Source organism: Halobacillus sp. Marseille-P3879, assembly GCF_900240285.1.
Lineage (GTDB): Bacteria > Bacillota > Bacilli > Bacillales > Halobacillaceae > Halobacillus_A.
In genome coordinates, this window is record NZ_OESS01000002.1 from 114018 (window position 1) to 229360 (window position 115343).

The window sequence follows — 115343 nt, forward strand, 5'->3', positions numbered from 1 at the left end:
CAGGATTTGTGGCAGGATTGGGTATTGTTATTCTAGCGATTATAATTGACCGATTTGCTCAGAACTTAAATACACAGCGCGGAGATCAAGCTTAATAGTTAAGAGCTTTTGCGGTTCTTTTACTATAAATATATTAAGTTAGAAGGGGAGAGGTTTATATGAAGAAAGAGAATTGGAAACGATTGAGTATTGCTGCAGGGTTGGCATTATCTCTTGCGGCGGCTGGCTGCGGTTCATCAGATGAAGGTGGAGAAGCTGAAGGTTCAACTAGTGTAAGTGAAGAAGTAGACTATACGATAACAGGAATTGAAGCAGGGGCTGGTGTAGTAGCTGGAGCTGAACAAGCGGTTGAGGAAGATTATGACAACCTTGAAGGATGGGATGTTTCTACTTCTTCTTCCGGGGCAATGGCTACGGAGCTTGGTGATGCAATTGAAAATGAAGAACCGATCATCGTTACGGGTTGGACTCCGCACTGGAAATTTGCTGAATATGATTTGAAATATTTAGAGGATCCTGAAGGCAGTTTTGGAGAAGCTGAAGAAATTAGAACAATGGTTAGAGAAGGACTAGAAGAAGATAAACCCGAAGCTTACCAAATCTTAGATCAGTTTAACTGGGAAGCCGAAGATATGGAAGCTGTTATGTTAGATATTAATGAAGGAACAGATCCAGAAGAAGCGGCTCAGAACTGGGTTGAAGAAAATGATGATAAGGTAAGTGAGTGGACAGATGGTACGGAAGAAGTAGACGGGACGGAAGCTGAGCTTGTTTACGTGAATTGGGACTCTGAAATTGCTTCTACCCATGTGGTAGCAGAAGTAATGCAGAACCAGGGATTTGAGGTATCTGTTACTCAATTAGACAATGGGCCAATGTGGGAGGCTGTAGCCTCCGGCGAGGCTGATGGAATGGTTGCTGCATGGCTGCCGGCTACGCATGGAGATCAATTTGAACAACACCAGGATAACCTAGAAGACCTGGGAGTAAATCTTGAAGGAGCTAAAGTTGGGCTGGTTGTTCCCGATTACATGGATGTAGACTCTATTGAAGATTTAGAAGCTGACAATTAAAACCCTAAAAATCCGTTTCTCTTACCGAGAAACGGATTTTTTTACACTGTCGAGAAAGTTGACCGTCTTAATTATTGGTTTTTGAGCTAGTTGTGAGGAAGGAACTTGCCAAATAGATCCCTTTTTCTCAAAAAGTAGTAATAATACGGCCTGCGAAGTATAAAAAATCAATTTAAAAAGAGAATTTCCAGATATCCATATCTGGAAATTCTCTCTTACTGTAACTATTAATTGTTTGGCTGTGGATTCAAATCATCATCAGGCTCAGTGTTTTGCTCAGCTTTTGCTTTGTCTTCTAATTCCTTTAAGCTTTCCTCGATTTGTTCTAAATATTTTTGAATGTTTTTCTGATGGGGTTCGACGGTTCTCTTCCAGCTTTCAACGGAGCTCTTTACATCTTCTGAAAGTTCTTTAATGAGCTCAGCCCCTTCTTTGGAGGTTTGAGCAATTTGATCTTTTAATTGCAGTCCTTCTTCTTTAAGACTTAAAATCGTTGTTTTTAAACTTTTACTTTTTAATTTAGCATTTTCCCGGAAGTCCCGGCCAGAGGAAGGGGTGTTAAGTAATGTGTAAGCAGCACCAGCAGCACCACCGACGATGATACCTAAAATTAAAGATTTCGGATTTGCCATGAGAAAATCTCCTTTCAGAAACTATGACTATTTACTATTTTCTCTTAATATGTACGTTTAAAACCTATTAGTTGAAAAACAGGCCGCTCCAAAAAGAAGGCAGCGGCCTAAGATGATGGTTAAGACCACCTGTGACACTACACGCTCAAGGAGTGAGCGGCACTTTTTCGTTTCATTATTGTTTGGGCTACTGGATATATGACAACCATAGCCATTGTATTAATCACTGCTGTTGGAACAACAACAGTTAAAAACATCGCTCCGAAGCTAGCTTCCATCATACCTAGAATAAATAACACACTGCCGAGAAAAACACCACCGCTTATAAGCGTCCCAACAGCTGTCAGAATTGGCGCTGCCCCATTCTTCAACACCTTTTTTAAACTTAGATACAGTGCAAAAAAGGTTACAGCTGTGACAGGCTTATCGATTAAGTTGGCAATCTGGCCTCCTGGAACAGTTGTTGTTAATGCAGAAATCAATCCTGTGGCTGCTGAAAGCAACAATACATATTGCAGCTTAGGAAAAAGAATAATGCCTAAAAACATCATCGTCAGCATCATATCCGGACGCATTCCAAAGAAAAACGGGGGAAGGACAGCATGCAGTACAGCACCCATTCCTACTAACAATGAAAGCATAACTAGAATACGTGTATTCATTTGTACATCTCCTCTTCTCTACTAAACTCATCTATTTCTATCTCAATTGTACCCTCTGGTCAATTGCAGATACTTACATTATTATAGCAAAACATGAGTATAATACAAGCTCACAAACTAGCTGATTTTAGCGCTAATTTCTTCAGCCAATGCTTGTAAATCCTCATTTGAATACTCATCTGTATGAACGACCCAGTCAGGCTCAAATCCATCCTTTTTTCCATAACGGGGAATGAGATGGATATGTAAGTGAAAGACAGATTGACCTGCAGGCTCCTCGTTGTTGTTAAGAAGATTTAGTCCAACAGGCTCAAAAGCAGACTTTAATGCATTAGCAACCTTAGGAACACGGGCGAATAATTTTTCGGCGATTTGTTCATCCGTTGAGTAAATATCCCTGGTGTGGGTTTTCGGAATGATAAGGGTATGCCCTTTGGTTACTTGACTGATGTCAAGAAACGCGTATACATCTTCATCTTCGTAAACTTTAGCGGAAGGAATCTCACCGTTAATGATTTTACAAAAAATACAGTTGCTCTCATGAGACATTTTAACGCCACTCCTAACATGATGTTTTGTATAATTGTATCATAAAAGAGGTAGTTTTCTCGATTAAGAACCTTCTCTGGCAGATAAGTGTAACACCTGCCAGATTATGATAAAATTTATTAAGATGAAGTACGCATGAGAAAGAGGGATTAAATTGAACTCACTTTTACATATAGAGGATTTACACGGAGGCTATACTCATAAAGATGTGCTGCATGGCATATCGTTTGATGTCTATCCCAATGAAATTGTCGGGCTGATCGGACTTAACGGTGCGGGTAAAAGCACGACCATTAAACACGTAATTGGAATGATGCAGGCGAAAAAGGGAAAAGTAGCTATTAATGGCACTACATTTGATGAGAACCCTGAAGGATATCGTCAGCAGCTTGCTTATATACCGGAAATGCCCATTCTGTATGATGAACTTACACTATACGAACACCTGCACTTAACGGCTATGGCTTACAATATACCAGAAGAAACATTTAAGAAGAGACTAGACCCTTTATTAAAAGAATTCCGTCTTTCTAAAAAGCTCAATTGGTTCCCTGTTCATTTCTCAAAAGGAATGAGGCAGAAGGTGATGATTATGTGTGCTTTCTTAATTGAACCTGAACTTTATATTGTAGACGAGCCATTTGTAGGCTTAGACCCTCTGGGAATCCAGTCGTATCTGGAGCTGATGGATGAAATGAAAGAGAAGGGGGCTGGGATCTTAATGTCGACACATATTTTAGCGACAGCTGAGAAGTATTGTGACCGTTTTGTAATTATACACGATGGTAATATTCGAGCTTTAGGAACGCTGGAAGAGCTGCGGCAGTCGTTTGGCAGTCCGCGAGCATCTCTAGATGATATCTATATTCAGCTGACGAAGGAAGAAGACGATGATTGATGCCAGAAAACTATGGAGTGACCGCTTTCAGGCACATATCAAAGAAACCAGCCGCTATTTAAAATATATTTTTAACGGTCATATAGCGATCGCGATGTTTTTCTTCATTTCTGCCCTTGCCTATTACTATCAGAGATGGCTGCTGGAACTTCCAGAAGAGTTTCCGACTGCTTGGGTGATCGGCATTGCTTTTGGGCTCACAGTAAGCTACAGTCCTGTCAGAACACTTTTAAAAGAGCCGGACTTAGTATTTCTTTTGCCGGCAGAGCATCAGTTGAAAGAATATTTTAATAGATGTTTAGGCTACAGCTTTATCGTCCAGCTATATTTGATTTTTCTCGTGGCAGCTGCACTGGGACCTCTGTATTTTGAGTCTTACCCACAGCTTGGGATGGGGCATTACCTTTTAATGCTCTTAGGAATGCTGTTAGTAAAAGCGGTAAATATGATGGCCAATTGGTGGATGTTAAAGGAAAGAAATGTAAATGTCCGTTCTGCTGACCAGCTTGTAAGAACGATTATAAGTATCTTTCTATTCTTATTATTTGCTCAAAATGAGCTGCTGTACGCCGGGATTCTTTTTCTAATCCTTTTATGCTTAGTCTTATATATCCGTCATATATCAAGCAGGAAAGCCGGACTTGTCTTTGATGTGCTCGTTACAAAGGATCAAGCAAGAATGCGCACGTTTTACCGTATTGCAAATATGTTTACCGATGTTCCGCACTTAAAAAATACTGTAAAGAAAAGACATGCGCTTGTTCGCTTGCTTACAGCATCAATTACCTATAAGCAGAATGAAACGTTTACTTACCTCTATCGAATTACGTTTATCCGCAGCAGTGACTATTTAGGAATGTATTTGCGCTTAATCGGAATTGGAGCACTGGCGGTATGGTTTGTACCTAATCTCTGGGTGAAAATTGCATTTGCCCTTTTATTTCTTTACTTAAGCGCTTTTCAGATGATTTCCCTTTGGAATCATCATCGAGTCATCGTGTGGCTTGATTTATACCCTGTCAAACATGAGTGGAGGCAGGAAGCAATGCTTACATTTTTAAAGCAGCTTATGCTTTTTCAAACCATCTTGTTTGCTATTCTGTTTTTAATTCAATGGAATTTACTTGGAGTTATAATTGTCGCTGCCGGAGGAACTTTATTTACGTATACTTTTATTCAAAGCTATGTGAAACCACGTCTCGTTTAAGTATTGCGGTCCTTCCCGTATAGGGCCGCATTTTTGGAGGGAGCTTATAATGAACCATTATGAACAAACGAAGTATAAAGAGGCACTGCGTTGGAGCCGCTCCCTTGAGAAACGATCAGGTGTTATACAACGAACGTCGAAAGGCTTTCAATCATCTATTAACAAAAAAATCCCGGACCGTGTCCATAACCTGGTTACCGAAAGTATAAAAAAAATGATCGAATTGTCTCTTACGACATCTAAGTATATACGACCTATTGAGACGGAGCAGGACTGGTCGTTTCAGCATCGGGAATTACTGGTGGAGGAGCGTCTCAAACAATATAAATCAACTGCTTCCTGGGAAGGAGCAGGAACCGGAGCGGGTGGTTTCTGGCTTGGCGTCGCTGATTTCCCCTTATTATTGAGTATTAAGATGAAGTTTTTATTTGACGCAGGCCAGTATTATGGACTCAACGTACATCGATACGAAGAAAGAGTCTTTTTGCTGCATATTTTTATGCTTGCTTTCTCTAGTGATCAGCATAGGGTAAAAGTAAAGAACTTAGTCTTAAATTGGGAGAATGAGAGCCTTGAACGAAAACATATCGACTGGAAGACGCTGCAAATCGAATATAGAGATACAATTGACCTGGTTAAACTTATGCAGCTTATCCCGGGGCTGGGAGCAATCGTGGGTTTTGTGGCAAATGGACGGTTATTGGAGCAGCTGGGGGAGACGACGATGAATGTTCATCGTCTCCGTCTGCTCGGCTAAGCTTGCTCTTGATAAGAGCGATACGCTTGAAGTAAAGTTTTAGCTGCGTGGGGCAGAGCCTTTTCATCAAAGTCGAATTTTGGATGGTGATGAGGGTAGTAATGGTCAGGGATTTGAGCCCCGGTAAAATAGAAGGCACCGGGCTTGTGCTCTAAATAATAAGCAAAATCTTCTCCTGCCATAACAGGTTCTACTTCTTCAGTGGACAGAGAATTGTCCGCCTTCACAGCATCCTGTAATATTAAAGCAGCTTCTTTTTCATGATTAATTACCGGGGTGTAGCCTTTTAGATATTCAAAGTCGTAATCCGCACCATAGCTTACACAGGCACCTTTAATTACTTTTTCCATTTCTTCAATAATAAGCTCTTGAACTTCAGGCTTAAACGTGCGAACCGTACCCGATAATGCAGCGGAATCTGCTATAACGTTAAATGCATCTCCGGATTCAAATGTGCCGACTGAAAGCACCGCTGTATCTAAAGGGTTAACTCGACGAGAAACAATTTGCTGCAGAGATGTAACGAGCTGAGAGGCAATTACAATGGCGTCCTTAGTTTGATGAGGTATAGCCCCATGTCCGCCTTTCCCTTTAACTGTAATATGGAATCGGTCAGCGCCCGCCATAAAAGGTCCTTTTGCCGTCTGGATGATCCCGGTAGGTGTGCTGACCCATAAGTGCGTACCGAATACAGCATCTACGTCATCCAGTGCACCTGTTTCAATGATCGACTTAGCACCGCCTGGCGCGTACTCTTCGGCGTGCTGGTGAAGAAATATGATTGTGCCGGGAAGTTCATCCTGAAAGGGCAGCAGGGCTTCTGCTAATCCTAATAATGCTGCGGTATGGCCGTCATGACCGCAGGCGTGCATGACCCCGTCCACTTTAGACTTATATTCTACATCATTTTCTTCCTGAATCGGCAAAGCATCGAAGTCGGCACGTAAAGCGACTTTTTTTCCAGGCTTGCCGCCTTTAAGGGTGGCCAGAACTCCATTTCCTCCCACGTTTCTTTCGTATGGAATCCCTAATCGATCATAGGTTTGTTGAATAAATGCCGCAGTTTCCTCTTCTTCAAAGGACACTTCGGGGTGCTGGTGTAAGTAACGCCGGGTGCGGACCATTGATTCATATTGTTTATCTACGGCTTCAAATATATTCTGCCACATAGTTTGACCTCTCCTTATCACTTTAGGTTGTATTTAATATTACTTAATATATCAGACTATTTTTTATATTAAAAGCTCATAAGAAAAGCCTGCCGTCTTGGTCGGCAGGCTTTTCACAATTAAATTGTTATTCATGCAGACGAGAATCCTGCAGTAAACGGTCGATTTCTTCCATGTGGCCTGTCTCATCTGAAATAAGATCATCTAGTTTAACAGAAAGTTCAGTTAAGTTAAGTTCATCCGCTTGCTGTTTACGTTCTTCATAGCGATCAATTGTTGCACGCTCTGCTTCACGTGCCTCGCGGAGCATAGCTCTGACTTCTGTGTGTTGTTTTACTTCAGCTGGAGTTGTAGTAGGTGTGCCTCCTAAAATACTGATTTTCTCAGCAAGGTATAAAGCGTGACCTTGTTCATCGGCTACTTCGCTCTCGAAGAAAGGTTTAAGCACTGAGCGGTATAATCCTGATACAACGGCTGCATTGTAAGTATACATAATAGAAGCCGCATATTCATTTGCTAAGTCTTCGTTGAGTCCGTCGATTAATTGTTGCATTTTTTCGTCCATTTCATGATCATCCTTTCTGATAAAACTTGGCACATTTCAAATATTCCCTCTTATTTTTGGTTTAAACATCAATATCCATAAGTTTGTACTTCTTATTTTGATTTCAAAACGATAGCTAGTATAATAACAGGTGGGAGAGAGGCAGAAAGGAAATTAGTAAAATGAAACAAAAAAGTGAAACGCTATTATTCATTGCTTGGGCTGTATCATTAGCTGCAACGCTGGGAAGCCTGTTTTTTTCTGAAATCCTGCGATACACGCCATGCGAGTTATGCTGGTTTCAGAGGATCTTTATGTATCCCCTGGTCGTTATTTACGGAGTCTCATTAATTAGAAAAAATACACAAACCGCTTTATCAGGGTTGATATTAAGCGGGATTGGCGGATGTATATCCATTTATCACTACTTAATTCAAAAAGTACCGGCTTTTCAGTCGGCCGGTGATGCCTGCGGAACGGTACCCTGTAATGCTGCGTACATTAACTGGGGTGGATTTGTAACTATTCCATTTCTTGCGGGAACCGCTTTTGCTATTATTTTTATTTGTCATGTGATGACGATTCGTGAACAAAGGAGTAACGCTTAAATGAAAAAGAATATGATTATATTTGCTACGGTACTGGTCATTCTTATTGTTGTACTGGCCTTTGTCGTAAACTACCAGAACTCTCAGAAATCAGCAGATAATCCATACGGTAAAGACAATCTCGAGCAGGCAACGATTGATCAACTTGACGATCCGGACTATGGAAATCAAATTCTTCCTGATGAACTGGAGGAGGAAGTTCAGTCCGGCGACCCGGTAACAGTATATTTCTATAGCCCGGAATGCCCGCACTGCCGTGAAACTACTCCTGATCTTGTACCGCTTGCTGAAGACATGAATGTCGACATGAAAAAAATGAATCTGCTTGAATTTGACACTCAATGGAACAAATACAGTATTGAGTCCACTCCTACTCTCGTGCACTATGAAGACGGAGAAGAACAGGATCGTATGGTCGGTGCACAGTCAATGGAAGAGTTTGAAAGTTTCTTTGAAGATAATGTTGTAGAATAAAAAAGTGAGCGGCTCTGACCGCTCACTTTTGCTGTGTTTTATTCTAGCTGGATCATTTGGTATTTAGTTATATAAGGTTTTCCATCAATAAACGACGGCTTCTCTTTGCTCTGGGGTCCGGAATTCTCATGAGCTTTTTCAAAAGCTTGAGAGTTTTTCCAGTTTTCAAAGCTTTGTTCATTTCGCCACTGAGTGAATACGACATAGGTATTGCCTTTGACAGGTCTTAGAATACGAATCGCCTGAAACCCCTCCATATTTTCAACACTGCCTGCACGTTTTTTAAACCTGTCTTCGAATACAGGACGGCCTTCGTCAGAAACAGGGATGTTGTTCATCACGACAAACCCAGTCGACTGAACTTCACCAGATGATTCCACAACTTCAAAGTCACGTCCCTCAGCAAAAAAGGAAGCTTTCTCACCTTCATAGTAAGCTACTGTTTTATCCTGATCCTGCATTAGAAGAAGCTCGGGATACTCTTGCTGTAGCTTTGCTAAATAGTTTAATGTACCATTTGTCATAGATACGGTCATAAGTTTGTCTCCTTTCCTACATCACGTTAAGTGTAGCAAGTTAGACAAAACTTCTGCAAGCTCTAACATAAGGAATTAAGAAAGGATGCAGGACGTTTGAAAAGAAGGGAAAGAAAAAAGTCGTCCTATAAATGGATAAAGCGGGTAAAATGGCCGGCTGTAATCATAACCGCCTTTTTGTTGTTTTCCATTATAGGCTTTTTGATCATTCTGTTTGGAGGCCGGTTTATTGTTTCGGGAGAAGCTTTAGCACTGGATACAGCCACGACTGTGGAAACAAAAGAAGGAGAAATCATAGAAAGAATCTACACAAAAAATAGGACCCTGGTCGACATCAACGACATTCCGGAGGATGTGCAGGAAGCTTTCATTGCTGTAGAAGACAGCCGATTTTATGAGCATTCCGGAGTAGATTTCAAGTCTATATTAAGAGCCGTTTATCGGGACATTATTGCAATGGAGAAGGTAGAGGGCGGCAGCACGATTACCCAGCAGCTTGCGAAGAATTTATTTCTGACAAATGAGAAATCATGGATGCGTAAAACTAAAGAAGTGATGGCTGCTATTCATTTAGAGCGCAAATTTACAAAGGATGAAATATTGGAGCTTTACTTAAATACCATCTATTTTGGGAATGGCGCCTATGGTGTAGAAGAAGCTTCAAAGGAATACTTTAATACATCAGTCTCAGACCTGACTGTCGCTCAAGGGGCCCTGCTGGCTGGATTGCCTAAAGCACCAAACTCTTATTCACCTTTTGAGAATCCAGAGGAAGCATTAGACAGACGAAATACGGTTCTTGCTCGAATGGAAGCACTTGATATGATTGCTGCTGAAGAAATGGTGAGCCTGCAGGGATCTACTTTAGGAGCGGAAAAGCGTGAAGAGAACAATGAAACATGGACGAATAGTTATGTGGATGCAGCCATTCGTGAAGCTGAAGAGAATTATCATATTTCACGAGAGGAATTAAAACGCGGAGGCTATCGACTTATTGTGGAAATGGATCCTGCTATACAACGGATTGCTTCAGAAAAAATGAAGAATGGGGAATTTGCGCCAGGCTCTCAGGAGCAGGTTGAAGGAGCTTTTACATTAATGGATCAAAAAACAGGTGGATTAGCTGCTGTCGTAGGGGGGCGTGATTTTAAGCACGGAGATGTGAATCGAGCGTTGACTCGTAAGCAGCCTGGTTCCGTGATCAAGCCTTTATCTGTATACGGACCAGCTTTGATGGACAAAAAGTATATTCCATACTCCTTATTAGAAGATGAACAGACCAGCTATGGAGACTATACCCCTCGAAATTATGACGGGCAATACGATGGGTACACCTCTATGTATCAGGCGATTATTGAATCGAAAAATGCCCCTGCAGTTTGGCTCTTAGATCAAATGGGGATTGGATATGCTAAAAAATATTTAGAGCAGCTTGGTCTTCCGACAAAAGACGAAGGGTTATCTATTGCTTTAGGAGGACTATCAGAAGGTTATACGCCTCTGCAGCTCACTCAAGCTTATCGAAGCTTTGCGAACCAGGGAAAGGTAATAGATGGACATGCGATTCAACAAATTATCGACCGCAACGGAGAGGTCATCCACCGCCAAGAGATTTCAGAGAAACAAGTATTTAACGAAGAGACTGCCTGGAATATGACTCAAATGCTTGAAAAAACAGTGGAGGCAGGTACAGCTCAAGCAGGGAGTTTTGCTAAAGCTCTGGCTGGTAAAACGGGGACTCAGCAGCATCCATCTGTGGAAGGAAAAAACAAAGACGTTTGGTTTGCAGGGTACACGCCCAAATATGCAGGAGCTTTATGGATGGGATATGATCATTCGGGGGAAGATTATTACCTCACTGGTGGAAGTGAATATCCTACTGCTCTAATGAAATCTATATTGTCCGAGGTAGATGAGGAAAAAGAAATGGCCTCATCATTTAAGAAGCCGGAGGGGCTCGAGCGCTTGCCTGACCCGATTTCTCTCCCTGAAATTAACGATGCTAAAGGCTCTGTCGGCTTTGGCGGTTTCAGACTGGTCTCCGGGACGATTGAATGGACGCCAGCCGACGACGACCGTGTAATCTATCGAATATATGAAGATAGAGAAAACGGTAAAAGATTAATCGGGGATGTAACGGGGGAAGGCCGGTATAGTGTGAGCGGATTTAGCTTGCTAAGCTCAAGAACTTATGTTGTGGTGCCTTATGACCCGTTGACCGGGCGGGAAGGAGAGCCATCAAATTCTGTGACGATAAATTAACACCTGTGAAAAAATGCACAAAACAGTGACAAATCAATCGTTTTTCTATACACCGAGTAAAAATATGAGTATAGTGGAAAGCGGATAAACGTTGAACGTGTAAAAGGAGTTATGAGGGATGACGAAACCATTTAATGATACGATCTTAAAAGCATTTCGGGGTGAGCCGACAAGTCATACACCAGTTTGGTACATGAGACAGGCCGGCCGTTCACAGCCTGAATACCGTAAATTAAAAGAAAAATACTCACTTTTTGAAATCACGCACCAGCCCGAACTAGGTGCTTATGTAACGAGGCTGCCTGTAGAACAGTACGATGTGGATGCGGCCATACTATACAAAGACATTATGACACCGCTGCCTGCCATAGGCGTAGATGTGGAAATTAAAAAAGGAATCGGACCAGTAATTGATAATCCTATCCGGAGTAAAGCCGATATTATGAAGCTTGGAACCATTGATCCTGAAACGGATGTTTCTTATGTCATGGATACCATTCGTCTGCTGACGGAAGAACAGCTGAATGTACCGCTTATCGGTTTTTCCGGTGCACCATTCACTTTGGCAAGCTATATGATTGAGGGCGGCCCTTCGAAAAATTATAATAAAACAAAAGCACTGATGTATAGTGATCCAGAAACGTGGTTTGCACTCATGGATAAGCTTGCTGACACCACCATTAGATATGCTCGGGCCCAGGTTGAAGCCGGGGCTAGTGCTATTCAAATTTTTGATTCATGGGTTGGCGCTTTAAATGTTGAGGATTACCGTACATTCATTAAGCCGATTATGGAGATTATTTTCTCAGAACTTCGCTCAACAGAGGTTCCTTTAATAATGTTTGGAGTAGGGGCAAGACATTTGGCACTGGAATGGAATGACCTCCCAGTGGATGTCGTAGGTCTAGATTGGCGCCTCTCCATTAAAGAAGCCAGGGATATGGGAATTACAAAGCCGCTTCAAGGAAACCTTGATCCTTCAATCTTACTTTCCGATTGGAGTGTTATCGAAGAGCGTGCGAAAGCGATTATTGATGAAGGAAAGCATCATCCAAGCCATATTTTTAACTTAGGTCATGGGGTTACGCCGGACATTAAGCCTGAAACCTTACAGCGTCTAACCCGGCTTATTCACGATTATTCAAAAAAGATTTAAGAGGTGAACGGTAATGAATAAAAGACAAGTTGGTTTGCTCGTGATGGCATACGGAACGCCTTATAAAGAAGAAGATTTAGAGCCGTATTACACCCATATCCGCCACGGCAGAAAACCTTCAGAGGCAATGCTGCAAGATCTGCGGGACCGCTACGATGCGATTGGCGGTATTTCCCCTCTTGCTCGTATTACAGAAGATCAAGCGACTGCTTTGCAGGATACATTAAATGAAGAACAAGACGAAATTGAATTTAAGATGTATTTAGGACTTAAACACATTGAGCCATTTGTGGAAGAGGCCGTGCAGCAAATGGCTGAAGACGGCATCCAGGAGGCTGTCTCTATTGTCCTGGCGCCCCATTACTCGACATACAGCGTGAAGTCATATAACGGACGGGCTCAGGAAGAAGCTGAAAAGCATGGTATTTCTATTCGTTCCGTCGAAAGCTGGTACGACGCTCCTGGTTTTATCGACTATTGGAGTGAGCATATTCTGGCAGAGTACGAGAAAATCCCTTCACATGAAAGGGAAAATACGTGCTTGATTGTTTCAGCACATAGTCTTCCTGAGAAGATTTTAGAAGGCGGCGATCCGTATCCGGAACAATTAAAGCGGACAGCACAGCTAATCTCAGAGGAAACTGGCATCACACAATATGAAGTTGGGTGGCAGAGTGAAGGTAATACGCCGGATCCGTGGCTTGGTCCTGACGTTCAGGATCTAACAAAAGATCTTTTTAATGAAAAAGGCTATCATTCCTTTGTTTATGCACCGGTTGGATTTGTATCGGATCATCTTGAGGTCCTATATGATAATGATTATGAGTGTAAAGTGGTTTGTCACGAAATCGGAGCTGATTATTATCGCCCGGCCATGCCGAATACCCATCCTAAATTTATTCGCACATTAGCTGGTGTCGTACTTGCTAAGATTGAAGAGCAGGTATAAATATGGAACGAAAAAAAGTGGTAATAGCAGGCGGCGGTATCTCTGGATTAACTGCTGCCTATTATTTACAAAAAGAAATACGTGAAAAGCAGCTCCCAATTGAGGTTGAACTTTATGAAGCGAGTGATCACTTAGGCGGGAAGATCGATACTGTTAAGCGGAATGGCTTCACTATTGAGCGGGGGCCGGATTCCTTTTTAGAAAGGAAAAAAAGCGCCACCCGTTTAGCGCAGGAGGTTGGACTGGAGGACAAGCTGGTTCCTAATGGAACAGGCCAGGCATACATCCTCGTAAAAAACAAACTTCACAAAATGCCGAGCGGATCGTTCATGGGAATCCCGACTAGAATCCGTCCCTTTCTTTTTTCTGGTCTTTTCACTCCAGCAGGTAAATTAAGAGCCGCTCTTGATCTTGTAAAACCAAAACAGGAAATAGAAGGTGATCAATCATTAGGATTGTTTTTTAGAAGACGTCTTGGAAATCAAGTCGTTGAAAATCTAATTGAGCCCTTGTTATCTGGGATTTATGCCGGTGATATTGATGATCTAAGCCTGCTGGCTACATTTCCTAATTTTTATCAATTAGAGCAGGAGCATGGCAGTTTAATTAAAGGTTTAAGAAATACCATGCCTAAACCTTCGAAAAGCAAACAGAAGCCAAGCATGTTCCGCACCTTTGAAGATGGACTAAGTTCGCTCGTTGAAGCGGTGGAGGTACAGCTCGACCCATCCTCAGTACACAGGAACAAAGGGATAGATCATATTGAGAAAAAAGATGAAGGCTATCATGTCTTATTGAGTGATGGAACTGTAGAAAAAGCAGATGCCGTGATTGCGGCTGTGCCTTATTTTGCAGCTCAGCGCATGCTTTCTCAATACGGGTTCATGGATAATCTAAAAGAAATGAAAGCAACATCTGTAGCAAACGTAGCGATGGCCTTTGATGCCGCGGCAATCAAAAAAGATATCGACGGTACGGGATTCGTAGTCTCTCGTAACAGTCGTTTCCGTATTACAGCGTGTACGTGGACCCACAAAAAATGGCCTCATACCACACCAGAAGGCAAGGTAATGCTCCGCTGCTACGTAGGTAAACCTAATGATCAAGAAGTCGTCGATTTGTCGGACGAGGAAATTACTGAGATTGCATTGCAAGACCTGAATCAGATTATGAAAATTGACGCACAGCCTGATTTTTCTATCGTCACAAGATGGCGTAATTCGATGCCGCAATATTCCGTGGGGCATCAAGATCGTATAAAACAGGTAACCGAAAAAATGAGAGATGAACTGCCAGGTGTTTATTTGGCTGGCGCTTCCTATGGAGGAATTGGACTGCCGGACTGTATCGACCAGGGTGAAGCTGCCGTCGAGAAGGTCCTTAAACACCTGAACCCCTAACTGCTGCCCCCTGCAGCAGTTTTTTTCTTTTTTATCTGTGTACCGGGTACAGCTTCCTCTATTTGGTGTACCTGGTACCAAACAATTCAATTTTCTCTTGCATCTTTTAAATTCTATTAGTATGATTTGATATGAAAACGATTTCAAAATGTGGCTGAAACAGGGGGAGTTAAAATGGCTACTATTGAGGATGTGGCCCGGCTGGCAGGTTTGTCACGGACTACGGTATCTCGGGTGATTAACGATCAACCCTACGTCACGGAAGAGAAAAAAGAAAAGATTATTGAGGCAATGGAGCAGTTAGGTTATGTACCTAATTCTTCGGCACGCCGATTGCGCAGTCAACGTACAGAAACAATTGCTGTACTGCTTCCTCGGGTAACAAATCCGTTCTTCGGTCATTTAATAGAAGCCATGGAGCTCAAAGCTTCTGAATACGGATACCAGGTGATCGTTTGTCAGACACATGATAAGAAGCAAAAAGAATTGGATTATTTGCAGCTGCTTAAAACGAAGCAAGTCGATGGCGTGGTGATGACTTCATTGGCGAACCAATGGAAGGCTATTGAACCGTATCTGGAGTCAGGGCCGGTTGTTCTTTGTAACGAATACATGGAAACGGAGCAGGTATCTATGGTTCACATTGATCACCGGCAGGCTGCTTATGATGCAACAGTTCATCTAATAGAACAGGGATGTAACAGAATTGCTTACTCAACGGGTTCTCAAGAAACCCATATTACTGATCAGCGTAAACAAGGCTTTCTGCAGGCGTTAAACGACTATAAATTGGTTTTTCCAAAAGAGCTTGAAATTAACGGTGCTCTCGATGTAAAAGATGGACAACAAGTGTTTTCCTTTTTGCAACAGCAAGCCCAAAGAGTCGATGGTATATTCACGGGGTCAGATGAGGTGGCGGCCGGCATCATTTATGCAGCCTCTGAATCTGGATGGAAAATTCCGGAAGACTTGGCGGTTATAGGTTTTGATAATCAGATGATTTCATTGCTTATGGCGCCGGCGATCACAACCATTCAACAACCTGTAGATGAGATGGCGAAGAAGACCATTGAAATTCTAGTAGGCAAAATAAAAAGTGAAGAATACCGACTTGAGAAGCAATACGTTTATAATTATGAACTGCTTAAACGAAAGTCCACTGAACGATTAAATATAAAGGAATCCGCTTCTACATAAAAGAGGCGGATTTTTTCATAAAAAAAAGAGCAGCGCCGATGCTGCTCTGGAAAATTAAAAGTTCAAAAACGGTAGAGATGTGGAATACTATGATTAACGGGCAGGGTGACTGCATTCATCGCAAACATTACCATAGCAGTCAGCTTGCTCCTGAATTGCATGGCCGCATTTTGTACATTGCTTTTTCGGTAGGTTTCGGAAAAATTCAATGACGTTCATCATATGACATCGCCTCCATTAATTTATTGTAAAACCATTGTATTATAACAATATTCAGAATTCAACCATCTGTTATAAAACAATTTAAAAATGGGTAAAAAGTATGGTAAGGAGTGAAAAAATGCAAGTAACTGCGATTGGATATTGGGGTGGATACCCAGCTGTTAACGGTGCTACATCATGTTATCTATTTGAAGAGGAAGGTTATAACTTATTAGTGGATTGTGGAAGCGGAGCCCTCTCAAAGCTGCAGAAAAAAATAGGTGTAAAAGATTTGGATGCCGTGATCTTATCCCATTATCATAAAGATCACACAGCGGATGTAGGAGTTTTGCAATACGCTTGGCTTGTACAAAATTCGATTACTGATTCAAGTGATGTCCTTCCAATCTTTGGTCATGTACAAGATGAAGGAGGCTTTCAATCTCTGACACATCAATTTACAGAAGGAGTAGCTTATGACCCTGATGAGGCTTTACAGCTTGGCCCGTTTACGATTGAATTTTTACAGACCAGGCACCCTGTTCCTTGTTACGCATTGAAAATCTGTAGTAGTACAGGGGAAGTCGTTTATACAGCTGACACGAGTTATTTTGAAGAACTTTCTGCTTTTGCCGGCGGAGCCGATCTGCTGATTACCGATACGAACTTTTATAAAGGAATGGATGGCAGCGGCCCTGGCCACATGACAAGTGAAGAAGCAGGAACTATCGCAGCAGACGCTGGAGTGAATACTCTGTGGCTCAGCCATTTGCCTCATTTTGGTGAGAGGAATCTTTTGCTACAGGAAGCTGCAGATGTCTTTCATGGTCACATTGAGCTGGCTGAAGAGGAGTTAACATGGAAATCAAACGCTGAATAAATTGTGAAATAACATCGAATTTTATACAATATAAGTTAGAGTGCTACTGTGAAAGGATGAGACGATGTTATTTATAGACCACGAAGGAGTCAATGATCCGCGTATAAATTTAGCAATTGAAGAATATGCTTTGAAAAATTTAGATATAAATGAAACCTATCTGCTTTTTTATATTAATAAACCATCTATTATTATTGGTAAAAACCAGAACACTGTCGAAGAAATTAATACTAACTATGTAGATGAAAATGGTATTCATGTAGTACGCCGATTATCAGGCGGCGGAGCTGTTTATCATGACCTCGGCAACCTGAACTTCAGCTTTATTACGAAAGATGATGGTGACAGCTTTCATGATTTTGCAAAATTCACGGAGCCAGTGACACAGGCATTAAATAAGCTGGGTGTAGCTGCTGAACTTTCCGGCCGCAATGATATTGTGGTTGATGGACGTAAAATTTCAGGCAATGCTCAATTTTCCACTCGCGGAAGAATGTTTAGTCACGGCACATTGATGCTGGATTCAGAAATTGAGAATGTGGTGTCAGCACTTAATGTGAAAACAGAGAAAATAAAATCAAAAGGAATAAAATCGATACGCAGTCGTGTGGCGAATATATCGGAATATCTTGAAGAATCGATTACGATGGAAGAGTTCAAACAGCTGATCCTGCGTTATATCTTTAATGTAGAAGACGTAAAAGATGTTCCTCAGTACAAATTAACAGAAGAAGATTGGACAAAGATCTACCAAATTGCTGATGATCGCTATCGGAATTGGGAGTGGAATTACGGTAAATCTCCGAAGTTTAACATTCAACAGACGAAGCGGATCGAAGGAGCCGGAAGCTATGATATTCGGCTTGATGTTTCCAAAGGCTATATACGAAATGTGAAAATCTACGGCGATTTCTTTGGTGTCGGAGACATATCTGAAGTTGAAGAACGGCTGATAGGCGTAAAGTATGAGAGAGCATCCATTGCTGAAGCGATTGAAAACGTGGAAATCTCTCATTACTTAGGAAAAATTACTAAAGAAGACTTTCTCGATATGATTTATTAATTAGACTACCAGCAGATTAAAAGTCTGTTGGTTTTCTATTTCTCAAGAAATTTTGGCCATATGCTGTTAATATTGATGTCTTTCCTTACTGTTGCACAATAATTGACAGTATTTTATAATCAAACTGTATATTTTTTAAATAAAAAATGAATGACTATTCATTCATAATAAGGGGAAGGGGAAATGGAATGAACTTAAGTGAGCAGTTGACACGCACTGCCGAAAGTGACCCGTTAAAAGAAGCTTACATATTTCAAGAAGAAAGTGTAAGTTACCGGGAATTTAACGCATCTGTTACTAAATTTGCTTCGAAGCTGACTAATTTAGGCTATGGAAAAGGGGATCATATTGCATTAGTAAGTGGGAATAGTCCTCTGTTTATGATTGGTCTGTATGGTTCGCTTCGTGCTGGAGTCACAGTTATTCCGATTAATCCAACGTATACGATTGAAGAGATGGGTTATATCTTAAAAAATGGGGACGTCAAAGGTATAATTACGATGGATCTTTTAATGGAGAAGTTTGAGCACATGGATTCAGATTTATCCATTCAGGATTATTTTGTCGGACATACAGGGGGAACTGCGGAAGAATCAAAATTAAACAGAAAAATGAAATCGTTTACAAAAGCAATCGAGGAAGGCGATTTAAACTATGAACCTCCCCAGCTTGAACAAGACGATGTAGCTGTTATCTTATATACTTCAGGAACAACTGGCAAACCAAAAGGGGCTATGCTGACTCATAAGAATCTTTACTCGAATGCTGCTGATGTAGCGGATTACCTTGAGATTTCAGCAGATGACCGTGTCATCGCGACTCTTCCAATGTTTCATGTGTTCTGTTTAACTGTTGCTTTAAATGCCCCGATTGTAAATGGAGGAACGGTATTGATTGTGCCTAAGTTCTCCCCTCCAGAAGTGTTTCAAGCCGCGGAACAGCATAAGGCAACGGTTTTTGCAGGTGTGCCGACCATGTACAATTATCTTCTGCAGACAGGGGAAGATAAGGTTCACACATTTGAAAATATGAGGATTTGTATTTCAGGGGGCTCTTCCCTGCCTGTTGCATTATTAAATGACTTTGAGAAGCATTTTAACGTCCGTGTTTCAGAAGGTTATGGACTCTCCGAAGCTTCACCGGTAACCACCTTTAATCCGTTAGACCGGCCTCGTAAGCCGGGTTCTATTGGGACAAATATTAAGAACGTAGAAAACAAAGTAGTTGATGAGCTTGGGGAGGAGGTGCCAAATGGTGAAGTTGGGGAGTTAATTGTGCGGGGCCCCAATGTTATGAAAGGGTATTATAAACTTCCTGAAGAAACCGCTGTTACTATTCGCGATGGCTGGTTGTATACAGGGGATATGGCACGACGGGATGATGAAGGCTATTTTTATATTGTAGACCGCAAAAAAGACATGATTCTAGTGGGCGGTTATAATGTCTACCCTCGGGAAGTAGAGGAAGTACTTTATAATCACCCGGATATTACGGAAGTGGCTGTGATTGGAGCGCCTGACCCTCAAAGCGGAGAGAGTGTAATAAGCTTTGTCGTTTCCTCTAACCCCGCTCTTCAGGAGCAAGAGCTGAAAGAATATTGCAAGGGTTCTTTAACGAAGTATAAACAGCCAAGTCGAATTCATTTTATGGAAGAGCTGCCGAAAAATACAACAGGAAAAATTTTAAGGAAGAGTTTACGGGAAAAGCTGGCACAGCGCTGATTTTTGCTTATATGGGGAAGTACTTATTGCCATAAGCTGACAACAACGCAATGTTTTGCGGAACACCGCAAAATCTTTTCGGTGAAGTTGGAAAGTAGATATATTACAATAAGAATCAGATAAGCGATCATGCTTATTTGTTACACACCATTTATGATTCGGTTTCATAAGTGGGTCAGTAATGTACGTTACTGATGAGTGGTGTGATAGAAAAGGCGAGAGCTTTTTCTCACATTAATTCCCTCACTCAAAAGTTAACCAGTCGTCTCTTTGGCCAATGCTCCTCCCAGAGCATTGGCACTTTTTTTATTTAGGCTTTTGGTAGGTAATCATGAATTCTTCATTTGTTAAATAAAAGTCCCTTTCCGGCCGTTGAGGGAGTAAGTGAAGTCGATCCAGCTTATGATAGCTGATTCGTTTATACGGATCTAAATCAATGGTAGGAGCTTCACCCATCTGATTAATGTATAAGTCAACGGCCTGCTGAACCATATCCATTTCTTTAGCGAGATCATAATCCTCTTCTTCAAATAATTCATACGTTTCTTTCGACATATAATACCTCTTCTTCGGAATCCCCGCGATATAAGGGGAAAGCAGGTCATAATCAATGGTTAAGTCCTTGTTAATAATAACGCTTAGCGGTACTTCGTTTGGTTTTTTTTCAGCATACGTGTGTATAGCTTTACGGACATCATGGATGGATAAGTCCATTAATTTCAGCGGAGCTTTTTTCTGCGGTGTTTTCTTTTTTTTCCACATTAATATTCCTCCTTATCCGCTTACGGAAAGTGCATATTTTTAATAATTATATCAGACGGTTAATATTTTTTAAGAATTTTTAGACTTTTTTATCGGAATTTGGTAAATTAATAGAGGTAAGGTATAAAACAGCTTTAGTAAGCTGTCTATTTCAAATGGAAGGGTGTTGAAAGGATTGGACTTGATTTATAAAAAAGAATATGAAGTAAATCCGAGAACAATGGCACTTGTAGCAGGTTACGATAGTCAAGGGCAAATTATTACAGAAATTGTGGAATACGATCAGCGTTTTTATCTATCTGATTACCCCGGTAAAATCGTTGATAATTCATGTCGTTATTTTGCCAGTAGTTTAGAAGGACGCATTTCTGGTACTAAGCAGGTGGCAGGCTTCACACACAAACCCCCAATTGTTATCTCCCAAACCATGGGCATGTATTTCTTTCCTATTATTTCCCCTAAACGTAAAGAATGTACCTGGATTGCTCATAAGTATATTCGCTCTTATGAAGGAGAAATGGATCATTCAACGACGATTACATTCACTAACGGCGGATCTATTAATGTGCCGGTTTCAGTCGGTATGATTTCAAACCAAGTCCAGCGCACAGCACAATTTCGTTTCACCCTGGAAGATCGTTTGAAGAATTCAATTCCACCGAATGACGTTGTCGCAGAGAACTATGCATAAGTTCAAGTATAATGGTTTCTACTTTTTTTCGTATGGCTGGATTAAAGTAATTCCGTTTTTCCTCATATCCATGAGCCAGGAATAAGAACGAAGTAAACGACTCGTTACGCCCTGCTTCTATAACCTGGATTTTTTGGGCATCCATTTGGGCTCTTAATGCTTTTCTTTCCTCTCTTGCTGTAAGCTCCATTTTTCCAAGCAGCTCCATATAAGGTTCTTTAATTTTAAATTCCCCAAGCTGAAAGTGCTTCCTGTCTTGACGGATGACTACGATTGCCATCGATAAGAAGAGATATCGCAAAGCTGTTTCTAATTCATTCTTTTTTAACTGACGCATACACTTCTCCTCCGAAAACGAACGTTTGTTCTATATTATACCACGTTATTCTTACGCATATGCAACCAATTTTTGTCGATTAAAAAATTATTCACGTGGGAAAACTGGATAACAGTGGGAAAGTCATGTGGTTTTTATTAAAATAGAACTACAGAAAGATTTGCTTGTCTGCGATAAGGGGAGCCGTTATGAAGCTGGGAATGATTGATTTAGACGAGATTAAATATATGGCTGAAAATGATCGTTTATTTGAATACGCAATTGATCAACTAGAGCAGCTCGAACGATTTGGACCGTTACCTGGTATTTTACTGCCGCTTATAGAGGCGTTTTTACCGATTTTGCCGCTGGTGGCTTTTGTGCTTGCGAATTCAGTAGTGTATGGATTGTTTAAAGGATTTCTTTATTCTTATATTGGGGCTGTTACAGGAGCGGTACTCGTATTTTTGCTATCTAGAAAGCTTGGCCAGCAGCGCTTTTTTAATTTTGTCAGCCGTCATAAACAGGTGAAACGCGTAATGAATTGGGTGGAGGAGCATGGTTTCGGTCCGTTGTTTTTACTTATGTGCTTTCCTTTTTCGCCATCTTCTATTATTAATGTAGTATCCGGTCTATCTAACGTAAGCCGCCAGCAGTTTATTTTGGCAGCGGTTCTGGGCAAATCTGTAATGATCTTTACAATTGCCTATGTTGGCAGCAGTATCGCTTCGTTTGCTCAAAACCCTGTTAAATCAATTTTTGTCGGTGTCTGCATTTTTTCTTTCTGGATTGTTGGTAAATTGATTGAAAAAAGAATCCAACGTTCCTCAAAAGGACGGGTTTATCGCAGCGGTTAAAAAGGTCGATGAACGGGTAAGGTGTAATTAGTAACCTACCTGGAGGAAATCAACATGAAAAAATATGGGAAATTTGCTATGCTCGTCTTTGCAGCATTGATTGTAGCATTTGTATTTAAAACTTATTTGTTTGCAAGTTATATAGTTGATGGAGAATCAATGGAACCAACGTTGCACGATGGAAACTTACTAATGGTCAATAAGATCGCTTATGATTGGCAGGACATGGATCGAAGTGATGTTATTGTATTCCATGCTAATCAAGAAGAGGATTACGTAAAACGCGTCATCGGTTTACCCGGAGATGAAATTTCTTTTGAGAATGATACGCTGTACATTAATGGAGAAGCCGCAGCCGAACCTTATTTAGAACCCTTAAGGCCAAACGATGGAGAAGTCTTTACTGAGGATTTTACATTAGAAGAAGTAACGGGGGAAAAAGTGGTTCCTGAAGGCAAAATGTTCGTCATGGGGGACAACAGGCGTGATAGTTTAGACAGCCGTTCGTTTGGATTTGTCTCAAAAGAGCAGATTGTAGGGAAAGTAGATATTCGGTACTGGCCATTTTCTCAAATGGCTGTGCAGTTATAAACAAAGCCGCCTCGCCCGGGCGGCTTTGTTGCGTAGTCTGCTTCTGTGTGTATAAGTAAAGTCGCTTCAATGTATTTTAGGAAAATGATAGGATAATAGATAAGAAGAAGTGAGGAGAGGTGAGCCCGTGGGCATTCAATTTTTACTTGGGCGTTCAGGCAGTGGAAAAGGCACGCGCTGCCTTGAGGAAATAAGATCACGATTAGCCGAGGAGCCTGGTGGTGCACCTATACTGTATATTGCCCCCGATCAAATGACGTTTCAGCAGGAATATACTCTGCTGACGCAGGGAGATATTGAAGGTTCGATCCGGGCTCAGGTTTTTAGTTTCTCACGGCTGGCCTGGCGTGTTTTGCAGGAAACGGGCGGGGGAACGAAGAAATTTATTAGTTCAACTGGTGTACAAATGATGCTCCGGAAAATTATAGAGGAACGGACTTCTGATTGGAAAGTTTTTCAGAAGGCCATTGAAAAACAAGGGTTCGTTGAACAATTAGAAAATATGATAACTGAATTTAAAAGGTATCAGGTAACGCCGGCTGCTCTTCATGCTCAAATGGAACAGATGGACCAATTTATGCATCGGACGAGCCATGAAGAAGGTTTACGCGATAAGCTGGATGATTTAACTTACATTTATGACCGTTTAGTAGATGCTTTGCGGGAGCAGTACATTGATAGTGAAGATCAACTTCAGCTTTTATCTGAAAAAATTCCTGAAGCTGCGTTCTTAAACGATGCTGAAGTCTATATAGATGGATTTCATAGTTTTACCCCGCAGGAGTATACCGTTATAGAAGCATTACTTAAGAAATGTCGTAACGTTAAAGTTACATTAACCGCAGATAAACCTGCTAATGATGAAAGTGAAGAGCTCGATTTATTTCATGAAACGAATGAGACGTTTTTAAAATTGAGTCAGATGGCTGAAGAATCAGGGGCAGGGGTAGAGAAAGTAGAGATTCTTGATGAAAAGAGAGGACGTTTTGAAAACAGACCGGCCCTCCGTCATTTAGAGAAGTATTTTGATCATCGCCCTGCCCCAGTGTTTGAAGGTGCTCCCCCGATTAAAATTGCTGAAGCTGTCCATCCCAGGGCTGAAGTAGAGGGGGCCGCTCAAGAGATTTTGCGTTTAGTTAGGGAAGAGGGTTACCGATATAAGGACATTGCCGTTCTCATACGTGAACCAAATGTGTATCATAGTTTGATTAACACGTTATTTGGAGACTATGGAATTCCTGTCTTTATCGACGAAAAACGAACAATGCTGAATCACCCCTTAATCGAATTAATACGGTCAGGTCTCGATGTAGTTGAAGGGAATTTCCGTTATGATGCTGTGTTTCGTTTATTGAAAACAGGTTTTATTCCTTCTACTGACCGTCGTTATCCTTTGGATGAGGAAGCTATTGATGAAATTGAAAATTATGTTCTTGAGTACGGCATCCGTAAAAGGGAGCGCTGGTTTAGTAAAGACCCATGGGTTTACCAACGGTTTAGAGGTTTTGAAAATGCTGCCCAAACTGATGAGGAAAAAGACAAACAAGAGCGGATTAACGCGTACCGGTTTCAAATTACTCAAGTACTGGAACCGCTGGATCAGGAGCTCCGGGAAGCAGACACGATTGCCGAACGTGCGAAAGCGATCTATCAATGGCTTGACCGCTTACACGTACCTGCACAGTTAGAGAACTGGCGGGCTCATTATGATGAGCGAGGCGAAATCGAGAGGGGAAGGGAGCAAGAACAAGTATGGGATGAAGTTCTCCGCCTGTTAGATGAGGCCGTTGAAATTGCTGGTGATGAGAAAGTATCGCTGCAAGTGTTCAGAAATACGATAGAAAGCGGGCTTGAATCATTAACTTTCTCCCATGTACCGCCTAGCATGGATCATGTCGTTGTCGGAGATGTAGACCGATCTCGAATTACAGGTATTAAAGCCTCGTTTTTACTCGGGGTTACAGACGGCGTATGGCCAATGAAACCGTCTGGTGACGGAATGATGTCGGAGAAAGAAAGAGAAATTTTATCCGAAAGTGGTTTGCAGCTTGCGGAAGGGGCAGCCAGACAGCTGCTTGATGATCGTTTTTATATGTATTTGGCTTTAACAATGGCTAAAGACCACTTATGGGTCAGTTACCCGTTAAGTAATGAAGAAGGTAAATCTAAAGTGGCCTCCCAGATCGTGCAGAGGCTGGATGAGCTTTTTCCTGAAATTAAAGAACACATTACGCTCCAGGATGCTGATGACCTGTACGATGCAGAGCGTTTCATATCAACCCCTCTAAAAACCAGATCGGCATTGACTTCACAACTCGCTCGATATTTAAGAGGTTATCCAATTGAGAAGGTATGGTGGAATATTCTTAACTGGTATGTAGAAAATGAAGAAAGCGGAGGGCTGACGTACCACGTTCTCCAGAGTCTTTTTTATAGAAATAAACCTGTCCATTTATCAAAAAGCACGAAGGACCAGTTGTTTAGTGCTTCTGTAAAAACGAGTGTGTCACGGCTTGAGACGTATCATCGCTGTTCGTATCAGTACTTTGCTGGTCACAGTTTGAACTTGCAGGAACGAAAAACGTACAAGCTTGATGCACCTGATATCGGTCAGCTTTTTCATGAGGCATTGAAGCAAATAACAGAGTGGGTGCAGCAGGAGGGACGTGACTTCTCTCAACTCGATCAGCGGGAAACCACAAGGTATGCAGAGAAAGCCACAAACCTGCTGGCTCCGATACTTCAAAATCAAATTCTTCACAGCTCCAACCGCCATCACTATATTAAATATAAGCTGCAGGGGGTTATCGCAAGAGCTGCATTTATATTAAGCGAGCAGGCGAGAAAAAGTCATTTCTCACCTGTCGGACTCGAGCTCGGTTTTGGACTCGAGCAAAATTCAAAGCTTCCTCCATTAACGCTGGGGCTTCCTAATGGGCATGAGCTGATGCTGAGGGGGAGAATCGACCGCGTAGACCGTGCTTTAAATGAAGAAGAACTGTATCTGCGAATTATTGACTATAAATCCAGTGCTAAGGGCTTGGATTTAGTTGACGTGTATTATGGGCTTTCCTTGCAAATGCTGGCTTACCTGGATGTTGTTCTTTCCAATGCCGAGCATTGGCTTGGGTCGAAGGCTTTACCTGCTGGTGTTCTTTATTTCCATGTCCACAACCCAATGATTTCCGGAAAACAATTGATCTCAGATGATGAAATTGAGCAGGAAATTTTTAAAAAGTTTAAAATGTCCGGGCTGCTTCTGGAAGATGAACAGCTCGTCTCCATGATGGACACCACTCTTGAAAAAGGAAGAAGCCAGATTGTACCCGCAGGATTAAAAGCAGACGGAGGGTTTTACAAAGGGTCTAAAACACTGGAGGATGAAAAGTTTGAGCAGCTCAGAGGATATATCCGCAAGCTGATGCAGGACGCAGGTCAGCGGGTGACAGACGGCGAGGTGGCCTTGAATCCTTTTCTTAAAGATGATCAAGCTGCTTGTGATTACTGTTCATTCCGATCTGTTTGTCAATTTGATCCATCACTTGAGGACCATAATTTCCGCAGGCTAAAGCATTTAAAGGAAGATGAAGTCATACAGCAGATGACACAGCGAAAGGAGAATGACCGTGGTCAGCTGGACTAAAGAACAGGAACGAGCGATTTATACCCAGGGAAAAAATATTCTCGTCTCAGCGGCTGCAGGTTCTGGTAAAACAGCAGTCCTTGTAGAGCGGATTATTCAGAAGCTTTTGAACAAAGAAGCTCCGGCCGACATTGATTCTTTGCTCGTTGTAACTTTTACAAACGCTGCAGCTCAAGAAATGAGAAATCGAGTAGGAGCAGCCCTAAGCAAAGCTTTAGAGACCAATCCTGAATCAAGACACTTAAAGAAACAGCTTTCTCTTTTACAGAATGCTTCAATATCAACACTTCACTCTTTCTGTATGGATGTCGTGCGGAGGTATGCCTACCTGCTTGATTTAGATCCCGGCTTTAGAATTGCGGATGATGTAGAAGCGGATTTAATCCGCCAGGAAGTGCTTGAGGATTTATTTGAAGATTGGTACGGAAGAGAAGGGGAGGAACAGCAGCGGTTTTTTGATGTCGTAGACCGGTTCTCAAGCGACCGGAACGATCTTGACGTTGAAAAACTCGTTCTCGATCTCCATACCTTTTCCATGCAGAATCCTTGGCCGGAAGAATGGCTGAAAGATATGGTTGCTATGTATCAAGAGTCCAATACAGAAAACCAAGAAAATCTCTCCTGGCTTAAGCTGCTTAAACGGGATGTTAACAGTCAGCTTGATTCGATGGAAGCTGAAATTCAGCAGCTGTTGGATTTAACCCGTGAAGCGGATGGACCTTCAAGCTATGGGGAAACGGCAGTACAGGATTTAGAAATGGTGCAGCAGGCGAAAGGTGCATTGGCTATTTCCTGGGAAGAGCTGCAATCGTATATGAGCACAAGTAAGTTTGCCGCATTATCCCGTAAGAAAATGGATTGCGATGAAGCCAAAAAGGAACGAGCTAAAAAAATAAGAGATCGTTACAAGAAACGCTGGATGAGCATGAAGGAAGAATGGTTCCAACGCAGGTTGGAAAATTATTTGCAAGATATGCAGGCTCTTCATCCTGTTATGAGCCAGCTCGCTTTTATTGTGCAGGATTTTCATAAACGCTACCAGCAGCTGAAGAAGGAAAAAGCACTTGTGGATTTTTCGGATTTAGAGCACTATTGTCTCCAGGTCCTTCTTGATGAAACATCTACTAAAGATCAGCTGGTGCCTTCGTCTGTAGCAAAAGGTTTTCGTGAGCAATTCTCAGAAGTTCTTATCGATGAATATCAGGACACGAACCTAGTACAGGAAACGCTGCTCCGTTTGTTAACAGACGGGCCGGAAGCAGGTCATTTATTTATGGTGGGGGATGTTAAACAAAGTATCTACCGCTTCCGCCATGCCGAACCCTCGCTGTTTCTTACGAAGTATCAGCTGTACGGTCAGCCGGACCATGAGGGTGAACGAATTGACCTTGCTCGTAACTTCCGCAGCCGCAAGCAAGTGTTAGATGCAGCAAATTATGTCTTCCGTCAGGTGCTTGATGAAGAGGTTGGTGAAATGAATTATGAGCCAGAAGCAGAATTAATTTACAGCAACAGTGTATATGATGAGAATCCTTCTGATTATGCAAAAGCTGAGCTGTTAATTATAGACCGGGAAGTCAAAGAGGAGTCTTCTGGGGAAGAAGGTTTCGAGGATTTAGAAAAAGCACAGCTTGAAGCAAGGGCTTATGGAAAGAAAATTCGTAATTGGCTCGGATATGGTGAAGAAGACGCTTTGCAAGTTGTCGATAAGGAAACCGGTGTGAAGCGGCCTGTGCAATATCGTGATATTGTAATATTAATGCGTTCTATGACATGGGCTTCCACGATTGTGGATGAATTAAAGCAGCAGGGGATTCCTGTCTATGCTGAGCTTTCGACAGGTTACTTTGAAGCTATAGAAGTTAAAGTTATGCTTAATCTGTTGAAGATTATTGATAACCCGTTGCAGGATATTCCGCTGGCATCCGTGTTGAAATCTCCGATTGTAGGGTTAAATGAAGATGAATTGATGCAGCTGCGTCTGGAGGAGAAAAAAGTAAGCTACTATGAATCCATTAAGAAGGCTGCAGGAAAAACAGAATCAAGTGAAAAAATTAATCGTTTTCTGCACCAGCTTCATCAATTTCGTGAGCAGGCCCGGCAAGGAGCTTTATCTGATTTAATCTGGCAGATCTATCGGGAAACGGGATATTACGATTTTGTTGGCGGGATGCCCGGCGGTCGTCAGCGTCAGGCTAATTTACGGGCGCTGTATGATCGGGCAAGATCCTATGAATCCACCTCCTTTAGAGGATTGTTCCGTTTTCTTCGGTTTATTGAGCGTATGGAAGATCGTGGAGACGACCTCGGAGCAGCTCGAGCCCTCGGGGAACAAGAAGATGTTGTCCGGATTATGACAATCCATAAGAGTAAAGGACTTGAATTTCCTGTAGTTCTGCTTGGTGCTATGGATAAACAGTTTAATATGATGGATTTAAAAGAACGATATCTCCTCCATAAAGATTATGGCTTTGGATCAAGGTATATTGATCCTCATAAACGCCTCATGTATCCGACTCTTGCTTATCATGCGATTAAAAGAGTAAAGCTGCGGGAACTGTTGGCTGAAGAGATGCGTGTTTTATATGTAGCGTTAACAAGAGCGAAGGAGAAACTGGTGATGGTCGGAAACGTAGCCTCATTTGAGAAGAAACAAGAGAAGTGGCTAACTCTTGCAGACCACCCGGATTGGGTCCTTCCACCTCATGACCGTCTGGATGCCAAATCCTATCTGGATTGGGTAGGACCTTCATTAATTCGTCATGAAGACAGTGATCAGTTAAGAAAAGAAGGTGTAGAAGTTAAAACATCTGAGGAAATTGAAAAGGATGCATCTGAATGGATTATTCATCTATCACATGGTAGTGAATATGCTGTCGTAGAAGAACTGGAAAAACAACGCGATGAAAAACTTCAGCAACGGATCGAACAATGGCAGCCCGTTGAAGTAGAAGCAGATAGCCGGGCAGAGCGGCTCAATTTCCAATATCCATATGAAAAGGCTGCTTATTCAAGAGCGAAACAGACTGTAACAGAAATTAAGCGGCAGCGCGAATTCTTAGATGAATACTCAAGTGATCAACTTCTAACTCCTTACCGCGCTCCTCTTGTGAAACGCCCGAGGTTCATGCAGGAAAAAAAAGGATTATCAGCAGGCGAAATAGGAACGGCGATGCATACAGTGATGCAGCATCTTCCTCTTGATAAACCGAAGACAGAACAGGAAGTAGAGGAGTTTGTCGAGTACCTTGTTCATAAAGAAATCCTGCGCAGGGAAGAAGCGGATGAGATTAATCATCACGCGATTTCAAGCTTTTTTCATACTCCTATTGGAAAGCTTTTTCAGCAAGCGGAGCAAATCGAACGAGAGGTTCCGTTCAGCCTGGCCCTTCCAGCTAATGAAGTGTACGGAGATTGGAATGAATCAACAACGGAGGAGAAAGTTTTCATCCAGGGGGTTATTGACGCTGTCGTTCCATATGGTGAGGGCTGGCTTATCCTTGATTACAAAACAGATGCCATCCCTGATGGGGAAAAAGCTGAGGAACAGTTAAAAGACAGGTATAGAACCCAAATTCATTTGTATAAGACGGCGCTTGAAAAAATTTGGAAAAAACCGGTAGAGAAAACCTGTCTTTATTTCTTTAACGGTCCGCTGACCTTGGAGGTGGAATAGCTTGGAAGAAGCTTGCGAGCTCTGTCATAGGAATCCTGTCAAAACGACAGAGCACCATTTAATTCCTAAGCAGCATGGAGGAACCAATGGACCTACCGCTGTGTTGTGCAGTGCATGTCATCGTCAAATTCATGCTCTGTTCACAAACGAAGAGCTGGCCGGATTTTACCACTCGCTTGAACGATTAGCTGACTACCCTGGTATGAAGAGATACTTAGGGTGGGTAAAGAAGCAAGCATCTGAGAAGAGAATAGCGACCAGAACTTCAAATCGTAAAAAGCGTTAAAAAGGTGCGGCTGTCAAAGCCGCACCTTTTATTTTAGGCGCCTCCTACATTCTGATCATTCACGTCCGGGTCTACAGGCTGGACATTACTAAATCCGTTATAGGTAGCGATAAAGTCACCGGTATTGGATGAACCAGAGCCAGTTATTGTTTTAGCTGAACTTTTAGGAGAAATGTAAAACGAATCTCCGAAATTCACCACTCCTCCACTGATACTATTGATACGGAAAGGACCAATAATAGATGGCATCACGAAGTCCTCCTTATCTGCTTACTGCTATAGCGTATGAAAAAAGTAATGTTACTGTTCTTTATCTAATATACGAATATGCTTTAGTCTAGATTCCCCGTCGACATAATCAATTCCTCCGATCTGGACAAGCCCAGCTGTTGAGGCACCAGTCACGTGAACATGTTTCACCTGAATCGTTGGATAGTGGTGGATGAACTGGGTTTCAATTCTAATAGGAGCTTTTGGAGGAGAGAGCTTTGCTGTATATATAGGATAATCTGTTAAATCAGTCCAGTCACTTAACACTTTCGTTTCTTCTTGTACAGCTAGAACGTCTGAGCGTGGACGGAAATGACCAAGATCTCCAATCAGCAGACCGGATCCTATCGTTATAGTGTGCGCGTTTACATGGTGCACGTCAGCCAGTCGGTTGCTATTCATTATCCTCTGTCTCCTCCACTGGGGTTGCATAGGGGCCGATGATTAAAGATTCTGGAGGGGTATCAAAGTATGAACGCAGCCGAATGGTGCGGTTGTCCCCGATAAGAAATAACGAAGAGGTCGTAACGCTCGTCACATGAACATTTCCTATATTGAATTCATGGTTATGAACGGTAAACTTCATGAAGCACCTCCGCTTTTATATTGTTCTAAATATTGAGTCACAGACCTTTGAATCTCTTCAGCTACCCTTTGAGTAATTTCTTCATTGGTCAAATTAGGTTCTTTCCGTTTATGTTCTTTAAAGCGCTCTGGGAGCTGTTGGTTAATATCTTTTATCATGTGATCGCGATGATCATTTGGTAAGTCAAGTTTATGATTCACCACATAATCATCAATTGCCTGAGGCACGGCATGCCCCATCAGTTCATCTAAATAAGGTTCATCAGTTTGTCCGGTGTATAAGTCTTCGATATTTCCTTCTCCTGAGCCGGTTGGAGTCAGGCCGATCTGGAGGGTACCTTCCAATGTTTCAATTTTCAGCTGATCAAAATGATATTCTATTTTCTCAATGACTGTTTTTGTCTGTTCCCTCGATTGCAAATGCTCTAGCTTTTGGGTGAGTTCTTCAATCAGGCGCTGCTGCTGTTGCATTTGCTCCATCATCTGCTGAATCCATTGATCCCACGAATAGTAGTTGTTCATTTGCGATCACCCCTTTCTAGCATATGCCGTTAAATGAAAAGACTTGCCTATGAGGTCGTAAGAGGGACAAGTGGACCAGAATCAGCTTCAGGAATATAGACCTCTCCTTCTTTTGGCTCGGGCTCTTTCGCAGGCTCGACAAAACCGCCGGAATTATATAAATCCGCCTGGGCCTGGATGACCCCTGAGCTGCCAATTTGGATAATAGAGGAATTGGCAACTGTACCGATCTTAATATAACGTATCGATATCGTCTGGTAGATCGTCATGTTCATACAGCTTCCTCCTACTCATTAAAAGATTGATCGATCAACTCTTTATCATTTATATAAGTTTCTGCTTTATCGAGATGGATTCGTATGCCATTTCCCGTGTTAAACGAACCGCCCCCGGCAAAAGTCTTTGTAGCTGCATAAGGGGACATGCTGAAGACATCTCCTATATTAAATACGCCGGATGAAGAGACAGTAATTACTTTAACGAAACCAACCTTTGCGGGCATGAGCTTTCTCCTTTCTACATCTATATGTAAGAACATTGTGTAAATATCGTAATAAAAGTAAAATGAAATCAATAAGGGGGAATAACATTGGAACAACAGGCCTCACCTTTACAAGAAAAAGAACGGCTGAGCTGGCTGGATGCTGCTCGTGGTTTGGCGATTTTTGGTATTTTTATGGTCAATGTTCCTGCTTTCAACGCGCCTTATTTTCTATACGGCGGGGAGGAACAGTTTTGGCCGTCGCCTACTAGTCAGTTTATCCAAACGTTTATCGATATTTTTTTCCAGGCCAGTTTCTATACCTTATTTTCGCTCATGTTCGGATTTGGACTGTATATGATGAAAAGCCGTTTGGAGCAGAGGGCAGTACATTACGGCCCGGTTATTTTTAGGCGCCTTATTATATTAATTGGGTTTGGTACCATCCATGCATTCTTAATCTGGCATGGAGATATTCTGCTCTCGTATGGCGTATTCGGACTGGTGATGTTTGCTTTCTTTAAAGCATCTCAAAAAACACTACTGGTCACTGCATTAAGCATGCTGGGCTTTCTCATCGTTCCGTTAACGTTAGGAATGTACGCTGTCCGCAGTAAACTCGGCACGTTTAATTCACATGAAGAAGTGAAGGCTGCAACACAGAATTATGGGGAAGGATCTATGATTAATATTTGGCAGCAGAACTTCGCCGACTGGACATACAGTAATAATATTGGAACTTTACCGCTGCTGGCTTTATCTTTGATACCTATGTTTTTAATTGGTGCATATATTGCTAAAAAGGGATGGCTTCATAAACCACAGGTCCACCTCTCAGAGATAAAAAAGTGGTGGGCGGGAACAGGCCTACTATTTATATTATTTAAAGCCGGCCCATATGTGATAGGGAATCCTGAATGGTTCCAATTAATGCAGGATAATATAGGGGGGTCAGCTTCAGCTGTCTTTTACTTACTATCAGTAACGCTCGCTTATCGTACTTCTGCAGGAAGGAAGGTGCTTCAGCCGCTGACCTGGGTTGGAAGAATGTCCTTATCTAATTATATTTTTCAATCTGTGATCTGTTTCCTTCTTTTCTATTCAGTTGGGTTTGGCTGGTATGGGGAAGTCACGCCGCTTGCAAGTACAGGGATTGTTATTATTGTGTTCAGCCTGCAGATTGTTTTGAGTAAAATATGGATTCAAAGCTACCCGTACGGTCCGCTCGAATGGCTTTGGAGAACATTGACGTACGGTAAGATCCAGCCGTTAAAGCGAACTGACAGTCAGGCTTCTTAAGAAAGGGAGGATCACATGAATAGGGGAGAGCTGAAGAAGGAATCTGAGAAGTGGGTTAAAGAAGGAGTCATAAGCTCTGATCAGAGAAACAGGATTTTAAGCCGTTATGAGAAAAATACTAGACATCTGGTGCTGCTTACATTTGCAGCACTGTTTATCGGCCTCGGTTTTCTTACATTTATCGCATCAAATTGGTCCGCGCTGACAGATTTGGTTAAGATGGCGATTATCCTGTTCTTCCTTCTTGTATTTTACGGGGCGGGTTTCTGGTTCTATAACAAAAAATCAAAATCTGTCGGCTTAAGTCTCCTTATTGTCGCTTTAAGTGTATTTGGAGCAGGTATATTTCTGACCGGGCAGATGTATCACTTCACTTCGTTTACGGCTTTTCCATTCTTTATTTGGTCCCTCGCTGCTTTCGGGCTGCTCATTGTCTTTCAGGAGTCTCTTTTATTTATAGCTGCATTAGTTATTATAACGGCTGGACAGATATACAGCGGAAGTGTCTATCAGGAGTTTTATATTCCTTTAGGGATATTGTTTATCGCAGGACTTGGCATGATCTTATACAAAAAAGGGAACCGTCTGCTTACCGGTTTATTCGCTGTCAGCTATGCTGTTCAATCGATTGTTTTTATTTTTTCTCATGGCTGGTCTTATTATTGGCTGATCTTATTATTCCTGGTTCTTTACATCGTAAGCCACTTTCCTTATGGTCGGATCCACTTAAAACCGTTTGGAGCGATTGCCGTATTTTCTATATTTATCATCAATGTGTTTCAGGTGTTCCTGCTAGGTTATGAAAGTGAAGATGTCGAGTATTCTAATCTCTTTTTTTTAAGTTGGTCGATCCTGTTTATCTATGCTGTTATTCAATCAGCTATGGAGTCTACAAAATTCAAGTGGATTGATTTAGTATTATTTATTCCTGTCTTTCGGATAGGGGCTGGAGATTTATTATCGCTGTTGTTATTGTTTATCTACTCACTAGGCTGGTTATTAGCAGGTTACCGCAAGGAACGTTCAGACTGGGTGGCTAAGGGAACTATTGCCTTCCTAATCACGACGTTCATTACTTACTTTCAATTGGCATGGGCTTTTATGGACCGCTCCATTTTCTTCTTCACTGGAGGCCTTTTATTATTTATCCTCAGTTTCTTTCTTGAAAGAAAGCGCCGTCAAGTTAAAGGGGGAGAGCACATATGAAACGCCTTCTGTTTTATACGGTTGTCGGAATGCAGGCTCTCTTTCTGATCGGTATGTCGGTTTCGTACTATGCAATGGATCACTGGGGCGAAACAATATGGCTTGAAACTGAACCAGTTGACCCCCGCGATCCATTTTACGGTGACTATGTGACACTTCACTACGAGATTGAAAGCTTTAAGGATGAGCGCTGGCAGGGAGAAGAACCTCCAGAGCGCGGTGATAAGGTATATCTGATCGTAGAAGAAGGGGAGAACAATAGGTTTGAATTAGTAAAAGCTTCTCAGAGTTCTTCAAAGTTATCCGAAGGTCAAGTAGAGATCAAGGCTGTATACCAATGGCATAATCCCACAGAGAACGAACACCAGGTCAGCATAGGCTTAAACCGGTATTTTATAGAGGAGGATACGGGGGAAGATTTTGAACGAACAGACCGATATGTTGTGGAAATAGTAGCAGCGCCGTGGGGACAGAAAAAAATTAATTCCATTGAATAAACTAAACAAGCTTCGGGAGCAGTTCCCGAAGCTTGTTTGTCTATGAGCTTAACACTTCTGTAATTTGTTCAATGGCCCAGTCAAGGTCAGCTTTATCGATGGTTAGAGGAGGAGCAAAACGAATCACGTTTTCGTGCGTTTCTTTGCACAGAAGACCTTTTTCTTTAAGGTCTTCACAGTAAGGTCTTGCTGGTTCAGTCATTTCCACTCCAATAAACAACCCTTTCCCGCGAATTTGTTTTATCTTTGGATTGTCTACTTTGCTCAATTCTTCTTTCATGTACGTTCCAAGCTCTAGTGAGCGGTCTGCTAATTTTTCTTCCTCAATGACATCCAGTGCTGCCATAGAAACCGCGCTTGCCAGCGGATTACCTCCAAACGTAGAGCCGTGGGAGCCTGGATTAAACACACCGAGGATCTCTTTATTGGCTACCACACAGGAAATAGGGAATACACCGCCTCCAAGTGCTTTACCTAAGATTAAAACGTCTGGAGAAACATCCTCCCAGTCACAGGCGAACATTTTTCCGCTTCGCCCTAAGCCAGCTTGAATTTCATCTGCAATAAAAAGAATATTCTGTTCTTTACACACTTCATAAGCTTCTTTCAGGAAGCCTTCCGGAGGTATGACGATCCCGGCTTCTCCCTGAATTGGCTCGAGGAGAAAGCCTGCGGTATTTTCAGTAATTGCATCTTTTAAAGCATCAATATCACCGTATGGAACTAATTTAATGCCAGGGAGCAGAGGTCCAAAGCCACGCTGGTATTCTTCTTCAGAAGATAAAGAAACAGCTGTTAATGTACGGCCGTGAAAATTACCTTCACAGGCAATGATTTCAGCCTTCCCGTCTGGGACGCCTTTTTCATCATAAGCCCAGCGCCGCGTTGCTTTAATTGCTGTCTCCACTGCTTCCACTCCCGTGTTCATCGGAAGAGCCATTTCTTTATTAGTCAGCTTACATACTTTTTCATACCATGGACCAAGCTGGTCATTGTGAAATGCGCGCGAAGTCAAAGTAACACGAGAGGCCTGGTCTTGAAGGGCTTGGATAATTTTAGGGTGACGGTGTCCTTGATTAACAGCTGAATAAGCACTGAGCATATCCATATAACGATTGCCCTCAGGGTCTTCTACCCAAACCCCTTCAGCTTTTGAAATAACAATTGGTAAAGGATGATAGTTTTTAGCACCATATTCCTGCGTCTGATCAATAATTTGTTGACTTTGGACTGTCATGATATCCCTCCGTATTCATTAGAAACTTCACGTACAGTATAACAGTTTTTATAACAATTTTCTCACTAATAAAAAAATATTAAATGAAAGCTTATTTCGAGAAAAAAGGACAAACACATGGTATGATGAAGGAAGATTTATGATAGATTGAAGGAGGAATATTGTTGGCACACTTACATATTACCTCATGGGTAATTGCATTTGCATTAGTTGGACTGGTTACAACGTTTACAAGAAGCGGTAATGAAAGAGCAGCGAAAATATCCCACATGATCTTAAGAGCAGACTATCTATTAATCTTATACTCTGGCGGTTCTTTGTTCGCCTTGTATATGGGATCAGACCAGATTGGACTGGCGATTATTAAAATGCTTATTGGACTATGGGTAATTGCAGCAATGGAAATGGTCACTATGAAGTATAAAAAGAAAAAACCTGCCGGTATGTGGTGGGCTCAATTGGTAATTGCCGGTATTATAGCGTTAATTCTCGGCTTTGGGTTCTTACCACTGGGAATTCTCCCGGCATAAAATAAGACCTGCATGTTTTTCTGACATGCAGGTCTTTTACATGTAAAAGGGGGGATGGTTATGCTTGTTGACTGCTATTGGGGGAAGCAGTGATAACCTTTCCTAATAGTAATGATAATCATTATCAGTTGAAAAGTCAACAGGTTTTTACGAAAAACTTCATAGATTCCAAGCCCAGCGTCATACCTTATATTATGATGCTTTTTTATACGCTTAAAACCAGCCTAGGGAGAGCGTATTATTGTAAAACTTGTTCAGCTCGTCGATTGACGCTGGAAAGTAAAAAGGAAGGTGACGCCTGTGTGCGGGTTTGTAGGGTGGGTAAATACCCGGAGCAGAGAAGAAGATAAGCTTTTAATTATTGATCAGATGGCTGAAACCATTGATCATAGAGGTCCTGATGATTATCAGAAGTGGGTGCAGGGCCCGGCTGGATTCGGTCACCAAAGGCTCATTGTTGTTGATCCAAAAGGTGGAGTCCAGCCCATGGTCCGCCAGGCAAATAATGAAGAATACGTGCTTTGCTATAATGGAGAATTATACAATACGGAAGAAGTCAGGGATGAGTTGAAAGCTAAGGGTTGGACGTTTAATGGGCATTCAGATACAGAAGTTGTGCTGGTCAGCTATATGGAGTGGGGCGAGGAATGCCTCAAAAAGTTTAACGGAATTTTCGCTTTTAGTGTGTGGGAGATAAACAAGCAGCGGCTCTTTATTGCTAGAGATCGTCTCGGAGTAAAACCGTTGTTTTACAGTGAACAAAAAAATGGCATTATTGTAGCTTCTGAAATAAAAGCAATTCTGGCTCATCCCGATAAACAGGCCTCAATAGCAGAGGAAGGAGTGCTGGAAATCCTCACATTAGGTCCTTCCAGAACTCCAGGTCACGGAGTGTTTGAAGGGATAGATGAACTCAGACCGGGTTTTTGTGCCTCCTGGCAGCACGGTATTCTTTCTGTGAAACGTTATTGGAATGTAGAGAGCCACCCGCATCATTCTTCTTTTAAAGAAACAGTCGAGAAGGTACGGGAATTGTTTACCGATGCTGTTGAAAGACAGTTAGTCAGTGATGTGAAACTGGGAACATTCTTATCCGGCGGAGTAGACTCAAGTGCCATCACTTCAATTGCAGCAGAGCACTATAAAAAAGAAGGACTTGGTGCATTGCAGACTTTTTCTATAGACTACGAAGAGCAGGGAAAATTTTTTAAAAGTAATTCATTTCAGCCGGACCGCGACCTTACGTATATTCAAATGGTACAAATGGCTCACCAGACGAAACACTATACGTTGGAAGCCAGTGTTGAAGATCTTGTGTCCAGACTGAAACGTTCTGTGGAACTTCGGGATCTTCCGGGGATGGCGGATGTCGATTCCTCGCTTCTCTGGTTCTGTGAACGAATAAAAAATCACGTGACAGTTTCTTTATCCGGAGAATGCGCAGATGAAATCTTTGGTGGTTATCCATGGTTTTATCGTAAAGAAGATCGTGACCGAAAAGGGTTTCCGTGGATTCGATCCATTAAAGAGCGCCAAAAACTAATAAGAAATGATGTATCAAAGAGATATGATATGGAAAAATATATGCTGGACCGCTATCATGATTCAATCGGAGAAGCGCCGCTCCTTAAAGGAGAATCGTTCGAGGCTTCAAAGCATCGGCAAATGCTGTATTTAAACATGAACTGGTTCATGCAGACGCTTCTGGAGAGAAAAGACAGAATGAGTATGGGGGCAAGCCTCGAAGTAAGAGTGCCATTTAGTGACCATCGGATCGTGGAGTACGCTTACAATATCCCCTGGGAAATGAAGCACCACGGGGAACAGGAAAAAGGATTGTTGAGAGAGGCATTAAGGGGTGTCCTGCCCGATAAAGTGTTAAAGAGGAAGAAAAATCCTTATCCTAAGACCTTTCATCCTAATTACACGAAGGCCGTTACTGCTTGGATGGATGAAATATTAAGTGTACCTCAAGCTCCAATTTTTGATTTATTTGATCATAAAGAACTGCAAACATTGAATGAATCTCAAGGCAGAAGCATTGATAAACCATGGTTTGGGCAGCTTATGACCGGACCTCAATTAATTGCTCACCTCTGTCAAATCAACCATTGGCTTACTGTGTACAACATTAAAATTAATTAAATAACCGTGTTATTCAGGCTGTCGAGAAAATCGGCAGTCTTATTTATCGTTTTTTAAGGGTTATTTACTTTGTGTCCCCCCTTTAAGAACCTTAATAATTTCTGCGATTTATTTTTCTCAGAGGAAAGATATTCGTTTCCGGATTGACGGCTGAAGTTACAGGGGATAATCTTAAGATAGAGAAATCAATGAGGGGGAACGGAAGATGAGAAAACTGTTAACGTTTCTCATGCTGATTCCGTTTCTTCTTTTTTGCGCCCATAAGTCAGATGCGGCTGAAAAAGAAGAGCGAAAATGGCAGGATGAAAGCATTTATTTTGTGATGGTAGATCGGTTTATGAATGGTGACAGGGACAATGATTACGAAGTGGATACGGACGACCCTGCTGCGTACCACGGCGGGGACTTACAAGGAGTGATCGACCAGCTCGACCATATTGAAGAGTTGGGATTCACTACTCTCTTAATCAGCCCCATTATGGATAATGAAGAGAAGGGATACCATGGTTATTGGATTCAAGACTTTATGGAAGTGGAAGAGCATTTTGGAACAATGGAGGATGCTCAAAGACTTGTGAAAGAAGCCCATGACCGTGACATAAAAGTGATTTTTGATTTTGTTGTTAGTCATACGGGCGAACAGCATCCATGGCTTGAAGATAATGAAAAAACAGAATGGTTTCACGAAGAACAATCAACTCCGGGTGAAGATCAACAGCATTTCAAAAGCAGCTGGATGGAGGGACTGCCCGATTTAAATACAGAAAACCCTCAAGTTAGGCAATATTTATTTGATGCCGCTGAATATTGGATTCAAGAGACGAATGTAGATGGATTTCGGTTGAACGATGGAAATCATGCCTCTAAGGATTTTTGGAATGAGTTTAGTGACCGTGTGAAGTCAGTAGACGAAGATTTCTTCTTGCTTGGTGATGTGCGGAGTGAAGACCCTGAATCTGTTTCCGAGTATGAATCTACCGGTATGGACAGCTTTTCGAATTACCTTTATTATAACGAAGCCATTGAGGTTTTCGATTCTGTAGATGGTTCATTGTCAGGCCTGTCCCATGTACTGGACAAAAATGAACAATCCTTCGAAGAGCCATATTTATTAGGGAATTTTATCGACAATCAAGCCAGTAAACGGTTTACTAGAATAGCAGCTGATGATAATGAAAATCCTATTACTCGCTGGAAGCTTGCTTTAACCCATCTGTTTACAGCTCCTGGAATCCCGGTTGTTTATTATGGCAGTGAAGTTCCGCTTGATGGAGGTGATAGTCCTGATAATCACCGAATGATGGATTTTAAAGGGACTAATGAAGAATTGCAGCAACGTATTGAAAAGCTGAATTCCATGCGAGATGAATTCCCGGCGCTCACTCGTGGAAGTTATGAGGAGCTCTTTAATGAAGATGGGATGGCTGTTTATAAGCGTGAATTTGAAGGTCAGACGATGGTGATCGCGATTAATAATGCTTCGGGCACAAGGTCAGCTGACCTTACGGATTTACCTGATGACCATCAAATGCGGGGGCTGCTTGAGGACGGAGTCATACGCCAGGCAAATGATAATGCTTATAAGTTAGGGATGGAACGTGAAACAGCGGATGTTTTTGTGGTGGAAGAAGATCATGGCCTGAATTGGTTATTTATAGGGTTTGTGGGATGTATACTGCTGCTGTTTGTTATTGCGGTCGCATGGATCACTCTAAAAAATAAGCGTGAGGGGCAAAAAACTGAGGCACTATAATATATGATGTTCGGCAGTCGAAGGTAAATTAATTTATTTCAGAAGGTGAAGGATATGGGAGTAACGATTAAAGAGGTAGCAAAAGCAGCTGGTGTCGCACCGTCCACCGTTTCTCGAGTCATAGCTGATAATCCACGAATTAGTCCGGCTACAAAGAAAAAAGTGAAAAAAGCAATGAAAGAGATGGGGTATCATCCGAATGCAAATGCACGAGGGTTAGCAAATCGTTCTACTCAGTCGTTAGGAGTTGTTATGCCTTCTGGTACGAATAAAGCTTTGCAAAACCCCTTCTTCCCTGAAGTATTGCGGGGGATTAGTACTGTGGCTCATAAGCTTGATTACTCAATTTTATTATCTACGGGTGAAAAAGACACAGAAATTCTCGAGGGTATCCAGCGTATGGTTTATGCAAACCGCGTGGATGGGATCATCTTGCTTTATTCTCAGGTAAATGATCCTGTACTTCACTTTCTGCTCGAAAAGGATTTTCCATTTGTGGTCATTGGGAAACCGAGTGAGAGAATTGATGAGGTTACTCATGTGGACAACGATAATATTCGCAGCGGGAAAACTATTACAAATTACTTAATAGAGCTTGGTCATGAGAACATAGCATTTATTGGGGGATCTATGGATTTAATGGTAACCCTTGACCGAATGAGGGGCTATCAGCTTGCAATTGAAGAGGCAGGGCTTCCTTACTTAGATGAATTTCGCATCCATACAGAATTCCTGGAATCAGGCGGACAGCATGCGGTCCGTGAATTGTTTAATTTAGCGGTTCCACCAACAGGACTTGTGATTGCTGACGATCTAATGAGTATCGGGGTCGTTCACATGCTGGAGGAGTTTGGTATGATTGTACCTGAAGACGTGTCGATCGTTAGCTTTAACAATGTTTATCTTTCTGAAGTAGCTCGGCCCCCGCTTACTACAGTCGATATACATATTTATGAATTAGGTGTTCAGGCAGCTAAATGTTTAATTGATAAAGTGAAAAATAAACTCGAACCTGCAAAACGTATTATTGTTCCCTTTACGATTGAATACCGTCAGTCAGTAAAGTCAATGGGTAGAACGCAGAGCGACTAAAAAAGAAGAAGCGGTTAAGCTTCTTCTTTTTTCATGTTTTAAGAAATTATAAAATTCCAAGCCGTGGAGAAATTTCCTTTTAGAGAAATTCCGGCGCCTATGCCTTTGTTCTGGCATTTATTGAGGCTGGTCATTTAAGAAAAATAACGCAATTGTACCTGGGCCGGCATGAGCTCCGATTACAGCACCTACCATTTCAATATGGATGTCTTTTGTCCCAAACTCTTCTTTAATCATAGCAGAAAGCTTTTGAGCGGTTTCAATGTCATCTCCATGGCTGATGGCAATCCGCTGTTGATCGAGGGATACACCTCGTTCTTTCATTAGATCAATCATGCGTTTTAATACTTTTTTTGAGCCGCGGATTTTTTCCAGAGGAATCAGCTTTCCGTTGTCGACATGTAACAATGGTTTAATTTTCAGAAGGCTGCCGACAAAGGCGGCAGTTTTACTCACGCGACCACCCCGATATAAATACTCGAGGTCATCTACAGTAAAAATATGCTCCATGTGGTCTGAATAATATCGGCCTGTTTGGACAATTTCATTAATACTTTTTCCTTCTTGTGCAAGCTCCGCTGCTCTTATTATAATGAGTCCGTACCCTAGTGAAGCAGCTTTAGTGTCAATCACTTCGAACTGAGCTTCAGGCTGCCCTTCTTTAATCTCCTGTTCAATCATTTTTGCAGTTTGATAGGTACCCGAGAGTTCTGAGGAAAAAGCAAAGTAAATAAATGGTTTTCCTTGTTCGACGTAAGTCGTAAACGTTTTACGGAATGCTTCCGGAGAAACTTGTGATGTCTTCGGAGCTTCTCCATTTCTCATTAAGGAATAGACTTTTTCCGGTGTGATAGATTTTCCGTCTTCATATTCTTTATCTCCAATCGTCACACCCAGGGGTAAGCATTCAACATTCATCTTATGTAGGTAATCTAAGGATAGGTCACATGCTGAATCACTAATAATCGCTACACTCATCTCTTCACCTACTGTCTTTAGGATTATATACTGTTAAGTTTAGGCTTAAGTGGAAGGATAGTAAAGTGAAATCTTTGCTTGCATATGATTATTGCAACTTCATATTGGGAAACGATAATGAAAGACTTGATTTTAATTTTTAACGGTGATAAAAAAAGTATAGCGTCTTTTTAGTCAGATAGGAGGTCGACATGTTTTCATTTGAAATTAAACGTATTTTAATTGTTTTTCTAGGGGCCGTGTTTAATGCATTATCATTGAATTTATTTCTAATAGAGGCCAATGTATATGCCAGTGGATTTACCGGGGTCGCCCAGTTGATGACAAGTATACTTCAAGATTTCTTGAATATTCCAGGAGTAAGTACAGGTCTTATCCTATTCATACTTAATATTCCAGTTGCGATCCTGGGCTGGTTTAAAGTAGGTAAAGGGTTTACGGTTTACAGTGCAATTTCTGTAGCTTTTACGACTTTTTTCTTAGAAGTAATTCCGATTCAGCAGCTCTCAGAAGATATCATTCTTAACGCCGTATTTGGCGGAGTGCTCGGCGGTTTTGGTGTCGGTATCACGTTAAAATGGGGTGCATCTACAGGCGGTCTGGACATCGTAGCTATGATCTTATCCCGCATGAAAGATCGTCCTATTGGCATTTATTTTTTAATTATTAATAGTGCTATCATAGCAATAGCAGGTTTCTTATACGAGCCGGAAAACGCATTATACACTTTGTTAACTTTATATGTAACGACACGTGTAATTGACGCCATTCATACTCGTCATGAGAAGCTTACAGCGATGATCATTACGACAAAAGCAGCTGATCTGGAGAAAGCCATTCATGCTAAAATGGTAAGAGGCATTACGACACTTCCTGCAAAAGGTGCTTTTACGCAGCAGGACAAAAACATGTTAGTTATGGTTATAACGCGATATGAGCTTTATGACCTGCAAGGCATTATTTCTGAAGTGGATCCCCAGGCTTTCACAAATATTGTCCAAACCACAGGCATATTTGGGTTTTTCCGAAAAGATGATAAATGAGTTCACGGTGAAAAGGATGTGTTGAAACTGAAAAAGTGGGTACCTGTTGTAGCAGGATTTCTAGCTGTATTTTTAGTAGGTTGTACAAGTGACAATTCGAATGAAGAGGATCAAAGCGAGGAAAAGAATTCTTCAGAGGAGTCGAATGAAGAGCCTGATCCAGAAAACATCGTATCTCTTATTGAGCAGTTGAGCTTTGATGCAGAGGTGGATTCAACAGATGAAGGAGTTAATTTTAATTTCTTTATCTCAAATGAAGCCGAGGAGCCGATTATTCTTGGCTTTAATTCCAGCCAGAAGTATGAAATTGTGCTGGAAAACGAGGAGGGAGAGGAAGTATATAAATACTCGAATGAACAAGCTTTCTCTCAGCAGCTGACTACAGAAGAGCTTGAACCCGGTGATCAACTCGAAGCTAATGAAACGTTAGAAGAAGATCTTCCTCCTGGTGAATATGACGCGAAGATGTCATTTTTAGTTACTTCTATTAATGATCAGCCCCTCGAGACAAAACCGTTTGAAATTACGGAGTCCGTAACAGTAGGCGGCGGGGAATCTGAACAGGAAGCCGAAGCGGCAGAACAGTTTGAAGCCAGCAGTAATGAGGAAGTGACTGAAGAAGTTGAGGCCAGCTCAAATGGAGAAGAAATTTTTAGAGAAATGACCTTAACAGGCGAAAATGGAGAATATACAGTATCCGGGGAAGCTAAAGTATCGGGTGGCGAGTTTTTCTACAATGTTGAGGATGGGCACAATGTCTTAATTGAAGAGGAAACAGCTCAAGTCGAGGATGTGAATGCAGAGTGGTCCGCCTTTGAAATTAATGTTTCTCTCAGTGAAGACGACCTACCTGAAAGCGGGTCTCTTATTATGACGATGTTTGAACGGGATGGAGACAATCAGCCCATTAATATGAACTTTGTACCACTTGATAATTTTGATGAATAACAATAAAGCTGAGACAAAAAACGAACAATAAAAATTAAACGCAGATATCATGAGCTAAGTCAGGATGCTTAAGGTTCCTGTGGCCCTGCGCGAGCTTAAGATTTTACAGGAAAGCGTTCTTTGCTTTTTCGAGAAAATTGAGGCTAACCGTGAGAAAGCGGTGTATTTTAACGGAGCGATGGTCAAAATCTATTCTCGGCACAAAAATAATCCGAACTGATTTTAACAAAATCATTCGGATTATTTTTAGCTTTATTCAGTTTTGTCCCAAACTCCCGCTTGTGGGGAAAACTCCACAAGTATTTGTTATACTTCGCTGACGAAGCAATAGAAGACAAACCCCAGCCAGACTTAGTAGCCGAATTCTGTCAAAATGCCTTCTACTTTGGGTGTAAGTACTTCCCAATCTGTATCCGGGAGACGATTTACCGTGATGAAATTCTGAAAGCCAAATACATTATCGACACCGTCAAGCTCCATTAATTGGTTCATAATGTCATATTCACTCTTTTGTCCAGGCATAACAGATACACTTCCATCTCCTTGAAATATAAGCGAGTCTGTCGTAAATTTACGTGCATTTGGATTCGGTGTTTCTTCTACTGTGATTGCCATATTCATTCCTCCTAACATCCTTGTACTCATTTATTTTAGCAGAAAAAAAATAAACTCTAAACTCAGAGCCTAAATGTTTCAATATCTTCGAAATAGTATGGTACAATGTGAACACTTTCAGGGAGGTATGAGATGGAAGCGAGATTAATAGATGTACTGCAGCCAATTAAGGAAAATGACTACACGATTCCCGAAGGTCAGAATTTGTCAGAACTGACTACGATTATGCTCCAGCGGATAGGAGCTCTTGACCCGGTATTAAGGGATGATTTGATTCATCAGATTTTTAAAAATTTTATAGAGCGGGATTATTACAACCATGATCAGCTCAAGAACATCCTTCGATCCATTCTGAATAAAAATTATCTTTTTTATAGAATAAAGATGTCTGCTAGAGAAGAGAATGCTGTATTTAAGAGAAGCTTTTCTGTACTGCTGATTCCACCGATTATGAAGAAGCACCAGCAGACTGGATTGTTAAGCGAGGCAGAAGTCCATCGTGTATGGGATAACCTGAAACGCTACATGGAGCAGGAGAAGGATCACCGTGGATATATTAAAGGTAAAGGATGGGCACACTCCATGGCTCATGCAGCTGATGCAATAGACAGCGTCGCCGCTTGTGACGAGATTACCCGTCAAGAAGTTATCGATATGCTGCCTGTGATCCGCCGTCAATTTCTCATTGATCAACCTTACTTATTTGATGAAGAAGAACGAATGGTTACAGCTGTAATAACGATGTTTCAGAAGATTGAAGATCATGAGAGAGTGGAGTGGTTAAGGACCTTATTATATGAAAGAAAGAGCTGGGATGACCCTTCAGAAGAAATTATAATTAATAACAGTAAGCATTTTCTCCGCGCGCTATATTTTAGAAACTTAGATTACCCTTGTGATACAGGCCATCTTCGTGAAGTTTTAGAAGAAATATTACGGGAACTTAGAAAGCAAGAAGCATACTAACGAGAGCGGAGGTATGTGCTGTGTTCGTTAAGTGGGGCATCTATATAGGTACCACATCCGGATTAGCTTTAGGTATTTACATGTGGTTTGCCGAGCTCATCACTGGAAAGAGAGTCTACACGCTATTAATGAATGTGGACTTCATTCCCTTCCTTGGGGAGGTGAACTGGCCTGTATTTGTCGAGTGGCTGTTTCATCTTGTGGTATCGTGGGCAGCTGGTATTTTATTTTGTTATCTTTTTATGAAAAAAATAAAAATCACTATGATGCGCCAGTGGATTGCCGCTTTTGTTTTATCAGGAGCGGCAGCGTTATCATATTTCCCGTTAACCGTTCTGGCTATGAAACAAACTCCATCTTTAACAGATGGAGAAGCAATCGCTTTATGGGCAGTCGGGCATATGATCTATGCGATCGTTTTAAAATCATCCTATTATAGAACATAATATAAACAGCCGGCTCCCGGCTGTTTTTTCTCAATCTAAAACACCGCATTTCATTTCGGATAAGGGCTGTGAATGTTATTGGGCCGGCCAAAAATTGGAGCATGAGCGCTTTAAGTAAAAGCAGACAGGCCTGAAAGATATAAAAGAGACCAGACTCATGTAGAGTCTGGTCATAAAGGTTATCGCATGTTATTCTGCTGCTGTCCGTTGTGTTCAGCTTCAAGCTTTTGTTCTAGCTGCTGTAGCTCTTGCTTCTCTTCTTGAGAGCACTGGCTATATGCAGATTGAATAGCTTGTTTTGCAGCTTGCATTTCTTCTGGACTAGCATGATCGCCGCCTCTTTGACGTCCCTGTGTCATACGGCTTACAGCATTACGTGCGTTTTCAAATAGGGAATTGGCCATTTTAAAACCCTCCTACTGTGTGCTGGTCTGCTTCCATTTCCTTGCGCTTTGCATCGGAAAGGCGTTTCGGTTCCATTTGACGTTCATCAAATGGACGTACTTCAGTCCAACGTTTGTCTTCTTTGTTTTGCTTATCCATGACATTCGCCTCCTGTCACAAAAAAAGCCTGAACGCTTTTGTGCGTCCAAGCTTAGTATGACCAGACCCTATATAGTTACTCAAGGAAAAATCTAACTCTACATCGCTTTACGATTTAATTTTAAATAATCAGTAAGAAATTCTCCAATTCCATTTCGTTCATTTGTATCGACTACAAAATTTGCCATGTTTTTCAGTTCTTCAATGGCGTTTCCCATGGCTACTCCTACTCCGGCATAGTCAATCATTTCAAAATCATTATCTTCATCACCAAATGCGATAATGCGATCCTTTGGAATGTGATAATAATGGGCAATCTTCTTCAGTCCAACAGCTTTATTCATTCCAGCACGAACAATTTCAATTACGTGCCATGGCGCCCCCCATTTTCGGTGTTCAATTAACTCCGCATGAACATCCAGTTCTTCCCTCAGAATTTTAATTTTTTCTTCTTCGGGGTGGATAAGCAGAGAAGTTGGATCTTCCTGCAAGTTATTCTGCAAGCTTCCGACGTTAACAGGATTATCATCATTCGTATGGAAAATTTCCATTATCTCAGAATCATATTGATCGAGGTAAACCGAATCTTTTACTTCAGCTAATATATTTTTCACTCCGAGCTCATGACAAGTATGGATAATCTTATGAGCGGTTCTTATCGAAAGTGGTGAATGAAGCGCATCCCAGTTTTTGTTTTTTGGATGATGAATAAGCGCTCCGTTAAAGTTGACCATTGGAGTTTCTAATCCTAATTGGTTGTAGAAATCAATACTTGCTCTGTGTGGACGCCCTGTAGCGATGCATACGACATGACCATTGTTGATTGCGTTAAGGACCACCTGTTTTGTTTCAGGGTTAATTTGTTTATCATCTGTTAATAGTGTGCCATCCAGATCCAATGCAATTAAATGTTGATTCTTCATTGTTTTCACCTCATTCATAGTAACAGTTTAGCGATAACAGGATGCAAATGCAATCTTCAGTACCTAATCCTTTCCAATAGGTTCTTCTGGTGTTACGATATTAATTATACAAAAGAACATGTAAATTTCGACAAAGTACATGTAAAGATTGTAAGAAAGGAACACAAACTCATGATAGGCATTTATCGGGAAACCATAAAAAACATCCCCGTGTTAGTAATTGTAGACGCAGAAAAATATGACCAGCCGCTTCCTGTTTTTACATACTTTCATGGGTTTACTTCAGCAAAAGAGCACAACCTGCCACAAGCATTTTTACTTGCTCAAAAAGGGTATCGTATCGTTCTGCCGGATAGCTTATATCATGGGGAGCGTACAGATGATTTATCTAAGGAAGAACTCAGTTTTAAGTTTTGGGATATCGTCTACCAAAACTTAAAGGACCTTCAGGATTTAAAGGACGGTCTTGATCAACGCGAGCTTATTTTAAATCGACGTTTTGGTGTCGGCGGAACATCGATGGGGGGAGTAACAACCAGCGCTGCACTTACGATGTATCCGTGGATCCAGGCATCTGCAGTTATGATGGGATCCCCTAAACCAGTCGACTTCGCAAAAAAACTGATTAAGGATGTAGAATTGACCGGGATTCAACTGCCGATTAGCGAAACAGAGCTTAATGTATTATATAGTTCCCTGCACAGTATTGATTTATCAGCGAACAAAAATAAATTAAATGAAAGACCGATCTTTTTCTGGCATGGAGATGCTGATCCAGTTGTACCTTTTGAACACTCTTATGATTTTTATAACGAAATTGTAGAAGAATATAAAAACCCTGAGAATATCAGGTTTCTCCGTGAAGTAGGAGTCGATCATAAAGTCAGCCGCTTCGCTGTATTAGAAATGGTTAACTGGCTTGAAATTGTTTTGTAAGTGTTAGTGTTTTAATCTACTCGAAATTTTGTTTATAATAGAACATGAATTAACGAGAAGGGGGTACTTTTATGGATGCAGCACTTGAAGAAAATGTTATGGGCGCCCTTGAAAATGTTATTGACCCTGAACTTGGTATTGATATCGTCAATTTAGGTCTCGTATACGGAGCTGATATGGATGAAAATGGCAATACTACAGTAACAATGACATTGACGGCTATGGGTTGTCCTTTAGCAGGTCACATCGAGCAGGATGTAAAACGCGTTCTTGCTGATCTTCCCGAGGTAAATGAAGTGACCGTAAATATCGTATGGAATCCACCTTGGACGAAAGACCGCATGAGCCGATATGCAAAAATTGCCCTTGGAATTCCAGATTGATGAACGTGACCCCTCCTTATTTGGCAGGGGTTTTTGTTTTATAGGAGGGAGGGGTGAAGTGCATTGGCACCACGGATTTTTCAGGTTGTCGGCTATAAAAACAGTGGAAAAACGACGCTATTAAAGAAGCTTGTTCAATATTCAAGTAGTATACTGGAAGAACGAGTGATTTATCTTAAACATCATGGACATATCGAACCTCTCTCGCAGAAAGCTAATGATGCAGATAGTGTTAAGCTGTATCAAAACGGTGCCTTTGCAGCGTGTGTTACTGGGGCTTCTCAGACCCAAATGCATTTAAATATAGAGCTTTCACTGTCTCAGTTAATTGATTGGCATTTATTTTTAGAGCCTGATCTTATTTTAATTGAAGGTTTTAAGACGGAAAAATACCCTAAAGCTGTAATTTTAAAGGACGAAGCTGATCTAAATCTGCTCAACCTGTCTAATATCAAACTTATATTTGTGTGGGATGCTAATATACCATTAGAAACGGAGTTACCTGTTTATCATATAAAGTCATGGCAGAACTCGATAGGAGATATTTACAGCTGTATAAAAGGGGGGAAGGAAGTATGAGCAGACATTTCTATATTACAGAAAATCACATCTCAATAGAGAAAACAGTCGAGCTAGTCTCACGGCCTGAAGCAGGGGCAATAAACACGTTCATCGGAACAGTCCGCGAACTGACCAATGGAAAGCGTACTCTTTATCTTGAATATCAAGCGTATAAATCAATGGCTGAATCTAAACTGGCGCAAATTGGTGAAGAGATTTCTGTCCGCTGGCCTGAAGCAAGAACAGCGATTGTGCATAGAGTAGGGCGTTTGGAAATTGAAGACATCGCCGTTGTAATTGCAGTCTCAACACCTCACCGGGCTGACTCTTACGAAGCGAGTCGTTATGCCATTGAAAGAATTAAGGAAATCGTTCCAATTTGGAAAAAAGAGCACTGGGAAGATGGGGAGGAGTGGATAGGCAATCAGCAAGAAACGAAAGCTTACAGCACAGGAGAACCAGAAAAGGAGGACTTATCATAAATAAAATACTATTTTTTGCCGGATTGCAGGAAAAAGTCGGACGTGAGGCTGTAGAGGCTGATTTATCAGGTAAAACAGTGGTGGAAGTAAAGAATTGGGTGGAACAAAAGTATCAATTGAGCAAAGTGCATGATGCGATGTGTGCGGTTAACGAAGAATTCGCACCCGATACAATTATTATCCAAGAAAATGATACAGTTGCGCTTATCCCGCCTGTAAGCGGAGGTTAAAAAAGTTAGGTCAAATCTGGATAAAGCATAAAATAATCCGAACGATTGTGTTGAAATCAGTTCGGATTATTTTTGTGCCGGGAAAGATTTTGACCATCGCTCCGTCAAAATACTCCGTTTTATTGCGGTCACGGCGTCAGCTTCCTAAGAAAAACAAAGAGCGTTTTCCTGCGGGATTTTTGGCTCGCGCTGTTCCCACAGGTATTAAGCATTTTGACTACGCTCAGTAATCTGCGTTTATAGTATTCAATTTTTTTGCTGTCATTGCTGGATTTATGCTTTAGCCTTTTTTGATAAACGTCCTTAGATGTATTTATAAGAAGTACCAGACAAGACTACCTACGATAAAGCAGTAAATAGCAAAGTATTTCAAATTGCCTTCTGCCATAATGTTCATGAACCACTTCAATGAAAAATAAGATGCCACAATGGAGGCGAGAAAGGCCACTAAATAACTTGGCCATAAGGTGGCTAAATCATCTTCAAGAAGGTCGCCCACTGATAGGAGCATGGTACCTGCGCTGACAGGAATAAATAATAGAAAAGAGAAACGAAGCGCCGTTTCCTGTTTAGTACCAAGCAGCATGGCCGCAACAATGGTTGCCCCAGAACGGCTGATCCCCGGCACTAATGCAACAGCCTGTGCAAAACCAATAATTAAAGCATCCTTCCAGGTCAGCATACCATCACCTTTTCTTCCGCGGAGGTTCCGGATGGACCAAAGAGCGATTCCAGTAATAATAAGAGTAATCCCTACTACATAGGTTTGCCCTTTAAGCCCGTCAAACGAATCCTTGAACAATATACCGATAACCCCCGCCGGAAGCGTGGCAATAATTAAGTAAATAATAAACTCAAAGTCATCTTTTTGCCGAGTATCCTTCGTAATCAGGTAACCGATACTATTCCTAAATAGTCGTACAATATCATTACGGTAAATGATTAATACGGCAATCAATGACCCGAAATTTACCATGACTTCAAATTCTAAACCTTCAATCCTCAAGTTCATTAGATCCTGTAAAATAACTAAATGCCCACTTGATGAAATCGGAATTGGTTCAGTAAAACCTTGAAAAATCCCTAAAAATAAGTATTTTATGATCATCCATATTTGTTCCATATAGACTTGTCCTCCTTGATTAAACTAACGAAATAAAACCATTCGAATTTATTTTCCATTATATGTACGAAACGCTTATAATTTTTATTACAAAAGAGCAATGAAAACGCATTAAACCCAATAAAAAAACGCTGCTAAAAGGTAGCAACGTTTTTAAAAGGGATCAGGCTTCTTCTTTAATAACACCTTCGCCTAGTACGATTGCGGCAAGACTGAATAAAATTGTCATAATAATCACCTGGGAGAACGCAAACTCTGTCCCGGCCATATTACTGACAACATATGCCATCATAAAACTTAATAGAAACGCCCATAAAACGGTCCAAATCATTCGCATACCTACTCACCTCGTTTACACATTCTTCGTTCATTTTACCAGAACCCTTCTAAAAAATAAATATGGAATCGCTTTAAGCCGCATGAATTCATGCGTGTCCGAATATTATTTATATAGTAGTAAATAGAGAGGGGGCTTCTGTTTGGTTGTTGTAGTATTTAATTGTTTTCATTGGATGGGCTATCACTGTACAAGGCAGCTCCTCTATAATGGCCATGAAGTAGTGGGCGTGGACGAAATCGATACTCCTTTAAAAGAAAAGTTGTACATGTATGTGGGTAGGAATAGTCATTTTCAACATTTTAATACGATAGAAGAGCGTGATAATCACAGTCATCATTCAAAGAATGAGCCCTGGATTAAGATATCACAAAGAGAAATTATTATTAGCACAAATGGAAATAGTGACGTGGCACTGCCGGTTCCTCCATTATTTGGAGAATGGATGAAAATGGAGAGTCAAGATATAGAAACAATAGATGATTTGAAACTATGGATATTAGCACAGAGAGCTAAATATGTAGGCGACTTTTTTGAAGTTGTAATTGATCATCTTGAAAAGGGAGAGGTCTCTTCGTTGCTGGAAATAAACTTTTCCAACACAGCGAGGGCTACTCAGCCTCAGGAAATATTGGAAAGGGTTTGGGAGGTCACTCGGCATAAGGAATTAAATTATAAAGAGATAGACAATTAAAACACTGGAGATTAACTTCCCGTATGACAAAAGAGAAAGTGGAATGCAGATTCGCAAAATATTATGCACTGACTACCAAAGGGCCCCACTCCTGGCTGAATAAATGATTGCGGAAAACCAGGGGCTCTCCAGGCTGACACGGGTGATCCCGTGTTTTTCTTATGGTGAAGCACTTGCCTAACGGGGAATTATAAATTAAAATTAGTACCAAGTCATAATAATTAGTATAAATAATAAGGGTGATTTACATTGAGGCAGGAATCCGCTATGATATTCGTGGATAAACCTGCTCGTTCATGTGGGATAAAAAATTACCTTTAAGGGGATGAATATATGAACGCTGGAATCATCGGAGTTGGTCATTACGCTCCCGAAAGAGTATTGACAAACAAAGATATGGAAAAAATCGTAGATACAAGCGATGAATGGATTCGCACAAGAACAGGAATTGAAGAGCGGCGTATCGCTGACGATGATATGGATACATCAGATATGGCTTTACGTGCAGCACAAAATGCATTGGATGATGCTGAGCTGTCTGCTGAACAAATTGATTTAATCCTTGTGGCAACTGTTACTCCTGATCATCCATTTCCTTCAGTAGCCACAATGCTGCAGGATAAATTAGGTGCAAGAAAAGTAGCGGCTATGGACATTAGTGCTGCTTGTGCAGGCTTCATGTATGGAGTAATTACCGCAAAGCAGTATATTGATACAGGTGCATATGAAAATATTCTTGTGGTTGGTGTTGAAAAGCTTTCTAAGATCACAAATTGGGAAGATCGCAATACGTGTGTATTATTCGGGGACGCTGCTGGTGCAGCTGTTATTGGCCCTGTAAGCGACGATAAAGGGATCTTATCCTTTGAGCTTGGGGCAGATGGAAGCGGAGGACCTCACTTGTACCAGGATGATTATTTATTTATGAACGGGCGGGAAGTTTTTAAATTTGCCGTACGTCAGATGCCTGAATCCTCCGTAAATGTTGTAAAGAAAATTGGTCTAAAAGAGGAAGATGTTGATTACCTTGTACCGCACCAGGCGAACATCCGGATTATGGAAGCGGCGAGAGAGCGGTTAGGGATACCAGTAGAGAAAATGTCCGTGAAAGTTAATAAATATGGAAATACCTCGTCAGCATCGATTCCACTTGCTTTGTCAGAAGACGTGAAAGCAGGTAAAATCAAAGATAACGATCTTGTTGTACTCGTCGGATTCGGCGGCGGTCTCACCTGGGGAGCCGTTGCACTAAGATGGGGTAAGTAATCAAGGAGGAATAGTGTAATGGAAAAACGACGTGTCGTAATTACCGGTGTAGGGGCTGTTACTCCTGTCGGTAATTCTGTAGAGGAAATGTGGAACAGTATAAAAGAAGGAAAATCTGGCGTAGGAGAAATTACAAAAGTAAACAAGGAAGATTATCCTGTGAAAGTAGCAGCTGAACTTAAAGACTTCGACCCATCCAATTATATTGACCGCAAAGAAGTTCGTCGGATGGATCCCTTTGTTCAATACGCTATGGTTGCTTCTCATATGGCGGTTGAAGATGCCGGCCTTGAGATTAACGAAGACAATGCTCACCGCACAGGTGTATGGATCGGCTCAGGAATAGGTGGAATGAACACGTATGAATCTCAGTTTGAGACATTTCAGAAAAAAGGATACCGTCGTGTCAGCCCATTTTTTATTCCAATGATGATCCCTGATATGGCCGCAGGACAAGTTTCTATCGCTTTAGGAGCGAAGGGAATCAATTCCTGTTCAGTAACAGCTTGTGCTTCAGGTGCGAATTCCATTGGAGATGCTTTTAAAGTAATTCAACGCGGAGATGCTGATGTTATGATTACAGGAGGAACAGAGGCTCCGATGAACAAAATGTCCTTTGCAGGATTTGCTTCAGCCCGCGCGCTTTCTTTAAATGAAGACCCGAAGACAGCCAGCCGCCCATTTGATAAGAACAGGGATGGTTTTGTGATGGGAGAAGGATCGGGTATTTTAGTAATTGAATCTCTTGAATCCGCACAAAAGCGCGGGGCAAAGATTTACGGTGAAATTACAGGCTACGGATCTACTGGAGATGCCTATCACATTACATCTCCTGCACCAGAAGGAGAAGGCGCCACGAGGGCAATGAACCATGCATTAGAAGATGCAGGAATTTCTGCTGAGTCCATTGACTATTTAAATGCTCATGGAACTTCCACAGATTTAAATGATAAATTTGAGACAACAGCAGCTAAATATGTCTTTAAAGAATACGCGAATAAGTTACCAATTTCCTCAACTAAATCCATGATGGGTCACTTACTTGGTGCTGCAGGTGCAGTTGAAGCAATCATATCCTTAAAAGCTATTAATGAAAGTATTCTGCCGCCAACTATAAACTATGAAACACCAGATCCGGAATGCGATTTAGATTATGTACCGAACGAAGCTAGAAATAAAGATCTTAACACCGTGATGAGTAACTCATTAGGCTTTGGCGGACATAACGTTTCGTTAATTTTTCAAAAATTTAACGGTTGAAGTATGGTAGATCAATGAGGTTGGGTCAAAACTGAATAAAGCATAAAATAATCCGAACGATTTTGTTGAAATCAGTTCGGATTATTTATTTGCCAAGAAAGGGTTTTGACCACCACTCCGTCAAAGCTCTTCGCTTTACCCTGGACACGGGCATCAACTTCCTCGAAAAAGCAAAGAGCGCTTTCCTATGGATCTTCGGCTCGAGCTGTTCCTACAGGACAGGAGTCTTATGCACGTTGATTACGTTCATGATCTGCGTTTATTTGATTCAATTTTTATGTTCGTTTTTTACTGTCACTGCTGAACTTCTACCTCACCCTTACTTTTTTAATAAAAAAGCACTCAAGGGTAATTTCCCTTGAGTGCTTATGTGTTTATTCCTTTAAAAATTCCTGTATGGCCTCAGCGCTTTGTTGTTCATCATGGGCTAACACCAAGCCAATCGGGTACTCTACCCGCTCGTTCCAAACATTATCATCTGTTGGTAAGCTGAAGGTTTCAATATCGTTGACAGGATTAAAGATCATATCTTTGCTTAAGCCAAGAACCTTGCCGCTTCCCACATTTGTATCAATATAAGGCTGAAGGGTTCCAAGTAAACGGGGAGCTTTCATGACTCCATTAATAGAGACAGCTTCTTCTTTTAAAAGCTTAATTACTTCCTGCTGGCGTTCAACGCGGGCAAAGTCACCTTTAGAATCACTCCGGTAACGGGCATAACCCAATAATTCTTCACCGTTTAAATCATGGGTGCCTTCTTTAAGATCAATATTTGTATCGGCCGCTTTGTACTGCATATCTTTTTCAATATCGACTTCCACTCCATCTGGGGCAAGTGTATCCACGATATGAGTAAACCCGTCAAAATCAATAATTGAGTAATATTCAACATCAATTCCGAAGTTCTCCTTGATGGTCTGACGCATCAATTCGGGTCCGCCTAAGGCGAAAGCTGCGTTTATTTTGTTATAGCCGTGGCCGGGGATATCTACATACATATCACGCATGATGGAGGCTACTTTAGCCTTATTTCCATCTTCATCATACTGAGCGACCATAATTGTATCCGATCTTGGTGTTTCATCATTCCGTTGATCCACGCCTAACAGCAGGACATTGGTTTTTCCATCGTTATTATCGACACCTTTAAACTCATCTTTATATTTGCTTGAGATCTCATCCAGCGTATAGTCGCTGCCATCGTCTCCTGAAACTCTCCCTTGTGATTCTTGTTTACCCATCATATATTCATACCCGGTATAGCTGAGTGTAGTTATTAACATAAGAAATATAATAGCAATAAAAAAACGTTTTTTACGCTTCCGCTTTCTGCGGGTACGCAAGGAGCGTCGTTCTGACATAACATCATTCCTTTCCATAAAAAAGCTCCTCCTTTAAATTTACCTGTAAATCACTAGTAAGTAAAGAGGAAGATGTAGGAACACGTCGTATATTGCGTGCATTTGTATCGTGTGTATTTCATAAAATAAATAAAGATTACAAAGGGGGACAGGCCATGTGGCAATGGGTTCTTATGCTTGTTGGTTTTGGTTTTTCAGTGGCAGGCGGAACAGTTACTATTACATACCTGAACCTCGTACCTGCCGGGCTTTCCTGGCTTGAGTTTCTTATACTTATTCAGTCAAGACCAGAGTGTTACTTATTCCCAATTGGACTAGCCATCAGCTTGCTTGCCCTTATATTTATGAAAGAATAATTTACTAAATGTTGGTTGAGAAGAATAAAAAAACCAACATTGGTCATAATGTAACCTAAAGAGTTCACGGCATGAAAGAGAGGTTGCGCTATGTTATATATGCATGATCTGTGGGTGAATTGGTTTGAAGGAGAAGAGAATGGGTATAACGTTTGTCACTTCCATGAGTGGCGCAAAGAAGATGGGATTGAGTTGGTCGATCAAATCCCGTTGCTGCTCATTGAAGAAGAGTTATTTGAATTCATTGAAAACGACTTGCAGGAACTTCCGAAGTCATTGCTGGATGATATTCATAAGCGAACTTATATGAAGAAAAACCAAGAACGAAAGACCATTGATTACGCAGCAGTTGTGACGGATGGTAAGAGTGTTTTAGTATTCGATACCCTCGGATATTCGCTTCCAGTTAAGAAAAGCAGGTTAATTCCTCGTCAGGAACGACTCGTATTTGACATGGTGGAAGGAAAACGGCCTTCTGGCTACGAGCTGGAACATCCGACACCTAAAGAATATCACATCTTATCATTATCACCAGAGAAAATGGCAGGTTTAACACGTAGAGAAAGACAATTAAAGCAGCTGTTAATGATGGCATTGGATCAGCTTAGACATACTGATTACCCTGAAGAAGTAGGCTATTGGCTGACAGAGTGGGACCCTTCACAATATGAACTTACAAAGGAGATTACCGCTGAAGCTGCCTGGCAGCGCCTATATTATGGAACAATTGAAGGCTGGAGTAACCAACATGAGGAACTGTGCGGAAAATTAATAAAGGGTCAGCCTTTCTTTGAAACCATGTGGCAGTCAGAACATCAGAAAACGAGTAAACATTTAAAAAGCCAGAATTGAGCGATTCTCTCAATTCTGGCTTTAGTTTATTTCTTTTTCTTCACACGGCCAAGCCCCATGGCTTTTTTAGCTTTAGTGAGCATTTTATTAGCTGTAAAGGAGGCGTCTTCTGCCCCTTGATCTAATATAGTATCCAATTCATTTGATTCGATAAGCTCTGTGTATCGTTCCTGAATAGGCTGAAGGACGTTAACAACGGATTCAGCAACCCCTGCTTTGAAAAACCCGTAACCTTGACCTTCATATTTTTTCTCCAGGTCTGCAATGGAATGTCCTGAGCAGACAGACTCAATCGTAAGCAGGTTGGAGACACCAGGTTTGTTCTCTTTATCGTATTTAACTATTCCCTCGGAGTCAGTTACTGCACTTTTGATTTTCTTCGTAATCTGCTTCTCGTCGTCTAACATGGAAATAAATGCTTTTTGGTTCGCATCGGACTTGCTCATTTTTTTAGTCGGTTCTTGAAGGGACATAATCCGAGCCCCTTCTTTAGGAATTTTTACTTCTGGAACTGTGAAGATATCGTTGAATTTATTATTAAAACGTTGTGCTAAGTTCCTCGTTAACTCTAAATGCTGTTTCTGATCCTCTCCTACAGGTACAATATCTGTCTGATAAAGAAGAATATCAGAAGCCATTAAAGGAGGGTAAGTAAGCAGCCCTGAACTGACTGCTTCTTTACCACCTGCAGATTTATCTTTAAATTGAGTCATACGCTCAAGTTCGCCTATATAACTGACGCATTGAAGCATCCACCCAAGCTGGGTGTGTGCCGGAACTTCTGATTGAATAAACAAAGTGGAACGATTTGAGTCTATTCCAGATGCTAAATACAATGCGGCCAGTGATTTAATGTTTTCTCTAAGTTTTAACCTGTCCTGCGGAACAGTAATAGCATGTTCATCGACAATACAGAAGTAACATTTATACTCTTCTTGTAAATCGACAAAATGTTTCATAGCTCCTAAATAGTTGCCAAGCGTCAATGTGCCGCTCGGCTGTATACCGGAAAAAATAGTTTTCATAGGTCTTCACTCCTCTAAAATTGTATACAAAAAAACCAACCATCCTTCCAAGACGGAAGGGACGATTGGTTCGCGGTGCCACCCTAATTACTTTTTAAAAAAGTCAGCTCATATTCGTTAACGCCGAATCCACGTATCTGCTTCAAAGTCCCAATTCGCTTTACTGATCTCAGCTGTTTGCACCAACCACAGCCTCTCTGTGAAAGTAGTCAGCAGAGCTACTAATAACTTCTTCACGGCAGATTGCCTATTCATTCTGAACAAATTATAGATCATCCGTGACGGCATTGCAAGTTTAATTATCCCTGATAGTAAACTACCAGCAACACGATTAGCGCGGCAAGTAATATCGCACCCTGGAATAGAAAGAAATAAGCAAACTTCTTTTTGAACATTTGAGAAGGGAGAGGTTTATCTTCAAAGTCATCAAGGTAATCTTTATTCTTCGCTACCCGGTTGGTTACTTTTCGGAAACTGTAGGTAATAGCATCAAAAAAACCACCTTTAATAATCCATAACAAAAGCCCGACAAATAAATAAAAGAAACTCAAATAAAAAAGTAAGTCAATAAAGGTAATTAAATTATAGGCCGGGGCGAACAAGATGAACAATAACCCTATCAGGAGCAGGTTAATACCAAATAAACCCCATTTATTTCGTACGATCACCACCGCTTGGACACATCCTTTATATTCGAAAACTGAATTTATTATATCACTTCAATAAAGAATAAATCACCTTTATTTCGTAAGTAAATAACAGAAAATTCGTCATAAAATGAATATTGCATGCCTTATTCACCTTTTCTATAAAAGATATCGTATACGTTAAAAGTTTCAAAAAAACGGTACATTATTAAACATAATAACGAATAAATAACAAAATATTATTTTAAAAAATGTAAAACAAACTAGGTAATTAGACCTGTTTTATGTCATTCAAACGTAATAATAAAAGGCTTTCAGCAAATAAATTGAAAAAAATGAATGCAAAATAGTTAGAAAACTTGTATAATTCGATATGTGGACAACGTTCCACGTCAAAATTTTTATTTTTTTAGGGGAGGTCATTTTCTACATGAAAAAGGCAAATTGGTTTTTGCTGGTGCTATTGCTAGCGCTCAGCATGTTCCTCGCAGCATGTTCCGGCGGCGACGAATCTGGCGGAGAGACTGAGGGAGACGCTGAAGGCGGCGATGGAGAAGAAACAGAAGAATCATCCGGCATGGATAGTGAGCAAGTACTTAACTTATACGAACCATCCGAGATTCCGACTATGGATGCATCTATGGCAACTGATGCCGTGGCATTCCAATGGTTAGGTTCTACAATGGACGGGCTGTACCGTGTAGGTGAAGATGGTGAAACAGAAGAAGGTATTGCTATTGATCACGAAATAAGCGATGACAGTCTTACTTGGACTTTCAATTTACGTGACGATGCTACCTGGTCAAATGGTGCCCCGGTGACAGCTCACGACTTTGTTTATGCGTGGCAGCGTGCTGTAAACCCGGATACAGGATCTGAATACGGTCCTTACATGATGGGTGGCGTAATTGAAAATGCCCAGGCAATCGCTGATGGAGACGCCCCAGTAGAAGAATTGGGTGTTGAGGCTGCTGACGACTATACATTAGAAGTAACACTTGAAAAACCGACTCCATATTTTGAGTCTTTAACGACTTTCGGTACTTTCTTACCGTTAAATGAAGAATTTGTTGAGGAGCAAGGAGAAGATTATGCTCTTGAGGCTGAAAGTTTAATAGCGAACGGCCCATTTGTAATTACTGAGTGGGATGCCAGCGGCTGGACGCTTGAAAAGAATGAAGACTACTGGGATGCAGACCAAGTTAACCTTGAACAGATTAACGTTGATGTAGTTAAAGAAACCTCATCTGCAGTTAACTTATATCAAACTGGCGAGGTTGACCGAGTAGCCCTTGATGCTGAATTTGTAGATGAATATCGTAGTGCTGAAGATTTTACAACGATTGAAGAGCCTACCTTATTCTACTTGAAGATGAATCAGGAAAATGAAATCCTTTCAAACGAAAATGCTCGTAAAGCAATCCAAAGAGTAATCGACCGTGATTCATTGGTTAACACTTTGCTTAATAACGGTTCTCTTGCTTCTGCGGGTAACATGCCGCAAAACTTTGTTTTCCATCCGGAAACAGAAGAAGATTTCCGTGAAGTTAATGGAGATCTATTTGAAACAAACGTAGAAGAAGCTCAAGAACTTTGGGCAACTGCCAAAGAAGAATTAGATATTGAAGAAGCAGAGATTGGATACCTGGGCGGAGATACTGAGTTATCCAAGAATATGGATGCTTACATCAAAGACCAGCTTGAACAACTTGAAGGTCTAACTGTTAATGTACAGGCAGTACCTTTCCAAGAGCGCTTAGATCGTGACACAGAAATGGATTACGACCTTCAAAACGCTGGCTGGGGTCCTGACTATGTCGATCCAAACACCTTCTTAAATTTATGGGTGACGGACGGCGGCAACAATAAGACAGGTTATTCTAGTGAAGAATATGATTCTATGATTGAAGAGGCTAACAATGAGCTTGCTCAAGAGCCGGTTGAACGTTTCGAAACGTTACTAGAAGCTGAAAAACTTCTTATTGAAGAAGATGCGGTTCTAGCACCACTTTACCAGCGTTCACGTGCTTATCTATGGCAGCCATACCTTAAAGATGTAACATTTAATCAGGCAGGCCCTGATTTCACTTACAAATATGCGTACATTGAAGGTAAGGAATAATACAAGCCCGACCACAGGCTAACTTATAGGGAAGAGAGTATATGTCCATATGTTGGCGTATACTCTCTTTTTCCCTGTTAAGCGAATTTTCGGATAATAGACAAATTTCAGTTAATTTATAGGGGTTTCGACAAAGGTTAATCTTAATAGGAGGTGTTGGCATGGGACGTTATATTACACAGCGTTTAGTATATATGGTTATTACAATGTTTTTGATTGCTACGTTTACGTTCTTCTTAATGAAGTTTCTACCGGGAACACCGCTAAGTTCGGCCGATAGGTTATCAGAGGAACAACAGGCCATTGTATTAGCTAAATACGGCTTGGACGAACCCATTCCTGTTCAATATTTCAACTACATGGTCAATTTGCTGCAAGGAGATATGGGGGTTTCTTTTCAATTTGATAATCGGGAAGTGACTACGATTATATTAGATCGAATAGGTCCTTCATTGCAGTTAGGCTTTCAAGCAATGGTGATCGGTACAATTTTAGGCATGTTGCTAGGTTTAGTTTCAGCCATTTATCATAATGGAGTGCTCGACTACGGATCTACTTTCACTGCGGTAATAGGGCAGTCTATTCCATCCTTTGTATTTGCAGGGATTCTTCAGTATTTCGTTGGCGTAAAGCTAGGATGGTTTCCGGTGGCTCTATGGGGAACATGGCAGCACACAGTATTGCCGACGATTGCCTTAGCAATATTTCCGCTGGCCATAGCAGCCCGTTTTATGCGAACAGAGATGCTCGAAGTGATGGGATCGGATTATATTACAACTGCTCGTGCTAAAGGGGTAAACAAATTTGGTGTTGTATTTAAGCATGGAGTTCGGAACGCATTAATTCCTTTAATCACAGTTCTCGGGCCACTTGCCATTGGTTTAATGACAGGTACTCTCGTAATTGAAAACATTTTTGCTGTACCAGGGATTGGCGAACAATTCGTTAAATCAATCAATACGAACGACTACCCAATTATCATGGGCACAACTTTGTTTTTCGCAATATTTTTCATCCTTATCGTTCTGATTATTGACTTGCTTTATGGAGTCATCGATCCGAGAATTCGACTTGCAGAAGGAGAGTAGTACCTATTATGGAAAATCATAAACCTAATAAGGATTTATTCGTACCCGTAGATACGAGAGATGATGACAGCGAAAAAATAAGCCGGCCCAGCTTATCTTTCTGGAAGGATTCATTTATCCGTCTTCGTAAAAACACTGGGGCAATGATCGGTTTAGTTGTCTTGATCGTTTTAATTGCAATGGCTGCGTTCGGTCCTTCAATGAATGAATACGACCAGTTTGAACAGGATCTTTCAAGAGCTAAGATGCCACCTAAAGTGGAAGGGCTTGGCTGGTTAGGAATGGACGGTACATTAAGCACGGTTCAAAGTCATGCTTCGCTTGACCAGGCTGAAACGAATGCGATGATGCGCTTTAACAACGATGAAGACTATATTGAAACGACCGTATTAAACGATGGTTCCAATGGTGAGCCAGCCGAAGTAGAAGCTGTGTATGATGTATATGCGGCTAAGGATATGGAAGACCAAAACTTCTGGTTTGGAACAGACGGTCTGGGACGAGACTTATGGACAAGAGCATGGGAAGGTACACGTATCTCGTTATATATTGCCTTCTTAGCTGCGGCTATTGACATGATTATCGGGGTCGCTTACGGCGGGATTTCAGCTTATTATGGTGGTCGTGTCGATAACTATATGCAGCGTTTTATTGAAATACTCGTTGGTGTACCAAACCTCGTTATTGTAATTTTGATGATTTTGATACTCGATCCTGGGATTCTCTCCATCACGATCGCTTTGACGATAACCGGGTGGATATCAATGGCCCGTATAGTCAGGGGGCAGATTCTTAAGTTAAAAAATCAGGAATTTGTCCTGGCTTCAAGAACATTGGGAGCACCTGACGGAAGAATCTTAAGGAAGCATTTAATCCCTAACGTTTTAGGATTAATTATTATAAACACGATGTTTACGATACCGTCAGCCATTTTCTTCGAAGCATTTCTGAGCTTTATAGGTCTGGGGCTGCCTACACCATTAGCTTCACTAGGTACGTTGGTGGAAGATGGATTCCAGTCTCTGCAGATCTATCCACATATTTTGTTATTCCCGGCTGTAATTATTTCCTTAATTATGATCGCGTTTAACATGCTTGCTGATGGTTTACGAGATGCTTTTGATCCTAAGATGCGCGAATAGGAGGCAGGTGGACAATATGGAAAAATTATTAGACGTTAAAAACATGCACGTATCTTTTGACACCTACGGCGGTGAAGTACAGGCTGTACGGGGCGTTAATTTTAGTTTAAATAAAGGCGAGACCCTTGCGATTGTAGGAGAGTCAGGTTCAGGGAAATCTGTTACGACCAAAGCGTTGATGAAGCTGATTCCTATGCCGCCTGGACGTATTAAAGAGGGAGAGATCCTCTTTGAAGGACGGGACCTTACAAAGTTAAGTGAAAAGGAAATGCAGAAAATCCGAGGAAAAGATATATCAATGATTTTCCAGGATCCAATGACATCTCTTAACCCGACGATGAAAGTCGGAAACCAAATTGCAGAAGGATTAATCAAACACCAAAAAATGAGTAAGTCTCAAGCAAAAGCCCGCGTTATTGAGCTTTTAGAATTAGTAGGAATTCCAGATGCCGAGAATCGAATGAAGCAATACCCACACCAGTTTTCCGGCGGGATGCGGCAGCGTGTTGTTGTTGCGATTGCTCTTGCTTGTAATCCTAAACTGCTCATTGCGGACGAGCCGACAACTGCGCTAGATGTAACGATCCAGGCTCAAATACTTGAATTAATGAAAGATATCCAGAAAAAGACTGAATCAGGAATTATCTTTATTACTCACGATCTCGGAGTCGTTGCGAATGTGGCCGACCGTGTAGCCGTTATGTATGCAGGCAGAATTGTTGAGATAGGGACAGTGGATGATATTTTCTACAACCCTAAACATCCATATACCTGGGGACTCTTAGGGTCTATGCCGTCGTTGGATGCTGAGGTATCAGAATTATATGCAATTCCAGGCTCGCCGCCAGATTTGCTGAACCCTCCTAAAGGAGATGCTTTTGCTCCACGCAATCAGTATGCGATGCAGATTGACAGGGAGCAGGAACCGCCAATGTTTAAAGTATCCGACTCTCATTATGCAGCTACCTGGCTGTTGCATGAGCACGCACCGGACATTGATCCCCCGGAGGCTATTAAGAAGCGGATGACTGCAATGACTTCTGCGGTAAACGGGAAAGGTGAGCGTGTATGAGCGAAGAAAAATTATTAGAAATAAAAAATTTAAAACAGCATTTCAAAACCGGCCGTCATAGTGTTGTTAAGGCTGTTGACGGTATCAGCTTTGATATTCATAAAGGAGAGACTTTTGGACTGGTTGGTGAATCAGGATGTGGAAAGTCGACTACAGGAAGAAGTATCATACGTTTATATGACGCCACAGAGGGTGAAGTCAATTTTAAGGGGGAAAACGTTCACGGGAAAAAGACGCGTGATCAGTTGAAGAAATTCAATAGAGAAATGCAGATGATCTTTCAGGACCCATATGCATCGCTAAACCCTCGTATGAAAGTCGCTGATATCATTGCTGAAGGTATGGATATTCACGGTCTTGAAACTAATGAAAAAGCAAGGAAAGCTAAAGTTGAAGAACTACTGGAAACAGTAGGACTTAATAAAGAGCATGCAAACCGCTATCCTCATGAATTTAGTGGTGGACAGCGTCAGCGTATTGGAATTGCCAGAGCTCTGGCGGTTGACCCATCCTTTATTATTGCCGATGAACCAATTTCAGCCCTTGATGTATCTATTCAGGCTCAAGTCGTAAACCTTTTAAAGCAGCTTCAAAAAGATAAAGGTTTAACTTATCTATTCATCGCCCATGATTTATCAATGGTTAAATATATCAGTGATCGCATCGGGGTTATGTATTTTGGGAAAATGGTAGAACTTGCGGATGCAGATGAATTATACCGTAATCCAATTCATCCGTATACACAATCTCTGCTTTCAGCTATTCCTTTACCTGACCCTGTTTACGAACGATCCCGCGAACGTTTTACGTACGATCCAAATGATCATGATACAAGTGAAGAACCTGAGTTCAGGGAGGTTAGTCCAGATCATTGGGTGCTTTGTACAACGAAAGAATTTGAACACTATCGAAGAGAATATAACACGGTAAAATAAGATCCAGTGGGACCTTACTTAGGTAAGGTCCTTTTATTTATAAATACTCAGACTGTCGGAATGGGCATTTGGTAACATTATGAAAAAATTGACTAAAAAATGAACTTATAGTCTATTCATGGAAGTTATCTCTCTATATAATGGAAATAGAAATAAAAATGGAAGTGGGAGAAGGTAGGAATGGGGAAATTACATATTAGAAAAGTCATTTTTGCTGGCTTAATTGCTTTTGCAGCTACGTTTTTTGTACATAACTTAGAAGCATCTGCACAAAAAAATGCTCAGGAACATAGTGGGAAGAACATTTATCTCCAATCGCTCGATGTGCCTGACCGAATTGCGAGATTTGTGTTTGATGCAGGGTTTGATTTTGAATATCCTGATTCAGTAAGAGGAATTTACGTGACGGGTCCTTCGGCGGGCGGAGAGAAAATGGAGGAATTGACGGAACTTGTTGATACAACAGACCTGAATGCCATGGTGATTGATGTAAAGGAAGATCACGGCAATATTTCGTTTGAACCGCCGGAAGATTCTCCTTATGCGGATATTGCAGAACCTTACATAGACGACCCGCAGAAGATGCTTAAAGAGCTTGAGAAGAAAGGAATTTATCCGATTGCCCGTGTGGTTGTATTTAAAGACAGTCTGCTCGCTGAGGAGCGACCGGACCTTTCTTTCCAGCAAAATGGGGAAGTGTGGAAAAACAGTCGTAATGAAGCTTTTGTGAACCCATTTGAGAAAGAAGTTTGGGAATATAATTTGGAAATTGCTAAAATGGCAGCTGAAATCGGATTCCAAGAAATTCAATTTGATTATGTTCGGTTTCCTGAAGGTTTTGAAAACAGGGATGAAGAGTTAGAGTATAGTGAAGGTGACTATGCAGATTCCGAAGAGAACAATGTTAAAAAAAGAGTAAGTGCTGTTACCGATTTTGTGAAATATGCACGTGAGGATCTAAGTGATTATGATGTTGATGTCTCTGTTGATATATTTGGGTATTCAGCAACGATCGAAGAGTCCCCGGGTATAGGACAGAACTTCTCGAAGATTTCAGCCAATGTGGATGTTATTTCGTCGATGATTTATCCCAGTCACTGGGGGCCATATTTTGGAATTGATAAACCTGACTCTGAACCTTACAGGATTATTGATGAATATGCTCAAGTAGAGAATCAAATTTTGGAAGATTTAGAAGATCCGCCTGTTTCAAGACCCTGGCTTCAAGATTTTGAAGCTCCATGGCTGTATTCCGGGGACACTTTTCAATATGGAAAAGCAGAGGTTGAAGATCAAATTCGTGCTTTACAAGACAACGGAATTGAAGAGTATTTAATCTGGAACGCTTCTAATAATTATACGGAAGGCGTGGATTACACGCCTTAACTTCAAGAAAAGCACTGGATAACCGGTGCTTTTTTTGCTCACACTATTGGAAGACTTCACCGTTATTTAACAATAAAATAAGAATCAGTTATAATAGTACTATACTTTGATAAGGGAGTAGATCAATGAGTTGGTATAAGAAATTGAAGCAATATTTCCCGGTAGAGGAAATGAAATCCGAGGAACACATGGAAACTTTACTCAAAGAAAAAAGTGATGTCTATTACAAAGATGAAAGTGATAATCATGTGTTGATGTATGCAGAATTTGACTCTTTTATTTTTATCGATTATGTATACGTTTCCACGAATGCTAGAGGTCAGGGCCTGGGTCATCAATTGATTGAAAAAATGAAGGCGAAAGAAAAACCGATTATATTGGAAGTTGAGCCTGTAGATTATGATGATACGGATACAGCAAAACGGCTTCACTTTTATCAGCGTGAAGGCTTTAAGCATGCTCAATCAATCGGATATACGCGTCGTTCTTTAGCAACGAATGAACCTACCCCAATGGAAATCCTCTATTGGTCTCCTGAAGACGCAACAGAAGAAGAGATTTATGAACAGATGAAACAAATGTATGAAGAAATTCATACGTATAAAGACAGTGAATTTTATGGTAAATCCTATCAACCGGTTGAAGAGGTTCTTACCCTCGATGAAGATCGAAATGCAAATGATATTTTAAAAGATTTAAAACGTTCATAAAGTGAAAATCCCTGACCTGACACAGGCAGGGATTTTCATTTTCAATGTGTAGTTGAAAATGAAAAACTTCACAAATAAATTCAGGAACAGGTTTGAAAACAACTTATATTGGGTAAATATAAAGTATATGCCTGCTGTACGTAAAAATATTGTAAATGAAAGCCTTTTACCTCCGGACATATAGATTTTAGTTGACAAATGTGTTATAGTAAGAATATGAAATTAGATTATACTAATTTTAATTAAGAGATTGTTTAAAAAAGACCCATAATAAATTTCGAGGAGTGAAGTATCTGTATGGTAACACTTTATACCTCACCAAGTTGTACATCATGTCGCAAGGCAAAAGCGTGGCTTGAAGAGCATAATATTCCTTATACGGAAAGAAACATTTTTTCAGAGTCTTTAACACTTGATGAAATTAAAGAAATCTTGAGAATGACTGAAGATGGTACTGAGGAGATCATTTCCACTCGTTCAAAAGTGTTCCAGAAATTGAAGGTTGATTTTGATCAGCTTCCGATGCAGGATCTATTTGATTTAATCCAAGAAAACCCAGGACTGCTTCGGCGTCCAATTATCATTGACGATAAGCGTTTGCAAGTTGGGTATAACGAAGATGAGATCCGCCGCTTTTTACCTAGAAGCGTACGGACTTTTCAGCTTAAAGAAGCACAGCGCTTAGTTAATTAAATGCAAAACTGTCCCGATTAAAAAATCGAGACAGTTTTTTATTTTTCCGGTAATTGTTTGTTGACCAAATACCCCGTCATTACGGTTAAAAGAACAACGATAAATGGAATAACTGTCACTACAGGAGCTATCACTTGAAGCCATTCTTCTACATGGGGATCCTCTAAGATCATTTCTGCGGCAGTGAAAGCTAAAATACCAGCTCCAATATAGACGAGTATCGGAAATTTTTCCATTAATTTTAAAATAATTCGACTACCCCAGATTATTATGGGAACAGATATTAATAAGCCGAAGATAACTAAGACAATGTTGCCATGGGATGCTCCAGCTATTGCTAAAACGTTATCGAATCCCATGACAATATCGGCAAAAACAATAGTCTTAATAGCTGTCAGCAAACTGTCACTGCTTTTTATCGAAGCCGATTCCTCTTCATTAATTAAGAGTTTGACGGCTATGTATATGAGGAGTAGACCGCCAACGAGCTGTAGATAGGGGATGGCCAGTAAGTATAAGGCTATAGTAGTAAGGGCTACTCGTGATACAACAGCAAGGCCAGTCCCAATTATGATAGCTTTATTACGCTGATGTTCAGGAAGATTCCTGCTGGCCAGGGCGATAACCACTGCATTATCGCCGCCAAGAATAATGTCTATACTGATGATAATAAATATTGGTTCAAGCATGTCCCAATTCATTGAAAAAACACCCCTCTAAGTAGTGACAAATTTCAAAAAATAAGCTAGAATAAAAAATCAACCATCCTTTTGAAAATTCAATTAAGGCTTGGTTCTAGTTATCTGCTGATTTAAGCAATTTGTTTTCCATTTTAGATTTACTGTCATACAATATAAGTACATCAATCCTTACGCTATAAACATCACGATGGTTGAAGCTTTGACCTGAAGGGTAAGGTAAGAATAAGCGACTTAGGGTTACGATCCCTTCCGCCTATTAAACGATAGAAGGGAGAGAGAGAAATGGAAATCGAACGCATTAATGAAAACACTGTAAAGTTTTATGTCTCCTATCATGATGTCGAACAGCTGGGCTTTGACCGCGAAGAAATCTGGTATAACCGCGAACGAAGTGAACAGCTATTTTGGGAAATGATGGATGAAGTGAATGACCAGGAAAACTTCCAAGCCGACGGCCCGCTCTGGATTCAAGTTCAAGCAATGGACAAAGGCCTAGAAGTGATCGTTACTAAAGCGCAGGTTTCCCAAGACGGGCAAAAGCTCGAACTCCCAAGTGATGAGGGTAAATCAATTGATGTACCTGTAGACGAGAACTTAGAACATTTACTTGAAGATAAATATAATCATTCTGAATCCGATGAAGCAGCAAATAACCAGGATAGAGAAGATAATGAGCAGGAAGCGTTAGCTCCGCTTAATTTCACACTCCGTTTTCAAGAATTCGAAGATGTTATTCAATTGAGCCATTATATGGATAACAAGTCCGATCAAATTGAGCATGAATTGTATCACTTTGAAGGTGCCTATTATTTATATATTCAGTTCAATGATGAAAATATGAGTGATGATATGCAAGAAAATATTTTAAGTCAACTAATGGAATTTGGACATGAGTCGTCTGTGACGATTTATCGCCTACAGGAGTATGGAAAAGTTATCTTTGCCGAAAAGGCTCTTCATCAAGTAAGAGATTACTTTCCAGCCGATAAGTAACGGCACACTCGCATAGAGTGTGCTTTTTTTTGTGAAAAGAAAGGGTTTTTGCATTATTTGTCGAATAGTTATTATAGGAAGAGGAGGTGTTATATGTTTCAAGCGTATGATCAACATGGTAACCTCATCACCATTTATCAAGAATCGATATCTAAAATTGAAAAGTTAAAAAATGAATCCTTATTTTATTGCCCCGCTTGTAAAGAAGTCCTTCTCATCCGTTACGGTCAGAAAGTCACTCCCCATTTCGCTCATTTCCCAACCAGTACGTGTGAAATAAAACAGCGAGGAGAAAGTAATTACCATGCGACTGGTAAGTGGCTGTTATATCGATGGCTGCAAGGACAAGGGTATGACGTAGCTGTTGAACCATACTTACAAGAAATTAAACAACGTCCAGATCTTCTTCTGAATCATAATAATAAGCGGGCCGCTATTGAATTCCAGTGTGCATCAATACCTATGAAGGAAGTTTTAAAGCGAACTCAAGGATACCATCAAGAAGGTGTTTTCCCCTTATGGATTCTTGGAAGAAATCAGCTTAAAAGAAAAAGAAAACAGGTGCTTCAGCTTGAGCAGTTTCATAAAGCTATGATTTATTCATTTCAAAACCAATACTGTATGTATTTTTTTGATGTGAATGCACAGTCTATGATTATGACTCAGCAGCTTTTAGGTTCTTCCTCAGGAACCACATTTGCTGTATTTAAAGACTTCCCCATTAAAACGACCCCATTTTCCCGCCTGTTTAACCCCTCTCATGGTTCTTTACACCCCTTTTACTCTGTATGGGAGAAGAAAGTATACCAATTTAGAACTCTCTACAAACCACAAGCAGGAAGTGTTGAAAGACAATGGAGGCAGCTAATTTATTTACACGGTTTTCACTTTACGCTGATCCCAAGCGTCTGCTATATCCCAGTTAAGAGCCAGCTGTTTTGTAGTGAAGCTCCGTATGTCTGGCAGACGCGTTTCTTATTAGAGTATTATATGCCCAAGGCAATTGGAGAGGTGATTACTTTCCCTCATAAATTTTTAAATTCCTCCGTTAATGATAAAGCGGGAATTTCTCTTTACGAAGAATATTTATTCCAGTTGAACCACCTGGGCTATGTCAGGCGGTCCGTGAACGGACAATGGGTTAAGAAAAAAGAAATAGTGTTTCATAATCATGTTGAAGAAGCCGTTAAAGAAGACAGAAAAGTACTTATAAGGCTGAAGCACAATAATTTATTGGATCAGCAGGAATTCTATGACCAATCTAGAATTGATTAGTGTGACGAATTACTTTTGAGGAGGATTTATATGTCATCGACCAAACAACTACCAAAAAGAGATGAGATACCTAAGGAACGAACATGGGATTTAGAATCGATTTTTGAAACTGACGAGAAATGGTATAAAGAATTTGAACAAGTTAAAGAATCTCTCCCGGAAATAGAAGAATATAAAGGAAAACTTGGAGAATCTCCGGAAAAGCTTTATAACCTGTTGAAGCTTCAGGACAATATTTCTCACCGAATAGGCCTTTTATATACGTACGCCCATATGAGAAATGACCAGGATACAACAAATTCATATTATCAAGAGTTAAATGCTAAAGCTGAGAGTTTATATACAAAAGTAGCTTCAGCCATGAGTTTTATAACCCCAGAAATATTGGAGCTTCCGGAAGGGACAATTGAGCAGTTTTTAAAAGAAAACGATGATTTAAAATTGTATGAGCATGCGTTAAAAGAAATAACCCGTCGAAAGGATCACGTCCTCAGTGAAAAAGAAGAGCGTTTGCTGGCAGGGTTTTCCGAAATTGCCTCAAACCCTTCTCAAACCTTTGGAGCTTTAAACAATGCAGACCTCACTTTTCCTTCTATAAAAAATGAAGAAGGAGAAGAAGTGGACTTAACACATGGGCGTTATGTCGGATTCTTAAAGTCTGAAGACCGGGACGTTCGAAAAAATGCGTTCCAAGCCATGTATGACACCTTTGGGCAATTTAAAAATACATTTGCTTCTACTTTAAGCGGGAATGTAAAAAAGAATAACTACTTTGCAACTATTAAGCAATACGACCGTGCTCGTGAATCTGCGTTAGACCGCAATAATATTCCGGAGGCAGTATATGATAACCTAATTGAAGCTGTGAACGAGCGCTTGCCACTTCTGCATCGTTATGTAAACCTTCGCAAAAAAGTACTGGAGCTTGAGGAACTTCATATGTATGATATGTATACTCCGCTGGTTAAGGATGCCGAAATGAAGGTTTCATATGAAGAGGCTCAGGACCTGGTAGTCAACGGACTTAAACCTCTTGGGGAAGACTATGTATCCACTTTAAAAGAAGGATTTGCGAACCGCTGGATTGATGTAGAGGAGAATAAAGGGAAGCGGAGCGGCGCTTATTCATCTGGACACTACGGTACAAACCCTTTTATTCTAATGAACTGGCAGGATGATGTGAATAATTTATTTACCCTGGCCCATGAGCTTGGTCACTCACTGCACAGTTATTATACACATGCAAATCAGCCTTACCGTTATGGAAACTATTCCATATTTGTTGCGGAGGTAGCTTCTACATGTAATGAAGCATTGCTTAATGATTACATGCTTAAAAAGACTAATGATAAGAAAGAAAAGCTCTATTTATTGAATAACTTTCTGGAAGGGTTTAGAGGGACAGTTTTCCGTCAAACTATGTTTGCAGAATTCGAGCATGAAATTCATATTCAGGCACAAGAAGGAGAGGCGCTGACCGCCGATAAACTGACTCAGATTTATTATGACCTGAATAAGAAGTACTTTGGTGATGAGATTGTTATTGATGATGAAATCGGATTGGAATGGGCTCGAATCCCCCACTTTTATATGGGTTATTATGTATATCAATACTCTACTGGATATGCAGCAGCTACTACACTTGCTGAACAAATTCTTTCTGAAGGAGAGCCTGCAGTAGAGCGCTATATGAATTTCTTGAAGGCAGGAAGCAGTGATTACCCTATTGAAGTTCTTAAACAGGCAGGGGTAGATATGACTTCGAAAGACCCGGTTTATGAGGCTTTGGATGTTTTTGAGCAAAAACTTACCGAGATGGAAGAGCTTCTCAAGTAACTTGATGTCTTATGAAACGTGACGATACGGCATTAAAGCCACTTTAGTTTGATGGGGGCACAGCTCTTTCTGTATAGTTTTTCTACTGTCAAAGTTTCAACAGGTAGAAAAGAATCAATAATAAAAAAGTTCTGCGGATTCGTCAGGAAAAACCGCGGAACTTTTTTTTGTAAAATAGAAGGTGCAGAAGAATAAAGAAGGAAATGAACAGCAGAGGGGTGGTAATATACAAAGGATAAAGGTGCATTAATGCAAATAGATGAAACATACAGATTACGAGAAAGGCAATAATATATATGATTAAAAACCAAATTTTCATGGATAACGTCCCCTTTCAACTGTAATCATATTCATTTTATTCAAAGAGGACGAGAATATGAACGTAAAAGCTTCTGGGAGAACCTATTATACTCGCTAAAAATCGGCCAGTGTACCAGGTAAGTTCTCTCAAAAAAAATAAAGAACCATGGCAGCTGAATGACTCCATGGTTCTTATTATTTCGTTTCAATATATTCCCAGAATGCCCCTTGTTTAACAGGGATTTCACGAGCTTTTTGTTTTAATACAAGCTTTTTCATTTCTTTTTTTGCCTGCTGTTCCGTCCAGTCATAGACTACGGCAATTTCTTTATTAGCTACGAAGCGGTAATGGTGAAGAAAATCTTCAAGGTCTGGCTTTCGAGCCGGCTTGGGATCTTTTTGCAGCATTTCTTTTAAAACCTTGACATAAACATCATAAGAATAAATACCGGTAATTTTCAAGCCCGCTTCTTCATCAGATTCGTTAAATACGACCATAGATGGGGAAGAATCCACTTCCATTTCCCGCGTTAACTTAATATCACATTGCAACGCTTTTCGTGCGGATTCAGAGTGCAGGTCCTTTTCAAATTCGCGTACATCCAGTCGGCTCTTCTTCGCACATTCCAGCAATACATCTTCATCCGAGATATTTTTCTTCTCTAAAAAGACATATTCCTGGACTTTGCGAAGAAACCTCATGCCCGCTTTCTTCCCCTGCAATTCTGCAGCTTTTACAGCGAGTGCTGTGACTAAAGGGGAGAAGACTGGGTTTTCCAGCCAGACATCTCCATCGCAGCACATCCCTGTCCGTGAGCCTGTAGTATCCCACATCTTCTTTAATTTCTCAGGATGTTCGGAATCACAGTTTTGCAATGAGGCTAAATTTCCACTGATGATCGGCCGGATCGTGAAGAATCGTCCATATTCAATTGTAAGTTTTTTTAAGATCGGTTCGAGTGACCAGCATTCTGGACAAAGTGGATCTACAAAAACATACATTTCGATAGGTTTCTTTAATAAATCAAAAAAGCCTGTGGAGGTTCCTTCCTGCTCGCTTGAGCCGTTTAAGCTTTTCCAACTCACATCGATTCTCCTTTCTCGTTTTCTGGTGTGTTCATCATGTGGTTTGCAGTCATCGTTAAACGATCAAGCATAGCTGTACGATATGGCTCTTCAATTACAGCATCTGTCAGCGCCTGGTCCATACAAGAAAGCCAGGCATCCCGGCGAGCAGGTGTGATCGTAAATGGAAGGTGACGCGCTCGAAGCATCGGATGTCCGTGTTCTTGAATATACAGCGGGGGACCGCCAAAGAACTGAGTTAGAAACTGCTTTTGTTTCCGTCTTGTTTCTCTCAGATCATCTGGAAAAATAGGAATGAGTTCTGGATGCTGACTGACGTACTTATAAAAATGATCAACAAGTGTGTGTAACTTCTCTTCTCCAATAGCTTCATAAATAGTGCCTGGTGTAGGTTGCATAAAATCCCTTCCTGTCTGTTTATTTATTTTAGCAACGGTCAACTTAAACGGCAACTAATCTGATTGAGGCTTGGCGTTGTAGAACCTCTTGATCTTATTATCAGTTTTTCTCTCAGGAATATGATATTCCTTGAGCAATTCACGAAAAACTTTTAATCCTGTTTCCTTTGAACCTGCTTCTAGCTCCAGTTCATAATCACTTTTTTCAAAATAGAAGCTGTGATCAAGAACAACAGTTGTATTTTTATAATTCCGTTCTTTTCGTCTTGTCATCAGTGAGCCCATATAGGAGAGCTCATCTAATGATATGCCGAGTTCTCGAAGCTGTCGTTGGACATAGGGGGCGGATACAGGACGATTAATCATCCACTGATTGACATCTTCCTGGTTTAGGACATCATGAGTTTCAAGCAGACCGTCAGGGTGAGGCTGTTTTAATGTTAAAGTCCATGAATCTTTTTTCCTGCGAATACGCAGAGCTGCTCCCAGCTGCCTCAATTTAAAGTCATCTGTTTCAAAATAATAGTTGGTTTGTTCTATCAGTTCAACTGAGTCAAACGATAAATCGTTATACAAATTCAAGTATTCTTCTTCAGTTAACAGATTTTTAAATTCAATTTCAATTTCCTGGGTCATTAGTACTTCACCTCTTATTATTAATTATGATTTATAAGCAGCTCAAATTGCAAAGATTAACCATTCCTGACTTGTTTAATTCTAGTTTAACTGGTAATTATGATACAATATTATTGAGCAAAAAAGCTTAAGGATGCAATACTGCAGGATACATAAAGGTGGTGCTCAGCTAGGATGAATTGGGAGATATTTATAGCACCCTACGCTCAAGTAGTGGAAGAGTTAAAGGTTAAATTAAAGGGTATGAGGCAACAATTTGAATATGAGCGTGATCAATCCCCGATAGAATTTGTGACCGGTCGGGTAAAGCCAAAATCAAGTATAATTGAAAAGGCTAGGAGAAAGGGTATAAACCCAGAAAATATTGAGGAAGAATTACAGGATATTGCCGGCCTCCGTGTCGTTTGTCAATTTGTAGATGACATTTATGCTGTTGTCGATATGCTGAAGCAGCGGCATGATTTTGAGATCGTTGAAGAAAAAGACTATATTTCGCAGAAAAAAGACAGCGGATACAGATCGTTTCACGTTATTATCAGGTATCCAGTTGAAACAATCCATGGAGAAAAAATGGTGCTAGCAGAAATTCAGATTCGTACACTTGCGATGAATTTCTGGGCTACAAATGAGCACTCATTAAACTATAAGTATGCGGGGCAGATCCCGGTGGAAATAAAATCAAGATTAAAACGAGCAGCTGAGGCTGCCTTCCAGTTAGATGAAGAAATGTCGAAGATAAAAAACGAAATCCAGGAAGCTCAAAAAATATTTAATGAAAAACAAGTGAAAAAGCCAGAAAGGAGCTGACAGCATGAAGTTCTCTATCCTGTCCAAAGGTGATAAAAAATCCAATGAGATTCGTACAAAAATTAAAAATTATTTAACAGAATTTAAACTCGAATACGATGAAGAAGAGCCGGACTTAGCCATTTCTGTAGGAGGGGACGGTACTCTGCTAGAGGCTTTTCATACGTACGTCGAACGTTTGGATAAAACAGCTTTTATCGGCGTGCATACCGGTCATTTAGGCTTTTATGCGGATTGGACACCAGATGAATTAGAAAAATTAATCATTGAAATAGCGCGTACACCTTTTCAAGTAGTGGAATATCCGCTTCTGGAGGTAACAATACGGCCTAACGGTGGTGGAGGAGAGGATCGGCATCTTGCTTTAAACGAATGTGCCATTAAAACCGCAGAAGGATCTGTCGTGCTTGATATAGAAATAAAGGGAGATCATTTTGAGACGTTTAGAGGTGATGGACTGTGTATTTCCACGCCTTCCGGAAGTACCGCATACAACAAAGCTTTAGGCGGGGCAATATTGCACCCTTCGTTAGAGGCTATTCAAATTACAGAAATGGCTTCTATCAACAACCGTGTTTTCCGTACCATTGGCTCACCGCTTATATTGCCAGGCCATCATACGTGCTTATTAAAGCCTAAAAATGATAAAAGCTTCTTATTCATGATTGACCACATTACTAAAACGTATAAAGATGTAAAATCCATTCAATGCCGGGTGGCGAAAGAACGGGTGCGTTTTGCGAGGTTCCGTCCATTCCCGTTCTGGAGCCGAGTGCATGATTCCTTTGTATCAGATGACCACTCCATGTAAGAGGTTGGTCAAAACATGGAAAGCAGAAGAAGCTATAGGGTTAAAAGATTTCTTGCGAAAGAGAGCTGGTTTTTCTGCTGTTCTTTACAAGCATGTAAAAGCTGAAGGTGAATTTGAGGTGAACGGAGTTAAAGTACCTCATTGGACTACACTGCAGGCCGGTGACGAGCTTAGGATTGTTTTTCCAGAGGAAAAGAGGGGGGCTGTGCTGGAAGGAGAGGACATTCCCTTACAGATTATTTATGAAGATGACGACATACTCGTACTTCATAAACCTTCGGGGATCGAAGTGTCCCCGCGGCCTAACCACCCCAAAGGGAGTATAGCTCAAGGATTGGTTCATCATTATAATCAGCAAGGTCTGCCCTACACAGTGCATATTGTCACACGTCTGGATCGATACACTTCCGGTTTAATGCTCGTGGCCAAGCATAAATACAGTCATTCTCTTCTTACAACCAGACGGGATGAGGTAGAACGGAAATATACCGCGTTAGTCGAAGGAAAATTTCGAGGAAAAAAAGAGAAATCGGGGAAGGTTGAAGCTCCCATCAGGCGTAAGCCTGGGTCTATTATTGAGCGCGAAGTGCACCCAGAAGGAAAGCAGGCAGTTACTAAATATCGATTGATTAAAAGAGGAAAGCATTACTCATGGTTAGAATGTGATCTGCTTACGGGGCGTACCCATCAAATTCGTGTGCACTTATCCTCCATTGGTCTGCCCCTGGCAGGTGACACTCTTTATGGAGGAAAGCACAGGGTTCCATTTGATTACCAGGCATTACACTGTCACGAGTTAGTCCTAAGACATCCATGGAGCAGGAAATGGATGTATTTTTCCTCCGACCCACCGCAACAGTGGAATAAATACTAAAACAGAACCATTTTATAAAAAACGGTTCTGTTTTTTTCTTTTTTCTCTGGGTACCAGGCACACGACCTGGTACCCATTTAATGATACTTGAATTTTTCTTTTACTAATGGCATGGAAGAGGGGACGCTGACAGTGGTTTCTTCCGGTAATCGGAACGCGGTTAATTGGTTTCCGAAAACACATCCTGTGTCGATGTTTACTGTTTTATTCACAAATCTTGGTTCATATACAGGGGTATGGCCATAAATAATCCAGGTATCTCCATTATAATGCTGGGCCCAGTCTCTTCTTTCAGGGCGACCATCCGGGAGTGTATTACCGGTGATATCTCCGTACAATACGAAGGTTTTTACACGTTTATTTTTCTGCCCAATATCCTCTCCTCTAATGCCTGCATGGGCGATCACGGCATTAACCTCAGGAACATGGTAGTAAAGAGGGGAGGAATCGACAAGTTCAATAAATTCCTCTCTCACAGTAGCTTGTTCTGAAGTCGAAAGCTGCATAAGTTCTGCTACTGTCGTTTCTAACCCGTGCTGCTGCTTTACTGGGTTACCTTTAAAATAGCGGTATAGCTTGTCACAATGATTCCCGGGTACATACTTCGCTATACCCTCTTTAACAACCAAATTATAAACAAAGCGAAGAGTTTTAATAGAATGCGGGCCACGATCAGTTAGATCACCAACAAATACGGGGATTCGATCGGCGGGGTGGCGAGGGATGCCATTTCCCCAATCATAACCAAGTTCGATAAACAACTGCTTCAATTCATCAAAGCAGCCATGCACATCCCCAATCACATCAATTTTCATCATAACTGCCTCCTTCGTTAATTGTACCTATCAGCTGTACCCGGTACCCAGAGAAAAAAGAAAAAAAGGGGAAGCTGGTTTAAGCTTCCCTGTGTTTGTATCTTTTATTCAAACATGTAGGTGCGGGTTCTGGATTTGATATTAAGGACGAGTCCGATTGCAAGGAGGTAAGCGAGTGTGGAGCTTCCTCCATAACTAAGGAAAGGAAGTGGTATTCCAGTGATCGGCAGCAGCTGTACGGACATACCGATGTTCTGAAAGACCTGAAAGGTAATCATCCCTACAATCCCTACTATCAGATAACTTCCGAATGTATCATTGCTCTCCAATGCAATTTGGATCATACGATAAATTAATAAGAAAAAAAGAGTTACAATAATACTTGATCCAATAAAACCAAATTGTTCGGAAACCGCTGTAAAAATCATATCGGTATGGCGTTCCTGTACGTAAATTTCGAAGTTTCCGATCCCTTTTCCATACAGCTGACCGCTTCCTATCGCAGTAATCGCTTTAATCAACTGCATTCCTGCATCCAGCTCATATTTCTCAGGCTGGAGCCAGCCGTAAAAACGGGAATCAACGTGAGAAAACACCGACTCCTCTAAGAAAGTGGTAACCGAGTTCAAATTAAATATAAACATCAGAATAACCCCTGCAACCAATAAGAGGAAAGCTCCAAACAGGGACAAGAGAATACGCCACTGGATCCCGGAGATGAGAATCATAAAAACTGTGATGGCTGCAACAACTAAAAAAGAACCCAGATCAGGCTGTATGGCTATAAATCCCATTGGAGGCAAGGCTATACCAAGCTGCTTTCCGAGCAATAGCAGGTCACTCTTAACCGTTTTTACAGAATACTTCGCACGATGGCGGACGGTTATATGTGCCAAGGTAATAACGAGAAAGACCTTCACAAATTCAGCAGGTTGAAGAGTTATATTACCGGGTAATATAAACCAGCTGGTTGCACCTCCCGATGTATGTACCAGCTGAGGAGGAATGTTTAAGAATAACATTACCAGCATTAGTATGCTTGCACCATATAAAAACCATACGATTTGGTGAAGTCGGTCATAATCAATAATCATGGCCACAGCTGCCACGGCCGCGCCTAAACCGTACCAGAATATTTGTTTAAAATAAGCCCCCTGGTCCCCAGCATTTAACACAGGGTCCAGAGTGTAGAGGGTCACACAGCTTATTATTCCAAACGTCACCATTATGAATATGATGGTATAATCGATCAGTGAAGTGTCTTGATTTTCATTCATGGAGAATTCCTTTCTGTTTGAGCAAACTTATAAGATGCCTTTATAATTACAAGTGTACATCATTTGCTGTAATTTTTTTAGCAGCAGATCCAATTTATGATAATTTTACTAAAAGTGGGGAGTGATAAGTATGGAACATTTAGAAGATCATGAACGGATGGACGTCTGGAAAACCATTCAGGATGCTCTCTTCAATGATCAAATTGATCAATTTCGTGCGGAATTCCTTGATTTGCATCCATATGATCAAGCGAAAATCTTTGAAGAAGTAGAAGACGACGTCCGGTTACAGATCTATACTTATTTGTCTCCTGAAGAAGTTGCTGATGTGATGGAGCATATTGATTACGATGAAATCGAGCCTTTTTTTACGGAAATGGATCCAAGGTTTGCGGCACAAGTCTTTGCTGAAATGTCTACCGATGATGCGGTAGATATTTTAAATGAATTAGATAAGAATAAGGTAGCAAGCTTCTTAACGATTATGGACGATGACTCGGCTGAAGAGATCAAAGATCTGCTGCATTATGAAGAGAAAACAGCAGGATCGATTATGACGACAGAATTCGTTGTTGTTAAAGCAGGCATGACCATACGAGAAGCGATGCTTCATCTAAGAAAAGAAGCGCCAGATGCCGAAACGATTTATTACACCTATGTCATCGACGAAGATAAGCGGCTTGTTGGAGTTATCTCCTTACGTGACCTTATTATTTCTGAGGAAGGCTGGGTCATTTCTGACGTGATGAGCGAGCGTGTGGTTTCCGTTCCTGTAGGGGAAGACCAGGAAGAAATTGCACGAATGATGCGGGATTACGATTTCCTTGCTTTACCGGTCGTTGATTTTCAGAATCACTTACTTGGAATTATAACGGTGGATGACATTATGGATGTTATGGAAGAGGAAGCAAGTGATGATTACTCTAAACTCGCCGGGATATCAGATGTAGACAGTCCGGATGATCATGCCTTCACTTCTGCCAAAAAAAGACTGCCATGGCTGGTCATACTTCTCTTTTTAGGAAGTTTAACCGCAAGCTTGATCGGTCGGTTTGAAGAGACTCTTGATCAAGTAGCAATCCTGGCTATATTCATTCCGCTTATAGCGGGCATGGCAGGTAACACAGGAACTCAGGCACTGGCTGTGGCAGTCCGGGGGATAGCCACAGGGGAAATTGACAAGCAGGGAAAAATGAAAATGATTATCCGGGAAGCGGGCACCGGTTTGATTACAGGAATCAGCTGTGGTTTAATTATAATGCTTATCGTTTATTTCTGGCAGGGAAATATCTATCTTGGTATGCTTGTCGGTCTTTCCATTATGGCCACTCTTGTGGTTGCCACGCTTGCCGGTTCGCTTGTCCCGCTTGTCATGGACCGATTTAACATTGATCCGGCGGTAGCATCAGGTCCTTTTATAACGACAATTAATGATATTATTTCGATTTTAATTTACTTTGGAATGGCCACAGCCTTCATGCAATTACTTGTTTAAGAATTGTATTTTCCCAATTGATATAATAAAATAGGAGCAGGTACTAATAACAAATCATAATACTTATGAAATTACCTCAAGGAGGGTTTTTAAGAAATGAATAATTTTTCACTGGAAGGCCGCACATACGTTGTTATGGGTGTAGCGAACAAACGAAGCATTGCCTGGGGAATTGCTCAGTCGCTAAACAAAGCCGGAGCACGTTTGATTTTCACCTATGCAGCCGAACGATTTGAAAAGTCAGTACGTGACTTGGCCGCAACACTTGAAGGACCGGAATCTCTTTTTTACGAATGTGATGTAACGAATGATGAAGCGATTATTCAAACATTTGAAAACATACAAAACGATGTAGGGGTAGTACATGGTCTTGCTCATTGTATTGCTTTTGCTAATCGCGATGAGCTTAAAGGAGAATACTTAAACACAAGCCGTGACGGTTTCTTAACTGCTCATAACATTAGTTCTTATTCATTAACAGCTGTAGCGAGAGCCGTTCAGCCTCTTATGGCTGAAGGTGGCGGAATTGTAACTCTCACTTACCTTGGTGGTGAGAAAGTTGTAGAAAACTACAATGTTATGGGGGTAGCGAAAGCAAGTCTCGATGCAAGCGTCCGTTATCTAGCTAATGATTTAGGCAAGCATGCCATCCGTGTAAATGCAATTTCAGCTGGACCGCTTCGTACGCTGTCAGCAAAGGGTGTTGGTGACTTTAACAAAATTCATCAGGTAATTGAAGAACGTGCGCCGCTCCGCCGTCCAATTACACAGGAAGAGGTAGGAGATACTGCATACTTCCTAATGAGTGACCTGTCCCGTGGAGTTACAGGAGAAATTATTCATGTTGACTCTGGGTTCAGCACAGTCGCCTATTAAATATTTACGACATTAACGTCCTGACTTTATCGTCAGGGCGTTTTTTTGTGATATCCTGATATCAAATTTTGGGCACATGAAAAGTTTGTGAAGCATATATATAGAATGATGAATGGAAAGGGAGAGATGAACGTGGCGAACAAAAAGCAAACCGCAAAACCGCCGATTCTTTATATTACCCAGCCCAACCTGCCACCGGCCGAAGTATCTATGCAAACAAGCTTTTACAGTGTACCAGCAAAGAGGAAGCCGTCCCTTGTGGAAAGTGAGTTACGGAAGCGGAATCAGTCCGTGCTTAATGGCGAGGAAGCAACTAAAACTGTGGAAAAAACAGAAGCCGAACAGGAACAGGAGGACACAGAGAGAGAAGAGGAGTCATTTGTTTCACGTAAAGAGCGTCGTCAGCGCTTTAGGGACATGTCACTGGAAGAGAAGGTTAATTATTTTGTACAGCTTCCGAGTCAACTGCCTAAGATGAAGTGTGAAGTGTCCACCCCGGAAGAAAGCTGGAAAGGATACGTTCAGAAATATGAAGATGGAATGGTCCATATGAAAGTTTTTCAAAAACCTTATCAAAAAGAGATCCCGTTTGAAGAAATTACATCGATACGGTTAATCGGCTTTTAAAAACGAAAAAACCGCGCTCAATGCGCGGTTTTTTATCGTGCTTAAGATAATGCTGTAATTGCTGGTAAGCAAGTTACGTGGCAGAAGCACTTCAAATCTACAGAAATGCAGATGCCAGTAGCTTTTAGGTTGCCCGTTTTCTGCTCAACTGGAGAAGATGGATCATCGCACTTATCTTCTGGATCGCGTAGTAATTCGAGTGTCGCACAGCAATCGTCATCGACATCTTTTACACGGAAAAAGAAGCTTGCTTTAATGTCTTTAATGGAATCCCTACGAGCTCCAAACCCTTTGAATGGTTTGCAATTCCCTTTGCAATAAAGCAGAACAGGTACCGTGTCGCGACCAGACCCCCCTGTGTCACCAAGCAAATCTCCAATCGATTGCTCACAGCTGGTATTGCAATCGGATAGTACATCATCTTGTGCTGCAACGATCTCACTTAAAATGTCACAAACACAGTTACTTGAATCATGATGTTTGCCACAGCTCATTATTCGTTTGCCCCTCTCGATACGTATTGACGTAATGTCTTTAATAGAATATGTAGGACCCAGATTCAGGTGTGGGCATTTGTCTCTTTTGTGCAAAATCGTAGGCTAATGATTGCGCACTGGGCCTTTGACTACACCATTTAGGGAAAGAAACCATACAGTATCATTGACTCTTAATAAGGAGATGAAACGAATGTCTGAAAAGAAAAGGGATAAGAAAGTTATTTATTGCAAAGATCTTATCATAAAAGCTGACCACGTTTTTATTGATTGCGATGATAAACATAAAAAACATCACAAAGATCACAAGCACGATCACAAACATGATCACAAACATGATGATAAGCATGATAGTAAACATCGTGATCCGTTTTTTGGTGGGTGGCACGATGATGAATCAAGCGGTTCTTTTCATCATAAGAAGAAGCGGAAACATGATGACGAGTCAAGCTCTCATGACGGATTTTCCTGGATCTGATCTCCCGGTCACTACAATGTAGTGACCCTTTTCTTGTCCAGAGAAAGGACTATAACTAAATGGTAACTATAATGGAATTATTGTTAATTGTGTTTGCAACGTTTCGGATAACGAGACTTATCGTTTTAGATGTGATCTTTGAACCAGTACGTTCTCCTTTTTTTACCATCGAAAAAAATAATGAAGAGGAGTGGCTTGAACCTAAAGGGCTGCTCGGTGAATTAATCAGCTGTCAATGGTGTGTCGGAGTATGGGTATCTCTATTTGTTGTATTTCTTCATCTTTTTGTACCGTATAGTGAATTGTTCATATTGGTCATGGCTGTCGCAGGGATGCAGTCATTAATTTATGAGTGGAGTCAGACAAAAGGAGAATAGTGGAAGGTGAAAAAGGGTAAGGTTAACTAAAGGAGGATAAATATGGGATACATTCTGCCAATTCACCATTTTCAATACCAGGATTATCAGCAAAGAGTAACACAGGATAAGCGGTCCCCGATTATCTTAGACCGTGTATTTAAAGTAACTCTTGATCATAAACTTAAGAAATATTATATCCCAAATGAACAGGATCAAAAGGATTCCCAGTCTCTCCATTACCAGCTTCATACCCCGCCTACTATGTATTATAATGAAGAGTCACAAGTTGAAAAAGAAATTTATGGACAGATAACCGGCAAAGGCCAGCACTTTAGTAAAACTATTTAAGGAGTCTCGATATGTCATTTCAGCAGATTAACGAGCAGTGTTATTATTATGAAAGCGCAGTTAATATAGGGTACGTTACGGATGGTGTAACCGGCCTGCTCATTGATGCAGGGATTGACCGGTCTGCTGTGAAAAAGGTGGAAAAGGAGCTTCTTAAAAAAGAGCTCCCTTTAACTCACCTTTTTATTACTCATGCCCACGCAGACCACTATGGAGGGGCAGCCTATATTCAACAAAAATATGAAATACATACATGTGCTCCTCCGTTTGAAGCTGCGATTTTGGAAAATCCATCTCTTGAGCCCCTGTATCTGGCAGGAGGAAATGACCCACTCCCTGAACTCCGCAACAAATTCCTCGAAGGTCCAGCAATGGCAGTAGATGAAGTAATCGAGGAAGGTGAGCAATTAATAGGGACCATCCCACTGCAGGCATTTTTCACCTCAGGGCATAGCTATAACCAGCTTTCCCTTCTTGTAAATGGAATATTGTATGCGGGAGATGCCTATTTTAGCGTGGAACAGCTGCATAAGCATAAGATTCCTTACATTACTGATGCAGAAGCCGCTGTAAAGAGCTTGCACAATTTGTTGGATCTTAACTGTGAAGGTGGAGTACCGGGACATGGGACTTATGAACTTGATTTCAAACAAACTGTACAGAAGAATATTGATTATCATGAGAAGCTTCTCGCATGGTTGGAAGAGGCTCTTGAGGAGCCTTCCACCCACGAAGCTATTGTGAAAAAAATGTGCAGGATTTATGAGGTAGAGGCTCCGCAGCTTTCACAATGGCTGCTGTACCGTACAGCCGTGACAGCTTATTTAGTCGGTCTCATTAGACGAAAAAAAATCACTCATTATGTGAGTGATTTTGCCTGGACATTTCAACTCGTTCGTTCATAACCCATGACAAAGAGCTGTTCTCCCGGGGTATATTCAGCAATTAGAACGTCTTTAACAGTAAAGAAATCCTGTGTGTGGAGTTCAGCTTCCAGCCATTTCTTATCTAAGCCAAGCTCTTTAAGATTATCCCAAAGAATTTCACCATCACTAACAAGCATTCTGGGCAGACCTTTACGGTTTAGCGGAAGGTTTAAATCTTGGAGGGTCGGCGTTTCAGCGGCTGGTTTCTTCATAACGGATATAGTACCATCAGTTTCTAATATTGCAAAGAGGACATCCTGCACCGAAAAAATATCCTTTGAACGAAGCAGATGCTGGAGCTGATTGATATCCAATTTATTATTCTTAAGCTCTTCTCGAATAATCTGTCCATGGTCGATAACCACAGAAGGAGATCCTTCCAGAGTTTTTCGGCTTCCTTTAAATTTCTCTGTAATTACTTCCGTTATATAGATGAGTAACCCCCACAAAAAGACAGCGAAAGCGATTTGAGTGATGCCGACTTCTTTATCATACAGCGCATTACCAACTAATTCGCCGAGCACCAGGGCAGCTATAAAATCGAAAGCTGTAATCTGTGTAATTTGAGATTTCCCCAGAGTTTTAGTTAAAACAAATAAAGCACCGAATCCAAATAAGGACTCAATAGCAATTCTTAAAAAATCCATTTAATCCCCATCCCCGCAACATGTAGTCTTCTGCATTGTAGCCGAGAACAGGAAATTTTATACGAAAAATACCTGCTCTAATTTAATAGGCAGGTAAAATCGGTTAAAGTGATTTTGTCATTGTAACGTGAGGAATACCAGCATCCATAAACTCCTCTGAAACGGTACGATATCCAAGGCTTTTGTAAAATCCTTCTGCATGAGTTTGAGCATTCAGTTTTGCCTTCTGATAACCAGCATCTTTCGTAACAGTCTCCATATACGCAATAACTTGTTTACCCAGGGACTGACCTCTATAAGACTTTACGACGCAAATCCGTTCGAATTTCCCATATTGATCCACAAAGCGAAGACGGGCTGCCATCAAAGGTTTGCCGTCTACATACCCAACGATATGGGTAGCCGTCTCATCGTATTCGTCATGTTCATCATCAAAAGAAACATTTTGTTCTTTAATAAAAACTTCCTCACGGACAGAGAAAGCATCCTTTAATTCATGTTCGTTTTTTACTTTTCTAACATCGAGACTCATAAATTACTCACCTAAGCGGAACGTTTCATAAACGCTCCATGCTCCATTTTCCAGTTGATATAATAGCTGGAAGCGGTCAATTTTGTCTTCAATATTAAATTTCAGCATGCTAAGTGTACCATATACATCTGAATATTCTTCATCTGAAAGCTTTTGCGCAATCGTGATGTGAGGAACAAAGGAATACTGTTTATTATCCGGTAGTTTTTCATTATGAAGGCGTTCGTTTAACGCTTGGATTTCTTCATTAGGCTCTACTTTTAAATAAATCGTATTCGTAACAGGTGTAAAGGAACTCACCTTTTGGATATGAATGCTGAATGGAGTTGTCTTTCTGGCTACTTGTTTAAGTTCAGGAATGATTTCATTTTCAATTTGCTCTTCATCTGCCTCAAATGGTTCCTTCAGGGTAATATGAGGCGGAAGCAAGGCGTAATGCGGGTCATAACGCTTTCGATATGAATTCGCTTCATCTTGAATTTTTTTTGATGGAAATGCAGCAATTCCGTATTTCATTGTCTTATGCCCTCCTTAAAATTCTTTCGTAAACATCGTTCGTAATGCCCGGGGTAAGTCCTGCTGCCAGGATCCCCACGTATGTCCCCCATCCAGTTCATGAAAAATATAGGAAAGGGGCTGATTATCTAAGTATCGACGTAAATCCAAATTAGGGTCTAAAAAGTTTTTAGTGGAACCATCAGTTGTTTTTACGTCTGTTTCCTGAAGGCCGATTGTATGATAAATCGTCAAAGAAGATAAATCGCTGACCGATTGAATGTATTCTAACACATGAGCATCTACATAGGGGCTCTGCATAATCACATTTCCAAAGATGTTCGGAAAACGCGCAGCTGTCATCAGCGCTAATGTTCCTGCCAGCGAGTCGCCTGCTAATGTTCGGCCTTTTCCCATACTGTACCCTGGAAGCTCCTTATCTAACAAAGGAACAACCTCGCGTACTAGAAAGTTAACATAATCGCCTTGTTTCTTTCCATCGGGGTGGTATTTATCCTGGCGATCGTATTTATCATTATAATGAATACCGATAAAAATGGTATTCTCAATTTCCTGAGCAGAGTGCAGCTGATCACTAAGCGTAGCCGCCCGGCCCATCTGGAAGTAATCATTTCCATCCTGCATGATACAGAAATGGTACTTATAAAGAGGAGAATAGTTCTCAGGAGTGTACACCTTAAGAGTCATTTCCTCCTTTAAATATTTACTGGAAATCGTGTAGTGTTCAAACTTGCCCTTACGTCCCACAAAGCGCCTCCTAAAAATTTACTTTGACATCCCCGCATCCCAGGATTCATTAACGTTTCAATATTATTTTATCATATAATTCAGGAAAAAGAATGTGGGATCCATTCGAGTTTATTCAACAAAACAACAGGGAATCTTAAAAATTTTAATAGATATATTGACAACATTTGAATGACATTGTATATTATTATTTGTTCGTAACAAAAGTTTTACGAAAATTTACGTTACATACATGATTCCGTAGCTCAGCTGGGAGAGCGCCACCTTGACAGGGTGGAGGTCGTTGGTTCGAGCCCAATCGGAATCATCCATACAAAGTGCCGGAATGGCGCGGTTTCCTAGCAGAGGGGAGGCTGCGTCATTTCTTTTGAGTTGAAAGATTTGGAGCGTAATCTATATGTAGGATGACGCCCGGTTTGTTTTAATTAATATGATCGCTCTTCCTGCACAGGTAAATCGTCCCAGAAAGAAACATCTTTATCTTCTAGAGAACCATCAGCAATTGCCATGGCTGTTTCATTCAAAGCAATCACTGCTTGCTTCGTCAGATACCCATTGCTTTTCTGTCCTAATACTTCATAATCGTTGTTGTTATCGGCGGTGCCACGCATTTCGAATAGAAGAGTAGAAATGCCATAATCGTGGGCGAGACCATAAACGCTGATTCCATTATCGTAAGCAGCACCCTTTCCAGCATAGTTGGCAAGATGGCCCCAGCCTTTCGTTTCGATTGCATCGTACACAACAGCACCTAGCTGCTTAGAACCACGTAATACATCAGGGTCTGTATGGTCAGGATGTGAGGGGAAAATGGCTCCGGAAACATATTTGTCGTCTTTCACCCACTGTGCTCCTTGATGATGGAGATCCATCATATATTGAATATCATATTTTTGAAGTACATTATTATGAAGGGCCTTTGTTTCTGGCTGTGATTTTGCTTCATGGTCACGGTTTAAATCAACCTCATTTGCATTAAGCCGGGTTAAATGACGATCACCGCTTGCTGCATAATCTTCTAATTCATAATCCACATCTCCCATCGCTCCATCGGCATTATACATAGGGATGATCAGGAGATTCACATTGTTTAGAAGATCTTTTGTCTTGCTGCTGCCAAGCTGTTTAATGAATTCAAGTGAACCTTCCGTTGTTAAGGCTTCGTCACCATGCTGCTGGGCAATATATAAAATAGTAGGGTTGTCTGGATTAGACATATACTTCGCCATATACATATCTCTTCCCTTAACTGTCTTACCCAAGACCTCCAGTTCCATAGAAGCCTGTTTTTTCTCTTGAGTCTCAAGAAATTCTACCATTTCTGTGTACGTATGAAGAGTTGAGGTGTTAACTGTCTCGTGACCTTGATAGTCGGGTCCATTTCCAGCTCCGAATACAGAGGGAATGTTAGTGAACAATAACCCTGTTAGAAAAACACATCCGAAGGCAAATATTGTCAAATACTTTTTCATACCAATTCCTCCTTTGTTAACACCATTCAACAGAAATCATCATATTCCTTTTTGGGAGCAACAATTAAGTATTATATCCTAGATAACATCAAAGTGAATGTAGTAACGAGGGGGAAAGCAAAGAATGCTTAGGGTTTTAACGTTGATAGAGAAGAGTCAGGTTTACTTTATTTATTAATCTATAAAGAAAGCAGCAAAAAAGACGCGCAGGATTCCATTTGGAGTGTGGAACCCGAAGCACGTCTTAAGATTAAACGTTGCGGTTATCGAGGGTGGAATTGAACCTGTGGCAGGGGAAAGAGGTCAATTTAGAACCACAATCCTAACCTTTCCCATATATTACCTTTACGGTGACGACGTTTTCTTCTTCTTCTTCTTATATCTTCAGCCTCAGCTAATACGTCGTCTTCGATGCAGCGGTTAACAGCCCGGCAAAAATCTTCTCCATCAATAAAAGACCGTACAGGAACTCTAAAGTTGTCGTTTGCAACACCTGCTACATCGTTATTATTGTTACACCTTCCGTTATTAGTAAACACACCTGCTACATCATTGTTATTATTACATCTCCGGTTAGATACTCCTGCAATATTTCTTCTATTTCTTCGGTTATTTGAAGCACCGCCTACGTCATTGTTCCGATTACATCCCATGTAAAGTTCACCGTCCTTCCTATTAATATAGTGGTACGCTCTATTTTATGAGTCGTTATGGAAGTTTGATAAGACTATCAACCATTGTGGCAGAAATTATTTATACATTCCTCAAATTTCTTCATGATCAAAAAAGAAGCGAAAGTAATGAGGCCACTGAAGAACTGCACGATTTCAAGTGATGTGTAAAAATATAGGCGGGTTGAACGATCTCTTCGTTCAACCCGCCTGTATCTTTTGATCTTAAGAGGGTACTTACCATCTTATTCCTTCATGAGCTTCATAATTCGCTTTAGATAACGGTGAATATCGTCATCGCTCCTTGTACACGCATGCCTCGTAGACCCGAAGATGAGGCATCTCATATCCGTGTCTATGCTTCAACTCGCTATTCTTCGCTTCAATTTTATATCGTTCTTTTGCCCTTTCTCTAAAGGATTCGCTGTTCTGGAACACTAGTTGGTTTTGGTGTTCCTCTGATTTTATGGAAACGTAATACGACTTGGTTTGAGCTCCTGGCTTATAACACCCTTCCTCGAGGGGACGCCTCTTACACTTTTTCACATCAAAGTAGAAGGTGTCCGTTTGATTTGCGGCTTTGCCTTTCTTTCCTTGACGAGCTTTTCTAACGCCATATGCCCGGCTGGACATACATCCCGGCGTCCTTATTGAACTCAAATTCATCTTCTTCCTTACGGGAACCATGAGATATAGACGGATTTAACTTTGAAACGAGCTCATGCCGTTTTCGGCGGTATAAGCTATATTTCCTTTTTCCGAATACGCAACGTCTCCACTTTCTTTTATCCATCAAAGAAAATCGCTCTTTTTCGTTTTACCTCTGTTGATGCCACGATGAGCGTTCGGTGGTAACGCCTGATCGATTATAACCGGCCACGTCCTGTGGCCAACATCGACACTAGCACGTCCGGTGCGTCGCGGGAACAGCGCGAGCCGAAGCTCCACTTGGTCAAGTGATCTTCTTGACCGAGTTAGCTGAGGCCGTGCCCGCGGCAAGCATCCACCGATAAGCGATTCGAAAGAAGCAATAACAAACAGCTCTTCTAGATAAGAAAGTACTTTTTAAGTGGCCTCAAATAACCCAGCTTCATTTTTCACCTTATCCATTTATAATGATGCCGCCATTTACATGCATCATCTGTCCGGTTACGTAACTGGAATCGTTACTAGCTAAATAGACAAATGCCGGGGCGACTTCTTTGGGCTGACCGGGCCTTCCCATAGGATTGTCAGATCCAAATTCCGCAACTTTTTGTGCATCAAAGCTGGCAGCTATTAAAGGAGTCCAGATTGGGCCAGGGGCGACACCGTTTACTCGAATCCCTTTAGACACGAGAGATTTTGAGAGAGCACGGGTAAAGGAGGTAATAGCTCCTTTAGTAGATGTATAGTCAATTAATTGTTCATTCCCGGCATAAGCCGTAATTGAAGAGGTATTAATAATAGAGCTGCCTTCTTGAAGATGGGGGAGTGCTGCTTTAACCATGTAAAAGTATGAGAAAAAGTTGACTCTGAAGGTGTTCTCCATCTGCTCGTTTGTAATCTTCATAAAATCTTTCTGAGGATACTGTACAGCAGCATTATTAACTACTATATCAATTTGGTTAAACTCATTCATTACTTGTGCTATTGCATTTTCACAGAAACCGGGGTTGCCCACGTTACCGCTGATTAGTTTACATCTCCGCCCTTGTTTCACAACCAGGTTTTTAGTAAATTCCGCATCTTCATGCTCATCTAAATAGACAATGGCTATATCAGCTCCTTCTTTGGCAAAGTACAAACTTACCGCTCTTCCAATTCCGCTGTCGCCTCCTGTGATGATGGCGGTTTTTCCTTCAAGTTTCCCGCTGCCTTTATAGGCGGTGTCATCATATTGAGGTAGTGGATGCATCTCATTTTCATATCCAGGCTGGCGGTTTTGATGCTGTTCAGGCTGTATTTTTTGCTTGTTTTTAGTCATATGTCATTCTCCTATGCAACAGTAGTTACAAGTAATGTTGCCCAATCAAATTAGGATTAGTCATTATGCGGTTGATAAAGAAGTGAAGTTCAGCTTGAGGTCTTGCGCTTTTATCAGTTAGTTGATATCAAATTGTTTCTGTATTCATCGTTTAAAACTGTTCCACTCTGCCCATCATGAAATAATAAAGCCATTTATAATGAGGAATGCCAATGAATTTTTGGGATCGTTATAGAAAAAAATTGAAAAAGCTAAGCAGGAAAGAAACACCACCAAAGATCGATAACTCTCTTGATCATAAATTAGATACAAACATAGACAAGTTAAAAAAGGAATTGGGCGAAAGCAGTGATTTGGTCGTTCGGCATTTCGAGCTCGGTGAAGAATTTTGTGTTGCGGCAGCTGTCGTATATATGAGTGGTTTGGTGGATGAAAAGAAAGTAAATAATTTTGTTGCAGAGTCTTTAAAGGTTGAAGATTCCCTTAAAAAAGTGCCATACCCGCAAAAGAGCATGTTTGATATTGTTAAAAGCCGTGCTCTTTCTGTTAATAAAGTTGTGGTGGCAGCAGAATGGGACAAATTCCTGTTATCGGTTTTGAATGGTGAGACGGCCATTCTTGTTGATGGGAGCAATGAGGCCATTACAGCAAATACAAAAGGCGGCGAAACTCGCGATGTATCTGAGCCTTCTACCCAATTGGTTATTCGGGGGCCGAAAGTCTCTTTTACAGAATCGATCGGAACCAATGTAGCTTTAATCCGCCGCTATATTAAAAGCCCGAATTTAAGGTTTGAAACGCTCCAGGTGGGGAGTATAACCAAAACTGACGTTGCTATTATGTACTTAAAGGGAACGGCTAATGAAAAGGTATTGCGGGAAGTAAAAAAAAGGTTAAATAAAATAGAAGTTGAGGATATTTTTGAGTCAGGAAATATTGAACAATATATACAGGATAATGCCTTCACTCCGTTTCCGACGATCTATAATTCCGAACGGCCGGATGCAGTTGTTGGGAATCTGCTTGAAGGACGTATCGCGCTTATTGTGGATGGCACTCCTTTTGTTCTAGTCGTTCCTGCAATATTTATACAATTCTTTCAGTCTCCATCCGACTATTATCAAAATTACCTTATTGGTTCATTTTTACGATTGTTAAGGATAATCTCCTATATTATTTCAATCCTTACCCCGTCTCTTTATGTTGCTTTAACAACTTTCCACCCCCAGATGATTCCGACTTCTCTGTTAATTAGTCTGGCAGCTCAGCATGAAGGTGTACCATTTCCCGTGGTGGTGGAAGTGTTGATTATGGAATTTACATTTGAAATTATACGTGAAGCCGGACTTCGTATGCCGCGTGCTGTAGGACAGGCTGTATCAATAGTAGGTGCTCTTGTGCTTGGTCAGGCAGCAGTTCAAGCAGGTATCGTCTCTCCAACTACAATTATAGTTGTTGCTTTTACAGGTATAGCAAGCTTTGCAACTCCCTCTTATAATATTGCGGTAGCACCGCGGCTGCTGCGATTTTTAATGATGATCTTAGCGGCAGCTTTTGGCCTGTACGGTGTTTTTGTAGCATTATTTATTCTCATTGCTCACTTAACCAGTTTAAGGTCCTTTGGGATCCCTTACTTAAGCCCTTTTGCTCCGTTTATTTTATCAGATCTAAAAGATACCCTTATCCGGCAGCCGTTATGGTCTTTGGTTTTACGACCACGATTAATCAATCAACAAAATGTTAAACGTCAAGAAAGAGGCAAAAAGCCATCACCTCCTGAAAAACATGAAGATAACTGAAGAAAGAATAGGGTGGTTAAATGAGACGCGTGGTTTCTGGGTTGTTTGTTTTGTTCGGGACGACAGTGTTATTAACGGGCTGCTGGGATCACAATGAATTAGAAGAGGTCGCGTTGGTAATGGGAATGGGGATTGATAAAACAGAAGATGATTTATACAAAGTATCCTTTCAAATTGTAAATCCAGCCCAGGTATCTGGCGGTGATATGGCAGGGGATACCGGAGAAGGAACATCTGTTACTACTTATATAGAAACTGGCGAAACTTTATTTGAAACAACTCGGAAAATTTCATCCCAGGTACCTCGCAATCTCAGCTTTTCACATATGGTGGTCCTTATTCTTGGTGAGGAATTAGCAAGGGATGACAGTCTTTATGAGATTATGGATTTCACTGAAAGGTATTATGGTTTTCGCCCAACGACTCTTGTTCTCCTTGCCAGGGAGGGCCAGGCAAACTCTATTTTGAGTATTCTCAACCCGATGGAAAGAATACCTGCTATGAAGATTGAGGAGACGTTGCAGAAAACTACAGAAGCTTGGGGGGAAAATCCTGAAAGGAATATTAATGATGTTGTGCAATCTTTATCGACAAAAAACAAGAATCTAACATTGAGCGGTGTTTCTCTCGTTGGAGATAAGGATGAGGGACAGAGAGCAGATAAAAATAAAGAAGCAGTTCCCGGAAGTTATGTTGAAATTAGCGGGATGGGACTGTTCAAAGAGGGAAGACTTGAAGGATGGCTGGATGACAGGGAAGCCCGTGGTATCGCCTGGGTTCTAAATGAAATCAGACGTACAGTGCTCACCATAAAATGTGAAAAAAATAAAGAACTCATCGCTGCAGAGGTTCGTTATTCTAAAACCAAACTGACTGCCTCGGTTGATGAAGGTAAACCGGAAATGACGATAAACGTTCAAGGTGAAGGTCCTTTAGAAGAGGCCGCATGTCCAATGGACCTTACCGATCCAAAAGTAATCGACCAAATTAATGAAAAATTCGAATCAGCAATTAAACAAGAAGTAACTAAAGCTGTAAAAATTGCTCAAGAACAAAAAAATGATGTATTAGGTTTTGGAGAAACGATAAGTCGAAGTCATCCGGAAGAGTGGAAAAGTATGAAGGATAACTGGGATGAGACTTTTTCTGAAATGGATGTACATGTTGAGGCTGAATTTTTCATTCGTAAAACAGGTTTAAGAACCAATCCTTTGATTTTAGATAAAAAGTGACTAGCGTTTTATAAAATCAGTATACTAATTTAGTTCTCATGTAAGGGGGTGGAGGAGTGGAAAAAGCAAAAATAAACGGCTGGCAGTTTTTTATACTAATATTTTTGTTTGAGCTTGGTACGGCTATCGTTGTCAATCCCGGACTTGATGCCAAGAAAGATGCCTGGCTGGCAGTTCTACTAGGGGTTATCATAGGTTTAGTATTTTATTTGGTTTATTATGCATTATATCGCTTCTATCCGAACCTAACGCTGATAGGTTATACAAAAGAAATACTGGGGAAGTACGTAGGATTTACGGCGGGTGTAGTATACCTTTTATACTTTCTATACATTGCTGTAAGAGACCTGAGAGATTTTGGGGAATTATTAACAGCTTCAACATATACCTATACGCCTTTATTTGTAATTAACGCCATAATGGTGTTAACGGTTGCTTTTGTCATAAGATACGGGATTGAGGTGTTGGCAAGAACTGGTGAACTTTTCTTTTCAATGTTAATGCTGGTAGGGGTTATTGGCACAACGATGGTGTTTATTTCCGGCAGAATGGACCTTAATAAACTATTGCCAGTTCTGGAGAATGGCTGGGGACCTGTATTAAGTACAGTGCCGCTGACTTACACGTTTCCTTTCGGGGAAATGGTTGTATTTACTATGTTACTCCCCTATTTAAACCGTCCTCAAATTGGCATCAGGGTTGGTTGGACAGGCATGGGGCTGAGTGGAATGCTCTTAATTTGGGTGGTGATTATGGACATTACTATTCTTGGTGTTGAAATAGCTGCACGTTCTACATTTCCTATGCTGGCTGCAATTGGCCTTGTTGATATTGCTGGGGTATTTCAGCGCCTGGATGTGGCTGTTGTAATGACACTTATGATAGGCGGTTTTTTTAAGATCGCGATCTTTTTTTATGCAGCGCTTATAAGTGCTGCAGAATTATTTACTGTGCCAACGTATAAGAAGTTGATTATTCCCTTTAGTATAATAATTTTAATCGCATCAATGACAGTGGCCAGCAGTTCCGTAGATCACATTAAGGAAGGAATTGAAATTGTAACTTATTATATTGCTCTTCCCGTCCAGTTAGGGATACCTTTATTATTACTGATTATTGCTTTAGTTCAAAAACGCATTAATCCTCGTTAAACTTTTTCTTTTTTATAATAAACTTAATTAACAAGTTGGTTAACGGAATTAATAATAACAGCACAAGTAGTAAATATTCAAAAGGTTCCATTACCCAGAAAGGATTCAAAAGATTGGAGATTGCTGAATCTCTCTCTAGACCCATTAACAGGTCGAGGAGAAAAGTAATCAATTGCATAGAGATAAGCATGAAAATAAAAATGAGGGTGACTTTCATGTATGTTACCTTCTTTTTGGTTATTATATGGGATTAAAAAAGAAACTATCCATGCTATACATAAATGGCCCAGGCATCTAGTTGTCTGGGCTGATTTTTGTTTAAACGGCAGGCAGTCATTGTGTCAATATATGTGACCCTTTATTTTACACTTCGTCCATTGATGTTGAAATATTCTGAATTTATAATGAATGAGTATAAGAAACAGAATCTTACAATTGAGGTGGAATAATGGAGACAACCTTCTCTAAGTCAAATCAAATGATGATTCAGAACTTTATTAATGGAGAATGGGTCGCTTCTGAGAGTGAGCAAGTTGAGGATGTGCCTAATCCTGCAACAGGGGAGATTATCGCTGCCGTTCCAATTTCATCAAAAGAAGATGTAGATAAAGGTGTACGTTCTGCTAGGGAAGCGTTTTCATCCTGGAGTAAAACGCCGGTGACTAAACGAGCGCGGGTCATGTTTGAATATCAACAAAAACTAAAGGAAAACCATGAAGAATTAGCTGCAGTAATTACACAGGAAAACGGCAAAACAAAAAAAGATGCGATGGGAGAAGTACAGCGGGGCATTGAATGTGTGGAATTTGCTGCGGGTGCCCCTTCTTTGATGATGGGAGAAATGCTTCCGGATATTGCAGACGGAATAGATTCCGGTATGTACCGTTATCCACTTGGAGTCGTAGGTGGCATTACGCCATTTAACTTTCCGATGATGGTTCCTTTATGGATGTTTCCTCTTGCGATTGCGTGCGGCAATACTTTTGTATTAAAACCTTCAGAACGCACACCGATTCTTGCAAAGTTACTTGTGGAGCTGATGCACGAGTCTGGTCTGCCAAAAGGAGTATTAAATCTGGTTAATGGAGCTCACGATGTTGTCAATGGGTTGCTAGAGCACGAAGAAGTAGATGCTATATCGTTTGTAGGCTCCCAGCCTGTAGCGGAGTATATTTATAAGACAGCGGCCGATCATGGCAAGCGCGTGCAGGCATTGGCCGGCGCGAAGAATCATTCAATTGTTATGCCGGATTGCCAATTGGATAAGTCAGTTGAAGGAATTATCAATGCTGCTTTTGGCAGTGCAGGTGAACGTTGTATGGCTTGCTCAGTGGTGGTCGCAGTTGGGGACGTGGGTGACCAACTTGTTGAAAAGATTAAAGTAGCGGCGGATGAGTTAAATATAGGTGACGGACTTTCCGAGACAACGAGCCTGGGGCCTTTAATACGTGAAGCTCATCGGGAACGTGCGTTGAATTATATAGAAGCAGGTGAAAAAGATAACGCTAAGCTGATAAGAGACGGCCGGGTTGAGCTCCGTGAAAGTGAAAAAGGCTACTTTTTAGGGGCTACAATTTTTGATTATGTTACAGAAGATATGAAGATTTGGAAAGATGAAATATTTGCTCCAGTACTGAGCATAGTGCGTGTGAATTCATTGGATGAGGCTATTCAATTAGCGAACAAGTCAGAGTTTGCAAATGGAGCAGTTATTTATACGTCGAGCGGTGAGTCCGTTAGAAAGTTCAGAGAAGAAATGCATGCCGGAATGCTAGGAGTTAATGTGAATGTTCCTGCTCCGATGGCGTTTTTCCCATTTTCCGGATCGAAGAAATCTTTCTATGGAGACCTCCACGCTAACGGGAAAGATGGCGTGAACTTTTATACACGGAAAAAAATGCTGACACAGCGCTGGTTTTAAGAGCACCATTAATTTGCGGACTTCTATTTGCTGAGAGGTCCGCTTCTTTTGGTAGTCACTTATTTAACAAAAAGGAAAAATATTTAGCATGAATTTTTACAAAGTGTATAGTGGAAAATTTGTGAAAATAGTGTAAAGTATTATATAAGTTACAAAATATTCAGTAAATATAAAAAATTCAATAAACTATCAAAAAAGGAGCGGATTTCCTGGTTTTTAGACTTGGCTCGATAACCCTTACATAAGGAGGAATTAATTTGTCAGATAAAGTACAAATTGGATTGATTCAAGCTTCCCATGAAGTAGATGGAAATGAACCTGTTGAAGTTCATAAAAGACAAGCGATTGAAAAGCATGTAAAACTCGTCAAAGAAGCGGCAGAAAAAGGGGCACAGATTATTTGCCTTCAGGAGATCTTCTACGGGCCTTATTTTTGTACCGAACAAAACTCCAAATGGTACGACTCTGCAGAAGAAATTCCGAATGGACCAACGACAAAACAGTTCCAGGAGCTGGCTAAGGAATTAGGGGTTGTCATTATTCTGCCGATTTATGAAGTAGAAGGCATTGCCACCTATTATAATACAGCTGCTGTCATTGATGCGGACGGTACTTATTTAGGGAAGTACAGGAAACACCATATTCCCCAAGTGAAAGTTGGGAACGAGGGCCACGGTTTCTGGGAAAAGTATTATTTCAAGCCAGGCAATTTAGGTTATCCTGTTTTTGATACAGCATTTGCAAAGGTAGGAGTTTATATCTGTTACGACCGTCATTTCCCGGAAGGCGCCCGATTGCTTGGATTGAATGGAGCTGAGATCGTCTTTAATCCATCTGCCACTGTGGCGGGATTATCTGAATATTTGTGGAAGCTTGAACAGCCCGCTCATGCGGTCGCCAATGGTTATTATTTAGGTGCTATTAATCGAGTCGGTTATGAAAAACCATGGAACATGGGCGAATTTTATGGACAATCGTATTTAGTAGACCCTCGCGGAGGCTTCGTAAAGACAGCGAGCCGTGATCAGGACGAGGTCGTTATTGGAGAGATGAACAAGAAGTTTATTCGCGAAGTTCGAGATACGTGGCAGTTCTATCGGGACCGCCGTCCGGAAACTTATGAAAATATGGTTGAACTGCTGCCTTAATAGAAGCATACACGAATGTTAAGTTTTACATAGAGTAAAAGGAAAATATCATAATTTTCTCTATGTAAAACTTTTTTTATTAAAACGTCCATACGAGGAGGCTGTGCGCATTGAGTCAGCTAAAAAGCAAAGGTATTTCTTTAGAGAACTTAAGCTTGAATTTTGAAGAAGTTCATGAAGGGCTCTCGAGTGCAGAGGCTGTAGAAGAGGCAAACCGCTGTTTGTATTGTTACGATGCTCCCTGCATTAAAGCCTGTCCAACGGATATTGATATTCCTAAATTTATTAAGAAGATTGCTTCAGGAAATTTAAAAGGCTCAGCCACCACAATTATGTCTTCTAATCCGGTAGGGGCCAGTTGTGCACGCGTCTGTCCAACTGAAGAATTATGCGAGGGTGCATGTGTATTAAACCACTCCACTAAACCAATTGTAATCGGCGATCTTCAGCGCTTTGCGACGGATTGGGCAATCAGAAACGAACAGCTCTTATTTAAACCTGGAGAAAGAAATGGCAAGAAAATAGCCGTAGTCGGAGGCGGACCTGCAGGATTGTCAGCAGCAAGAGAACTTGCCCGCTTTGGATATGATGTAACCATTTTTGAAGCGGAGGAGAAAGCAGGCGGGTTAGATACATATGGTATTGTTTCTTTCCGTCTGCCGCAGGAAATCTCGTACTGGGAAGTCGAACAGGTGGAGAAATTGAATGTCGAAATTAGAACAAATACAAAGGTGGGCGAAGACGTCAGCTATGAGGAATTAAAAAACAATTACGATTCAATTGTACTTGCTATAGGTATGGGAAGTGTTCCTATGCTCGGCATAGAAGGAGAAGGTTTGGAAGGCGTCCATGATGCGATTGATTTTGTTAAGAGTACGAAGTCAGGAGATATCACAAAAGAGTTGAAGGGGAAGAAGGTTGTCGTAGTTGGTGCAGGGAACACTGCAATTGATGCTGCTACCTGCTCGGTTCGTAAAGGAGCCGAAAACGTAAAAATCGTCTACAGACGGACGGCGAATGAAATGACAGCTTATGATTTTGAATACGAATTTGCTAAACAGGACGGAGTTGAGTTTAATTGGCTTACTCAGCCGGTCAGCATTAGCGGGGATGAAGATGGGAAGGTGGCAGAACTTACCTGTGTCCAAATGGAGTTAGGAGAGCCAAGTGCAGATGGACGAAGACGACCAGTACCGGTAGAAGGTTCTGAATTTACGCTTAAAGTAGATGCGGTTATTAAAGCAATTGGGCAGACACGTCATATGGATATAATTGAGCATTTCGGTCTTGACCATGAGGGCGGCGTTGTAAAGACAGACCCTGATACCCGTCAAACCTCTAATCCAAAGGTGTTTGCCGCAGGTGACGTGATTTTTGGTAAAGGAAAAGGAGAAGCGATGGTCGTAACCGCCGCGCAGCAGGGGAAAGAAGCGGCTCTCGCCATTCATAAGCAATTATCCCCGGCTCCTACAGCAACAGCATAAATCATTAAGGAGGGACGTTCAATATGGCTGATTTAAGGTTAAATCTAGCAGGGATCGAATCACCTAACCCTTTCTGGCTAGCATCTGCACCTCCCACCAATTCAGGGTACCAGGTGCAAAGAGCTTTTGAAGCTGGCTGGGGCGGGGCGGTTTGGAAGACTTTAGGAGATCCTATTTTAAATGTGACATCCCGTTTTGCTGGTGTCAGCTACAATGGTCAAAACATGGCTGGCTTTAACAATATTGAATTAATTACGGACCGGCCACTAGAGGTAAATTTAAAAGAAATCTATGAAACTAAGAAACGGTTTCCTAATCACACGATCATTGCTTCGTTAATGGTGGAACCATCACAAGAAAAGTGGCACGAGATTGTAAAGCGGGTAGAAGAAGTGGGGGTTGACGGATTAGAACTGAACTTTGGATGTCCTCATGGTATGGCCGAGCGTGGAATGGGATCGGCTTCCGGCCAGGTACCTGAACTGGTAGAAAAGCAGACAATGTGGGCTAAAGAAGCTGCAGAAACACCTGTGATTGTAAAGTTAACACCTAATATTACAGATATCACATTTACTGCTGAGGCTGCTGTTCGCGGTGGTGCGGATGCAGTAAGTATGATTAATACGATTAATAGTTTAGCAGGTGTCGACCTGGATACGTGGAATACAGTGCCAAACGTAGCGGGAAAAGGAGCACACGGCGGTTATTGTGGACCGGCAGTGAAGCCGATCGCTTTAAACATGGTTGCAGAGTGTGCCCGTCATCCGAATATCAATGTGCCGATTTCAGGAATGGGGGGAGTCTCCAGCTGGCGGGAAGCGGTTGAATTTATGCTCATGGGAGCTACCGGAGTACAAGTTTGTACCGCAGCCATGCATCATGGCTTCAGTATTGTCGAAGACATGAAAGACGGACTCAATAATTACCTTGATGAAAAGGGAATTGGGGCAGTTATGGACATTGTCGGTAAATCGGTCGCCAAATATTCTGATTGGGGAAATCTCGACTTAAACCATAAAATTGTAGCAAAAATCAATAATGACGTATGTATTAATTGTAACAAGTGTCATATTGCCTGCGAAGATACCTCTCATCAGTGTATTGACATGTTAACAGACGAAAATGGTGCAGCCATCTTAAAGGTGCGTGAAGAAGACTGTGTTGGCTGCAATTTATGCTCCATTGTGTGCCCGGTAGACGGGGCGATTGAGATGATCGAGTATGATAACGGCCAGCCGTCAATGACTTGGAATGAAAGGCAGACAGCCATTGGGGCAGCGGAGACTTGTGATGTGAAACTCGTCAAGTAAAAGCAAGATTCAATAGATAACTTAGGAGGGCTATAATGAAAAAGATCATTAAAAATGGAATCATTGTGACAGCTGCCGATACGTATAAAGCAGATATTTTAATTGAAAATGAGAAGATTGGCTTAATTGGACAGGATTTGTCTGATCCAGGTGCTGAAGTCATTGATGCGGAAGGGCACTATGTATTTCCCGGCGGAGTTGATCCTCATACCCATTTAGAAATGCCATTTGGCGGAACGGTGAGTAAGGATGACTTTGAAACCGGTACGATTGCTGCCGCTCATGGAGGTACTACTACGGTTATCGATTTTTGTCTCACGAACAAAGGAGAGCCTCTGCAAAATTCTATAGATCAGTGGCACGCTAAATCGAAAGACAAGTCCGTTATTGATTACAGCTTTCACCTTATGGTAGGGGAGATGAATGACGCCGTTATTGATCAGCTCCCCAGTGTAATTGAGGATGAAGGGATTACTTCATTTAAAGTATTTATGGCTTATAAAAATGTTTTCCAGGCGGATGATGAAACGCTTTTCCGAACGCTTGAAGAAGCGAAGCGCCTGGGGGCTCTGGTCATGGTTCACGCAGAGAATGGAGATGTTATTGATCACTTAGTAAAGAAAGCATTGCAGGAAGGCAACACAGATCCGATCTACCATGCTTTAACACGACCTCCTGAAGCTGAAGGAGAAGCAACGGGGCGTGCTGCCCAGCTTACTGGTTTAGCCGATTCGCAATTATATGTGGTGCATGTTTCCTGTCAGGAAGCCGTGGAGAGAATTTCAGAAGCCCGTAAAAAAGGGTATGACGTATGGGGAGAAACCTGTCCCCAGTATTTAGTTCTCGACCAAAGCTACCTCGAAAAGCCAAACTTTGAAGGAGCGAAATACGTATGGTCTCCTCCATTACGTGAGAAATTTAATCAGGAAGTATTATGGAATGCCTTAAAAAATGGAGAACTTCAAACGCTGGGATCAGATCAATGTTCGTTTGACTTTAGCGGTCAGAAAGATCTGGGGAAAGGGGATTTCACTAAGATTCCAAATGGAGGTCCGATAATTGAAGATCGTATCAGCATTCTTTTTTCTGAAGGAGTGAAAAAAGGCAGAATTACGTTGAATCAATTTGTTGATATCACCTCTACACGAGTGGCTAAAACATTTGGTTTATTTCCTCAGAAAGGGACGATTACAGTAGGTGCCGACGCCGATCTCGTTATTTTTGACCCGACAGTGGAGCGAACAATCTCAGTAGAGACAAGCCACATGGCAGCTGATTACAATCCTTTTGAAGGGATGGAAGTGACAGGCCAGCCTGTCAGTGTGCTATCCCGTGGAGAATTTGTGGTTCGTGATAAAGAGTTTGTTGGAAAGTTAGGGAGCGGAAAATATTTAAAACGTGCCCGTTATGGCGATTTTAAACTATCCTCAGAAGAACAGCTGACGATTAAGTAATTTATAAAAAGAGGGCTGCCTGGCTGTAAATGGTCAGCAAGCCAGGCAGCTTAAAAAATTATAGGTATACTTAGGAGGATTCCTGTACATGGACAAAAAAGATCATCATTTAATGTCGCCTGATCTTATGCCGATTCCTCATCGTGAGAAAAAAATCAGTACTCTTGGTTTTTCATTTATGTGGGTAGGGATGGCCGTGGTCTTAGCCGCTTTTGCTATTGGAGGTGCGGGGGTTCAGTCAATATCACTTATGGCAGTCATTCTCGGGACTTTGCTTGGAACTATACTTATTGGATTAGCTATTACTATGACGGCCGATATTGGTATCGAGCATGGGATCTCATTCCCTGTTTATATGAGGGCACCGTTTGGAACATTAGGAACCCATTTTCCTTCCGTTGTCAGAGGGGTAGCTGCGTCGATGTGGTTCGGGATTAATACTTATTTTGGCTCAACCGCCATGAACGGGATTTTGAACATTTCTTTTGGTTTTGACAGCTGGATTACGTGTTACATCATTTTCGCACTTTTTCAATTGTTAAATACAGCGATGGGGATTAAAGCTGTAGAAAAATTTGCTGACCTTGCGGCTCCAGTTATCATTTTAATAGGGATCTGGATGTACTATACGTTATCAAACAGCGCTGCTGAAGGTGGAAGAGATATTTGGTCGTGGGTGGAGAGCCCGGTAACAGGTGGAGCGGCGATTACTGCCTTTGTCGTTGTTGTGGTTGGTAACATGGGGTTTTGGGCGACGCTGGCGGCTGATGTCTCTTCTATATCCCGGTTTATTAAAGCTCCCAAGTTTGAAAGAAACTGGTTTAAACGAAACAAAGGAGCAATGGTAGGCAGTTTAATCGCATTACCCTTGACCCAGACGTTTATTGTAGTGCTTGGTGCTGTTTCTTATATTGCTGTTTCCAATTATGATCCCGTGGTTGCGTTACAAGAATCGGCAAGCGGCTTAGTGTTAGGCATCCTGCTGTTGATGATCGTGTTAGCTCAATGGTCGACTAACGTTTCTGCAAACATTGTCCCCGCAGCTACGATATTCTCAAATGTAGGTGGACCGAAGCTTCCATTTTGGGCAGGAGTATTTATCGCTGGTTTAGTAGGTACGGTAATTCAACCCTGGAGTGTATTTAATTTCCTCATACCTGTGTTGTTAGTTGCTGCTGCAATTCTGTCTGTTATCGTTGGTATAATCTATGCAGATTATTACTTGTTAAGAAAAAGGAGAATGAATGTCCATGATTTATATAAAAATGATGGGCAGTTCTCATACAGTGGGGGAGTAAACTGGGCTGGAATCATTTCCTGGGTAATAGGAAGTGTAGCAGCCTACACGTTTAGCAATTACTCATTTTTCGTAGGATTTGTCGTAGGTGCTCTAAGCTATTATGTCTTAGCAAAATACTGGTATTTTAAGAAATATGAGCAAGCAGAAATTGAAAATCCGAGTGATGAAAAATATCTAGGTATTACTGTTGGTCGTGACTGGGAAATAGGGCAAGGGTTTGTAGAGGAGCGACTAGGTCAAAAAACAGGGACAGACGAAGTGCCGAAAAAAATTGATGCTTAACGTATTAGGAGGGGGATTTATGTCATCTCATCGTGAGTTTGAGTTAGAAAAAGAGAAAATTGATTTTCTCCTTGAACAAGATTACGTTATCTCGGGTGTTACAGAAAACTTAAGTGGATCGTTTCTGGAATTTAGTTATGAAGGCCATGATCCTGCTAAAGATGAAAAACAACGACTTCATGTTCTGCACCCAGACACGCGTAAATATTTCTCTACTATATTGTTACAGCAGCAAAAACAACAGAAATAGAAATGAGGTTGAAACAAAACTGAATAAAACTAAAATAATCCGAACGATTTTGTTGAAATCAGTTCGGATTATTTATGAACCAGGAAAGGATTTTTACCCTTGCTCCGTCTAAACACTTCGCTTTTCATCAGCATGAGCTTAGATTTCTCGAAAAGCAAAGAACGTTTTCCTACTAGAGGTTTGATCCCGCTGTTCCCACAGGGATCTTAAGGATTTTGACTACACTGATGCGTTTATATGATTTAATTTTTACTGTACCATCATTACTTTACTTATAACTTATTCTCATTTCTATTTAGTTAGAAAAGCAGTTGATCTTCCATAGATTTTTTAATGAACTTATAGTACCTTTGAATAAGGGGTCGTTCTATGGAAACTCACTTTGCTTTTTCGGTTAAAGCTATTCTTGGAAGGGATCATTTTAAGTGTGCCTCGGTAGTAGCTGGTCACAAAGGGTTGAAGCGTCTTGTCAAATGGGTTCATGTCTTTGAAATAACAGAAGTGAGAGAAAACTTAAAAGGCGGAGAACTAGTGCTATCAACAGGATTCGGCTGGAAGGAAGATAATAATTTATTTATATCGTTATTAGAACAGTTGATTCAGCGCAATGTTTCTGGTCTTTGTATTGAACTTGGCAGCTTTATTGATACTATTCCTGAGGAAGCTGTCGAACTGGCCAATCGTCATCACTTTCCGATCATTACGTTTAATAAAGAAGTTTCGTTTGTAGAAATCACCCAAGATATCCATGCTGATTTGATTAATCAACAATATGAATTAATTTCTAACCTGGAAGACTACTCTCAACGACTAAACAAAAAACTCCTCTCAATTGATAACTCTTTTGAAATTCTTAAGTATTTACAGCAATATTTAGGTTGTCAACTCGTTTATATGGCGAAAGACGAACAAGTTATTATGATTCCTGCCGTTAACGAGATTGAAAAAGAAAAGCTGTTGTCCTGCCTCAACCACTCTTCATGTATGAAAGTCATAAGTCAGCCTGTCTATGTATTTGAAAGACGGTTTGCTACTGTTCACCTGCTTACAAAAAGCCGTGATTTCGGTGAATTCGAGTCTCTACTATTAGATCGGACAGCCACCGCGCTGGCTCAATACTTATTACGAGAGCTCTATACGGAAGAAAAACGAAAAGCTGAAGAAACCGAATGGATGCTTGAATGGCTCCAGGGTGTACATACTAAAGAAGAAATCAATGAACATTTAACTATTTATAAAATAAATGATGACATTTCAGGAGCTATTGTACTCATTGTCAAATTGCAGGAAAATCATCATTTAAACACAGATATTACCTATCTAAACATGATGATACAAAATATTTTTGATCAGAATGGTTACTTTGTGTTTCCTGTGGAAAAACGTCACTTACTAACGTTTGTGCTGTTAAATAAAGAAGGGGAAGATGATTGGAAGCACCGTACGGCTAAAGGAATCGAACGAATGAAAAAAATCCTGAAAGAATCTAATGGAGCAACATTTCAAATTGCTGGAGGCAAGTATGTCAGGAAATTAGATCATGTGGATGAAAGTTTTAAAACTGCTCAGGAGACGTTATCCATTCAAGGCAAAATGCCAGCCGGAGATGCTAAACATTTTTATGAAGATATGCATATGTACAGGCTTATTTCCCTTGTACATAAACATAGTAATTTACAAAGCCTCATTAAAGAATACCTCGATCCGATTCTTGAATATGATCAAAAACACAACACAAATTTACTTCAAACCCTGAAGGTTTATTTAGCTTGTAATGGCTCTAAGAAAGAGACGGCTAAGAAGATTTTTGTCGTCCGGCAAACTTTATATCATCGGCTTGAAAAGCTTGAGCAGCTGTTGGGAAAAGATTTTATGGAGGCGGAAAAAAGACAGGTCATTGAGTTTTCAATCCTTGCCCATGAATATCAGCAAACCATATTAAATTAACCGCAAAAGGTCTGTCTCTTAAGACAGGCTTTTTTATATTTAAAAAAGGTTTAACTTTATTAAAAGGTCAGGGTATAAGAAAACTTTCGACTTCTGCGATTGGACAAGCAGTAAGCGAGGTTTTTCTAATATGGAATTTATTTGTAGGCAAAGTGTGAATGTTCACGGTGAACTCTTTTACAGAATGTCTAATGAAACCTAGTTAATAATATTAGATAATTAAGATAATTCTTACAATTGAGCACTATCATGATTGAGGAGGGAGATCCATTGACAAGAGCTGAAGTAACTCAAGATATGCTTACAAAGGACGAAAAGTTTGTATGGCATTCCATGAAACCCTACAATCCGGAGGCGACCATGGTGGCTAAAAGTGCAAAAGGATCCTGGATCACGGATATTAACGGCAGAAAATTCTTAGATGCAATGTCGGGTTTGTGGTGTGTGAATGTTGGCTATGGAAGAGAGGAATTAGCAGAAGCAGCTTATGAACAATTAAAGCAATTGTCTTATATGCCTTTAACCCAAAGTCATGAGTCAGCGGTCAAACTTGGAGAGAAAGTAAACGAGTTATTAGGCGGAGGATATGTTGTTTTTTTCTCAAATAGTGGATCAGAAGCTAATGAAGCTGCTTTTAAAATTGCCAGACAGTATCATCAACAAAATGGAGACACTCATCGTTATAAATTTATTTCAAGGTACCGTGCTTATCACGGCAATTCCATGGGATCACTTGCAGCAACCGGACAGGCTGAACGCAAGTATAAATATGAACCTTTAAGCCCGGGCTTTCTTCACGTGTCTCCACCTGATTTATATAGGAATGAGCATAGTGAAAAGGATCGTTGGGGAGCCGAGCCGATTGATCAAGTTATGACCTGGGAGATGAGCGACACAGTTGCAGGTATGATCATGGAACCAATTATTACAGGAGGCGGTGTCATTGTGCCTCCAGAAGAGTATATGGCTGAGGTCAAAGCGATTTGTGAACGGCACGGAGCCCTTCTTATTTCTGATGAAGTAATCTGCGGTTTCGGGAGAACAGGGAAACCGTTCGGGTTTATGAACTATGGGGTTAAGCCGGACATCGTCACGATGGCAAAGGGGATTACGAGCGCGTATTTACCACTATCAGTTACTGCTGTAAAAAGGGAAATATATGAGGCCTTCAGCGGCAGTGATCAGTACGAATTCTTCAGACATATTAATACATTTGGGGGAAATCCGGCAGCTTGTGCACTAGCACTAAAGAACATTGAGATACTGGAAAAAGAAAATCTTTTTGAACGAGCCAATCAAGTAGGAGACCAGATAAGACAAGAGTTACATGACCGCTTGCAAAATCACGGTTATGTAGGAGACATCAGAGGAAAGGGACTGCTGGTGGGGATCGAGTTAGTAGAAGATAAAGGTACAAAAACCCCACTGGATACCCCGAAAGTAAACGAAGTTATTACCTATTGTAAAAACAAAGGCATTCTTATTGGGAAAAACGGAGTAACAGTGGAAGGGTATAACAACGTTCTTACTCTCGCTCCGCCTTTATCAATAGAGGAAGAGGACGTAGTGTTTTTAGTGAATACTATAGTGGACGCTCTTCATCAAATGTAGAGTGTGGTGAAAAGTACGTTTAAACTCATTTTAGACAATAAATAATCCGAACTGATTGCAATAGAATCGTTCGGATTATTTTATGCTTTATTCAGTTTTTTCCATCCCTGCTGCATTCGTAATACAGCGTCCCCCAAAATTCGTCTAGATAAGCATTCGTTTATGGTTACATATAGTTTTGAACGCGCGTATATTTTATTACCCATGGTTGTTTCACTTCCTTTGTAATAGGAAATAATTTATAGTAATATCATGACTGAATTTTTGGAGATTTTAAAGGGGGAAGCAGTACGTGATCATTGCGATCATATTTCTAATTTTCGTTTCACTATTTTTCTCAGGAAGTGAAACCGCATTGACGGCTACCAATAAGATGAGGCTGCAAACTAAAGCTGGACAAGGAGATAAAAAGTCCGAGAAGCTGTTAGATTTAGTCTCGAAGCCCAGCGAATTTATAACGACCATCCTTATTGGAAACAATATTGCTAATATTTTACTGCCGACTTTAGTAACAACGCTGGCTATTCAATATGGTTTTAGCGTTGGACTGGCTTCGGCGATATTGACCATAGTAATTATCATTTTCGCTGAAGTTATCCCGAAGTCTGTAGCTGCTGCGTTTCCTGATCGAATCGCTAATATAGTTTATCCCGTTATCCGCTTTTTCGTCATCGTCTTTAAGCCGGTTACGATTGTTTTAAATTGGCTCACGGGAGCAATTACTAAAGTACTTTCAAAAAATCAGGAGGAAGATGTATCCGTATCTAAAGAGGAATTACGTACAATGGTAGATATTGCGAATTCTGAAGGTACATTCGATCAAACGGAATCTTACCGCATCAAAGGAGCGCTTGATTTTTATAATCTGAATGTAAAAGATGTGATGAAAACGCCCCGGGTGGAAATTGTAGCTCTGCCTGTCACAGCTGCTTTTGAAGATGTCAGAGAAGTTGTCATCAATAACCCGTTTACAAGATACCCGGTTTATAACGATGATATTGATGACATTGTCGCTGTTTTTCACTCAAAATATTTACTTTCCTGGTCCACAAGTGAAGACAAGTCATTTAAAGATTTTATTGACTTTGATCCGTTGGTCGTCTACGAATTCCACACCATAGAGTGGGTATTCCGCAAAATGACCAAAGAGCGAAAGCACCTGGCTATTGTTTTAGATGAATATGGCGGAACAGAGGGAATTCTTACCCATGAAGATATCATTGAATCCATGATTGGGTTGGAAATTGAAGATGAAATGGACTTAGAAACGGATTCATTAGTAGAGAAGCTGACAGAAACGGAAATCATCTGTGACGGTAAAATTACCCTGCGAAGATTAAATTCAATTTTTAACACTAAAATTCCAGAAGATGAAGATGTTCTAGCTGGTTACCTGTTAAAAGAATGTAACGATTTTCTTGAAGAAGGAGAAGTGTTAGAACGTCTCAACCTCACATTTAAAGTGTTGGAGATTGAAGGCCGTATGATTCGCAAGGTGCAGATAATTAAATAAAGGACGAATAGAAAGGTATTGTGTGAGACGATGCTTTTCTATTTACATAGAAAAATTGAGAAGGAGAGGATTGTTTGATTAACTACCATAATCGTAAGTTTGTATCAGTGGATAATTCTGCCGGGGGCGAAGTTTCTTCTCATACTTATTTTCACTATTATCAGGAGGAAAATATCTTATATGCAGATTATGAAGGGGGCGATATTGTAAAAGGTAAGCTGATCGGGATTGTGCATGGAGATGGTTCACTTGAGTTTCGATATAATCATGTGAATCGAAACAATGAAATAAGAGGCGGACAGTGTAAATCCATTCCAGTGATAGCGGAGGATGGAAGGATTGAACTGTATGAAAAATGGCAATGGCTGGATCAAGAAGAAACGAGCGGAGAATCAATTATAAAAGAAGTTAAGTAGTAGTATGGCGCTTGAACACCAAGCGTCTTTTTTGTGTGCTTGGAAATTATAAAGTTCTAAGCTGCGAATTGACTTCCTTTTTCAGCAACATACGGCTCAAGCGCTCAGACACTCGCGATATAAGCAGCCTGCTGAAGGGAAAGCCCCTCCTCCGGCCGTTATATTTATACGTGTCGTGTCCACCAGGGTGCCTGCGCCTTTGGTCTGCATAACTCCGGGTTTACAATTTAATAGGTGTGTTTTATAATACATAAAACGTAATGGTTACTATTTAAATGTAGTTGCGCTTTTTTTATTGTTCATTTTAAATCGTAATGATTACTTTTAAAAGGAGGAAGTAATAATCATGGCTAAAAAATCAAAGATTGCTAAAGAAAAGAAACGTCAGGAAATAGTAGCGAAGTATGCTGAATTGAGAAGAGAACTAAAGGCGAAAGGTGATTATGAGGCTCTGCGTAAACTGCCGCGTGATTCTTCACCAACCCGGTTAAAAGGACGGTGTGAAGTAACAGGCAGACCTCGTGGATATATGAGGAAATTTAAGATGTCACGAATTGCTTTTAGAGATTATGCCCATAAAGGCCAGATTCCTGGTGTGAAGAAATCAAGCTGGTAGGTTAGGAGAAGATCCTATGTATAAGGTGGTCATAATTGGAGGAGGTATTCAAGGCTGCACAGTTGCTGCCCACCTCCTTCATTTCAATAAAGTCAGCAAAGATGAACTTCTTATTATCGATCGTTTTGAGCAGCCACTTAATAAATGGAAATCTATTAGTAAGCGAATTGGGATGACTTATTTAAGATCACCCTCTGTCCATCATCTTGATCCTGATCCGTACAGCCTTAAGAAGTACGCTAAGGTAAACGATTTTGCCGGTGCTTTTCTCGGGCACTACGGCCGGCCGCGTCTGGATATGTTTAATCAGCATTGCGAGGACATAATTGAAAGGAAAGAACTAATAGATTGTTGGAGACAAGGGATGGTAACAGGATTAGAAAGAGCGAAAGGGGCTTGGAAGGTTTCAATCGATCAATTGAAGATTGTAGAGGCAGAGAGTGTGGTGCTCGCCATGGGAATGAATGATCGACCCTGCTTTCCGAAATGGACGGAATCAATTCTTAGAGAGCATCCCCACCGTATTCAGCATATCTTTTCAGAAGAAATTGACGAACAGCAAGAATCATTTGCTGTCATTGGAGGCGGCATTACAGCTGCACATCTTGTTAAAACTTTAACCACAAGGTATTTAAAACCTGTAACGCTAATTAAGCGCCATCCATACCGGACAGCAGATCTAGACAGTGATCCCGGATGGCTTGGCCCTAAATATTTAACGACCTTTCATCAAAGCAAATGTTATATAGAAAGGCGCTCTTTAATCAATGAAGCAAGAAATCGAGGATCGATTACTAAAGGATTGCGAAGTGAGCTTAAATCACTTGAACTATCAGGCAAACTCGATGTGAAAACAGATGAAGTGAAGAAGGTGCGGTCAACGAACAGCCACGTTAAGATATATTTAAAAGCTCATAAGCCAGTGACTGTAAGTAAATTAATTCTGGCTACTGGTACAGAAGCAAGCCTGCCGGGAGGAAAGTGGCTAGCAGAAACAATAGCTAGGTGCGGCCTTCCGCTTGCCCCGTGCGGGTTTCCAATTGTAAATAATGATCTGGAATGGATGGAGGGTTTATACGTCACAGGGGCTCTCGCAGAGCTGGAAATTGGTCCAGTTGCGAGAAACATTGCCGGAGCTAGGAAAGCAGCGGAACGAATTGTAAATAACTTTGAGAATTACTATGAAAAATCATAAGGGAAAAACAACTCAGTTAAACAACAGTACAATGGAATAGGGAAACTGTTTAATTTTTTACTTGCGGGAAATGGGGTTTCTTTTTTTCAGTTTCATCGGAGGAAATTATTTAAATCATTAAGGAAGTTGTAACTTAACACAGAATTCTATTAATAATCATTCAATAGGTAAAAAAACTCAAAAGACATTTACGGGTTTCATACTGTCTGAGAATATAGTCCCTTTTTGACTGTGAATTATTGACGCTTACCCTTCGGCCTATTTACACTGAAAAGAGTATTCGTAATTTTACAAAAATTCAGTGGAGGGGAAATTATGTCGGTCAAAAAGAAATTTACAGCTACCGTTGCAGCTGGCGCCATCTTTAGTGGGGGCTTTATTGGACTTACATCAGAAAAGTCACCAATCTCAATTACTGCTGAAGAAACCCAGGAAGAAAAAGTGGGAGTGGATAAAAAGTCACCTGAAAACGTCATCGTTATGGTAGGGGATGGTTTAGGAGTCGGTCAGATGGAAATTGCGAGATTATTAGAATCAGGAAAATCAGGCGACTTATTTATGGAATCACTTGAAAATGTAGGATTGATGCGTACATACTCAGCTGATAATGCTGTTACAGACTCAGGTGCAGCAGGTACAGCACTCGCTACTGGAGAAAAAACATATAATGGCGGGATTGGTGTTGACAGTGAAGGTCAGGAAACCGACAGCATTCTAGATCTATATCAAGATCAAGGGAAAAAAGTCGGCGTGATTTCAACGAACACAGTAACAGACGCCACTCCGGCCGCTTATACAGCGAGCGTAGCTGATCGTGACGGTCAGGATGAGATAGCTCGTCAAATGCTTGAACATCAGTATGATGTACTGCTTGGAGGAGGAGCTGATTACTTTAGCCCTGAAAGTCAGGACGGTACCGATCTTGTGGAAGAGTTTCAATCGAGCGGATATGAAGTAGTAGATAATGAGAGCAGCCTTGAAGATGCCGAAACACCTGAAAAGCTGCTTGGATTGTTTAACGATTCCTATATGAGCTATAAAACAGATCGTGACGAGTTAAACAGCGAAGAACCAACTTTAGAAGCAATGACTCAAAAAGGACTGGATGTTTTATCGCAGGATGACGATGGATTCTTCCTTATGGTAGAGGGAGCACGTATTGACCATGCTGCACATGCTGCTGATGCAACAGGAGTGTGGCAAGAGACTATGGAATTCGACCGAACGGTAGAACAGGTTGTAAACTGGGCT

At 41.0% G+C, this 115343-nt stretch carries 121 protein-coding genes, 1 tRNA gene, 1 pseudogene and 1 other annotated feature (2 of these 124 cut by a window edge); of the genes and pseudogenes, 81 read left to right on the forward strand and 42 right to left on the reverse strand.

Annotated elements, in window-relative coordinates; all coding sequences use genetic code 11:
- Positions 1–95, forward strand: partial view of a proline/glycine betaine ABC transporter permease gene (locus C1A12_RS08305; RefSeq protein WP_101843415.1) — the end only. Its footprint begins 757 nt before the window's first position; only the last 95 of its 852 coding nucleotides appear in the window; its start codon lies beyond the left edge, outside the window; its stop codon occupies positions 93–95.
- Between the two features lie 63 nt (positions 96–158).
- On the forward strand, positions 159–1073 hold the full coding sequence (locus tag C1A12_RS08310) for a glycine betaine ABC transporter substrate-binding protein (protein WP_101843416.1): 915 nt from the start codon (positions 159–161) through the stop codon (positions 1071–1073).
- Positions 1074–1300: 227 nt separating this feature from the next.
- Here the strand turns inward: C1A12_RS08310 and C1A12_RS08315 are convergent, their stop codons facing one another.
- The 3 genes from C1A12_RS08315 to C1A12_RS08325 all read right to left on the reverse strand — a co-directional run bounded on the left by C1A12_RS08315 (position 1301) and on the right by C1A12_RS08325 (position 2916).
- Positions 1301–1705, reverse strand: coding sequence for a YtxH domain-containing protein (locus tag C1A12_RS08315; RefSeq protein ID WP_101843417.1), 405 nt, complete (start codon positions 1703–1705; stop codon positions 1301–1303).
- A 137-nt stretch (positions 1706–1842) separates the two neighbouring features.
- Positions 1843–2367 carry a tryptophan transporter gene (locus C1A12_RS08320; RefSeq protein ID WP_101843418.1) on the reverse strand — a complete coding sequence of 175 codons (525 nt, stop codon included), beginning with the start codon at positions 2365–2367 and terminating at the stop codon, positions 1843–1845.
- 117 nt (positions 2368–2484) lie between these two features.
- Positions 2485–2916, reverse strand: a complete 432-nt coding sequence (locus tag C1A12_RS08325; RefSeq protein ID WP_101843419.1) for an HIT family protein — start codon at positions 2914–2916, stop codon at positions 2485–2487.
- A 154-nt stretch (positions 2917–3070) separates the two neighbouring features.
- Here C1A12_RS08325 and C1A12_RS08330 point away from each other — a divergent pair, with 154 nt between their 5' ends.
- From C1A12_RS08330 to C1A12_RS08340, 3 genes are read left to right on the forward strand one after another with little or no spacing between them, the layout of a single operon-like run.
- Positions 3071–3814, forward strand: coding sequence for an ABC transporter ATP-binding protein (locus tag C1A12_RS08330; RefSeq protein ID WP_101843420.1), 744 nt, complete (start codon positions 3071–3073; stop codon positions 3812–3814).
- Positions 3807–5021, forward strand: a complete 1215-nt coding sequence (locus C1A12_RS08335; RefSeq protein WP_101843421.1) for an ABC transporter permease — start codon at positions 3807–3809, stop codon at positions 5019–5021. The genes C1A12_RS08330 and C1A12_RS08335 overlap by 8 nt, the downstream gene beginning before the upstream one ends.
- Before the next feature lie 49 nt (positions 5022–5070).
- On the forward strand, positions 5071–5778 hold the full coding sequence (locus C1A12_RS08340; protein WP_101843422.1) for an EcsC family protein: 708 nt from the start codon (positions 5071–5073) through the stop codon (positions 5776–5778).
- On the opposite strand, the gene C1A12_RS08345 is transcribed toward C1A12_RS08340, so the two are convergent.
- The gene (locus tag C1A12_RS08345; protein WP_101843423.1) at positions 5775–6947 is read right to left on the reverse strand and encodes a M20 family metallopeptidase; all 1173 of its coding nucleotides are present in this window, start codon (positions 6945–6947) and stop codon (positions 5775–5777) included. The genes C1A12_RS08340 and C1A12_RS08345 overlap by 4 nt on opposite strands.
- A gap of 127 nt (positions 6948–7074) precedes the next feature.
- Positions 7075–7512: a ferritin-like domain-containing protein gene (locus C1A12_RS08350; RefSeq protein WP_101843424.1), complete on the reverse strand. Its 438-nt coding sequence runs from the start codon at positions 7510–7512 to the stop codon at positions 7075–7077.
- Between the two features lie 161 nt (positions 7513–7673).
- On the opposite strand from C1A12_RS08350, the gene C1A12_RS08355 reads away from it, so the two are divergent.
- A complete protein-coding gene (locus tag C1A12_RS08355) occupies positions 7674–8099 on the forward strand; it encodes a disulfide oxidoreductase (protein ID WP_200816573.1) in 426 nt (141 codons plus the stop codon).
- Positions 8100–8573, forward strand: a complete 474-nt coding sequence (locus C1A12_RS08360; protein ID WP_101843426.1) for a thioredoxin family protein — start codon at positions 8100–8102, stop codon at positions 8571–8573.
- Between the two features lie 38 nt (positions 8574–8611).
- Here the strand turns inward: C1A12_RS08360 and C1A12_RS08365 are convergent, their stop codons facing one another.
- Positions 8612–9109 (reverse strand): antibiotic biosynthesis monooxygenase, encoded by a 498-nt coding sequence (locus tag C1A12_RS08365; protein WP_101843427.1) that lies wholly within the window; start codon positions 9107–9109, stop codon positions 8612–8614.
- A 96-nt stretch (positions 9110–9205) separates the two neighbouring features.
- Here C1A12_RS08365 and C1A12_RS08370 point away from each other — a divergent pair, with 96 nt between their 5' ends.
- From C1A12_RS08370 to C1A12_RS08390, 5 genes are all read left to right on the forward strand, one after another.
- Positions 9206–11371 carry a transglycosylase domain-containing protein gene (locus C1A12_RS08370; RefSeq protein ID WP_235001572.1) on the forward strand — a complete coding sequence of 722 codons (2166 nt, stop codon included), beginning with the start codon at positions 9206–9208 and terminating at the stop codon, positions 11369–11371.
- 118 nt (positions 11372–11489) lie between these two features.
- The gene (gene hemE, locus C1A12_RS08375) at positions 11490–12527 is read left to right on the forward strand and encodes a uroporphyrinogen decarboxylase (protein WP_101843428.1); all 1038 of its coding nucleotides are present in this window, start codon (positions 11490–11492) and stop codon (positions 12525–12527) included.
- 13 nt (positions 12528–12540) lie between these two features.
- A complete protein-coding gene (gene hemH / locus C1A12_RS08380; RefSeq protein WP_101843429.1) occupies positions 12541–13476 on the forward strand; it encodes a ferrochelatase in 936 nt (311 codons plus the stop codon).
- A 2-nt stretch (positions 13477–13478) separates the two neighbouring features.
- Positions 13479–14876 carry a protoporphyrinogen oxidase gene (hemY, locus tag C1A12_RS08385; RefSeq protein WP_101843430.1) on the forward strand — a complete coding sequence of 466 codons (1398 nt, stop codon included), beginning with the start codon at positions 13479–13481 and terminating at the stop codon, positions 14874–14876.
- A 174-nt stretch (positions 14877–15050) separates the two neighbouring features.
- Positions 15051–16073, forward strand: coding sequence for a LacI family DNA-binding transcriptional regulator (locus tag C1A12_RS08390; protein ID WP_101843431.1), 1023 nt, complete (start codon positions 15051–15053; stop codon positions 16071–16073).
- Between the two features lie 93 nt (positions 16074–16166).
- On the opposite strand, the gene yhfH is transcribed toward C1A12_RS08390, so the two are convergent.
- On the reverse strand, positions 16167–16295 hold the full coding sequence (gene yhfH, locus C1A12_RS08395; RefSeq protein WP_101843432.1) for a protein YhfH: 129 nt from the start codon (positions 16293–16295) through the stop codon (positions 16167–16169).
- Positions 16296–16413: 118 nt separating this feature from the next.
- Between yhfH and C1A12_RS08400 the strand changes: the two genes are divergently transcribed.
- The 3 genes from C1A12_RS08400 to C1A12_RS08410 all read left to right on the forward strand — a co-directional run bounded on the left by C1A12_RS08400 (position 16414) and on the right by C1A12_RS08410 (position 19938).
- The gene (locus C1A12_RS08400) at positions 16414–17154 is read left to right on the forward strand and encodes an MBL fold metallo-hydrolase (protein WP_101843433.1); all 741 of its coding nucleotides are present in this window, start codon (positions 16414–16416) and stop codon (positions 17152–17154) included.
- A 64-nt stretch (positions 17155–17218) separates the two neighbouring features.
- Positions 17219–18217 (forward strand): lipoate--protein ligase, encoded by a 999-nt coding sequence (locus C1A12_RS08405; RefSeq protein WP_101843434.1) that lies wholly within the window; start codon positions 17219–17221, stop codon positions 18215–18217.
- Between the two features lie 188 nt (positions 18218–18405).
- Complete coding sequence (locus C1A12_RS08410) at positions 18406–19938, forward strand: fatty acid--CoA ligase family protein (protein ID WP_101843435.1); 1533 nt, start codon at positions 18406–18408, stop codon at positions 19936–19938.
- Positions 19939–20244: 306 nt separating this feature from the next.
- Here C1A12_RS08410 and C1A12_RS08415 read toward each other — a convergent pair whose 3' ends face one another.
- Positions 20245–20700, reverse strand: a complete 456-nt coding sequence (locus C1A12_RS08415; RefSeq protein WP_101843436.1) for a DUF3939 domain-containing protein — start codon at positions 20698–20700, stop codon at positions 20245–20247.
- Positions 20701–20875: 175 nt separating this feature from the next.
- Between C1A12_RS08415 and C1A12_RS08420 the strand changes: the two genes are divergently transcribed.
- The gene (locus C1A12_RS08420) at positions 20876–21391 is read left to right on the forward strand and encodes a competence protein ComK (protein WP_101843437.1); all 516 of its coding nucleotides are present in this window, start codon (positions 20876–20878) and stop codon (positions 21389–21391) included.
- Here C1A12_RS08420 and C1A12_RS08425 read toward each other — a convergent pair.
- Positions 21324–21728: a hypothetical protein gene (locus C1A12_RS08425; protein ID WP_101843438.1), complete on the reverse strand. Its 405-nt coding sequence runs from the start codon at positions 21726–21728 to the stop codon at positions 21324–21326. The two genes, C1A12_RS08420 and C1A12_RS08425, sit on opposite strands and share 68 nt — an antisense overlap.
- Positions 21729–21916: 188 nt before the next feature.
- Here C1A12_RS08425 and C1A12_RS08430 point away from each other — a divergent pair, with 188 nt between their 5' ends.
- The 5 genes from C1A12_RS08430 (at position 21917) to C1A12_RS08450 (ending at position 30760) form a co-directional block, all read left to right on the forward strand.
- On the forward strand, positions 21917–22564 hold the full coding sequence (locus C1A12_RS08430; RefSeq protein WP_200816574.1) for a TVP38/TMEM64 family protein: 648 nt from the start codon (positions 21917–21919) through the stop codon (positions 22562–22564).
- Between the two features lie 54 nt (positions 22565–22618).
- The gene (lepB, locus tag C1A12_RS08435; protein WP_101843439.1) at positions 22619–23155 is read left to right on the forward strand and encodes a signal peptidase I; all 537 of its coding nucleotides are present in this window, start codon (positions 22619–22621) and stop codon (positions 23153–23155) included.
- A gap of 127 nt (positions 23156–23282) precedes the next feature.
- Complete coding sequence (addB, locus tag C1A12_RS08440; RefSeq protein WP_101843440.1) at positions 23283–26798, forward strand: helicase-exonuclease AddAB subunit AddB; 3516 nt, start codon at positions 23283–23285, stop codon at positions 26796–26798.
- Positions 26782–30474, forward strand: coding sequence for a helicase-exonuclease AddAB subunit AddA (addA, locus tag C1A12_RS08445; protein WP_101843441.1), 3693 nt, complete (start codon positions 26782–26784; stop codon positions 30472–30474). The genes addB and addA overlap by 17 nt, the downstream gene beginning before the upstream one ends.
- Before the next feature lies 1 nt (position 30475).
- Positions 30476–30760 carry an HNH endonuclease gene (locus C1A12_RS08450; RefSeq protein WP_101843442.1) on the forward strand — a complete coding sequence of 95 codons (285 nt, stop codon included), beginning with the start codon at positions 30476–30478 and terminating at the stop codon, positions 30758–30760.
- 33 nt (positions 30761–30793) lie between these two features.
- Here the strand turns inward: C1A12_RS08450 and C1A12_RS08455 are convergent, their stop codons facing one another.
- Genes C1A12_RS08455 through C1A12_RS08480 form a run of 6 tightly spaced genes read right to left on the reverse strand, consistent with a single transcriptional unit; the run spans position 30794 to position 32639 of the window.
- Positions 30794–31009 (reverse strand): spore germination protein, encoded by a 216-nt coding sequence (locus C1A12_RS08455; protein WP_101843443.1) that lies wholly within the window; start codon positions 31007–31009, stop codon positions 30794–30796.
- Between the two features lie 51 nt (positions 31010–31060).
- Positions 31061–31432: a spore germination protein GerPE gene (locus tag C1A12_RS08460; protein WP_159462170.1), complete on the reverse strand. Its 372-nt coding sequence runs from the start codon at positions 31430–31432 to the stop codon at positions 31061–31063.
- A complete protein-coding gene (locus C1A12_RS08465) occupies positions 31425–31616 on the reverse strand; it encodes a spore gernimation protein GerPD (RefSeq protein ID WP_101843445.1) in 192 nt (63 codons plus the stop codon). Before C1A12_RS08465 ends, C1A12_RS08460 begins: the two co-directional genes overlap by 8 nt.
- Complete coding sequence (gene gerPC / locus C1A12_RS08470; RefSeq protein ID WP_101843446.1) at positions 31613–32137, reverse strand: spore germination protein GerPC; 525 nt, start codon at positions 32135–32137, stop codon at positions 31613–31615. Before gerPC ends, C1A12_RS08465 begins: the two co-directional genes overlap by 4 nt.
- 47 nt (positions 32138–32184) lie before the next feature.
- A complete protein-coding gene (locus C1A12_RS08475) occupies positions 32185–32412 on the reverse strand; it encodes a spore germination protein GerPB (RefSeq protein ID WP_101843447.1) in 228 nt (75 codons plus the stop codon).
- 11 nt (positions 32413–32423) lie between these two features.
- Positions 32424–32639 (reverse strand): spore germination protein, encoded by a 216-nt coding sequence (locus C1A12_RS08480; protein ID WP_101843448.1) that lies wholly within the window; start codon positions 32637–32639, stop codon positions 32424–32426.
- Between the two features lie 87 nt (positions 32640–32726).
- Here C1A12_RS08480 and C1A12_RS08485 point away from each other — a divergent pair, with 87 nt between their 5' ends.
- From C1A12_RS08485 to C1A12_RS08495, 3 genes are read left to right on the forward strand one after another with little or no spacing between them, the layout of a single operon-like run.
- A complete protein-coding gene (locus C1A12_RS08485; protein WP_101843449.1) occupies positions 32727–33917 on the forward strand; it encodes a DUF418 domain-containing protein in 1191 nt (396 codons plus the stop codon).
- 15 nt (positions 33918–33932) lie between these two features.
- Positions 33933–35123 carry a DUF2157 domain-containing protein gene (locus C1A12_RS08490; protein WP_101843450.1) on the forward strand — a complete coding sequence of 397 codons (1191 nt, stop codon included), beginning with the start codon at positions 33933–33935 and terminating at the stop codon, positions 35121–35123.
- Entirely contained in the window at positions 35120–35620 is a 501-nt protein-coding gene (locus C1A12_RS08495; RefSeq protein ID WP_101843451.1) for a GDYXXLXY domain-containing protein, read from the forward strand. The genes C1A12_RS08490 and C1A12_RS08495 overlap by 4 nt, the downstream gene beginning before the upstream one ends.
- Before the next feature lie 40 nt (positions 35621–35660).
- Here C1A12_RS08495 and C1A12_RS08500 read toward each other — a convergent pair whose 3' ends face one another.
- Positions 35661–36857, reverse strand: coding sequence for an ornithine--oxo-acid transaminase (locus C1A12_RS08500; protein ID WP_101843452.1), 1197 nt, complete (start codon positions 36855–36857; stop codon positions 35661–35663).
- Positions 36858–37021: 164 nt separating this feature from the next.
- Here C1A12_RS08500 and C1A12_RS08505 point away from each other — a divergent pair, with 164 nt between their 5' ends.
- From C1A12_RS08505 to C1A12_RS08520, 4 genes are all read left to right on the forward strand, one after another.
- Positions 37022–37387: a YisL family protein gene (locus tag C1A12_RS08505; protein ID WP_101843453.1), complete on the forward strand. Its 366-nt coding sequence runs from the start codon at positions 37022–37024 to the stop codon at positions 37385–37387.
- A 300-nt stretch (positions 37388–37687) separates the two neighbouring features.
- Positions 37688–39532 (forward strand): asparagine synthase (glutamine-hydrolyzing), encoded by a 1845-nt coding sequence (asnB, locus tag C1A12_RS08510; protein WP_101843454.1) that lies wholly within the window; start codon positions 37688–37690, stop codon positions 39530–39532.
- Positions 39533–39737: 205 nt separating this feature from the next.
- The gene (locus tag C1A12_RS08515; RefSeq protein ID WP_101843455.1) at positions 39738–41285 is read left to right on the forward strand and encodes an alpha-amylase family glycosyl hydrolase; all 1548 of its coding nucleotides are present in this window, start codon (positions 39738–39740) and stop codon (positions 41283–41285) included.
- Between the two features lie 54 nt (positions 41286–41339).
- Entirely contained in the window at positions 41340–42377 is a 1038-nt protein-coding gene (locus tag C1A12_RS08520; protein ID WP_101843456.1) for a LacI family DNA-binding transcriptional regulator, read from the forward strand.
- Positions 42378–42494: 117 nt separating this feature from the next.
- Here the strand turns inward: C1A12_RS08520 and C1A12_RS08525 are convergent, their stop codons facing one another.
- A complete protein-coding gene (locus C1A12_RS08525) occupies positions 42495–43355 on the reverse strand; it encodes a DegV family protein (protein WP_101843457.1) in 861 nt (286 codons plus the stop codon).
- Between the two features lie 191 nt (positions 43356–43546).
- Here C1A12_RS08525 and C1A12_RS08530 point away from each other — a divergent pair, with 191 nt between their 5' ends.
- Positions 43547–44398, forward strand: coding sequence for a YitT family protein (locus tag C1A12_RS08530; RefSeq protein ID WP_101843458.1), 852 nt, complete (start codon positions 43547–43549; stop codon positions 44396–44398).
- Positions 44399–44416: 18 nt separating this feature from the next.
- Positions 44417–45346 carry a BsuPI-related putative proteinase inhibitor gene (locus C1A12_RS08535; protein ID WP_101843459.1) on the forward strand — a complete coding sequence of 310 codons (930 nt, stop codon included), beginning with the start codon at positions 44417–44419 and terminating at the stop codon, positions 45344–45346.
- 351 nt (positions 45347–45697) lie between these two features.
- On the opposite strand, the gene C1A12_RS08540 is transcribed toward C1A12_RS08535, so the two are convergent.
- A complete protein-coding gene (locus C1A12_RS08540; protein WP_101843460.1) occupies positions 45698–45961 on the reverse strand; it encodes a NifU N-terminal domain-containing protein in 264 nt (87 codons plus the stop codon).
- A gap of 132 nt (positions 45962–46093) precedes the next feature.
- On the opposite strand from C1A12_RS08540, the gene C1A12_RS08545 reads away from it, so the two are divergent.
- Both C1A12_RS08545 and C1A12_RS08550 read left to right on the forward strand, forming a co-directional pair.
- Positions 46094–46927 carry a DUF2785 domain-containing protein gene (locus tag C1A12_RS08545; RefSeq protein WP_101843461.1) on the forward strand — a complete coding sequence of 278 codons (834 nt, stop codon included), beginning with the start codon at positions 46094–46096 and terminating at the stop codon, positions 46925–46927.
- A gap of 20 nt (positions 46928–46947) precedes the next feature.
- Entirely contained in the window at positions 46948–47373 is a 426-nt protein-coding gene (locus tag C1A12_RS08550; protein ID WP_101843462.1) for a hypothetical protein, read from the forward strand.
- Between the two features lie 179 nt (positions 47374–47552).
- Here the strand turns inward: C1A12_RS08550 and C1A12_RS08555 are convergent, their stop codons facing one another.
- The 3 genes from C1A12_RS08555 to C1A12_RS08560 all read right to left on the reverse strand — a co-directional run bounded on the left by C1A12_RS08555 (position 47553) and on the right by C1A12_RS08560 (position 48839).
- Positions 47553–47777, reverse strand: coding sequence for a DUF3813 domain-containing protein (locus C1A12_RS08555; protein WP_101843463.1), 225 nt, complete (start codon positions 47775–47777; stop codon positions 47553–47555).
- 1 nt (position 47778) lies between these two features.
- The gene (locus tag C1A12_RS21235) at positions 47779–47916 is read right to left on the reverse strand and encodes a hypothetical protein (RefSeq protein ID WP_200816575.1); all 138 of its coding nucleotides are present in this window, start codon (positions 47914–47916) and stop codon (positions 47779–47781) included.
- A gap of 98 nt (positions 47917–48014) precedes the next feature.
- Positions 48015–48839 carry a Cof-type HAD-IIB family hydrolase gene (locus C1A12_RS08560; protein WP_101843464.1) on the reverse strand — a complete coding sequence of 275 codons (825 nt, stop codon included), beginning with the start codon at positions 48837–48839 and terminating at the stop codon, positions 48015–48017.
- Positions 48840–49010: 171 nt separating this feature from the next.
- Here C1A12_RS08560 and C1A12_RS08565 point away from each other — a divergent pair, with 171 nt between their 5' ends.
- From C1A12_RS08565 to moaD, 5 genes are all read left to right on the forward strand, one after another.
- Positions 49011–49775, forward strand: a complete 765-nt coding sequence (locus C1A12_RS08565) for a prolyl oligopeptidase family serine peptidase (protein WP_101843465.1) — start codon at positions 49011–49013, stop codon at positions 49773–49775.
- A gap of 71 nt (positions 49776–49846) precedes the next feature.
- On the forward strand, positions 49847–50158 hold the full coding sequence (locus tag C1A12_RS08570; protein ID WP_101843466.1) for a metal-sulfur cluster assembly factor: 312 nt from the start codon (positions 49847–49849) through the stop codon (positions 50156–50158).
- A gap of 63 nt (positions 50159–50221) precedes the next feature.
- Positions 50222–50737, forward strand: a complete 516-nt coding sequence (mobB, locus tag C1A12_RS08575; protein WP_101843467.1) for a molybdopterin-guanine dinucleotide biosynthesis protein B — start codon at positions 50222–50224, stop codon at positions 50735–50737.
- On the forward strand, positions 50734–51201 hold the full coding sequence (locus C1A12_RS08580; protein ID WP_101843468.1) for a molybdenum cofactor biosynthesis protein MoaE: 468 nt from the start codon (positions 50734–50736) through the stop codon (positions 51199–51201). Before mobB ends, C1A12_RS08580 begins: the two co-directional genes overlap by 4 nt.
- Before the next feature lie 5 nt (positions 51202–51206).
- A complete protein-coding gene (gene moaD / locus C1A12_RS08585; RefSeq protein ID WP_306417010.1) occupies positions 51207–51431 on the forward strand; it encodes a molybdopterin converting factor subunit 1 in 225 nt (74 codons plus the stop codon).
- Between the two features lie 313 nt (positions 51432–51744).
- On the opposite strand, the gene C1A12_RS08590 is transcribed toward moaD, so the two are convergent.
- Both C1A12_RS08590 and C1A12_RS08595 read right to left on the reverse strand, forming a co-directional pair.
- On the reverse strand, positions 51745–52554 hold the full coding sequence (locus C1A12_RS08590) for an undecaprenyl-diphosphate phosphatase (protein ID WP_101843469.1): 810 nt from the start codon (positions 52552–52554) through the stop codon (positions 51745–51747).
- Between the two features lie 163 nt (positions 52555–52717).
- Complete coding sequence (locus C1A12_RS08595) at positions 52718–52891, reverse strand: DUF2929 family protein (RefSeq protein ID WP_101843470.1); 174 nt, start codon at positions 52889–52891, stop codon at positions 52718–52720.
- A 142-nt stretch (positions 52892–53033) separates the two neighbouring features.
- On the opposite strand from C1A12_RS08595, the gene C1A12_RS08600 reads away from it, so the two are divergent.
- The 3 genes from C1A12_RS08600 to fabF all read left to right on the forward strand — a co-directional run bounded on the left by C1A12_RS08600 (position 53034) and on the right by fabF (position 56111).
- Positions 53034–53585: a hypothetical protein gene (locus C1A12_RS08600; RefSeq protein ID WP_101843471.1), complete on the forward strand. Its 552-nt coding sequence runs from the start codon at positions 53034–53036 to the stop codon at positions 53583–53585.
- Positions 53586–53918: 333 nt separating this feature from the next.
- A complete protein-coding gene (locus C1A12_RS08605) occupies positions 53919–54851 on the forward strand; it encodes a beta-ketoacyl-ACP synthase III (RefSeq protein WP_101843472.1) in 933 nt (310 codons plus the stop codon).
- An 18-nt stretch (positions 54852–54869) separates the two neighbouring features.
- Positions 54870–56111 carry a beta-ketoacyl-ACP synthase II gene (gene fabF, locus C1A12_RS08610; RefSeq protein WP_101843473.1) on the forward strand — a complete coding sequence of 414 codons (1242 nt, stop codon included), beginning with the start codon at positions 54870–54872 and terminating at the stop codon, positions 56109–56111.
- Positions 56112–56485: 374 nt separating this feature from the next.
- Here the strand turns inward: fabF and C1A12_RS08615 are convergent, their stop codons facing one another.
- Positions 56486–57490 (reverse strand): LCP family protein, encoded by a 1005-nt coding sequence (locus C1A12_RS08615; RefSeq protein WP_235001573.1) that lies wholly within the window; start codon positions 57488–57490, stop codon positions 56486–56488.
- 137 nt (positions 57491–57627) lie between these two features.
- On the opposite strand from C1A12_RS08615, the gene C1A12_RS08620 reads away from it, so the two are divergent.
- Positions 57628–57828 carry a hypothetical protein gene (locus C1A12_RS08620; RefSeq protein WP_101843474.1) on the forward strand — a complete coding sequence of 67 codons (201 nt, stop codon included), beginning with the start codon at positions 57628–57630 and terminating at the stop codon, positions 57826–57828.
- Positions 57829–57918: 90 nt separating this feature from the next.
- Positions 57919–58680 carry a DUF3603 family protein gene (locus C1A12_RS08625; protein ID WP_101843475.1) on the forward strand — a complete coding sequence of 254 codons (762 nt, stop codon included), beginning with the start codon at positions 57919–57921 and terminating at the stop codon, positions 58678–58680.
- A gap of 26 nt (positions 58681–58706) precedes the next feature.
- Here C1A12_RS08625 and trpS read toward each other — a convergent pair whose 3' ends face one another.
- Both trpS and C1A12_RS08635 read right to left on the reverse strand, forming a co-directional pair.
- Positions 58707–59705, reverse strand: coding sequence for a tryptophan--tRNA ligase (gene trpS / locus C1A12_RS08630; protein ID WP_101843476.1), 999 nt, complete (start codon positions 59703–59705; stop codon positions 58707–58709).
- 54 nt (positions 59706–59759) lie between these two features.
- Positions 59760–59951, reverse strand: a binding site (T-box leader).
- Between the two features lie 53 nt (positions 59952–60004).
- The gene (locus C1A12_RS08635) at positions 60005–60376 is read right to left on the reverse strand and encodes a DUF3899 domain-containing protein (protein WP_101843477.1); all 372 of its coding nucleotides are present in this window, start codon (positions 60374–60376) and stop codon (positions 60005–60007) included.
- Between the two features lie 406 nt (positions 60377–60782).
- Here C1A12_RS08635 and C1A12_RS08640 point away from each other — a divergent pair, with 406 nt between their 5' ends.
- The 8 genes from C1A12_RS08640 (at position 60783) to spxA (ending at position 69500) form a co-directional block, all read left to right on the forward strand.
- Positions 60783–62474, forward strand: coding sequence for a peptide ABC transporter substrate-binding protein (locus tag C1A12_RS08640; protein WP_101843478.1), 1692 nt, complete (start codon positions 60783–60785; stop codon positions 62472–62474).
- Positions 62475–62635: 161 nt separating this feature from the next.
- Entirely contained in the window at positions 62636–63562 is a 927-nt protein-coding gene (opp3b, locus tag C1A12_RS08645; protein WP_101843479.1) for an oligopeptide ABC transporter permease, read from the forward strand.
- 8 nt (positions 63563–63570) lie between these two features.
- The gene (opp3C, locus tag C1A12_RS08650) at positions 63571–64704 is read left to right on the forward strand and encodes an oligopeptide ABC transporter permease (protein WP_101843480.1); all 1134 of its coding nucleotides are present in this window, start codon (positions 63571–63573) and stop codon (positions 64702–64704) included.
- Positions 64705–64720: 16 nt separating this feature from the next.
- Positions 64721–65776 (forward strand): ABC transporter ATP-binding protein, encoded by a 1056-nt coding sequence (locus C1A12_RS08655; protein ID WP_101843481.1) that lies wholly within the window; start codon positions 64721–64723, stop codon positions 65774–65776.
- Entirely contained in the window at positions 65773–66711 is a 939-nt protein-coding gene (locus C1A12_RS08660) for an ABC transporter ATP-binding protein (protein WP_101843482.1), read from the forward strand. Before C1A12_RS08655 ends, C1A12_RS08660 begins: the two co-directional genes overlap by 4 nt.
- A 180-nt stretch (positions 66712–66891) precedes the next feature.
- Complete coding sequence (locus tag C1A12_RS08665) at positions 66892–68097, forward strand: putative glycoside hydrolase (RefSeq protein WP_101843483.1); 1206 nt, start codon at positions 66892–66894, stop codon at positions 68095–68097.
- 125 nt (positions 68098–68222) lie between these two features.
- Entirely contained in the window at positions 68223–68807 is a 585-nt protein-coding gene (locus C1A12_RS08670) for a GNAT family N-acetyltransferase (RefSeq protein WP_101843484.1), read from the forward strand.
- Positions 68808–69104: 297 nt separating this feature from the next.
- The gene (gene spxA, locus C1A12_RS08675) at positions 69105–69500 is read left to right on the forward strand and encodes a transcriptional regulator SpxA (protein ID WP_101843485.1); all 396 of its coding nucleotides are present in this window, start codon (positions 69105–69107) and stop codon (positions 69498–69500) included.
- Between the two features lie 38 nt (positions 69501–69538).
- Here spxA and C1A12_RS08680 read toward each other — a convergent pair whose 3' ends face one another.
- A complete protein-coding gene (locus tag C1A12_RS08680) occupies positions 69539–70201 on the reverse strand; it encodes a TerC family protein (protein WP_101843486.1) in 663 nt (220 codons plus the stop codon).
- 282 nt (positions 70202–70483) lie between these two features.
- On the opposite strand from C1A12_RS08680, the gene mecA reads away from it, so the two are divergent.
- The 3 genes from mecA (at position 70484) to pepF (ending at position 74305) form a co-directional block, all read left to right on the forward strand.
- Complete coding sequence (gene mecA, locus C1A12_RS08685; protein WP_101843487.1) at positions 70484–71194, forward strand: adaptor protein MecA; 711 nt, start codon at positions 70484–70486, stop codon at positions 71192–71194.
- A 93-nt stretch (positions 71195–71287) separates the two neighbouring features.
- The gene (locus C1A12_RS08690) at positions 71288–72469 is read left to right on the forward strand and encodes a competence protein CoiA (protein ID WP_101843488.1); all 1182 of its coding nucleotides are present in this window, start codon (positions 71288–71290) and stop codon (positions 72467–72469) included.
- Between the two features lie 30 nt (positions 72470–72499).
- On the forward strand, positions 72500–74305 hold the full coding sequence (pepF, locus tag C1A12_RS08695; RefSeq protein WP_101843489.1) for an oligoendopeptidase F: 1806 nt from the start codon (positions 72500–72502) through the stop codon (positions 74303–74305).
- A gap of 495 nt (positions 74306–74800) precedes the next feature.
- Here the strand turns inward: pepF and C1A12_RS08700 are convergent, their stop codons facing one another.
- Genes C1A12_RS08700 through C1A12_RS08710 form a run of 3 tightly spaced genes read right to left on the reverse strand, consistent with a single transcriptional unit; the run spans position 74801 to position 76725 of the window.
- Entirely contained in the window at positions 74801–75691 is an 891-nt protein-coding gene (locus C1A12_RS08700; RefSeq protein ID WP_101843490.1) for a ClpXP adapter SpxH family protein, read from the reverse strand.
- The gene (locus C1A12_RS08705) at positions 75688–76089 is read right to left on the reverse strand and encodes a globin (protein WP_101843491.1); all 402 of its coding nucleotides are present in this window, start codon (positions 76087–76089) and stop codon (positions 75688–75690) included. The genes C1A12_RS08700 and C1A12_RS08705 overlap by 4 nt, the downstream gene beginning before the upstream one ends.
- Positions 76090–76143: 54 nt before the next feature.
- Positions 76144–76725, reverse strand: a complete 582-nt coding sequence (locus C1A12_RS08710; RefSeq protein WP_101843492.1) for a CYTH domain-containing protein — start codon at positions 76723–76725, stop codon at positions 76144–76146.
- Between the two features lie 174 nt (positions 76726–76899).
- On the opposite strand from C1A12_RS08710, the gene C1A12_RS08715 reads away from it, so the two are divergent.
- From C1A12_RS08715 to C1A12_RS08725, 3 genes are read left to right on the forward strand one after another with little or no spacing between them, the layout of a single operon-like run.
- Positions 76900–77532, forward strand: coding sequence for a GTP pyrophosphokinase family protein (locus tag C1A12_RS08715; protein ID WP_101843493.1), 633 nt, complete (start codon positions 76900–76902; stop codon positions 77530–77532).
- 4 nt (positions 77533–77536) lie between these two features.
- On the forward strand, positions 77537–78343 hold the full coding sequence (locus C1A12_RS08720) for an NAD kinase (RefSeq protein ID WP_101843494.1): 807 nt from the start codon (positions 77537–77539) through the stop codon (positions 78341–78343).
- A 4-nt stretch (positions 78344–78347) separates the two neighbouring features.
- A complete protein-coding gene (locus tag C1A12_RS08725) occupies positions 78348–79217 on the forward strand; it encodes an RluA family pseudouridine synthase (protein WP_235001574.1) in 870 nt (289 codons plus the stop codon).
- 77 nt (positions 79218–79294) lie between these two features.
- Here C1A12_RS08725 and prpE read toward each other — a convergent pair whose 3' ends face one another.
- Positions 79295–80032, reverse strand: coding sequence for a bis(5'-nucleosyl)-tetraphosphatase PrpE (gene prpE / locus C1A12_RS08730; protein WP_101843495.1), 738 nt, complete (start codon positions 80030–80032; stop codon positions 79295–79297).
- Between the two features lie 104 nt (positions 80033–80136).
- Complete coding sequence (locus C1A12_RS08735) at positions 80137–81309, reverse strand: FtsW/RodA/SpoVE family cell cycle protein (RefSeq protein WP_101843496.1); 1173 nt, start codon at positions 81307–81309, stop codon at positions 80137–80139.
- 130 nt (positions 81310–81439) lie between these two features.
- On the opposite strand from C1A12_RS08735, the gene mgtE reads away from it, so the two are divergent.
- The 3 genes from mgtE (at position 81440) to C1A12_RS08750 (ending at position 84307) form a co-directional block, all read left to right on the forward strand.
- On the forward strand, positions 81440–82804 hold the full coding sequence (gene mgtE / locus C1A12_RS08740; RefSeq protein ID WP_101843497.1) for a magnesium transporter: 1365 nt from the start codon (positions 81440–81442) through the stop codon (positions 82802–82804).
- 96 nt (positions 82805–82900) lie between these two features.
- Positions 82901–83680, forward strand: coding sequence for an enoyl-ACP reductase FabI (gene fabI, locus C1A12_RS08745; protein WP_101843498.1), 780 nt, complete (start codon positions 82901–82903; stop codon positions 83678–83680).
- A gap of 126 nt (positions 83681–83806) precedes the next feature.
- Positions 83807–84307, forward strand: a complete 501-nt coding sequence (locus tag C1A12_RS08750; protein ID WP_101843499.1) for a CotO family spore coat protein — start codon at positions 83807–83809, stop codon at positions 84305–84307.
- Between the two features lie 41 nt (positions 84308–84348).
- Here C1A12_RS08750 and C1A12_RS08755 read toward each other — a convergent pair whose 3' ends face one another.
- A complete protein-coding gene (locus C1A12_RS08755; protein WP_101843500.1) occupies positions 84349–84801 on the reverse strand; it encodes a CotY/CotZ family spore coat protein in 453 nt (150 codons plus the stop codon).
- Positions 84802–84994: 193 nt separating this feature from the next.
- Here C1A12_RS08755 and C1A12_RS08760 point away from each other — a divergent pair, with 193 nt between their 5' ends.
- From C1A12_RS08760 to C1A12_RS08775, 4 genes are read left to right on the forward strand one after another with little or no spacing between them, the layout of a single operon-like run.
- Positions 84995–85279 (forward strand): hypothetical protein, encoded by a 285-nt coding sequence (locus C1A12_RS08760; RefSeq protein WP_101843501.1) that lies wholly within the window; start codon positions 84995–84997, stop codon positions 85277–85279.
- A 59-nt stretch (positions 85280–85338) separates the two neighbouring features.
- Complete coding sequence (locus C1A12_RS08765) at positions 85339–85656, forward strand: DUF1360 domain-containing protein (RefSeq protein WP_101843502.1); 318 nt, start codon at positions 85339–85341, stop codon at positions 85654–85656.
- 42 nt (positions 85657–85698) lie between these two features.
- The gene (locus tag C1A12_RS08770) at positions 85699–85986 is read left to right on the forward strand and encodes a hypothetical protein (RefSeq protein ID WP_101843503.1); all 288 of its coding nucleotides are present in this window, start codon (positions 85699–85701) and stop codon (positions 85984–85986) included.
- A gap of 11 nt (positions 85987–85997) precedes the next feature.
- Positions 85998–86891, forward strand: coding sequence for an MBL fold metallo-hydrolase (locus tag C1A12_RS08775; RefSeq protein ID WP_101843504.1), 894 nt, complete (start codon positions 85998–86000; stop codon positions 86889–86891).
- Here C1A12_RS08775 and C1A12_RS08780 read toward each other — a convergent pair.
- The 4 genes from C1A12_RS08780 to C1A12_RS08795 all read right to left on the reverse strand — a co-directional run bounded on the left by C1A12_RS08780 (position 86873) and on the right by C1A12_RS08795 (position 89354).
- Positions 86873–87559 carry a DUF421 domain-containing protein gene (locus C1A12_RS08780; protein ID WP_101843505.1) on the reverse strand — a complete coding sequence of 229 codons (687 nt, stop codon included), beginning with the start codon at positions 87557–87559 and terminating at the stop codon, positions 86873–86875. The two genes, C1A12_RS08775 and C1A12_RS08780, sit on opposite strands and share 19 nt — an antisense overlap.
- Before the next feature lie 103 nt (positions 87560–87662).
- Positions 87663–88091 carry a GNAT family N-acetyltransferase gene (locus C1A12_RS08785; protein ID WP_101843506.1) on the reverse strand — a complete coding sequence of 143 codons (429 nt, stop codon included), beginning with the start codon at positions 88089–88091 and terminating at the stop codon, positions 87663–87665.
- A gap of 3 nt (positions 88092–88094) precedes the next feature.
- Positions 88095–88607 (reverse strand): YjcG family protein, encoded by a 513-nt coding sequence (locus tag C1A12_RS08790; protein WP_101843507.1) that lies wholly within the window; start codon positions 88605–88607, stop codon positions 88095–88097.
- A 15-nt stretch (positions 88608–88622) separates the two neighbouring features.
- The gene (locus C1A12_RS08795; protein WP_101843508.1) at positions 88623–89354 is read right to left on the reverse strand and encodes an esterase family protein; all 732 of its coding nucleotides are present in this window, start codon (positions 89352–89354) and stop codon (positions 88623–88625) included.
- Between the two features lie 234 nt (positions 89355–89588).
- Here C1A12_RS08795 and C1A12_RS08800 point away from each other — a divergent pair.
- A tRNA-Val gene (locus tag C1A12_RS08800) sits at positions 89589–89661 on the forward strand.
- Positions 89662–89779: 118 nt separating this feature from the next.
- On the opposite strand, the gene C1A12_RS08805 is transcribed toward C1A12_RS08800, so the two are convergent.
- The 4 genes and pseudogenes from C1A12_RS08805 to C1A12_RS08820 form a co-directional block, all read right to left on the reverse strand.
- Entirely contained in the window at positions 89780–90826 is a 1047-nt protein-coding gene (locus tag C1A12_RS08805) for a M14 family zinc carboxypeptidase (protein ID WP_101843509.1), read from the reverse strand.
- A gap of 308 nt (positions 90827–91134) precedes the next feature.
- Complete coding sequence (locus C1A12_RS08810) at positions 91135–91479, reverse strand: hypothetical protein (RefSeq protein WP_235001575.1); 345 nt, start codon at positions 91477–91479, stop codon at positions 91135–91137.
- 263 nt (positions 91480–91742) lie between these two features.
- Positions 91743–92274, reverse strand: a pseudogene (locus tag C1A12_RS21375) (transposase); the annotation flags it as partial.
- A gap of 325 nt (positions 92275–92599) precedes the next feature.
- On the reverse strand, positions 92600–93463 hold the full coding sequence (locus C1A12_RS08820; protein ID WP_101843511.1) for an SDR family oxidoreductase: 864 nt from the start codon (positions 93461–93463) through the stop codon (positions 92600–92602).
- A gap of 212 nt (positions 93464–93675) precedes the next feature.
- Here C1A12_RS08820 and C1A12_RS08825 point away from each other — a divergent pair, with 212 nt between their 5' ends.
- The 3 genes from C1A12_RS08825 to C1A12_RS08835 are packed head-to-tail and all read left to right on the forward strand — an operon-like array spanning position 93676 to position 97645.
- A complete protein-coding gene (locus C1A12_RS08825) occupies positions 93676–95262 on the forward strand; it encodes a spore germination protein (protein WP_101843512.1) in 1587 nt (528 codons plus the stop codon).
- A 20-nt stretch (positions 95263–95282) separates the two neighbouring features.
- Positions 95283–96494, forward strand: coding sequence for a Ger(x)C family spore germination protein (locus C1A12_RS08830; RefSeq protein WP_101843513.1), 1212 nt, complete (start codon positions 95283–95285; stop codon positions 96492–96494).
- A 56-nt stretch (positions 96495–96550) separates the two neighbouring features.
- On the forward strand, positions 96551–97645 hold the full coding sequence (locus C1A12_RS08835; protein ID WP_101843514.1) for a GerAB/ArcD/ProY family transporter: 1095 nt from the start codon (positions 96551–96553) through the stop codon (positions 97643–97645).
- Here C1A12_RS08835 and C1A12_RS08840 read toward each other — a convergent pair.
- Positions 97632–97862, reverse strand: coding sequence for a hypothetical protein (locus C1A12_RS08840; RefSeq protein ID WP_101843515.1), 231 nt, complete (start codon positions 97860–97862; stop codon positions 97632–97634). The two genes, C1A12_RS08835 and C1A12_RS08840, sit on opposite strands and share 14 nt — an antisense overlap.
- A 231-nt stretch (positions 97863–98093) precedes the next feature.
- Between C1A12_RS08840 and C1A12_RS08845 the strand changes: the two genes are divergently transcribed.
- The 14 genes from C1A12_RS08845 to C1A12_RS08910 form a co-directional block, all read left to right on the forward strand.
- The gene (locus tag C1A12_RS08845) at positions 98094–99566 is read left to right on the forward strand and encodes a CoA-acylating methylmalonate-semialdehyde dehydrogenase (protein ID WP_101843516.1); all 1473 of its coding nucleotides are present in this window, start codon (positions 98094–98096) and stop codon (positions 99564–99566) included.
- A 257-nt stretch (positions 99567–99823) separates the two neighbouring features.
- Positions 99824–100714, forward strand: a complete 891-nt coding sequence (locus C1A12_RS08850; RefSeq protein WP_101843517.1) for a nitrilase-related carbon-nitrogen hydrolase — start codon at positions 99824–99826, stop codon at positions 100712–100714.
- A gap of 110 nt (positions 100715–100824) precedes the next feature.
- Positions 100825–102198 (forward strand): NAD(P)-dependent oxidoreductase, encoded by a 1374-nt coding sequence (locus tag C1A12_RS08855; protein ID WP_101843518.1) that lies wholly within the window; start codon positions 100825–100827, stop codon positions 102196–102198.
- A 23-nt stretch (positions 102199–102221) separates the two neighbouring features.
- On the forward strand, positions 102222–103508 hold the full coding sequence (gene preA, locus C1A12_RS08860; protein ID WP_101843519.1) for an NAD-dependent dihydropyrimidine dehydrogenase subunit PreA: 1287 nt from the start codon (positions 102222–102224) through the stop codon (positions 103506–103508).
- 35 nt (positions 103509–103543) lie between these two features.
- Positions 103544–104962, forward strand: a complete 1419-nt coding sequence (hydA, locus tag C1A12_RS08865) for a dihydropyrimidinase (RefSeq protein ID WP_101843520.1) — start codon at positions 103544–103546, stop codon at positions 104960–104962.
- 88 nt (positions 104963–105050) lie between these two features.
- On the forward strand, positions 105051–106544 hold the full coding sequence (locus C1A12_RS08870) for an NCS1 family transporter (RefSeq protein ID WP_101843521.1): 1494 nt from the start codon (positions 105051–105053) through the stop codon (positions 106542–106544).
- Between the two features lie 19 nt (positions 106545–106563).
- A complete protein-coding gene (locus C1A12_RS08875) occupies positions 106564–106794 on the forward strand; it encodes a hypothetical protein (protein WP_101843522.1) in 231 nt (76 codons plus the stop codon).
- A gap of 369 nt (positions 106795–107163) precedes the next feature.
- Positions 107164–108741 (forward strand): PucR family transcriptional regulator, encoded by a 1578-nt coding sequence (locus C1A12_RS08880; RefSeq protein ID WP_101843523.1) that lies wholly within the window; start codon positions 107164–107166, stop codon positions 108739–108741.
- Positions 108742–109011: 270 nt separating this feature from the next.
- The gene (locus tag C1A12_RS08885; RefSeq protein WP_373420432.1) at positions 109012–110352 is read left to right on the forward strand and encodes an aspartate aminotransferase family protein; all 1341 of its coding nucleotides are present in this window, start codon (positions 109012–109014) and stop codon (positions 110350–110352) included.
- A 292-nt stretch (positions 110353–110644) separates the two neighbouring features.
- Positions 110645–111865 (forward strand): hemolysin family protein, encoded by a 1221-nt coding sequence (locus C1A12_RS08890; RefSeq protein WP_101843525.1) that lies wholly within the window; start codon positions 110645–110647, stop codon positions 111863–111865.
- 74 nt (positions 111866–111939) lie between these two features.
- Positions 111940–112281 (forward strand): n-acetylglutamate synthase, encoded by a 342-nt coding sequence (locus C1A12_RS08895; RefSeq protein WP_200816576.1) that lies wholly within the window; start codon positions 111940–111942, stop codon positions 112279–112281.
- A 346-nt stretch (positions 112282–112627) separates the two neighbouring features.
- Positions 112628–112897, forward strand: a complete 270-nt coding sequence (gene rpsN / locus C1A12_RS08900; protein WP_101843526.1) for a 30S ribosomal protein S14 — start codon at positions 112628–112630, stop codon at positions 112895–112897.
- A 16-nt stretch (positions 112898–112913) separates the two neighbouring features.
- Entirely contained in the window at positions 112914–114092 is a 1179-nt protein-coding gene (locus tag C1A12_RS08905; RefSeq protein WP_101843527.1) for an FAD/NAD(P)-binding protein, read from the forward strand.
- Between the two features lie 315 nt (positions 114093–114407).
- Positions 114408–115343: the 5' portion of an alkaline phosphatase gene (locus C1A12_RS08910; RefSeq protein ID WP_101843528.1), read on the forward strand. The gene runs 552 nt beyond the window's last position; the window shows 936 of its 1488 coding nt (coding positions 1–936); the start codon lies at positions 114408–114410; its stop codon lies off the right edge, out of view.

What these genes read in the sequence shown, in the direction of transcription:
- C1A12_RS08625 (WP_101843475.1), top strand. Translation starts at nt 57,919, where the DNA reads ATGTTATATATGCATGATCTGTGGGTGAATTGGTTTGAAGGAGAAGAG.
- C1A12_RS08765 (WP_101843502.1), top strand. Translation starts at nt 85,339, where the DNA reads ATGGTAACTATAATGGAATTATTGTTAATTGTGTTTGCAACGTTTCGG.
- C1A12_RS08400 (WP_101843433.1), top strand. Translation starts at nt 16,414, where the DNA reads ATGCAAGTAACTGCGATTGGATATTGGGGTGGATACCCAGCTGTTAAC.
- C1A12_RS08335 (WP_101843421.1), top strand. Translation starts at nt 3,807, where the DNA reads ATGATTGATGCCAGAAAACTATGGAGTGACCGCTTTCAGGCACATATC.
- C1A12_RS08365 (WP_101843427.1), bottom strand. Translation starts at nt 9,109, where the DNA reads ATGACCGTATCTATGACAAATGGTACATTAAACTATTTAGCAAAGCTA.
- yhfH (WP_101843432.1), bottom strand. Translation starts at nt 16,295, where the DNA reads ATGATGAACGTCATTGAATTTTTCCGAAACCTACCGAAAAAGCAATGT.
- C1A12_RS08905 (WP_101843527.1), top strand. Translation starts at nt 112,914, where the DNA reads ATGTATAAGGTGGTCATAATTGGAGGAGGTATTCAAGGCTGCACAGTT.
- hydA (WP_101843520.1), top strand. Translation starts at nt 103,544, where the DNA reads ATGAAAAAGATCATTAAAAATGGAATCATTGTGACAGCTGCCGATACG.
- C1A12_RS08320 (WP_101843418.1), bottom strand. Translation starts at nt 2,367, where the DNA reads ATGAATACACGTATTCTAGTTATGCTTTCATTGTTAGTAGGAATGGGT.
- lepB (WP_101843439.1), top strand. Translation starts at nt 22,619, where the DNA reads ATGAAAAAATATGGGAAATTTGCTATGCTCGTCTTTGCAGCATTGATT.
- C1A12_RS08880 (WP_101843523.1), top strand. Translation starts at nt 107,164, where the DNA reads ATGGAAACTCACTTTGCTTTTTCGGTTAAAGCTATTCTTGGAAGGGAT.
- C1A12_RS08560 (WP_101843464.1), bottom strand. Translation starts at nt 48,839, where the DNA reads ATGAAGAATCAACATTTAATTGCATTGGATCTGGATGGCACACTATTA.
- C1A12_RS08390 (WP_101843431.1), top strand. Translation starts at nt 15,051, where the DNA reads ATGGCTACTATTGAGGATGTGGCCCGGCTGGCAGGTTTGTCACGGACT.
- C1A12_RS08425 (WP_101843438.1), bottom strand. Translation starts at nt 21,728, where the DNA reads ATGCGTCAGTTAAAAAAGAATGAATTAGAAACAGCTTTGCGATATCTC.
- pepF (WP_101843489.1), top strand. Translation starts at nt 72,500, where the DNA reads ATGTCATCGACCAAACAACTACCAAAAAGAGATGAGATACCTAAGGAA.
- C1A12_RS08555 (WP_101843463.1), bottom strand. Translation starts at nt 47,777, where the DNA reads ATGGCCAATTCCCTATTTGAAAACGCACGTAATGCTGTAAGCCGTATG.
- C1A12_RS08830 (WP_101843513.1), top strand. Translation starts at nt 95,283, where the DNA reads ATGAGACGCGTGGTTTCTGGGTTGTTTGTTTTGTTCGGGACGACAGTG.
- prpE (WP_101843495.1), bottom strand. Translation starts at nt 80,032, where the DNA reads ATGAAAATTGATGTGATTGGGGATGTGCATGGCTGCTTTGATGAATTG.
- C1A12_RS21235 (WP_200816575.1), bottom strand. Translation starts at nt 47,916, where the DNA reads ATGGATAAGCAAAACAAAGAAGACAAACGTTGGACTGAAGTACGTCCA.
- rpsN (WP_101843526.1), top strand. Translation starts at nt 112,628, where the DNA reads ATGGCTAAAAAATCAAAGATTGCTAAAGAAAAGAAACGTCAGGAAATA.
- C1A12_RS08870 (WP_101843521.1), top strand. Translation starts at nt 105,051, where the DNA reads ATGGACAAAAAAGATCATCATTTAATGTCGCCTGATCTTATGCCGATT.
- C1A12_RS08845 (WP_101843516.1), top strand. Translation starts at nt 98,094, where the DNA reads ATGGAGACAACCTTCTCTAAGTCAAATCAAATGATGATTCAGAACTTT.
- hemY (WP_101843430.1), top strand. Translation starts at nt 13,479, where the DNA reads ATGGAACGAAAAAAAGTGGTAATAGCAGGCGGCGGTATCTCTGGATTA.
- C1A12_RS08735 (WP_101843496.1), bottom strand. Translation starts at nt 81,309, where the DNA reads ATGAATGAAAATCAAGACACTTCACTGATCGATTATACCATCATATTC.
- C1A12_RS08820 (WP_101843511.1), bottom strand. Translation starts at nt 93,463, where the DNA reads ATGACTAAAAACAAGCAAAAAATACAGCCTGAACAGCATCAAAACCGC.
- C1A12_RS08755 (WP_101843500.1), bottom strand. Translation starts at nt 84,801, where the DNA reads ATGAGCTGTGGCAAACATCATGATTCAAGTAACTGTGTTTGTGACATT.
- C1A12_RS08710 (WP_101843492.1), bottom strand. Translation starts at nt 76,725, where the DNA reads ATGACCCAGGAAATTGAAATTGAATTTAAAAATCTGTTAACTGAAGAA.
- C1A12_RS08805 (WP_101843509.1), bottom strand. Translation starts at nt 90,826, where the DNA reads ATGAAAAAGTATTTGACAATATTTGCCTTCGGATGTGTTTTTCTAACA.
- C1A12_RS08840 (WP_101843515.1), bottom strand. Translation starts at nt 97,862, where the DNA reads ATGAAAGTCACCCTCATTTTTATTTTCATGCTTATCTCTATGCAATTG.
- fabF (WP_101843473.1), top strand. Translation starts at nt 54,870, where the DNA reads ATGGAAAAACGACGTGTCGTAATTACCGGTGTAGGGGCTGTTACTCCT.
- C1A12_RS08495 (WP_101843451.1), top strand. Translation starts at nt 35,120, where the DNA reads ATGAAACGCCTTCTGTTTTATACGGTTGTCGGAATGCAGGCTCTCTTT.
- C1A12_RS08690 (WP_101843488.1), top strand. Translation starts at nt 71,288, where the DNA reads ATGTTTCAAGCGTATGATCAACATGGTAACCTCATCACCATTTATCAA.
- C1A12_RS08760 (WP_101843501.1), top strand. Translation starts at nt 84,995, where the DNA reads ATGTCTGAAAAGAAAAGGGATAAGAAAGTTATTTATTGCAAAGATCTT.
- C1A12_RS08360 (WP_101843426.1), top strand. Translation starts at nt 8,100, where the DNA reads ATGAAAAAGAATATGATTATATTTGCTACGGTACTGGTCATTCTTATT.
- hemH (WP_101843429.1), top strand. Translation starts at nt 12,541, where the DNA reads ATGAATAAAAGACAAGTTGGTTTGCTCGTGATGGCATACGGAACGCCT.
- C1A12_RS08530 (WP_101843458.1), top strand. Translation starts at nt 43,547, where the DNA reads ATGTTTTCATTTGAAATTAAACGTATTTTAATTGTTTTTCTAGGGGCC.
- C1A12_RS08355 (WP_200816573.1), top strand. Translation starts at nt 7,674, where the DNA reads ATGAAACAAAAAAGTGAAACGCTATTATTCATTGCTTGGGCTGTATCA.
- C1A12_RS08590 (WP_101843469.1), bottom strand. Translation starts at nt 52,554, where the DNA reads ATGGAACAAATATGGATGATCATAAAATACTTATTTTTAGGGATTTTT.
- C1A12_RS08410 (WP_101843435.1), top strand. Translation starts at nt 18,406, where the DNA reads ATGAACTTAAGTGAGCAGTTGACACGCACTGCCGAAAGTGACCCGTTA.
- C1A12_RS08875 (WP_101843522.1), top strand. Translation starts at nt 106,564, where the DNA reads ATGTCATCTCATCGTGAGTTTGAGTTAGAAAAAGAGAAAATTGATTTT.
- mecA (WP_101843487.1), top strand. Translation starts at nt 70,484, where the DNA reads ATGGAAATCGAACGCATTAATGAAAACACTGTAAAGTTTTATGTCTCC.
- C1A12_RS08655 (WP_101843481.1), top strand. Translation starts at nt 64,721, where the DNA reads ATGGAAAAATTATTAGACGTTAAAAACATGCACGTATCTTTTGACACC.
- C1A12_RS08310 (WP_101843416.1), top strand. Translation starts at nt 159, where the DNA reads ATGAAGAAAGAGAATTGGAAACGATTGAGTATTGCTGCAGGGTTGGCA.
- mgtE (WP_101843497.1), top strand. Translation starts at nt 81,440, where the DNA reads ATGGAACATTTAGAAGATCATGAACGGATGGACGTCTGGAAAACCATT.
- spxA (WP_101843485.1), top strand. Translation starts at nt 69,105, where the DNA reads ATGGTAACACTTTATACCTCACCAAGTTGTACATCATGTCGCAAGGCA.
- C1A12_RS08515 (WP_101843455.1), top strand. Translation starts at nt 39,738, where the DNA reads ATGAGAAAACTGTTAACGTTTCTCATGCTGATTCCGTTTCTTCTTTTT.
- C1A12_RS08565 (WP_101843465.1), top strand. Translation starts at nt 49,011, where the DNA reads ATGATAGGCATTTATCGGGAAACCATAAAAAACATCCCCGTGTTAGTA.
- C1A12_RS08430 (WP_200816574.1), top strand. Translation starts at nt 21,917, where the DNA reads ATGAAGCTGGGAATGATTGATTTAGACGAGATTAAATATATGGCTGAA.
- C1A12_RS08660 (WP_101843482.1), top strand. Translation starts at nt 65,773, where the DNA reads ATGAGCGAAGAAAAATTATTAGAAATAAAAAATTTAAAACAGCATTTC.
- C1A12_RS08570 (WP_101843466.1), top strand. Translation starts at nt 49,847, where the DNA reads ATGGATGCAGCACTTGAAGAAAATGTTATGGGCGCCCTTGAAAATGTT.
- C1A12_RS08480 (WP_101843448.1), bottom strand. Translation starts at nt 32,639, where the DNA reads ATGCCCGCAAAGGTTGGTTTCGTTAAAGTAATTACTGTCTCTTCATCC.
- C1A12_RS08350 (WP_101843424.1), bottom strand. Translation starts at nt 7,512, where the DNA reads ATGGACGAAAAAATGCAACAATTAATCGACGGACTCAACGAAGACTTA.
- C1A12_RS08810 (WP_235001575.1), bottom strand. Translation starts at nt 91,479, where the DNA reads ATGGGATGTAATCGGAACAATGACGTAGGCGGTGCTTCAAATAACCGA.
- C1A12_RS08460 (WP_159462170.1), bottom strand. Translation starts at nt 31,432, where the DNA reads ATGAATAGCAACCGACTGGCTGACGTGCACCATGTAAACGCGCACACT.
- C1A12_RS08750 (WP_101843499.1), top strand. Translation starts at nt 83,807, where the DNA reads ATGAACGTGGCGAACAAAAAGCAAACCGCAAAACCGCCGATTCTTTAT.
- C1A12_RS08345 (WP_101843423.1), bottom strand. Translation starts at nt 6,947, where the DNA reads ATGTGGCAGAATATATTTGAAGCCGTAGATAAACAATATGAATCAATG.
- C1A12_RS08475 (WP_101843447.1), bottom strand. Translation starts at nt 32,412, where the DNA reads ATGAACATGACGATCTACCAGACGATATCGATACGTTATATTAAGATC.
- C1A12_RS08325 (WP_101843419.1), bottom strand. Translation starts at nt 2,916, where the DNA reads ATGTCTCATGAGAGCAACTGTATTTTTTGTAAAATCATTAACGGTGAG.
- C1A12_RS08595 (WP_101843470.1), bottom strand. Translation starts at nt 52,891, where the DNA reads ATGCGAATGATTTGGACCGTTTTATGGGCGTTTCTATTAAGTTTTATG.
- fabI (WP_101843498.1), top strand. Translation starts at nt 82,901, where the DNA reads ATGAATAATTTTTCACTGGAAGGCCGCACATACGTTGTTATGGGTGTA.
- C1A12_RS08825 (WP_101843512.1), top strand. Translation starts at nt 93,676, where the DNA reads ATGAATTTTTGGGATCGTTATAGAAAAAAATTGAAAAAGCTAAGCAGG.
- gerPC (WP_101843446.1), bottom strand. Translation starts at nt 32,137, where the DNA reads ATGAACAACTACTATTCGTGGGATCAATGGATTCAGCAGATGATGGAG.
- opp3b (WP_101843479.1), top strand. Translation starts at nt 62,636, where the DNA reads ATGGGACGTTATATTACACAGCGTTTAGTATATATGGTTATTACAATG.
- C1A12_RS08705 (WP_101843491.1), bottom strand. Translation starts at nt 76,089, where the DNA reads ATGCAACCTACACCAGGCACTATTTATGAAGCTATTGGAGAAGAGAAG.
- C1A12_RS08780 (WP_101843505.1), bottom strand. Translation starts at nt 87,559, where the DNA reads ATGGATTTTTTAAGAATTGCTATTGAGTCCTTATTTGGATTCGGTGCT.
- C1A12_RS08790 (WP_101843507.1), bottom strand. Translation starts at nt 88,607, where the DNA reads ATGAAATACGGAATTGCTGCATTTCCATCAAAAAAAATTCAAGATGAA.
- preA (WP_101843519.1), top strand. Translation starts at nt 102,222, where the DNA reads ATGGCTGATTTAAGGTTAAATCTAGCAGGGATCGAATCACCTAACCCT.
- C1A12_RS08775 (WP_101843504.1), top strand. Translation starts at nt 85,998, where the DNA reads ATGTCATTTCAGCAGATTAACGAGCAGTGTTATTATTATGAAAGCGCA.
- C1A12_RS08545 (WP_101843461.1), top strand. Translation starts at nt 46,094, where the DNA reads ATGGAAGCGAGATTAATAGATGTACTGCAGCCAATTAAGGAAAATGAC.
- C1A12_RS08500 (WP_101843452.1), bottom strand. Translation starts at nt 36,857, where the DNA reads ATGACAGTCCAAAGTCAACAAATTATTGATCAGACGCAGGAATATGGT.
- C1A12_RS08720 (WP_101843494.1), top strand. Translation starts at nt 77,537, where the DNA reads ATGAAGTTCTCTATCCTGTCCAAAGGTGATAAAAAATCCAATGAGATT.
- C1A12_RS08640 (WP_101843478.1), top strand. Translation starts at nt 60,783, where the DNA reads ATGAAAAAGGCAAATTGGTTTTTGCTGGTGCTATTGCTAGCGCTCAGC.
- C1A12_RS08340 (WP_101843422.1), top strand. Translation starts at nt 5,071, where the DNA reads ATGAACCATTATGAACAAACGAAGTATAAAGAGGCACTGCGTTGGAGC.
- C1A12_RS08520 (WP_101843456.1), top strand. Translation starts at nt 41,340, where the DNA reads ATGGGAGTAACGATTAAAGAGGTAGCAAAAGCAGCTGGTGTCGCACCG.
- C1A12_RS08455 (WP_101843443.1), bottom strand. Translation starts at nt 31,009, where the DNA reads ATGCCATCTATTATTGGTCCTTTCCGTATCAATAGTATCAGTGGAGGA.
- C1A12_RS08580 (WP_101843468.1), top strand. Translation starts at nt 50,734, where the DNA reads ATGAGCAGACATTTCTATATTACAGAAAATCACATCTCAATAGAGAAA.
- C1A12_RS08680 (WP_101843486.1), bottom strand. Translation starts at nt 70,201, where the DNA reads ATGAATTGGGACATGCTTGAACCAATATTTATTATCATCAGTATAGAC.
- C1A12_RS08620 (WP_101843474.1), top strand. Translation starts at nt 57,628, where the DNA reads ATGTGGCAATGGGTTCTTATGCTTGTTGGTTTTGGTTTTTCAGTGGCA.
- C1A12_RS08770 (WP_101843503.1), top strand. Translation starts at nt 85,699, where the DNA reads ATGGGATACATTCTGCCAATTCACCATTTTCAATACCAGGATTATCAG.
- trpS (WP_101843476.1), bottom strand. Translation starts at nt 59,705, where the DNA reads ATGAAAACTATTTTTTCCGGTATACAGCCGAGCGGCACATTGACGCTT.
- C1A12_RS08465 (WP_101843445.1), bottom strand. Translation starts at nt 31,616, where the DNA reads ATGAAGTTTACCGTTCATAACCATGAATTCAATATAGGAAATGTTCAT.
- C1A12_RS08615 (WP_235001573.1), bottom strand. Translation starts at nt 57,490, where the DNA reads ATGGAAAGGAATGATGTTATGTCAGAACGACGCTCCTTGCGTACCCGC.
- opp3C (WP_101843480.1), top strand. Translation starts at nt 63,571, where the DNA reads ATGGAAAATCATAAACCTAATAAGGATTTATTCGTACCCGTAGATACG.
- C1A12_RS08415 (WP_101843436.1), bottom strand. Translation starts at nt 20,700, where the DNA reads ATGTGGAAAAAAAAGAAAACACCGCAGAAAAAAGCTCCGCTGAAATTA.
- C1A12_RS08315 (WP_101843417.1), bottom strand. Translation starts at nt 1,705, where the DNA reads ATGGCAAATCCGAAATCTTTAATTTTAGGTATCATCGTCGGTGGTGCT.
- C1A12_RS08540 (WP_101843460.1), bottom strand. Translation starts at nt 45,961, where the DNA reads ATGGCAATCACAGTAGAAGAAACACCGAATCCAAATGCACGTAAATTT.
- C1A12_RS08525 (WP_101843457.1), bottom strand. Translation starts at nt 43,355, where the DNA reads ATGAGTGTAGCGATTATTAGTGATTCAGCATGTGACCTATCCTTAGAT.
- C1A12_RS08605 (WP_101843472.1), top strand. Translation starts at nt 53,919, where the DNA reads ATGAACGCTGGAATCATCGGAGTTGGTCATTACGCTCCCGAAAGAGTA.
- C1A12_RS08665 (WP_101843483.1), top strand. Translation starts at nt 66,892, where the DNA reads ATGGGGAAATTACATATTAGAAAAGTCATTTTTGCTGGCTTAATTGCT.
- C1A12_RS08490 (WP_101843450.1), top strand. Translation starts at nt 33,933, where the DNA reads ATGAATAGGGGAGAGCTGAAGAAGGAATCTGAGAAGTGGGTTAAAGAA.
- hemE (WP_101843428.1), top strand. Translation starts at nt 11,490, where the DNA reads ATGACGAAACCATTTAATGATACGATCTTAAAAGCATTTCGGGGTGAG.
- C1A12_RS08405 (WP_101843434.1), top strand. Translation starts at nt 17,219, where the DNA reads ATGTTATTTATAGACCACGAAGGAGTCAATGATCCGCGTATAAATTTA.
- C1A12_RS08715 (WP_101843493.1), top strand. Translation starts at nt 76,900, where the DNA reads ATGAATTGGGAGATATTTATAGCACCCTACGCTCAAGTAGTGGAAGAG.
- C1A12_RS08670 (WP_101843484.1), top strand. Translation starts at nt 68,223, where the DNA reads ATGAGTTGGTATAAGAAATTGAAGCAATATTTCCCGGTAGAGGAAATG.
- C1A12_RS08785 (WP_101843506.1), bottom strand. Translation starts at nt 88,091, where the DNA reads ATGAGTCTCGATGTTAGAAAAGTAAAAAACGAACATGAATTAAAGGAT.